The following is a 114,636-nucleotide window of genomic DNA, read 5'->3' on the forward strand; positions in this document are numbered from 1 at the left end:
ATGATAGGGACTCCCGCCGTGCGACCACGCTCCGTAAGATGCACGCGAGGTTCGCACCAGCGAAGGGGAGTAGTAAGAGTGGACGCAGTACAGCAAGAGGCCACGGCCAGAGCCAGGGAGCTTCAGCGCAGTTGGTACGGGGAGCCCCTCGGAGCGCTCTTCCGCCGGCTCATAGATGACCTCGGCTTGAATCAGGCCCGTCTCGCTGCCGTGCTCGGCCTGTCGGCGCCCATGCTGTCCCAGCTGATGAGCGGCCAACGCGCCAAGATCGGCAACCCCGCCGTGGTCCAGCGGGTCCAGGCCCTTCAGGATCTCGCCGGCCAGGTCGCCGACGGGAGCGTCAGCGCGGCGGAGGCCACCGACCGGATGGACGAGATCAAGAAGACCCAGGGCGGCTCCGTCCTCAGCAACAGCGGGCAGACCGCCACCAGTTCGGGCGCACCCACCGTCAAGCGGGTCGTCCGCGAGATCCAGTCGCTGCTGCGCTCGGTCTCCGCGGCCGGCGACATCATCGACGCGGCGGACACGCTCGCCCCCAGCCACCCGGAACTGGCAGAGTTCCTCCGGGTGTACGGAGCGGGCCGCACCGCCGACGCGGTCGCCCACTACGAGTCCCATCAGAACTGACACGCGCGGCGGCTGACGACAGGTGACGGGGGACGGGCACAGCGATGGGTGAGATCTTCGCCGGTCGATACGAGTTGATCGATCCGATCGGGCGCGGTGGCGCGGGAGCCGTGTGGCGGGCCTGGGACCACCGGCGTCGCCGGTACGTGGCGGCGAAAGTCCTGCTGCAGAGCGACGCCCACACGCTCCTGCGCTTCGTGCGGGAGCAGGCCCTGCGGATCGACCATCCGCACGTGCTGGCCCCGGCCAGCTGGGCGGCCGACGACGACAAGGTCCTCTTCACGATGGACCTGGTCGGCGGCGGTTCCCTCGGGCACGTGATCGGGGACTACGGACCCCTGCCGCCCCGTTTCGCGTGCGCGCTGCTCGACCAGCTGCTGTCGGGGCTGGCGGCGGTGCACGCGGAGGGCGTCGTCCACCGCGACATCAAACCGGCCAACATCCTGATGGAAGCCACCGGAACCGGACGGCCGCACCTGCGGCTGTCCGACTTCGGCATCTCGATGCGCAAGGGCGAGCCCCGGCTGACCGAGACCAACTACGTCGTCGGCACGCCCGGTTACTTCGCGCCCGAACAACTGCTGGGCGCGGAGCCCGACTTCCCCGCCGACCTCTTCGCCGTCGGGCTGGTCGCCCTCTACCTGCTCCAGGGGCGCAAGCCCGACTCCCAGCTGCTGGTGGAGCACTTCCTCGCCCACGGGACCCCCGGCGCCCCCGAAGGCGTTCCCGCGCCGCTGTGGGACGTCATCGCGAACCTCTTGCAGCCTGACCCCCAGAGCCGGTTCCGGACGGCCACGGGGGCCCGCAAGGCCCTTGCCGCGGCCGTGGAGCTGCTGCCGCCGGCCTCGCCGGACGAGAGCCCGGTGGAGGTGTTCGACCAATTCGGTCCGCTCCCGGCAGGTTTCGGCCCGGACGGACCCCTGGCCACGCCGTCGGCGGCGACCACGAAGGCGACCGCCGCGGCGGCCCCGGAGGCATCCACGGCCGCTGCGGTGGCGGCCGTGGCCGCGGAACCCACGCGTACCGATCCGCGCGGCACGACGGCGGCGACGGCGGCCGCGAGCCACCCGCGCGTCCCGACGCCGGCCGCGTACGCGCCGTACCCGGCGGCGTGGGCCACGCCCGCCCCGGCGCCTTCGCACGCGTCCTCGCAGACGGGCAGTTTCCACCTCCCGCCGCCGGCCTCCCCCGTCGTGCTGCCGGAGGGGGCCACCACCCCGTCCCCGGCGGCGACCGCCCCCACCGGCGGCGGCATCAGCCGCCCGCCGGCCAAGGTGACGGCCTCGGTCCTCGCCGCGGCACTGCTCTGCTTCGCCGTGGGCGTCTGGGCGTTGACCCGGATGTAGCGCCGCCCGGACTCAGGCGGTCGCGCGCCGCGCGAGCAGCATCCAGCCGCCGAGTCCGAGCAGCAGCAGCGTTCCGGTGCCGAAGCCCGCCCCGGCCACCACCCGCATCACGGAGCGGGTGCCCGCGGCCTCGGCGGCCTCCGGGGCGGTGAGCCCGGCCTTCGCGGCGGCCCTGTCCTCGGCGCCGACCCCGAATCCAGCCGCGGTCAGGCTCTCCTTGTAGCCGGGCTCCTTGCCGGGGCTCCCGATGACGTCCATGCGCAGCGTCAGCGGCACGGGGGTCGCGTCCTCGATGAACTCGCCGACCTTTCCGCCCATGGTCACGGTGATGTAGTACCAGCCGGCGACGCGGACCGGCCGCACCTTCGTGTCGTCGGAGAAGCGGTTCTCGTACGCCACCGGAGCCGTCTTCGGGAGGGTGACGGCCGCCTGCTTGCCGTCGTAGGAGGCGTCCTCGAACGCGACCAGGCCCCGATAGGGGGTGTAGAGCGAGACGGTGAGCCCGTTGGAGGCGCTGCCGTAGGTCTTCGTCATCTTGGCCGCGGCGAGTTCCGCGCTGAGGCCGAGCTGCTGCCCCCAGTCGAGCGGGACGCGGTAGAAGCGGGTCTGTCCGGGCCGCAGCTCGTCACGCCACACGCCGCTGCCCACGGCGCGGGCGTCGTTGAAGCCGGTTCCGCCGCTGCGGGCCACCGGTTCGGTGCCGGGCAGGGTCGGGGGCTCCGAGGGCCAGGCGCTGGGGGCGGTGGTGGGCGCGCTGCCGGTGGCGAGAGCCGGTTCGCGCTGGAGCCGGAGCTCCACCGGCCACGGGCTCTGGTCGGTGTCCTTGGCCGCGGTACGCGTGACCTTGGCGTAGTAGGTGCCGGCCTGCTGGCATTCGGCGTCCTCCTCCAGCCGCCGGACGCCGACCTCGCTGAGGGGGACGGCGTCGTAACCGAAGCTGGCCTTGCCGTTGTTGTTGGGGCAGGCACGGCCCTCCTTGGTCATGACCTCCACCTCGACGCCGTCGCTGTGGCCGACCTTGGCACCCGTCGGCGGCTGGAGGACGGCGGAGACGTACACACTCGACGCGTCGTCGAGGTAGAGCCGGTAGACACGCTCGCCCGGAGCGAGCGTGTCCGTGTAGACGGTCCCGGCCTCCAGCAGCGGAGCGTCCGCCGTGGAGGGCTTGCCCTCGATCTTCTTCGCGCCGTCCGCGGCGCGGTACGCCGGGATCGGCCGCGGCGCCGCCCCGTCGGCGTACGCGGTCCCCGGCGGGCCGGCCGCGAGCCCCAGGGCCGCCGCCCCCACCGCGGCTCCCGCCACCACTGTCGTCCGTACCCGGCCCATCACGCCCACCCCGACTTTGCTAGCGCAAGTCAAATCTTTACATAACGTAACTTTTTGTCACAGAACAGCACGAAGCCCCGACCGCAGCGGCAGCCGGGGCTTCATGAGATCAGCTTTCGGTCTCACACACCGGAACCAGAGGGCACGGAGTCAGTTGCCTCCGTCCACAGGTCCTGCTCGGCGCGGTCCGCCTGGATCTGGCGGTACACGAGGAGCCCGCCGATGGCGGCCAGTGCGACCAGGAGCAGCTTCTTCACCGCGCGACCTCGTCTTTCGTTGACGTAGGGGACTTCTGGCGCCCAACAATACACACCGACCGATACCGATCGGTGACCTGGCAACCCCTCAAACGGCCCAACGGCGAAGACCCCCAGGCCCGGGGGCCTGGGGGTCTTCGACACTGTGGGGCTAACAGGATTTGAACCTGTGGCCTCATCCTTATCAGGGATGCGCTCTAACCAACTGAGCTATAGCCCCATCCGCGCTGCGCGCTGACTCCTGAAGATTAGCGCACAGACACGGTCGAGCCAAAATCCGTTCCCTCACGGCGTCCCCGCAGGTCAATCAGCGGTCATTCGTCCTCGGCGAGCGTCAGCTCCACACCACCGACGAAGCCCGCCGACAGGTTGTAGATGAACGCGCCCAGCGTCGCCAACGCCGTCATCAGCACCACGTCGATCACCGCGATCACCGAGGTGAAGATCAGCACCCGCGGCAGCGACAGGAAGGACTGGAGGTCGAAGCCATTGCTCTCGTTCGAGCCGGTCGCCTCGCTGATCGTGCCGCCGACGGTCGAGAAGACGCCCATCGCGTCCATGACCATCCACAGCACCGCCGCCGCGACGACCGTGCAGATGCCCAGCGCGATCGACAGCAGGAAGCTGACCTTCATCACCGACCACGGGTCGGCCTTGGCCACCCGCAGCCGCGCCTTGCGCGTCCTGGGCGTCGTACGGGCCCCCGTACGCGGCTTGCGCTGCGCACCGGCGCCCGCGCCCGAGGGCGCGGCGTAGGCCTGCGGCGGGTGATAGGGCTGAGCGGACTGCTCCTGGCCGGCGCCGGGACCGGTCCCGGCGTTCACCTGCGGTCCTCGGGTGTCCGTCACGGTTCCCCCCTGGGAGTCCGCGGCGGGGCCACGGGCACCGTTCGCTCCAGTTTTGGACGGTCCGGCGCCCGTGGCTCCACTCACGACTTACTCCTCGTGCTCCCCAGCCGAAGGCTGCGTGCCCTCGGCGGCCTCGGCGGCCTGTCCTTCGGCTGCCTCGGTCCCGATCTCTGTCTCGATCTCGTCGACCTCGTCAGCTTCCTGACCGGCCTCGGCGTTACGAGCGATGCCCACCACGGCATCGCGCTTGCCCAGGTTGATCAGCTGGACGCCCATGGTGTCACGGCCGGTCTCCCTGACTTCGTTGACGCGCGTACGGATCACACCACCGCCGAGCGTGATGGCGAGAATCTCGTCCGTTTCGTGCACCACGAGAGCCCCGACGAGCGACCCGCGGTCCTCCACGATCTTCGCGGCCTTGATACCCAGACCACCACGACCCTGGACGCGGTACTCGTCGACCGGCGTCCGCTTGGCGTAGCCGCCGTCGGTCGCGGTGAAGACGAACGTACCGGGCCGGACCACGTTCATGGAGAGCAGTTCGTCTCCCTCGCGGAAGCTCATGCCCTTCACACCCGAGGTCGCACGGCCCATCGGGCGCAGCGCGTCATCGGTCGCCGTGAAGCGGATCGACTGCGCCTTCCTGCTGATGAGCAGCAGGTCGTCCTCGGCCGACACCAGTTCCGCGCCGATCAGCTCGTCATCGCTGCCGTCCTCCGTCTCCCGGAGGTTGATGGCGATGACACCACCCGAACGGGGCGAGTCGTAGTCCTTGAGCGCCGTCTTCTTCACCAGGCCGCCCTTGGTGGCCAGGATCAGGTACGGCGCCGCCTCGTAGTCCCGGATGGCGAGGATCTGCGCGATCTTCTCGTCCGGCTGGAAGGCCAGCAGGTTCGCCACGTGCTGACCGCGCGCGTCACGGCCGGCGTCCGGCAGCTCGTACGCCTTGGACCGGTAGACCCGTCCCTTGTTCGTGAAGAACAGCAGCCAGTGGTGCGTGGTGGACACGAAGAAGTGGTCGACCAGGTCGTCCTGCTTCAGCTTCGTGCCGCGCACGCCCTTGCCGCCGCGCTTCTGCGAGCGGTAGTCCTCGGTCTTGGTGCGCTTGACGTAGCCGCCGTGCGTGATCGTGACGACGATGTCCTCTTCGGCGATCAGGTCCTCCATGGACATGTCGCCGTCGAAGGGCACCAGCTTGGACCGCCGGTCGTCGCCGAACTTCTCGACGATCGCGGCCAGCTCCTCGCTGACGATGGTGCGCTGACGCTGCTCGGAGGCCAGGATCGCGTTGTACTCGTTGATCTTGGCCTGGAGCTCGTCGTGCTCGGCCACGATCTTCTGCCGCTCCAGCGCCGCCAGGCGCCGCAGCTGCATCTCCAGGATCGCGTTCGCCTGGATCTCGTCGATCTCCAGCAGGCCCATCAGGCCCTCGCGCGCGATCTCGACCGTGTTGCTGCGCCGGATCAGCGCGATGACCTCGTCGATCGCGTCCAGCGCCTTGAGCAGGCCGCGCAGGATGTGCGCGCGCTCCTCCGCCTTGCGCAGGCGGAACTTCGTACGCCGGACGATGACCTCGATCTGGTGCGTCACCCAGTGGCGGATGAACGCGTCGATCGACAGCGTGCGCGGCACGCCGTCCACCAGCGCCAGCATGTTCGCGCCGAAGTTCGTCTGCAGATCGGTGTGCTTGTACAGGTTGTTCAGCACGACCTTGGCGACCGCGTCCCGCTTCAGGACGATCACCAGGCGCTGGCCGGTCCGCGACGAGGTCTCGTCACGGACGTCGGCGATCCCGCCGACCTTCCCGTCCTTCACCAGGTCCGCGATCTTCTGCGCCAGGTTGTCCGGGTTGGTCTGGTACGGAAGCTCCGTGACCACCAGGCACTGGCGGTTCTGGATCTCCTCGACCTCCACCACCGCGCGCATCGTGATGGAGCCGCGCCCGGTCCGGTACGCCTCCTCGATGCCCTTGCGGCCCACGACCAGCGCACCGGACGGGAAGTCCGGGCCCTTGATCCGCTCGAGGAGCGCGTCGAGCAGCTCCTCGTGCGAGGCCTCCGGGTGCTCAAGCGCCCACTGAGCGCCCGCCGCCACCTCGCGGAGGTTGTGCGGCGGAATGTTCGTGGCCATGCCGACCGCGATCCCGGCGCTGCCGTTGACCAGCAGGTTCGGGAAACGCGCCGGCAGGACCGTCGGCTCCTGGTTGCGGCCGTCGTAGTTGTCCGTGAAGTCGACGGTCTCCTCGTCGATGTCCCGGAGCATCTCCATGGCCAGCGGCATCAGCTTGCACTCGGTGTAGCGCATCGCGGCCGCCGGGTCGTTGCCCGGAGAGCCGAAGTTGCCGTTCGAGTCCACCAGGGGCATCCGCATCGACCACGGCTGCGCCAGGCGGACCAGGGCGTCGTAGATCGAGGAGTCACCGTGCGGGTGGTACGTGCCCATGACGTCACCGACGACGCGGGCGCACTTGTAGAAGCCCTTCTCGGGCCGGTAGCCGCCGTCGTACATCGCGTACAGCACACGGCGGTGCACCGGCTTGAGGCCGTCGCGCACGTCGGGCAGCGCACGCGAGACGATGACGGACATCGCGTAGTCGAGGTAGGAGCGCTGCATCTCCGTCTCGAGCCCGACGGGCTCGATCCGCAGTACGGGCTGCTCCTCCGCGGGATTCTCGGCGGTGGGGGTGGTTTCGTCGGCCATTGCTGGTCAGAAGTCCTTTCGAGCAGTCAGCTGAGCCGACTCAGATGTCGAGGAAGCGAACGTCCTTGGCGTTGCGCTGGATGAAGGAACGCCGTGCTTCGACGTCCTCACCCATCAGCACCGAGAACAGGTCGTCGGCCTGCGCCGCGTCGTCCAGGGTGACCTGGCCGAGCACGCGGTGGTCGACGTCCATGGTGGTGACGCGCAGTTCCTCGGCGTTCATCTCGCCCAGACCCTTGAAGCGCTGGATCGAGTCTTCCCTGATCCGCTTGCCGTTCTGCTTGCCGAGCTCCACCAGGGCGTCGCGCTCGCGGTCCGAGTACGCGTACTCGAAGTCCTCCCGGCCCCACTTGATCTTGTAGAGCGGCGGGCGGGACAGGTACACGTGCCCGGCCTCGACCAGCGGCCGCATGAAGCGGAACAGGAAGGTCAGCAGCAGGGTGTTGATGTGCTGGCCGTCGACATCGGCGTCCGCCATCAGGATGATCTTGTGATAGCGGAGCTTCTCGATGTCGAAGTCCTCGTGCACGCCGGTGCCGAACGCCGAGATCAGCGCCTGGACCTCGGTGTTCTGGAGGATCTTGTCGATACGGGCCTTCTCGACGTTCAGGATCTTGCCGCGGATCGGCAGGATGGCCTGGTACATCGGGTTGCGGCCCGACTTCGCGGAGCCGCCGGCGGAGTCACCCTCGACGATGAAGATCTCGCACTGCGTCGGGTCGTTCGACTGGCAGTCAGACAGCTTGCCCGGCAGCGAGGCGCTCTCCAGCAGACCCTTGCGACGGGTGAGGTCACGGGCCTTGCGGGCCGCGACGCGCGCCGTGGCCGCCTGGATCGACTTGCGGATGATGTCCGCGGCCTCGTTCGGGTTCCGGTCGAACCAGTCGTTGAGGTGCTCGTGCACGACCTTCTGCACGAAGGTCTTCGCCTCCGTGTTGCCCAGCTTGGTCTTCGTCTGGCCCTCGAACTGCGGCTCGCCCAGCTTGATCGAGATGATCGCCGTCAGACCCTCGCGGATGTCCTCGCCGGCGAGGTTGTCGTCCTTCTCCCGCAGGAACTTCTTCTCGCGCGCGTAGCGGTTGACCAGACCCGTCATCGCCGCACGGAAGCCCTCCTCGTGCGTACCGCCCTCATGCGTGTGGATCGTGTTCGCGAAGGAGTACACGCCCTCCGTGTACTGCGAGTTCCACTGCATCGCGATCTCGACCGAGAGCATGCGCTCCTTGTCCTCGGCCTCGACGTCGATGACCGTCGGGTGGATCAGCTCGCCCTTGCGCGAGTTGAGGTACTTCACAAAGTCGACGATGCCGCCCTCGTAGTGGTACTCGACCGTGCGCGCCGCGGGCTCGGCCGCGTCCGCGTCCGGGTCGTCGGCGCCGACCGTGGCCTTCGCGGACTCGCGCTCGTCCGTCAGCGACAGGGTCAGGCCCTTGTTCAGGAAGGCCATCTCCTGGAAACGCCGCGACAGCGTCTCGAAGGAGTACTCGGTCGTCTCGAAGATGTCGGGGTCGGCCCAGAACGTCACCGAGGTGCCCGTCTCGGACGTCTCCTCGTTGCGCGCCAGCGCCGCCGTCGGGGCACCGAGCTTGTAGTCCTGGGTCCAGCGGTAGCCGTCACGCCGGACCTCGACCGCGACCCGCGTCGACAGGGCGTTCACGACGGAGACGCCCACACCGTGCAGACCGCCGGAGACGGCGTAGCCGCCACCGCCGAACTTGCCGCCCGCGTGCAGGACGGTCAGCACGACCTCGACGGCCGGCTTCCCCTCGGACGGCACGATGTCGACGGGGATGCCGCGGCCGTTGTCGATCACGCGCACCCCGCCGTCGGCGAGGATCGTCACGTCGATGCGGTCGGCGTGCCCGGCGAGCGCCTCGTCGACCGAGTTGTCGACGACCTCGTAGACGAGGTGGTGCAGACCGCGCTCACCCGTCGACCCGATGTACATGCCGGGCCGCTTGCGGACGGCGTCCAAGCCCTCCAGGACCTGGATGTTGCTGCCGGTATACGAAGACTCACCGACCTCGCCGGCTGTGGACTCGTTCTTCTCGTTGGGGTTGCCGGAATCGGCCACGAAGCGCCCTTTCTGGCACAGCACAGGCCGTACTCCGGGCCAGCAGGCATGCAAGCAGGAGCGGCTGCGTCGATCTGCGTTGTCAGCTTTTGTCAGCGGTACTGAACTGGTGATCCCGCCTGAGGGCGGGATTCGCTTCAGTCTACCGGTACCACGGACATGAATGGGGGTTTGCCGGTACCTGAGTCCGCATGTGCCGCCCTGAACCTCCTCTCTCCGACTCCCCATATCCGGGAAGGGGCTCAAAGAGGCTCACACGGGCATCCAGCCCTTCGGACTGTCAACCTCCCGCTACGGTGAGGGACACCACCCGCGACGGCGCCCTCATCAGCCTCACCGGGCGCGCCGCCCGGCGACGGCCGGGGAACCCGAGCGCGTCCGATGCGACCCCCGCCCAACGCTGCGGGGCCGGGGCACAACCCACCCGGCCCGGGCACGTGCGCAGCCCACGTCACCCGCGCACATGGGGGACGGGGCACGCGCCCGGCACCCGGTCCCAGACCCGCCCGCGGCCCCAGCCGCAGCCGCACCCGCCGAGCCCGCCGCAGGCGACCCGGCTCAGCCGTAGGTGTCACCCGGGCCCGTACTGCCCGGCGCCCGCCAGGGCCCGTACCCCTTGGGCCGCCCGCCGGGGCCGTGCACCTTGATCAGGCGCACCGTGCCCTGCCCCAGATCCGCGTTCAGCCGCGCCACCAGCTGCGGGGCCAGCAGCTTCAGCTGCGCCGCCCACGCCGAGGAATCGCACCGCACCACCAGCTCGCGGTCCTCGTACCGCTCCGGTACACAGTGCGCCGCGATCTCCGGGCCGACGATCTCCGGCCAGCGTTCCATCACACCCGCCACCGCCATCGGCATCTCCCAGCCGCGCTCGGTCCGCAACCGGTCCAGCGCCGCCATCAACGGCATCGGATCCCGGCCGTCCGCACGCGCACCCGAGCGCAGCCCCAGCTGCTGCTGCCGCTTCCTCCCGCCCACCGCACTGCCCCGCGCCCGTGCCTGCTCCCGTGCCGCCGCCAGCGCCTGGCGCGCCAGGTCGACACCGGAGGGCTCCGGAACCTTGGGGGGATCGTTCTGCAGACCGCTCACAACCGGGTCACCTCACCACCGGACACCCCGAACCGCGCCCCCACCAGCGCACCCGGAACGTCATCGTCCACCGCCGCCGTCACCAGGACCTGCTCACCCGGCGCCACCAGCTCCGCCAACCGCTCCCGACGCCGCACGTCCAGCTCCGCGAACACGTCGTCCAGGATCAGCACCGGCTCACTGCCCTCCGAGCGCAGCAGCTCGTACGAAGCCAGCCGCAGGGCCAGCGCGTACGACCACGACTCCCCGTGGCTCGCGTAGCCCTTCGCCGGCAGCTCCCCCAGCCGCAGCACCACATCGTCGCGGTGCGGACCCACCAGGGTCACGCCCCGCTCGATCTCCTGCTTGCGCACGTCCGCCAGGGCCGCCAGCAGGACCTCGTACAACGCCTCCCGCGTCCGCGCCGCCCCGCTGTCCACCGGCTCGCCCGCCGAGGACTTGTACGCCAGCCCCAGCGGGCCGCCGCCGGGCGCGAGCTGCTCGTACGCCTTGTCCGCGAGCGGCAGCAACGTCGCGATCAGGTCCAGCCGCTGTGCCAGCAGTTCCGCGCCGACGCGCGCGAGATGCTGGTCCCACACGTCCAGCGTCGACATGTCCATCGAGCGGCCGCCGTGCCGCCGCGCCATCGCCGCCGACTTCAGCAGCGTGTTGCGCTGCTTCAGCACGCGCTCGTAGTCGGACCGGACCGCCGCCATCCGCGGCGAGCGCGCCGTGACGAGCTCGTCGAGGAACCGCCGCCGCTCACCCGGATCGCCCTTCACCAGGGCCAAGTCCTCCGGCGCGAACAGCACCGTCCGTACGATCCCCAGCACGTCCCGCGGCCTGACCTGCGAGGAGCGGTTGATCCGGGCCCGGTTCGCCCGCCCCGGATTCAGCTCCAGCTCCACCAGCTGCTGCCGCTCGCCCTGCGTCACGGCCGCGCGGATGACCGCCCGCTCCGCGCCCATCCGCACCAGCGGGGCGTCCGAGGACACCCGGTGGCTGCCCAGCGTCGCCAGATAGCCGATCGCCTCGACCAGATTGGTCTTCCCCTGGCCGTTGGGACCCACGAAGGCGGTGACGCCCGGGTCGAGGGGAACCTCGGCCCGGACGTACGAGCGGAAGTCGGCCAACGAGAGATGCGAAACATGCATACGGCGCCGACCTCCCCCGGCTTCCCACTGCTCTGTCTGGTGCTGTGCGGCTCCGCAGCTCCTGTGGGGAGCCGCTCCTGCTCCGAGCCGCTACTTCTTCTCGACCGCGTGGCCGCCGAACTGATTGCGCAGCGCGGCGATCATCTTCATCTGCGGGGAGTCGTCCTGGCGCGACGCGAAGCGCGCGAAGAGCGAGGCGGTGATCGCGGGCAGCGGCACGGCGTTGTCGATCGCCGCCTCCACCGTCCAGCGGCCCTCGCCCGAGTCCTGGGCGTAGCCGCGCAGCTGCTGCAGGTGCTCGTCCTCGTCGAGGGCGTTCACGGCCAGGTCCAGCAGCCAGGAGCGGATGACCGTGCCCTCCTGCCAGGAGCGGAAGACCTCTCGGACGTCGGTGACCGAGTCCACCTTCTCCAGGAGCTCCCAGCCCTCGGCGTAGGCCTGCATCATGGCGTACTCGATGCCGTTGTGGACCATCTTCGCGAAGTGGCCGGCGCCGACCTTGCCGGCGTGCACGGCGCCGAACTCACCCTCGGGCTTGAGGGCGTCGAAGACCGGCTGCACGCGTGCCACGTCTTCCTTGGTGCCGCCGTACATGAGGGCGTAGCCGTTCTCCAGACCCCACACGCCACCCGAGACACCGCAGTCGACGAATCCGATGCCCTTGGCCTCGAGCTCCGCGGCGTGCTTCTCGTCATCGGTCCAGCGCGAGTTCCCGCCGTCGACGACGACGTCGCCGGGCGAGAGCAGCTCGGACAGCTCGTCGACCGTGGACTGGGTCGCCGCACCGGCGGGGACCATCACCCACACGACGCGGGGGGCCTGCAGGCTGTCCACAAGTTCCCGCAGGCTGTGGACGTCGGCGAGGTCCGGGTTGCGGTCGTATCCGATGACGGTGTGGCCTGCGCGGCGAATGCGCTCGCGCATGTTGCCGCCCATCTTGCCGAGACCGACGAGACCAAGCTCCATCAGGTGGTTCCTTAAGCGTTGTGGCCGTCTTTGCCGGGGCCCCTGGATTCCCGGGGACACCCCCGGCCCCCGAGACTACGCCCGGCCGCGTGGCCCGGCTCCACGGGGCGCGGTATGCCCCCGACGCGGTCAGGCCCGGTCTCGCAGGCTGCGAGACCGGGCCTGACCTGCGAAGAATCCAGAAGGATCAGCCGGAGAGACGCACCGGCATGATCAGGTACTTGTAGGTTTCGTCCGCTTCGGCGTCGACCGCGGGGCGGCCGCTGAGCAGAGCCGGCTTGGTGGACGTGGTGAAGCTGAGCTGCGCGGCCGGCGAGTCGATCGCGCTCAGGCCGTCCAGCAGGAAGGTCGGGTTGAAGGCGATCGAGATGTCGTCGCCCTCCAGCTTGGAGTCGACGCGCTCCACAGCCTGTGCGTCGTCGCTGGAGCCGGCTTCCAGGATCAGCACGCCCTGCTCGAAGCTCAGACGGACCGGGGTGTTCCGCTCGGCCACGAGGGCCACGCGCTTGACGGCCTCGACGAACGGGGCGGTCTCGATCACGGCGACGGAGTTGAACTCGGTCGGGAAGAGCGTGCGGTACTTCGGCAGGTCGCCCTCGAGGAGGCGGGTGGTGGTGCGGCGGCCGGCGCCCTCGAAGCCGATCAGGCCCTCGCCCTTGCCGGAACCGGACAGGGCCAGGGTCACCGTGTCACCGCTGGTCAGCGACTTGGCGGTGTCCAGCAGCGTCTTGGCGGGCACCAGGGCCACGGCGGAGGCCTGCGGGTCCTCCGGCTTCCACATGAACTCGCGGACCGCGAAGCGGTAGCGGTCGGTGGAGGCCAGGGTGACGCGGTCGCCCTCGATCTCGATGCGGACACCGGTCAGCACCGGCAGGGTGTCGTCTCGGCCGGCGGCGATGGCCACCTGGGCGGCGGCGGAGGCGAAGACCTCACCGGGCACGGTGCCGGTCGCGGTCGGCATCTGCGGCAGCGCCGGGTATTCCTCCACAGGCAGGGTGTGGAGTGTGAATCGCGAGGAGCCGCAGACCACGACCGCCCGTACACCGTCTGTGGAAATCTCCACCGGACGGTTGGGCAGGGCGCGGCAGATGTCGGCGAGCAGCCGGCCGGAGACGAGGACCGTGCCGTCCTCCTCGACGTCCGCCTCGACGGAGACGCGGGCCGAGACCTCGTAGTCGAAGCCGGAGAGGCTCAGCGTGCCGTCCTCGGCCTTGAGCAGCAGGCCCGCGAGAACGGGCACCGGCGGCCGGGCCGGAAGGCTACGGGCCGCCCAAGCCACCGCCTCCGCGAGTACGTCGCGCTCCACCCGGATCTTCACCGGAACCGCCTCCTGCTGTTGCTCGCTCGTCTGCCGGCCTTCGTCGTCGGCTCGATGCCTCGATGCCGGGGACCAGTCTGACGTACGGCGGCGACAGTCGGTGCTGTCGGCGGTCAAGTCGGGAGCCAGATGCCGGGGCGGGCGCCCGACGAGTTGTGCACAGGACCTGCTTGAAAACCGAATCCGGTCTCACTCTCTATGGGAGTAGTAGTAGGGCCTGTGGATACAGTGGATAACGTCGTTTTCGCAGGTCAACCCGCGTTTTTTATCCACCGACCCTGTGGGCGGCACCGGTGGACAACCCGGTGTCTCTGTGGAGAACAAAAAGTTCTGCACAGCCCGTCCCCAGGTGACCCCGAGTACTCCACAGCTGCGTCCCCAGCTTTTCCCGGGTACTCCACAGGCCAAACGTCTACATCCGTGTGACCGCTTTCACTCGGGGCGGTGACAGGGCCCTCGCTGTTGCCGAACAGTGGACAACGGTGTGGAGAAGTCATCTGATCCTGTGCACAGGATGCGCGAACCTGTGGGTCGGCGGTGGACAGAGGGGTCGGAGGTGCTGTGGACGAAAAACTTGTCCACAGCCTGTGGATGAAGGTTGCGCACAATTCCACAGGGGTGTGACCTGCCCTGATGGTGCCTCACCAAGAAGGCCTGTGGACAGATTGTGGGTAGCGGGCGCCGTCCCCAGGGTGTGGACGGGAGAAAGTCCCCGAATCTGTGGATGAGTTGCTCCGCAGGGGGCGTATTCGAACAGGTCAGGGGCGCGCGCATGAAGAAGAGCGCCCCCGCAGTGATCCGGGAGCGCCCTCTGAAAGCGTGTGAGGAGGCCATGGCGTAGCCCTGCCGCAGCTGTCGGCGGGGCCGGCTCAGGCGTTCTTGATGCGGTTGGTGAGCTCCGTGACTTGGTTGTAGATGGAGCGTCGCTCCGCCATCAGGGCTCGGATCTTGCGGTCCGCGTGCATGACGGTGGTGTGGTCCCGGCCACCGAACTGCGCCCCGATCTTGGGGAGGGACAGGTCGGTGAGCTCCCGGCACAGGTACATGGCGATCTGCCGTGCCGTGACCAGGACGCGGCTGCGCGAGGAACCGCACAGGTCGTCCACGGTCAGGCCGAAGTAGTCGGCGGTGGCCGCCATGATGTCGGAGGCGGTGATCTCGGGCGCGCTGTCCTCTCCGCCCGGGATCAGATTCTTGAGGACGTCCTCGGTGAGGCCCAGGTCGACCGGCTGCCGGTTGAGGCTCGCGAAGGCCGTGACCCGGATCAACGCTCCTTCGAGCTCGCGGATGTTGCGCGAGATGCGGGAGGCGATGAACTCGAGGACCTCCGGCGGGGCGTTGAGCTGCTCCTGGACGGCCTTCTTGCGCAGGATCGCGATGCGGGTCTCCAGCTCGGGCGGCTGGACGTCGGTGATCAGACCCCACTCGAAGCGGTTGCGGAGCCGGTCCTCAAGGGTGACGAGCTGCTTGGGCGGCCGGTCGGAGGACAGCACGATCTGCTTGTTGGCGTTGTGGAGCGTATTGAAGGTGTGGAAGAACTCCTCCTGCGTCGACTCCTTGCTCGCGAGGAACTGGATGTCGTCGACGAGCAGGATGTCCATCTCGCGGTAGCGCTTGCGGAACGCGTCGCCCTTGCCGTCGCGGATGGAGTTGATGAACTCGTTGGTGAACTCCTCGGAGCTCACGTACCGCACGCGGGTGCCGGGGTAGAGGCTCCGCGCGTAGTGCCCGATGGCGTGCAGCAGGTGCGTCTTGCCGAGGCCCGACTCCCCGTAGATGAAGAGCGGGTTGTACGCCTTCGCGGGCGCCTCGGCGACGGCCACCGCCGCGGCGTGCGCAAAGCGGTTGGAGGCACCGATGACGAAGGTGTCGAAGAGGTACTTGGGGTTCAGGCGGGCGGTCGGCTCGAGCGGGCCCGAGGTGGAGCCGCCGGACGGGGCCGGGGCGGATGCGGGCCGGCCGGGCGCCTGGCGCGGCGGGGGCTGCTCGTACTGCTGCGGGTCATAGGGGGACTGCTCGTACTTCTGCTGCTCGTAGGAGCCCTGGTCGTAGCCGGAGGACTCGGACTGCTGCTGGAGGTACCCCGGCTGCGGGGAGGCGTACGGGTCGCGCTCGGGAAAGCCGCCGAGACGGGGCTGCTGCCAGCCGTAGTCGTCCTGCTGACCGCCCCGGGGCCAGGCGCCGGGCTCCGGGCGCTGCTGCTGGTAGTCCGGGTAGGCGGGGCGGGCGGTGGGGAGCTGGTCGTCGGAGGGGCCGGCGTGTCCGCCGGGATGGGTGTGGCCGCCGGGGCGCTGGCCGCCGTAGGGCTCGTACGCGTCGCGCTGCTGGGTGGGGGCGGGATGCGAGGGTTCGCCGGCCGAGTCGTCCACGGTGATGGCGATCCGGATGGGGCGTCCGCATTCCCGGCTGAGCGCGTCGCTGATCAGGGGGGCGAGGCGGCCTTCGAGGACGCGTTTGCCCCACTCATTGGGGACGGCCAGCAGTGCGGTGTCGGCGACGAGGGCCAGGGGCTGGCAGCGCTCGACCCACTGCTTGTCCTTTGGCTCGATCCCCGGCTGTCCCTCCCCGAGGAGCTTTTCGAGCACCCTTGGCCACACTGCGGCAAGATCGGCAGGTACGTCAGCCACAGAGCACGCTCTCTCACAGGGGTCCCACGAATGTGTGGTTCTTTGGGACGGTCGGGACAAAAAATCAGGGGTCGGGCAACGGTAGTCAGGGCGACGGGTACGGTTCAAGTCGTTGTCCACAGCCTGTGCACAGTGTGGGGCACCGTCGGCTCGGTTTGACCGGATGGCGTAGCCGCGCGTACCGTAACGAGGTCGAGTTGTCGATGGCTGCTGCCGCCTGCCTACCGATGGGCGAAGGTCACTATTAGTGATCGTTTAGCGGTGCCACTCGGGCGAACACGCGAGTTTCCTCGTGGGCGCACGGTGACAGCCAGGCGATGTCCCGCCACAACGATTCATTCTCTGGAGCCCCCGAGTGAGCAAGCGCACCTTCCAGCCGAACAACCGCCGTCGTGCCAAGACCCACGGCTTCCGTCTCCGGATGCGTACCCGTGCCGGTCGCGCGATCCTGGCGAACCGCCGTGGCAAGGGCCGTTCCGCCCTCTCCGCATAACAACGCGCAGGTCGTGACGTCGTGCTGTCTCCGCAAAATCGGCTGAGGCGGCGCGAGGACTTCGCGAGCGCGGTACGTCGAGGTCGTCGGGCCGGTCGCCCTCTCCTCGTCGTCCACCTACGTACAAGCGGTGCAACGGACCCGCACGAGCCGGGGGAGATCGATCCCTCGACGCGTGCGGGTTTCGTCGTCAGCAAGGCCGTCGGCATCGCCGTCGTCCGTAACCGGGTGAAGCGCCGTTTGCGCCATCTCGTCCGTGAGCGGCTGTCCCAGCTGCCCGCCGGTAGCCTGGTGGTGGTACGTGCCTTGCCCGGAGCGGGCGATGCCGGCCCCGACGAACTGGCCCGGGACCTGGATGCCGCTCTGGCGCGGCTCCTGGGAGGCGTGGCTCGATGAAGTACCCGCTGCTCGCTTTGATCAAGCTGTACCAGTGGACGATCAGTCCGCTGCTCGGGCCGGTGTGCCGCTACTACCCCTCGTGCTCGCACTACGGGTACACGGCCATCGACCGGCATGGTGCGGTGAAGGGGACGGTTCTGACCGCCTGGCGGATCCTGCGGTGCAATCCGTGGTCCCCGGGTGGTGTGGACCACGTCCCACCTCGTAAACGCCCGCGTTGGCACGAGCAGCTGCGCAGTGCGTTGCGTAGATCTCGCAATGCTCAAGGAGCCTGATTAGTGGACACGATTGCCAGTCTGTTCAGCTTTATCACCACGCCCGTCTCGTGGATCATCGTCCAGTTCCACAAGCTGTACGGTGCGATCTTCGGCGTGGACAGTGGGTGGGCCTGGGGCCTGTCCATCGTGTCCCTGGTGATCTTGATCCGTATCTGTCTGATCCCGCTCTTCGTGAAGCAGATCAAGGCGACGCGGGGTATGCAGGCGCTCCAGCCGAAGATGAAGGTGATCCAGGAGCGTTACAAGAACGACAAGCAGCGTCAGTCCGAAGAGATGATGAAGCTGTACAAGGAGACGGGTACCAACCCGCTCTCCTCGTGCCTGCCCATCCTGGCGCAGTCCCCGTTCTTCTTCGCGCTCTACCACGTGCTGTCGAGCATCGCCAGCGGCAAGGAAGTCGGCGAGATCGACGGGCCGCTGCTCGCCAGCGCCCGTGAGGCACACATCTTCGGCGCGCCGCTCGCGGCGACGTTCACGGACAGTGCGGCGAAGGTCGCGGCCCTGGACGCCTCGATCACCGATGTGCGTGTCGTGACCGCCATCATGATCGTCCTGATGTCGCTGTCGCAGTTCTACACCCAGCGTCAGCTGATGCAGAAGAACGTCGACCTGTCGGTCAAGACGCCGTTCATGCAGCAGCAGAAGATGCTGATGTACATCTTCCCCGTGATCTTCGCGGTCATGGGCATCAACTTCCCCGTCGGTGTTCTCGTCTACTGGCTGACCACGAACGTGTGGACCATGGGTCAGCAGATGTACGTGATCAACCAGAACCCGACCCCGGGCAGCAAGGCGCAGGACGAGTACCTGACGCGTCTGCTGAAGCACATCAGCACCCATGGTGACCTCAAGCGCCGGAGCAGGAAGAAGGTCGTCGCGGCGATCGTGGCCAAGGGCCCGGACCGCAATGACAACGAGCGCAAGTTCATCACGGCTCTGACGAAGCAGGGTATGGCCGCGCAGGCGGACGGCTCTGTGATCAAGAGTTCTGAGGCCACGGCCGACTCGGATGCGGCGAGCGGCGGTGCCGCGAAGCGGCAGCAGCCGAAGCGGCAGTCGAAGTCGCGGCGTCAGACGCCCAGCAAGCCCTCTCCCAAGAAGTAAGAAGGAGTCCCTCCCGTGACGGAAGGCACCACCACCGCCGCCGCTGAGGGTGGCGACACCCTGACCCGCCTCGAGCAGGAGGGTGAGATCGCGGCTGACTACCTCGAGGGTCTGCTGGACATCGCCGACCTGGACGGCGACATCGACATGGACGTCGAGGCCGACCGGGCCGCGGTGTCGATCGTCAGCGATTCCGCCCGTGATCTGCAGAAGCTCGTGGGGCGCGACGGTGAGGTTCTGGAGGCTCTGCAGGAGCTGACCCGCCTCGCCGTGCACCGGGAGACCGGGGACCGCAGCCGGCTGATGCTGGACATCGCCGGGTTCCGTGCGAAGAAGCGCGAGGAGCTGACGGCACTGGGCGCTCAGGCCGCGGCGGACGTGAAGGCGTCCGGCGAGCCGATGAAGCTGGCGCCGATGACGCCGTTCGAGCGGAAGGTCGTCCACGACGCGGTGGCGGCCGTCGGTCTGCGCAGCGAGTCCGAGGGCGAGGAGCCGCAGCGCTTCGTCGTTGTGCTCCCTGCCTGAGCGGTAACGAGAGTGTTCGGCCCCGTCTGTGTCGCAGGCGGGGCCGATGTTTGTCAGCCTGGCACGTGAACGAAGCGACATCGTAAAGACGTGGGTTTACCCATCTTGCGGAACGGAAGGACGGTCCCCGTGACGGAGGCAGCGGAGCTTCCCCCAGCGCCCGAAGAGGCGCGCGCGGTGTTCGGTGAGTTTTTCCCCGAAGCTGTGCGGTATGCGGAGCTGCTGGCGGACGCGGGGGTTGAGCGGGGCCTGATCGGGCCGCGTGAGGTGCCGCGGCTGTGGGAGCGGCACCTGCTGAACTGTGCGGTCCTGTCGGAGGTGGTGCCCCAGGGCGTCACCGTGTGCGATGTGGGCTCGGGGGCCGGTCTGCCCGGTATCCCGTTGGCTCTGGTGCGGCGGGATCTGAAGATCACGCTGCTGGAGCCGCTGCTGCGGCGGACGACCTTCCTTCAGGAGGCCGTGGAACTGCTGGGACTGGACCATGTCACGGTGGTGCGCGGGCGCGCCGAGGAGGTGCTGGGCAAGGTCCAGCCGGTGCATGTGGTGACGGCGCGCGCGGTGGCTCCGTTGGACCGGCTGGCCGGCTGGGGTGTGCCGCTGCTGCGTCCGTACGGGGAGATGCTGGCGCTGAAGGGCGACACCGCCGAGGAGGAGCTCGTGGCGGCGAAGGCCGCGCTGGCGAAGCTCGGTGTGGTGAAGACCTCGGTGCTCCACGTGGGTGAGGGTGTGGTGGACCCGTTGTCGACGGTGGTGCGGGTCGAGGTCGGTGAGAGTCCCGGTGGGGTGAGGTTCGCGGCCAAGCGGGCCAAGGCGGCCCGGGTCAGTCGTACGCGCCGACGTCGCTGATGGTCCGATGCGCTGCGTTTCGGCGGTGATTTCGGGTGTGTTGGGCCCTGTTGGTATGGATTTCGGAGTGTCGTAGCGGCCTGAAGACTCCGTCCGGGCATCGTGTTTCACGTGAAACGTCGCTCTCTGCTGCACGGAATCATCAGCCGCGGTCGTGCGGCATCATCCGCCCGTGACCGTAAGGACGCGAGGGGGACGGAGTTGTCCACATCGGTGGATTCATCCACAGGAGTACGGGCCCCGCTGGTTCGCGACCCGGGTGACATGGCAGTCTCTGTTCATCGCGAGCCTGATGTCGAGGAGAGTGACACCGTGCGGTCCGACGCCAACCTCGCGGGGCCGATGGCCGATCCGGTCCCCGGTCCCCGCTCTGAATCGGCGGGCGAGGATGTTTCACGTGAAACATCGTCGCCCCTCGTAGACAACGACACCCCCATCGGTCGATCCGCCCAGCTGGCCGTCGAGGCGCTGGGCCGTGCCGGCCAGGGGCTGCCCCGACCGCAGCAGACCAGGGTCATCGTGGTCGCCAACCAGAAGGGCGGCGTGGGCAAGACCACGACGACCGTGAATCTGGCGGCTTCGCTGGCCCTGCACGGGGCGAGGGTCTTGGTGGTCGACCTCGACCCGCAGGGCAACGCGTCCACCGCGCTGGGTATCGATCACCACGCCGATGTGCCGTCCATCTACGACGTGCTCGTGGACAGCCGGCCGCTGCTGGAGGTCGTCCAGCCGGTGGCGGATGTGGAGGGCCTGTTCTGCGCTCCCGCCACGATCGATCTGGCGGGTGCGGAGATCGAGCTGGTGTCGCTCGTCGCGCGGGAGAGCAGGTTGCAGCGGGCGATCCAGGCGTACGAGCAGCCGCTCGACTACATCCTGATCGACTGCCCGCCGTCGCTGGGGCTGCTGACGGTGAACGCGCTGGTGGCGGGCGCCGAGGTGCTGATCCCGATCCAGTGCGAGTACTACGCGCTGGAGGGGCTGGGTCAGCTCCTGCGCAATGTCGACCTCGTGCGCGCCCACCTGAATCCGACGCTGCACGTGTCGACGATCCTGCTGACGATGTACGACGGCAGGACGCGGTTGGCCTCGCAGGTGGCGGAGGAGGTGCGTACCCACTTCGGCAAGGAGGTGCTGCGGACGAGCATCCCGCGGTCGGTGCGTATTTCCGAGGCGCCGAGCTATGGGCAGACGGTGCTCACGTATGACCCGGGTTCCAGTGGCTCCCTCTCCTATCTGGAGGCGGCGCGGGAGATCGCGTTCCGTGGGGTCGGAATGCAGTACGACGCCCAGCAGGCCCATCTGGGCACGGGCATGAACAGCACGCAGAGTGTGGCGGAGGGGATCCAGTGAGTGAGCGACGTAGGGGCCTGGGGCGGGGACTCGGTGCGCTGATCCCCGCGGCTCCGCAAGAGAGGACGCCGCCGGCGATCAGTGCCGGCTCGACGTCTCCGTCGGCGGTGCCGGTGCTGACTTCGGAACGAGGGGTCCCGGCGGCGAAGCTGGCTTCGCTGGCGCAGACCGATGTTTCACGTGAAACATCGTCGGCGGTCGTGCCGGCGCCTGCGCCCGAGCCCGGCCCGGCGACCGAGGCCAATGAGGTGGCGGGGGCGACATTCGCCGAGCTGCCGATGGATTCGATCACGCCGAACCCGCGGCAGCCGCGTGAGGTCTTCGATGAGGACGCGCTGGCGGAGCTGGTGACTTCCATTCAGGAGGTGGGACTGCTTCAGCCGGTGGTGGTGCGGCAGTCGGCTCCGGGTCGCTATGAGCTGATCATGGGTGAGCGGCGATGGCGGGCGTGCCGGGAGGCCGGGCTGGAGCGTATTCCGGCGATCATCCGGGCGACGGACGACGAGAAGCTGCTGCTGGACGCTCTCCTGGAGAATCTGCACCGGGCGCAGCTGAATCCGTTGGAGGAGGCCGCGGCGTACGACCAGCTGCTCCAGGACTTCAAATGCACGCATGATCAGCTGGCGGACCGCATCGGGCGCTCGCGTCCGCAGGTGTCGAACACGCTGCGGCTGCTGAGGCTGTCGCCGTCGGTGCAGCGCCGGGTGGCAGCCGGAGTGCTGTCGGCAGGGCATGCGCGTGCGCTGCTGTCGGTCGAGGACTCCGGGGAGCAGGATCGGCTCGCGCATCGGATCGTGGCCGAGGGGCTGTCGGTGCGTGCGGTCGAGGAGATCGTGACGCTGATGGGGTCGGAGCCTTCCAGCACGGTGAAGCCGAAGGGGCCGCGGGCGGGTGCTCGGGTGGCTCCGGCGCTCAGCGAGCTGGCGACGCGGCTGTCGGACCGGTTCGAGACGCGGGTGAAGGTGGATCTGGGCCAGAAGAAGGGAAAGATCACCGTCGAGTTCGCCTCGATGGAGGATCTGGAGCGGATTCTGGGAACGCTGGCGCCGGGCGAGGGCCGGGTGCTGGAGCAGGGTCTTTCCGGGGAGTGATCCCGGACCGCTGAGGGGCGGGTCGTGCCGGTGGTAACCGGTGCGGTCCGCCCCTTCGCTGTGCCGCGCTGTCGGCCGCCGTGCCGGGCCGCGCCGTCTGTGCTGTCGAAGGGCTGTGCCGTCGAAGATGGGCGGCCCAGTGGATACGATGCGGTCATGGGTCGTCGGCTGGTACCGCTCACGCTGGACAACCTCCAGGATCTGCCCCTCCGTTGTCGGTCCTGTGTGTTCTGGGAACTGGACCCGGTCAGCGGTGACGCCGCCGTGAAGGCGGGTACCGCGGAGCTCCAGAAGGAGGCGTGGATCTCCGCCGTCCTGTTGGAGTGGGGCTCCTGCGGTCGCGTGGTCTATGTGGACGAGGTGCCCGTGGGCTTCGTGCTGTATGCCCCACCGGCGTACGTGCCCCGGGCCACGGCGTTTCCGACCAGTCCGGTGTCTCCGGACGCGGTGCAGCTGATCACGGCGTGGATCATGCCGGGCTATCAGGGGCAGGGCCTCGGGCGGGTGATGGTCCAGACGGTGGCCAAGGACCTGCTGCGGCGGGGGTTCCGGGCGATCGAGGCGTTCGGGGATGCGCGGTGGGAGGGCCCCGCCTGTCTGCTGCCGGCGGACCATCTGCTGGCGGTCGGCTTCAAGACGGTACGGCCGCACCCGGTGCATCCGCGGTTGCGGCTGGAGTTGCGGTCGACGCTGTCGTGGAAGGAAGACGTGGAGCTGGCGTTGGACCGGCTGCTGGGCGCGGGGAGGAAAGAGCCGGCGCTGCGTCCGCTGTGAGCCGGATGTGAGAACGGGACCGCCCTTGAGGGGCGGCCCCGTTTCACGTGAAACACAGCACCGTCAGGCGGTCTTGACCTCGACGAAGTCGGCGAGGTCGCGCAGGATGGCGGCCTTCGGCTTGGCGCCGACGATGGTCTTGGCGACCTCGCCGCCCTGGTAGACGTTGAGCGTCGGGATCGACATGACGCCGTACTTGGCGGCCGTGGCGGGGTTCTCGTCGATGTTGAGCTTGACGATCTCGATCTGGTCGCCGTACTCGGCTGCGATGGCCTCGAGGGACGGCGCGATCTGGCGGCACGGTCCGCACCAGGCGGCCCAGAAGTCCACCAGTACGGGCTTGTCGCTCCTGAGGACCTCGGCGTCGAAGTCTGCGTCGGTCACGTTCTTGAGGGTGCCGGCCACAGCGGCCTCCTTCTTTTCCTGCGGGGTGTGGGGTGGGGGGTGGTTCGGGGGTCAGACCGTCGCGTGGGCGTGCTCGGCGTCCGCGAGGGCGGCGAGGAAGCGTTCGGCGTCCAGGGCGGCGGAGCAGCCGGTGCCGGCGGCGGTGATGGCCTGACGGTAAGTGTGGTCCACGACGTCGCCCGCGCCGAACACGCCGGTGAGGTTCGTCCGGGTGGAGGGGGCGATGACCTTGAGGTAGCCCTCGTCGTCCAGCTCCAGCTGGTCCTTGAACAGCTCGGTGCGCGGGTCGTGGCCGACGGCGATGAAGAGGCCGGTCACGGGCAGCGCGGAGGTCTCACCGGTCCTGGTGTTGCGCAGGGTGAGGCCGGAGAGCTTCTGCTCGCCGTGGATCTCGGCGACCTCGCTGTCCCAGGCGAACGTGATCTTCGGGTCGGCGAACGCACGGTCCTGCATGGCCTTCGAGGCGCGGAGGCTGTCGCGGCGGTGGACGATCGTGACGGACTTGGCGAACCGGGAGAGGAAGGTGGCTTCCTCGATCGCGGTGTCGCCGCCGCCGACGACGGCGATGTCCTGGTCCTTGAAGAAGAACCCGTCGCAGGTGGCGCACCAGGAGACACCGCGGCCGGAGAGCGCGTCCTCGTTGGGGAGGCCGAGCTTGCGGTGCTGGGAGCCGGTGGTGATGATGACGGCCTTCGCGCGGTGCACGGTGCCGGCGGTGTCGGTGACGGTCTTGATGTCACCGGTGAGGTCCACGGTCACGATGTCGTCGGGGACCAGCTCGGCGCCGAAGCGCTCGGCCTGGGCGCGCATGTTGTCCATGAGGTCCGGGCCCATGATGCCGTCCTGGAATCCGGGGAAGTTCTCGACCTCGGTGGTGTTCATCAGCGCGCCACCGGCGGTGACGGCACCTTCGAAGACCAGAGGCTTGAGCGAAGCACGTGCGGTGTACAGGGCGGCGGTGTAACCGGCCGGCCCGGAGCCGATGATGATCACGTTTCGGACGTCGCTCACGGGTTTCTTCCTCGTCTCTGCGGACTGCGTGCTGCTTACCGGGGGGCCGGTGTGGACTGTCACCCCACCCAACGGATCCTACGGCGCATGCATTCCCTGCCTGTCCCTGTGCGGACCTCAACGTGTCAGCTTCGAGGGTAGGTGCTGGTCAGCAGAGGCTTCTCGGGGGTGGCCGAAGCGCTGTTCTCGCATCCCGCGGCGATGAGATAGGCGTCCACGCGGGTGGAGTCGCCGGGGTGCGGCAGGACGAGGAGGTAGACGTCGGCCCCCTGGTAGGTGCCGCGTTCGGTGGCGAGCGGGAGGTCGGGGCGTCCGGTGGCGCTCTGGACGCATCCCGGGACCGGGGTGGCCCTGCGGTCATCGGGGGTGAGTCCCGGAGCGGTGGGGGTGTTCTCCATGCCGTAGGTGTTGTTCTGGTTCCCCGGGTCGGTCTTGGCGCCCTGGCCGGAGGCCAGGAGCTGCTGGACGCTGCTTCGGAGCCCCTGGGCGGTGTAGGTGTCGTCGCCGGAGTGCCGGGTGGCGGAGCTAGGGGCGTCGGTGCGGGCGGCGGTGTCGCGGGGCGGTGTGCCGGAGAAGCCGTTGAACAGGAAGATTCCGAGTGCGCAGGCTGCGGCTCCGGCCAGGCCTGCCAGTACGGCGATCCGGCGGCGCGCGCGGCGTCTGCCGGGACCGGATGGGCCGGACGGGTGACCGGAAGGCCGGTGTGCGGCGGGGCCGACCGGTGCGGCGGGCGATGTTTCACGTGAAACATCGCGATCCGCTGCGGCGGCACGGGGCGCGGTGGAGTCCAGGAGCGCTTCGGCGGCGAGGGCCGCGTCGATGCGGCCCACGATCTCGGCGGGCATCCGGGGCGGCCCCGGGAGGGTGCCCAGGAGGCCGCGGATCTCGTCCAGGGAGGCGCGGACATCGGCGCACAGGGCGCAGTCGCCGAGGTGGCGGCGGACTTCGGCGGAACGCGACGGGGAGAGGAGTCCTTCGGTCAGGTCGGAGATCTCCGAGACGTCCGGGTGCCGGATCGTGCCGGTCGTGCCGGGCATGCCAGTCGCCGGGGTCATGGTCGTCCACCTCCGCCCTTCACAGCGTCTGGGTCTGGATGCCTGGGGTCTGCCGCTGGTGGGACGGCTGTCCCCGGCGTCCGGTTCCTTCCCCGCTCGAATGCGGTGTTATCCCCGGCATCGGCGCGCAGATGAGTGAGCATCGGGACGAGTTTCGCGCGCCCGCGGGCGCACCGGCTCTTCACGGTGCCGGTGGGGACGTCGAGGATGCGGGCTGCTTCGGCGACGGGGTATCCCTGCATGTCGACGAGGACCAGCGCGGCTCGCTGTTCGGGCGGGAGGGTGCTGAGAGCGGCCAGGAGCTCGCGGTGGAGGTCCTGGCGCTCCGCGGGGGCCTCGGCGGATTCGTGGGGCTCCAGAAGGCGCTCCAGGCGGTCCGTGTCGTCGAGGGGCGCGGTCCTGCGGGAGGCGGCCTTGCGGGCGCGGTCGAGGCACGCGTTGACGGTGATGCGGTGCAGCCAGGTGGTGACCGCGGATTCACCGCGGAAGGTGTGTGCGGCCCGGTAGGCGGAGACGAGGGCGTCCTGCACGGCGTCGGCGGCCTCCTCGCGGTCGCCGAGGGTACGCAGGGCCACGGCCCACAGCCGGTCTCGGTGACGGCGTACGAGCTCCCCGAAGGCGTCGGGGTTTCCGGCGGCGTGCAGGGCCAGGAGTTCCTGGTCGCTGCTGCCGCCGGGTGTCGCGTCGTCCAACGGTGAGCCCTCCCCGGTTGTGCGGTCAGCCCGTGAACTTCACGTCCGTGATGCCCTGCTTGTACCCGGGATCGCTGTACTCGTAGGTGCTGGAATGGGGCATGGCGGTGATCCACAGGAGTACGTAGCGCGTCTTGACCGGTGTTTCGACGGTCAGTTGAAGGGCGCTTTCCGAGGTGGTGGTCCCCGCGATCTTCTTCATGGAGCCGACGGAACCCTTGGGGCTCTTGGAGTCGGTCGCGTACAGGGCGAGGGTGGTGTGGTCGCCGGCGAACTTCAGCGTTATCGAGGCGGAGGTGACCTCGTGCTCGGCGCCGAGGTCGTAGACGATGCCGACACCGTCCTTGACCTTCATCTCGGGGCCGTCGTAGAAGCTCTTGGTGCGCCAGTAGGTGGATACGTCCCCGTCGTAGCTCTTGGAGACGCCGTCGGCGTTCTGCGCGGTGCCGTCCGGGTAGTACTCCTGGGCACCCTTGATGTCGAGGGGTGCGGGTTCCTTCTTCTGCGCGGAGTCGTCAGTGGTGGACTGCGTCTGGCCGGTGCCGCCGGTGCCGCCGCTGTCGCCCTGGTTGCCGCGGTCCAGGAGGGTGTCCGCCAGCTGCCAGCTGCCGAGGCCGAGGGCGGCGATCAGCAGGGCGGCCACACCCCATTTGAGGGCCCTGCCGGTGCGGCTCTGCAGCGGGGGCGGCGGCGGAACGACGGTGACGGTCTGGCCGGTGGGCATGCCGGAGGGTGTGGGCCGGCCGTAACTGCCTTGCTGGTAGGTGGTCTGCTGGTATTCGGGCGGGGCGGTGAACGCCGGTTCGGGCGGCCTGATGCGGGGCATCGCGGCGACCGCCTTGGCCAGCTCCTCGGGGGTGGTGCAGGCGGGTTCCTGGCGGGAGGCGGTGGCCCCGTCGTTGGCCAGGGCGCGCATGGCGAGTTCGCCCAGACCCCGGTGGACGCCGGCCCGGACCTGGTCGGGAGCGATGAGGCCGACGCCCTTGGGTAGCCCGGTGAGGCCGTAGGCGTCGTTCTCGTACGGCCAGCGCTGGGTGAGGGCGGCGTAGAGGAGTGCGCCGATGGCTTCGGTGTCGGCGCGCTGCGGGGTCTCGCTGGTGATGCCGCGCAGGGCGGCGTTCACGGCGAGGCCGCGGATGCGGTACTGGCCCGTGGAGGTGCGCAGTATCGCGCTCGGGGTCAGGCGCAGGTGGGCGAGGCCCTCGCGGTGTGCGGCGGTCATGGCCTGGGAGATCTGGCTGACGAGCTGGTAGGCCTCGTGGGCCTCGAAAGGACCGGCGGCGAGGAGTGCGGTGAGCTCGGTGGCGTCGGGCAGCCATTCGTGGACGACGTAGACGAGGTCGTTCTCTTCCACGGCGTCGAGGACCTGGACGAACCGGGGGTCGCCGAGCAGGGCGGAGGAGCGGGCGGCGGCCAGGACGGACCGGGCCCGCGGGTGGTCGGCGGGCAGCAGGTGGACGCCCACGGCCCGGCGCAGCTTCTCGTCCATCGCGCGCCAGCTGCTGAATCCGTCCACACGGGTGACGCATTCCTCGAGGCGGTAGCGCCTGGCGAGTTTGTGGCCGCTGTGGAGTTCGGGTGCGGCCGCGGGGGCCGCGTTGGTGCGTTCGCCGTCCTTCTCGGGCATGGGTCCGTCCGCGGCTCGTGCGTTCTGGGTGTCCACCCCGTCGGCCGTGGCCTTGACCGCTTGCGCGGTCAGCGGCTCGTCGCCGCTGTTGTCGGCCACGTCGACGGCAGCCGTGCTACGTTCCGCCACCGTCGTTCCCGCCTCCCCATCCGTTGCGCGCTGTAGGCCAGTCTGCGAAGCCATGCCAATTGTGCCCACAGTCCGCCGCTATGCACGACACGCGAAGGGGGGCGACGGTTGTGCGCATCAGCGCCCCAAACGTCCGCGAACCATTCCGACCATGGCGTTGAGTTCTTCGATCCGCATCCGCTTGGCGGCGATGAGGAACACGGCTGCCAGGGCGATGGTGCCGGCGAGGAGGGCGGCGGCGGAACCGATGACTCCGCTGCCCAGCCACTGGGTGACCCCGTAGGCGGCGCCGCCTGCCGCGGCGGCGGCCGGGACGCAGGCGCCGGTGAGGCGGGCGTAGGTGCGCATCACGTGGGCGCCGTCGAGGTCGCCGCCGAGGCGGGTGCGCAGGCGGCGCCAGGCGACGCCGACGCCGACGGTGTAGCCGAGGCCGTAGGCGGCGGCCATGCCGACGACCGCCCACCGCGCGGGGAGCACGAAGAAGGAGGCGGCGGAGACCGCCGCGTTGACGGCGGCCACGATGACGGTGTTGTAGAAGGGCGTTCGGGTGTCCTCGTAGGCGTAGAAGCCGCGCAGGACGACGTACTGGACGGAGTACGGGATCAGTCCGAGGCCGAAGGCCATCAGGACGTAGCCGATGTTCTGGGCGCCGGCGCCGGATCCGGCGTAGAGCAGGGTCGCCATGGGGACGCCGAGGGCGAGGAAGGCGAAGGCGCAGGGCACGATCGCGACGGCCGAGGTGCGCAGCCCGTAGGAGATGTCGTCGCGGACGGCGGCGGCGTCCCCGTCGTGCGCGGAGCGGGAGATGCGGGGCAGGACGGCCGTCATGACGGAGACGGTGATGATGGCCTGCGGCATCTGCCACAGCAGCAGTGCGTAGTTGTAGGCGGTGATGCCGGTACCGGGGTGGCCCTGCTTCTCGGCGACGGAGCCGGCCCAGGTGGCGAGCTGGGTGACGACGACGAGGCCGATCTGGTTGGCGAGGACGAAGAAGAACGTCCACTTGGCCAGGCGGGCGGCCTTGCCGAGGCCGTGGCCCTTCCAGTCGAAGCGCAGGCGCGGGGCGAAGCCGGCGTCGCGCAGGTAGGGCAGCATCGCGAGGGCCTGGACGGTGAGGCCCAGGAGGGTGCCCAGGCCGAGCAGGCGGACGCCGTCGGCGGTGACGGTGGTGGCGTTGACGCCGGAGGTGGTGAAGCCGCCGAAGGCCCAGATGAAGGCGCCGAAGGTGGCGATGACCACGATGTTGTTGAGGACGGGGGTCCACATCATCGCGCCGAAGCGGCCGCGGGCGTTGAGGATCTGACCGAGCACCACGTGGACGCCCATGAAGAACATGGTGGGCAGGCAGTAGCGGGCGAAGGCGACCGCCACGTCCATCTGCTGGGGGTCCGAGGCGATCTTCGGCGACATCATCGTGATGAACACCGGTGCGGCCAGGACGCAGATGGTGGTGATGGCGGCCAGCAGGACCACGACGAGGGTCAGCAGCCGGTTGGCGTAGGCCTGTCCGCCGTCGCTGTCGTTCTTCATGGCCCGGACCAGTTGCGGGATGAAGACGGCGTTGAGTGCGCCGCCTCCGACCAGCACGTAGATCATCGTGGGCAGGGTGTTGGCGATCTGGTACGTGTCGTTGAACGTGCCGACACCGATGGCTCCGGCGATGACCAGGGTCCGCAGGAAGCCGGTGATGCGGGAGACGATCGTGCCGGCGGCCATGAGGGCGCTGGATTTGAGGAGGCTGGAGGCGCGTCCGGCGGGCTTGCTGGGTGCCGGGGCGGCCACGGGGGCCTCCTCGGCGGGGGTGCGGGGCGCCGCCTGCTGGTCCCGGTAGAGGTGGGCGAAGGCGTCCGGTTCGGGCTGTTCCTCGGAGGCCCTGGTGACGAGGGAGTCCACGCCGACGAACTCGGTGGTGGTGGGGCGGTCGCCGTACGGAAGGTGGCGCGAGGGCCCGTCCGGCTCGGGCGGCGGGGTCTGGGCCCAGACGCGCGGGTCGGGGGCGTACGCGGGCGCCGTGGGCGCCGCGTAGAGCGGACCGGGCTCCTGGTAGGTGCCGGGCGGCGGCGGGGGGTGCGCGGCCCGGTCGTACAGGACCTCGGCGACGGGATCCTGGGCGGACAGGTCCTGGGACCGGTACGGGTCGTAGTCGTAGGCATCCTGGACATACGGGTCGTGGTCCGGCGCGGGCGCAGGTGCGGGAACCTGCCCGGGCACCGGGGTGCCCGGGGCAGTGCCCTGGGAGGGCGCAGGCCCACCAGTGCCCTGCGCGCGGTCACCGTCGTACGGCGCGTTCATCGAAACCCCACCTCATCGTCCCCTGGCCGACCGGCCACAGCGTCGCTCAACGGTCCACTGTCTCACCCGTGCCGGACCCGTCCGTGCTTTGCGGTCCGGTGTCCGGGGACTCATCACTCGGCTGCGTGCTCTCCTCGGCGGCGGCACGCGCCGCGACGCGCTTGCGGCTGGCGTACATCTTGACGCCTGCGAGGACCAGGAGGAGCACACCGCCGGCGATGACGAGCATGACGGTGGGGGTGATCTCGGTGGCCTCGACGGTGAACTTGCGTTCCTTGCCGTAGGGGACGCCGTCTTTGGTGAAGAGCCGCGCGGTGACCTCAACCGGGCCGCTCGCGGTGGCGTTGGCGTCGAACTTGATCGTCTGGCTGTGTCCGCCCTGGACCGTGACTTCCTGCTCCGCCTCGCCGCTGTCGCCGAACATCAGGCGGGTGGGGTTGGCGGACTTGACGCGCAGGACGAGGCCGTGGACGTCCTGGAGGAGGCTGTTCTGGACGCTGACCGGGATGGTGGCGCTGCGTCCGGAGAGGGTGGCGTCCGACTTGGGGATGACCTTGACCTTCTCGGTCAGACCGATCAGGTACTCCTGCGCCTGGTCCCGGTAGATCCGGGCTTCCTCGGGGCGGCCGCGCCAGGAAACGGACATCTCCCGGTTGGTGGTGTTGCCGAAGGGGATCTCGACGCGGTCGGGGGCGGCGAGGATGACCTTGAAGTGGTCGACGGTGTTCTGGGTGGTGCGGATCTTCTCGAAGGCGGACACCGGCAGCTCCTGCTTGCGCAGCGCCTCGGGATACTGCCCGGCTCCCGGTACCTGCGTGGCGGCGCCGGGGTCCGGCTTGGCCGCGGCCGCGGCTTCGAGGTCCGCGGGCTGGCTCCAGCGGCCGGCCTGGAGGCCGCGTACCGCGGCGGCCATCGTCTCGACCTGGCTGACGGACGGCATCCGCTGCGGGGCGACGACGAAGCTGCGCTGCTCGTCGGTCGGCTCGAGGTTGAGGGCGAGGCTGTGGGAGAGGAAGCGCTGTACGGCGAGGATTGAGTTCTCGGCGTTCAGCATGTCGCCTTCGAAGGCGGTGGAGAGTTCGGTGTCCGCGACGACGGCGGTGGTGCCCGCGCCGATGGGCCGGGCGGCCGAGGGGGTGTGGGCGAGGGCCCCGGTCTCCGCGAGGCTGTCACTGCGCGTGAGGACGTTGTGGGCGCCGGCCGAGGTGGCCACGTTGACGATCGCCGGGTCGATGGCGCCGTTCACGGGCCAGGAGAAGTCGGTGGAGGCGGGCACGTGCAGGACCGTCTCGACGGCCTGCTTCGCCTTGTCGGTGGCGGGCCGCAGCTGTCCCAGGGTGCCGGAGACGTCCTTGCCCTGGTGGGCGAGGGAGGCGAGGTCGGGGTCGGCGAAGGGCAGCGCGACGACCTTCTTGCCCTGGACGGCGGCTTCCAGGGAGCTCAGCCACTGCTCCGCGACGGCCTTGTTCTTGCCCGGGACGGACTTCCCGTCGGGGGTGCGGACCCGGTACCCCTTGGTCATGGCGTCGACCGTGGCGAGCAGGTCGGGGTCGATGACCCAGGTGACGGGCAGCTCCTTGCCCAGAGCGACCATCCGCTCCAGGCGGCCGCCCGTCCGCAGTTCCTCGGTGAGGGAGTCGTCGAGGAAGACGGGGGTCTGCAGCTCGTCCGAGCCGGTCTCCGCCGTCACGCGGGTGGTGGAGATCAGCGGCCACACGTAGGTGAGCTGCGAGCGTTTGGCCGCAGCCTCCGGCTGCCAGGGAAGGAAGGTCCGCTGGATGCCGAGGACCTGCTCGGAGGGGCGGCTGGGGGTCACCCCGGACAGGGAGACCCCGAGCTGGTAGACGCCCTCCTTGTCCAGCTCCAGCTTGTTCACCGGGACCGTGAGGGTGAACTGCCGGCCGACCTTCGAGGGCAGGGAGGAGATCTTCACGGCGTAGGCCGAGTCGATCTCGCCCGGGTCGGCCCCGGGGCGGAAACCGTTGCGTTCCGCCGCCTCCTCGATGGCGGAGCGGTCTCCCAGGGCGGGTCCGACCCGCAGACCCACATGGGCCTCGGTGATCGTCTCGCGGCTGTTGTTGACCACGGTGCCGGAGATGGTGAGGGTGTCGCCCTTGACCGGAGCGGTGGGGGCGAGGTGGTCGAGCTGGATGTCGACGGCCGCCTCGGCGGCCTGTGCCTTCGGGGCGGGCGAGTAGACCAGGGCGGCGAGCACCGGCGTCCCGGCGAGCAGGACGACCGCGCGCCGCAGCCACCGGCGCCGGACAGGGGCGGGGACTGGCCCCTGGATGTCTGCCGCCTCGGCCACGCGCTAGCCCGTCCCTCGAAATGTCAGTGGTCGTCGTCTGTGCGTCCACGCATGGTAACGAGACCTGCTGTGCGCGAGTGCCGCGCCTTGCTCCACATGATCGGCTGGACCCCGCCAGGGCCCTGTGCCGGGGTCGCCGTAAAAGGGGGAAGCCCCCGCCGGGCCGGGCACGTACCCTTTTCTGTTGTGCCGAACGCCAACGAAGACAACCCCAGTGCCCTGAGTCAGGTGCAGCGCCGCGCGGTGAGTGAACTGCTGCGGGTCGCCCCTGTCGCCGACGAGCTCGGCCGCCGATTCCAGGAGGCGGGCTTCAGCCTCGCCCTGGTCGGCGGGTCCGTCCGCGACGCGCTGCTCGGGCGTCTCGGCAATGATCTCGACTTCACCACCGATGCCCTGCCCGAGGAGGTCCTGAAGATCGTCCGGCCGTGGGCGGACTCGGTGTGGGACATCGGTATCGCCTTCGGGACGGTCGGTGCGCAGAAGGCGGCCCGGGTCGCGGACGCCGAACGGAACTTCCAGATCGAGGTGACGACGTACCGCTCGGAGGCGTACGACCGCACCTCGCGCAAGCCCGAGGTCTCCTACGGTGACTCGATCGAGGAGGACCTGGTCCGGCGCGATTTCACCGTCAACGCCATGGCCCTGGCCCTGCCGGAGCAGGAGTTCATCGATCCGCACGGCGGCCTGGAGGACCTGGCTGCCGGCATCCTGCGCACCCCCGGCACCCCGGAGGACTCCTTCTCCGACGATCCGCTGCGGATGATGCGGGCGGCGCGGTTCGCGGCGCAGCTGGACTTCGAGGTCGCCCCGGAGGTCGTGGCTGCGATGAAGGCGATGTCGGACCGGATCGAGATCGTCTCGGCGGAGCGGGTCCAGGCCGAGCTGAACAAGCTGATCCTCTCCGCCAACCCGCGCAAGGGCCTCGGCCTGCTCGTGGACACCGGGCTGGCCGACCGGGTGCTGCCCGAGCTTCCCGCGCTGCGGCTGGAGAGCGACGAGCACCACCGGCACAAGGACGTCTACGACCACTCCCTGATCGTGCTGGAGCAGGCGATGGCGCTGGAGGAGGACGGCCCGGACCTGGTGCTGCGGCTCGCGGCCCTGCTCCACGACATCGGCAAGCCCCGCACCCGCCGGTTCGAGAGCGACGGCCGGGTCTCCTTCCACCACCACGAGGTGGTGGGCGCGAAGATGACCAAGAAGCGCATGACCGCGCTGAAGTACTCCAACGACATGGTCAGGGACGTGTCCCGGCTGGTGGAGCTGCACTTGCGCTTCCACGGCTACGGGGACGGGGAGTGGACCGACTCCGCGGTACGACGCTATGTCCGCGACGCCGGTCCGCTGCTGGAGCGCCTGCACAAGCTGACCCGGTCCGACTGCACCACGCGCAACAAGCGCAAGGCGAACGCCCTCTCCCGTACCTACGACGGGCTGGAGGAGCGCATCGCGCAGCTCCAGGAGCAGGAGGAGCTGGACGCGATCCGGCCCGACCTCGACGGCAACGAGATCATGCGGGTGCTGGAGGTCGGCCCTGGTCCGGTGATCGGCAAGGCCTACGCCTTCCTGCTGGAGCTACGGCTGGAGAACGGCCCGATGGAGCGCGAGGAAGCGGTCGCCGCGCTCAAGGAGTGGTGGGCCGCGCAGGCCTGACGGGTACGGCTGTCCGAGTCGGTGCGGTCGATGTTTCACGTGAAACCGTCGGGGTGGTCGATGTTTCACGTGAAACATCGACGCGGGCGGCTTACGAGCGTCGCATCAGGAGCGTCGTGGTCGCGGCGTAGAGCGCGGTCACGCACAGGATCAGGATCGTGGACCGCCCGTCCGGGGGAAGCATGAGGGCGGCCACGCCGGCCGCGCCCACGAACGCCACGTTGAACAGCACGTCGTAGACGGAGAAGACGCGGCCGCGGAACTCGTCGTCCACCCGGAACTGCACGACGGTGTCGGTGGAGATCTTGGCGCCCTGAGTGGCGAGCCCGAGGATGAACGCGGCGGCGAGTATCGGCTCGGGGGCGAAGAACAGGCCGAGCGCCGGGACGAGGACGGCGGCGCCGGCGGAGCAGGCGGTGATCCAGCCCCGGGTGCCCAGCCTGCCCACCATCCAGGGGGTGACGACGGCGGCCGTGAAGAATCCGGCTCCGGAGACACCGACCGCGAGGCCCAGCAGGGCCAGCCCTTCGGATTCGTTGTCCGACCAGGAGTGGCGGCAGAGCATGAGCAGCATGACGGTCAGCGCCCCGTAGCAGAACCGCATGATGCTCATCGCGGCGAGCGCCTGGGCTGCGTCTCGCCGGTCGGCCAGGTGCCGCAGCCCCTGGGCCATGCCGCGGACGGTGTGGACGACCCCTTCGGCGACCGAGGGGCCGGGGCGGCCCGGCGGGTGGTCGGGTCCGAGGAGGCCGATGGCAAGGCGCAGGGAGACGAGCGCCGCGCACAGGTAGAGCGCGGCGCCGAGCAGGACGACGAGGGCGTCGGAGTCGGAGGCCAGCAGGCGGACGAGGAACGCCAGCCCTCCACCGGCGGTCGCCGCGAGGGTTCCGGCGGTGGGGGAGAGAGCGTTCGCGGTGACCAGCTGGTCGGGGCCGACGACATGGGGCAGGGAGGCGGCGAGCCCCGCGAGGACGAAGCGGTTGACCGCGGTCACGGACAGCGCCGAGGCGTAGAACAGCCAGTCGGGGACGTGCGCGACGATCAGGATTCCGGTGACGCAGGCGAGGAGGGCCCGCAGCAGATTGCCGTAGAGGAAGACCTGGCGGCGGCGCCAGCGGTCGAGCAGCACTCCGGCGAAGGGGCCGATCGCGGAGTAGGGCAGCAGCAGTACCGCCATGGCCGAGGCGATGGCCGCCGGCGAGGTCTGTTTCTCCGGGGAGAACACCACGTAGGTGGCGAGCGCGACCTGGTAGACGCCGTCCGCCGCTTGGGAGAGCAGCCGTACGCCGAGCAGGTTGCGGAAGTCCCTCAGCCGCAGGAGCACGCGCAGATCCCGTACGACAGGCATGAGGCAAAGGGTCACACACGCGGAGGGTCCCCGGGCGCATTGCCCGGGGACCCTCCGCGGAAGAACAGCCGAAGTCCAGGTGTCCAGAGGACCCTTGGGGTTCGACTAGCGCTCGACCTCGCCCTTGATGAACTTCTCGACCTGGGCGTAGGCCTCGTCGTCGAAGTACTGCACCGGCGGGGACTTCATGAAGTAGCTGGACGCCGACAGGATCGGGCCGCCGATACCGCGGTCCTTGGCGATCTTCGCGGCGCGCAGGGCGTCGATGATGACACCGGCCGAGTTCGGGGAGTCCCACACTTCGAGCTTGTACTCGAGGTTCAGCGGGACATCGCCGAAGGCGCGGCCTTCGAGGCGGACGTAGGCCCACTTGCGGTCGTCGAGCCACGCCACGTAGTCGGAGGGGCCGATGTGGACGTTCTTCTCGCCGAGTTCACGGTCGGGGATCTGCGAGGTGACGGCCTGCGTCTTGGAGATCTTCTTCGACTCCAGGCGGTCGCGCTCGAGCATGTTCTTGAAGTCCATGTTGCCGCCGACGTTGAGCTGCATGGTGCGCTCAAGACGGACACCGCGGTCCTCGAACAGCTTCGCCATCACACGGTGCGTGATGGTGGCGCCGACCTGCGACTTGATGTCGTCACCGACGATCGGGACACCGGCCTCGGTGAACTTGTCAGCCCACTCCTTGGTGCCGGCGATGAAGACCGGGAGGGCGTTGACGAAGGCGACCTTGGCGTCGATGGCGCACTGGGCGTAGAACTTCGCCGCGTCCTCCGAGCCGACGGGCAGGTAGCAGATCAGCACGTCGACCTGGCGGTCCTTGAGGATCTGGACCACGTCGACCGGAGCCTCGGGGGACTCCTCGATCGTCATGCGGTAGTACTTGCCCAGGCCGTCCAGGGTGTGGCCGCGCTGCACGGTCACACCGGTGTTCGGGACGTCGCAGATCTTGATGGTGTTGTTCTCGCTGGCGCCGATGGCGTCCGAAAGGTCGAGGCCGACCTTCTTCGCGTCGACGTCGAACGCGGCGACGAACTCGATGTCACGCACGTGGTAGTCGCCGAACTGGACGTGCATCAGACCGGGGACCTTGGCCGCCGGGTCGGCGTCCTTGTAGTACTCGACGCCCTGCACCAGCGAGGCGGCGCAGTTGCCTACGCCGACGATGGCTACGCGAACCGAACCCATTCCGGTTGCTCCCTGTTTGTTCTCGGACGAGGCCTGCGAGATGCAGGCCTCATTTTGCAGTTTCGTCGGGCGGACCGGATCGTCTCCGATCCCGTCCCGCCCGCTCGCTCTCGATGATCTCGTTCAGCCAGCGCACTTCGCGCTCTACGGATTCCATGCCGTGACGCTGTAGCTCCAGCGTGTAGTCGTCGAGGCGCTCCCGCGTACGGGCCAGTGACGCGCGCATCTTCTCGAGTCGCTCCTCCAGCCGGCTGCGGCGGCCCTCCAGTACCCGCATGCGCACGTCTCGTTCGGTCTGGCCGAAGAAGGCGAAGCGGGCGGCGAAGGACTCGTCCTCCCAGGTATCGGGTCCCGTATGGGAGAGGAGCTCCTCGAAGTGCTCCTTACCCGCGGCCGTCAACCGGTAGACGATCTTGGCGCGGCGCCCTGCGAGTGAAGCGGCCAGAGCGTCTTCCGGGGCGTTGCCCGGTTCTTCGATCAACCAGCCGTTGGCGACCAGCGTCTTGAGGCACGGATAAAGCGTCCCGTAGCTGAACGCTCTGAACACCCCCAGCGAGGTGTTGAGCCGTTTGCGCAGCTCGTAGCCGTGCATGGGGGATTCGCGAAGCAGGCCGAGGACGGCGAATTCGAGGATGCCTGAGCGCCTGCTCATCCGCCTGCCTCTCCTCCGACTCTGAGTCTTTATACCGAGCTGATGTATCGACTCGATACATCCAGACGATAGAGCGGTGCGCGGCCGACGACAAGGGGTGACATGGTGACCGGCGTCACATCACCGATTCGTACGAAGCGAGTTGCCGGGTTTGGGGTGAATTTCGGCACTGAGCGGCTTTTGGCCGTGCGTAGTCTGTGCGCCATGACACCGGGGGGACCGGAATTCATCTGCCGCTTCCAGGCCACTCGCCTGCCCGAGGAGTAGTCGTTCGATGAGCGAGCACCGCCGCAAACCGCCGCAGCCCCAGGGTGGCGGACGAGCCTCGGCCCGCCGGGCCGCCCAGCAGCGCCCCGGCCGGGGCGCCGACGCCGGCCGCGACGTCCCCACCGCGTCGCCCAGCGGACCCTACGCGGACCAGCCCGCCCACGGCGGACGGGCCGGCGCCCGCCGGGCCGCCCAGCGAGGATCCGCGGGCCGTGGTCGCGGCGCCGGAAGAGCCGGCCGCGGCGCCGGCCGCCCGGACAAGAGGCTGATCAACTACCCGCGGTCGGACAGAGACGGCTGGAAGCGCTTCGTACCGTCCTGGAAGTTCGTCGGCGGCACCGCCCTGGGCTTCTTCGCGATCATCACCGCCGGGACCGGCGTCGGCATCGCCATGGTGAACACGCCCGACCCGAACAAGGCGGCCCAGGCGCAGAACAACGTCTTCCAATGGGACGACGGAAGCCAGATGGTCGCGACCGGCGGCTCGATGAACCGGCAGATCGTGCAGATCGCCGACATCCCCCTCTCCATGCGGAACGCCGTGATCGCCGCGGAGAACGAATCCTTCGAGACGGACAAGGGCGTCGACCCGATGGGCATCGCCCGCGCCGTGTGGAACATGGCCACGGGCGGTTCCACGCAGGGCGGCTCCACCATCACCCAGCAGTACGTGAAGAACAACTACCTGGACTCCGAGCAGACGATCAAGCGGAAGGTCACCGAGCTCTTCATCGCCTTGAAGCTCGGTGTCTCCGAGGAGAAGGACAAGGTCCTCGCGGGCTACCTCAACACCGCCTACTACGGACGGGACGCCTACGGGATCCAGGCGGCCTCCCGTGCCTACTTCGGCAAGGACTGCACGGAGCTGAACCCCTCCGAGAGCGCCTTCCTGGCCGCCGTGCTCAAGGGGCCCAACCTGTACAACCCGGACGGCGGCATCGGCCCGGCGGCTACGCCCGAGTTGAACACGGTCAGGGCGGAGAAGCGCTGGGCCTGGGTGCTGGACCGCGAGGTCGAGGTGGGCCGGATGGACGCCTCGGAGCGGGCGCAGTACACGAAATTCCCGGCGCTCGTCGAGTCCGCGCAGGCCCGCGGCATGTCCGGACAGACCGGCTACCTGGTCGAGACGGCCAAGCAGTACGTGATGAAGACCACGGGCATCACCGCCGAGCAGATGGCCCTGGGCGGCTACACGATCAGGACCACTTTCCAGAAGCCGAAGGTGGACGCCCTGGTCAAGGCCGTCGAGGACACCCGCGACAACTTCCTCGACGAGAAGAAGCGCCCCGAATACGACACGTTCGTCCAGTTCGGCGCCGCGTCCGTGAACCCGAAGAACGGCGCCGTCGTCGCCCTGTACGGCGGACCGGGCTGGGACAAGAAGCACTTCACCAACAACGCCAACACCATCGGCGTCCCGGTCGGCTCGACCTGGAAGCCGTACGTCCTGGCGGCGGCGATGCAGTACGGGACCCAGAACTCGGACGGCCGGGGCCTGGCGGTCGACAGCAAGTACATGGCCAATGACCTGACCGTGATCAAGAACCGGCAGGGCCAGCCGCTGCTCGACGGATCCGGCAAGCCGTTCCGGCAGAAGAACGAGAGCCCCGAGCCCTTCGGGTACGTGACCCTCAACGAGGCGATGGAGAAGTCCATCAACGTGCCCTTCGCCCAGCTCGTCTTCGACGTCGGCCACGCCAAGGTCCGCGAGGTGGCCAAGTCCACCGGCATCCTCGAGGACTCGATGAACCCGAACAACGACGCGTCCTTCGCGCTCGGTACCTCGACCCCGAGCGCCATCCGGATGGCCAGCTCGTACGCCACCTTCGCCGCCTCCGGTACGCACTACGAGCCGTACTTCGTGACCCAGGTGGAGAAGGACGGCGACGAGGTGCCGGGCTTCGACCGCACCAAGCCCGAGAAGGCCATGGACGACTCCATCGCGGACAACGTCACCAAGGTCCTGGAGAACGTCGTCCAGAACGGCACGGGCAAGAAGGCCAAGGCACTGGAGCGGCCCGCCGCGGGCAAGACCGGTACCACGGACGAGAACAAGTCGGCGTGGTTCGTCGGCTACACCCCCGAGCTGTCCACCGCCGTCACCCTGTTCCGCACCGACCCCACCTCGGCGGAGAAGAAACTGATCTCCATGAACCGAGTGGGCGGCACCGACTCCATCCACGGTGGTGACATCCCGGCCGCGATCTGGACCGAGTACATGCGGGAAGCGCTCAAGGGCACCCCCGTCACGCGCTTCCCGGAGGCCGAGGACATCGGCGTCATCGCGGACGAGGTCGGTGCGCCCTCGCCCACGCCCTCGGCGGTCCCCACGCCCTCGGCGCCGCCGTCCACGCCACCGCCGCCGAGCTCCCCTCCGCCGTCCTCCCCGTCCCCGACCAAGGGCGGCAAGCCGTCCTGCAAGCCGTGGGAGCTGTACTGCGACCCGGAGGACGCCTCGCCCAGCCCGAGCCCCGGCGCCGACGGCGGAGCCACCGGAGAGCCCTCACCGACGAACACGGCACGACCGGGCCGCCCGGGCGCCACGGAATGGCCGTCCGGCTTCCGTACCGAGTGACCACAGCCGGTCGGTACGGCCGGCCGGCTCAGCCGGCCGACACGCCCCGCCATGCGAGCTGACGAAGGCCGTCGCACCCCCGTGCGACGGCCTTCCCCCATGTCCCTTCCCGTACGGCAGGATGAGCGCATGACGAAGGTGCACGAGGACCGCCCCGTACTGCCCACCCAGCAGGACGAGGTCGCCGCAGCAGGCAGTGAGCTCATCGGCGGCCCGCTCGGCCGCCATGCGCGGCTGGGCGGCCACTGGCTGGGCCCGGTCCGGGTCGTCGTCCTCGTCGCCATCGGCATGTTCGCGCTGGGCATGGTGCAGAAGCTGCCCTGCTACGACTGGGCGTGGTTCCAGGGAGCGGGCTCGCAGTACACCCACGCCTGCTACTCCGACATCCCGCACCTGTACGCGGTACGCGGATTCGCCGACAACCTGACGCCCTACTTCGACCGGCTGCCCGGCGACATGGAGTACCTGGAGTACCCGGTGCTCACCGGACTCTTCATGGAGATCGCCTCCTGGATGACGCCCGGCAGCGGCTCCATGCAGCACCGCGAACAGATGTACTGGATGGTCAACGCGGGCATGCTGATGGTCTGCGCCGCGGTCATCGCCGTGTGCGTCGCCCGTACCCACCGGCGCCGGCCCTGGGACGCGCTCCTCTTCGCCCTCGCGCCCGCCTTCGCACTCACGTCGACGATCAACTGGGACCTGCTGGCCATCGCCCTGACCGCCGCCGCGATGCTCATGTGGTCCCGCGGCCGGACGGTGCTCTTCGGCGTCCTCGTCGGCCTGGCCACCGCGGCCAAGCTCTATCCCGTCCTGCTGCTCGGGGTGCTGTTCGTGCTCTGCTGGCGGGCCGGTAAGTGGCGTGCCTTCGGCGCTGCCGCCCTCGGCGCGGCCGGCGCCTGGCTCGTGGTCAACCTGCCCGTCATGTACCTGGCCTGGGAGGGCTGGACGAAGTTCTACACGTTCAGCCAGGAACGGCCCATCGACTTCGGCTCCGTGTGGCTGCTGATCTCCCAGCGCTCCGGGAACCCCCTGGACGGGGCCAACACGTACGCGACCGGGCTGACGCTGCTGCTGTGCGCGGGAATCGGCCTGCTCACGCTGACCGCCCCGCGACGGCCGCGCTTCGCGCAGCTCGCGTTCCTGGTCGTGGCCGTCTTCATCCTGGCCAACAAGGTCTACTCGCCGCAGTACGTGCTGTGGCTCATTCCGCTCGCCGCTCTGGCCCGGCCGCGCTGGCGGGACTTCCTGATCTGGCAGGCCGGCGAGGTCCTGTACTTCCTCGGCATCTGGTTCTACCTGGCCTACACGACCAGCGGCGACAAGCACCAGGGCCTGCCGACCGAGGGCTACCAGCTGGCGATCGCCGCCCACCTGCTGGGCACCCTCTACCTGTGCGCGGTCGTCGTCCGCGACATCCTGCTGCCCGAGCGGGACGTCGTACGACGCGACGGCTCGGACGACCCCTCCGGCGGTGTCCTGGACGGGGCGCAGGACGTGTTCGTGCTGTCGGACGCGGCGAGGGCGCCGCAGTACGCGACGCCCTCGGAGGCACAGCGGGTCGACTGGGGCACGGGCCCCAGGGACTGACCGGGCCGGCCGGTCCCAGGACGGCTCAGGCGTCCAGCACCCGGTCGAACTGCGTGGTGGTGTGGCGCAGGTGCGCCACCAGCTCGTCGCCGACCTTCGGCTCGGTGGCGTCGGACGGCACGAACAGGATCGACACCTGCATGTGCGGCGGCTCCGCGAACCAGCGCTGCTTGCCCGCCCACACGAACGGCGACAGGTTCCGGTTGACCGTGGCCAGGCCCGCCCGGGCAACGCCCTTGGCGCGCGGCATCACGCCGTGGAGGGCCTTGGGGGCCTCCAGGCCGACGCCGTGCGACGTACCGCCGGCGACCACGACCAACCAGCCGTCGGAGGCGGCCTTCTGCTGCCGGTAGCCGAATCGGTCGCCCTTGGCGACGCGCGTGACGTCGAGGACCGCGCCGCGGTACTCGGTCGCCTCGTGGTCGCCCAGCCACAGCCGGGTGCCGATGCGGGCCCGGAAGCGGGTCTGCGGGAACTGCTGCTGAAGCCGCGCCAGTTCCTGGGTCCGCAGGTGGCTGACGAACATCGTGTGCAGCGGGAGCCGGGCCGCGCGCAGCCGGTCCATCCAGGCGATGACCTCCTCGACGGCGTCCGAACCGTCCGGGCGGTCCAGCGGCAGGTGCAGGGCGAAGCCCTCCAGCCGGACGTCCTCGATCGCCGCGTGCAGCTGGCCCAGGTCCTGCTCGCAGACGCCGTGACGGCGCATCGAGCTCATGCACTCGATGACCACCCGGGCGCCGACCAGGCCGCGGACCCCGTCCACCGAGGACACCGAGCGGATGACCCGGTCCGGCAGCGGCACCGGCTCCTCGCCGCGCCGGAAGGGGGTGAGGACGAGCAGGTCGCCCCCGAACCAGTCCTTGATGCTGGCGGCCTCGTACGTCGTTCCGACGGCCAGGACGTCGGCGCCCATCCGGGTCGCCTCTTCGCAGAGCCGCTCGTGGCCGAAGCCGTAGCCGTTGCCCTTGCAGACCGGGATCAAGCCGGGGTACTGGTCCTGGATCTGCTTCTGGTGCGCACGCCAGCGCGCGGTGTCGACGTAGAGCGTGAGCGCCATGCCCGTCCGGAACCTCTCCTGAATGGCTGCGTGGTGCAGCGGTGCGTGGGTGGGTGGGGTGGGGGTGAGGTCAGCGGCGCGACATGTAGATGTCGAGCGCCTTGTGCAGCACCTTGTTGAGCGGGAAGTCCCACTCGCCGACGTACTCGACTGCCTCGCCGCCCGTGCCGACCTTGAACTGGATCAGGCCGAACAGGTGGTCGTTCTCGTCCAGCGTGTCAGAGATGCCGCGCAGGTCGTACACGCTCGCGCCGAGCGCGTACGAGTCGCGCAGCATGCGCCACTGCATCGCGTTCGAGGGCCGCACCTCGCGCTTGTGGTTGGCGGAGGCGCCGTACGAGTACCAGACGTGCTGGCCGACGGTGAGCATCGTGGCGGCGGCCAGCGGCTCCCCCTCGTGCTGGGCGATGTAGAGCCGCATCCGGTTGGGGTCCTCGGAGTTGAGGGCCGTCCACTGGCGCTGGAAGTAGCTGAGCGGGCGCGGGCGGAACTTGTCGCGCTCGGCCGTGATCTCGTACAGGTGCTGCCAGGTCGGCAGGTCGTCGTAGCCGCCCTGGACGACCTCGACGCCGGCCTTTTCGGCCTTCTTGATGTTGCGGCGCCACAGCTGGTTGAAGCCCTTGAGGACATCGTCCAGCGAGCGGTTGGCCAGCGGGACCTGGAAGACGTAGCGGGGCTGGACGTCGCCGAAACCGGCGCCGCCGTCCTCGGCCTGCTGCCAGCCCATGCGGCGGAGCTTGTCGGACACCTCGAAGGCGCGGGGCTCGATGACCGAGGCCTCCACGTCACGCAGGCGCTTGACGTCCGGGTCCTGGATGCCGGCCTTGATGGCGGCCGAGTTCCAGCGGCGGATGACGACGGGCGGACCCATCTTCACGGTGAAGGCGCCCTGCTGCTTGAGGTGCGCCAGCATCGGCTGGATCCACTCCTCCAGATTGGGGGCGTACCAGTTGATGACGGGGCCCTCGGGCAGGTACGCGAGGTACCGCTTCACCTTGGGCAGTTGCCGGTACAACACGAGCGCGGCGCCGACGAGTTCACCGGATCCGTCGAACCAACCGAGGTTCTCCGAACGCCACTCGTTCTTCACGTCGGCCCACGCCGGGACCTGGCAGTGGCTAGCCGAGGGCAGACTCTGGAGATAACCCAGATGCTGCTCTCGGCTGATGGTCCTCAGGGACAGGCTCATGCGGGGCGTCTCCTCCGGCGGCTTCGCTGGCTATGGCGCGAAGCCTACTGCGACAGGGGCGCCACCCATCTGGGGGACGGGCCGGACCCGGGCCGGTGAGAGGCCGGCGCCCTGTCGCGGAGGTCGCCCGGTCAGCCCAGCCAGCCGCCGAAGAGGCCTCCGTGGGCCATGCCGAGGAAGAAGCCGACACCAGCGGCGCCAAGGCCGACGATCAGCGCGAAGCGCTCGCGTGTCGTGACGGAGATGAACTGTCCGTAGGCGCCGCTCAGGATCCCGATCAGACCGGTCCACGAGCTCAGCAGGTGCAGGTGGTCGAAGAACCCCGTGACGAACGCCACGGCGCCGAGGATCAAGGTGACCGCCACCAGGACGTCCTGCAGCGGGTGGGGCTTGCCGTCGGTCGCGAGCAGGGAGATCGAGGACTGGGGTCGCATTGCCTGTGCCATCGGAAGGCACCTCCTGGCTGAAGCAGAGCGGTGCTGCGGGCCGCCTCCGGCGGGAGCCGGGGGCATAGCACCGAGCACACCCGATGGATACAGATTGTGGCCCCCTCCCGCCGGATTTCAACCGGAAGGAGCCGAGCAGGTAGTCTGTACGGTCTGCGCGGTGTCTGCTCTTGGACGCCGTGCGTACGCATCACGACCCTCCTGCCACGGATCGACCGTGGCCGCTGAGTCCAAAGGAGGTGGGTTCCACATGCGTCACTACGAAGTGATGGTCATCCTCGACCCCGATCTCGAGGAGCGCGCTGTCTCCCCGCTGATCGAGAACTTCCTCTCCGTCGTCCGTGAGGGCAACGGAAAGGTCGAGAAGGTCGACACCTGGGGCCGTCGTCGTCTCGCTTACGAGATCAAGAAGAAGCCCGAGGGCATCTACTCGGTCATCGACCTGCAGGCCGAGCCTGCGGTCGTCAAGGAGCTCGACCGGCAGATGAACCTGAACGAGTCGGTTCTCCGGACCAAGGTCCTTCGCCCCGAGACCCACTGAACTTCGGTTCAGCGGTAATCGGGATCGAGTAGCCCAGCAGCCCAGCAGCAATCCCCGCCGAGAGGTTCATCCATGGCAGGCGAGACCGTCATCACGGTCGTCGGCAATCTCGTCGACGACCCCGAGCTGCGCTTCACCCCCTCGGGTGCGGCGGTCGCGAAGTTCCGTGTCGCGTCCACTCCCCGCACTTTCGACAAGCAGACCAATGAGTGGAAGGACGGCGAGAGCCTGTTCCTGACCTGCTCGGTCTGGCGTCAGGCGGCGGAGAACGTCGCGGAGTCCCTTCAGCGGGGCATGCGCGTCATCGTGCAGGGCCGGCTGAAGCAGCGGTCCTACGAGGACCGTGAGGGTGTCAAGCGCACGGTCTACGAGCTGGACGTCGAGGAAGTCGGCCCCAGCCTCAAGAACGCCACGGCCAAGGTCGCCAAGACCACCGGTCGCGGCGGTCAGGGTGGATACGGCGGCGGCGGTCAGCAGCAGGGTGGCGGCGGCAACTGGGGTGGAGCCCCCAGTGGCGGTGCCCCGCAGGGCGGCGGAGCTCCCTCCGACGACCCGTGGGCGTCCAGCGCGCCGGCCGGCGGCCAGCAGCCGCAGGGCGGCGGGGGCGGCTGGGGCGGAAGCTCTGGCGGCACCGGCGGCTCCGGCGGTGGCTACTCGGACGAGCCGCCCTTCTAGGGCAGCTCGCATCCCCACTTCTTGATCACACAGGAGAGACACAATGGCGAAGCCGCCTGTGCGCAAGCCTAAGAAGAAGGTCTGCGCGTTCTGCAAGGACAAGACCGTGTACGTGGACTACAAGGACACGAACATGCTGCGGAAGTTCATTTCCGACCGCGGCAAGATCCGTGCCCGCCGCGTCACCGGCAACTGCACGCAGCACCAGCGTGACGTCGCCACGGCAGTGAAGAACAGCCGTGAGATGGCGCTGCTGCCCTACACGTCCACCGCGCGATAAGGAAAGGGTGACCGACTAATGAAGATCATCCTGACCCACGAGGTCTCTGGCCTCGGTACCGCCGGCGATGTCGTCGACGTCAAGGACGGTTACGCTCGCAACTACCTGGTCCCGCGTGGTTTCGCGATCCGCTGGACCAAGGGTGGCGAGAAGGACGTGGCGCAGATCCGCCGCGCCCGCAAGATCCACGAGATCGCGACCATCGAGCAGGCCAACGAGTTCAAGGCCAAGCTCGAGGGCGTGAAGGTGCGTCTGGCCACCCGTTCGGGTGACACCGGCCGCCTCTTCGGCTCCGTGACCCCGGCCGACATCGCCACGGCGATCGAGGCTTCCGGTGGTCCGAAGGTCGACAAGCGCCGCGTTGAGCTGGCGTCCCCGATCAAGACCCTCGGTTCGTACCAGGTCTCCGTGCGTCTGCACGCCGAGGTCGTCGCGAACCTTGGTGTCGAGGTCGTCGCCGCCTAAGTGCTGCACACGAAGGGCCGCACCCCGCTGGGGTGCGGCCCTTCGTCGTTGCCCGGGCGGGCGGACGTTTCACGTGAAACATCCGCTTCCCCGTGTGATGTTTCACGTGAAACACTCCCCGGCCGCCCAGGGGAGACGTCCTTCTCAGCGCGTGGCTCCGGCGATCAGCCACCGGCCCGAGCGGGCGCGCAGCTGGAGGGTGACCATGCGGACCAGCATCATCAGCGTCATGGCCCACCAGAGCGTCGTCAGGCCGCCGCCCACGGTCGGGACGAGCAGCGCGGCCGGGGCGAACACGGCGAGCGTCAGCAGCATCGCCCAGGCCAGATAGCGGCCGTCGCCCGCACCCATCAGGACCCCGTCGAGGACGAAGACGATTCCGGAGACGGGCTGGGAGACCGCCACGACCAGCAGAGCGGGCAGCAGGGCGGCTTCGACCGCAGGATCGCTCGTGAACAGCGGGATGAACACCGGTCTGGCCAGGACGACCAGCAAGCCGAGCACGGCCCCCGCGGCGATGCCCCACTGCACCATGCGGCGGCAGACGGCCTTGGCGCCGTCGGTGTCGCCGGCGCCCAGGTAGCGGCCGATGATCGCCTGGCCGGCGATCGCGATGGCGTCCAGGGCGAAGGCGAGCAGACTCCAGAGGGACAGCAGGATCTGGTGGGCGGCGATGTCGGCGTCGCCGAGCCGCGCAGCCACGGCGGTGGCGATCATCAGGACGGCGCGCAGGGACAGGGTCCGGACCAGCAGGGGCGCGCCGGCCTGGGCGCAAGCCCGGATACCCGCGGCGTCCGGCCGCAGTGAGGCGCCGTGCCGACGGGCGCCGCGTACGACCACCACGAGGTAGGCGGCCGCCATGGCGCACTGGGCGATGACCGTGCCCCAGGCGGACCCGGCGATGCCGAGGCCCGCGCCGTAGACGAGGACCACGTTCAGGGCCGCGTTGAGGGTGAAGCCTCCGACGGCCACGTAGAGCGGGGTGCGGGTGTCCTGGAGGCCGCGGATCACACCAGTGGCGGCCAGCACCATGAGCATGGCCGGGATGCCGAGGGCGGAGATCCGCAGGTAGGTGATCGCGTAGGGAGCGACGGTGTCGGAGGCGCCGAAGAGCGAGATCAGCCAGGGCGCCGCGGGCAGCACCACGGCGACGACGGCCGCGCCGAGCAGGAGGGCGAGCCAGATGCCGTCCATGCCCTGCCGGATCGCCGCCTGCAGGTCTCCGGCGCCGACCCGTCGGGAAACGGCGGCGGTGGTGGCGTAGGCGAGGAAGACGAAGACGCTCACGGCGGTGGTGAGCAGAGCCGCGGCGATGCCCAGGCCGGCCAGCTGGGGGGTCCCGAGGTGCCCCACGATGGCACTGTCGGCCATTAGGAAGAGGGGTTCGGCGACGAGGGCCCCGAAGGCGGGGACGGCGAGTGCGAAGATCTCCCGGTCGTGCCGTCTCGGGGCAGCCTTCGGTGCGGTGGGGGCCTGAGTCATGTGCTCAATCTAATCTTCCACAGGTAATGGACACAACTCCCCAGAGGTCCTTACTGGGGCGCTGACTTGCGCGTTCTCCGCACCCCATTGGAGGTGATCTTGAGACAGTGGCCAATATTTTTCTGCCCCGCCGTCTCAGGGATAAGAAACCGCAGGTCAGATGGGTGTAAGGGCGGGGCGGGTGATTTTGTCCACAGCGTCGTCCCCCGGTCCGTGCACAGCTTCGGGTGAGTTACCCACAGCATTGGCGCCGTCGTCCACATCTCATCCACACAGCCTGTGGATAACAAGATTGGCTGACGCCGCTCCCGGCTCTACCGTGGTGCGTTGCCCGACTCGGCCACAGCCGACTCGGGTGCCCCAAATGTCAGAGCCGTGTCGTAGGAAGAGTGACACGGCGAGGTCCGCGTTGCGGACGGGAGGAGGCGGCCCGGTGAGCATGCCCGAGCCCATGGACGACCCCTGGGCCGACAGCGGTCCAGGTGACCGTCTGCCCGCCCGTTCGCGCCGGAACGGTGAAGGCCGGGGCCGCGGGGACGAACAGCACGGCCGGGGCCGCGAGGACGGCTCCTGGGACGGCGGTGGTGGTGGCTTCGAGCGCGTCCCCCCGCAGGACCTCGACGCCGAGCAGTCCGTGCTCGGCGGCATGCTGCTGTCCAAGGACGCCATCGCCGACGTGGTCGAGGTTCTCAAGGGCCACGACTTCTACCGTCCTTCGCACGAGACGATCTACCAGGCCATCCTCGACCTGTATGCCAAGGGCGAGCCGGCCGACCCGATCACCGTCGGCGCGGAGCTGACCCGGCGCGGCGAGATCAGCAAGGTCGGCGGGGCCTCGTACCTGCACACGCTGGTGCAGTCCGTGCCGACGGCGGCGAATGCCGAGTACTACGCGGAGATCGTCCACGAGAGAGCCGTCCTGCGGCGCCTGGTCGCCGCCGGTACGAAGATCACGCAGATGGGTTATGCGGCCGACGGAGACGTCGACGAGATCGTCAACAGCGCCCAGGCCGAGATCTACGCCGTCACCGAGCAGCGGACGTCGGAGGACTATCTGCCGCTGGGCGACATCATGGAGGGCGCCCTCGACGAGATCGAGGCGATCGGTTCCCGCAGCGGCCAGATGTCGGGCGTGCCGACCGGTTTCACGGACCTCGACTCGCTGACCAACGGCCTGCACCCGGGCCAGATGATCGTCATCGCCGCCCGCCCCGCGATGGGCAAGTCCACGCTCGCGCTGGACTTCGCCCGGGCCTGTTCCATCAAGAGCAACCTGCCGAGCGTGATCTTCTCCCTCGAAATGGGGCGCAACGAGATCGCGATGCGTCTGCTCTCGGCGGAGGCCCGGGTCGCCCTGCACCACATGCGCTCGGGCACGATGACCGACGACGACTGGACCCGGCTGGCCCGCCGGATGCCGGACGTCTCCGCCGCCCCGCTGTACATCGACGACTCCCCCAACCTGTCGATGATGGAGATCCGGGCCAAGTGCCGTCGGCTCAAGCAGCGCAACGACCTCTCGCTCGTCGTCATCGACTACCTCCAGCTGATGCAGTCGGGCGGCTCGCGCCGTCCCGAGAGCCGCCAGCAGGAGGTCTCGGACATGTCGCGAAACCTGAAGCTGCTGGCGAAGGAGCTGGAGGTCCCCGTGATCGCGCTCTCCCAGCTGAACCGTGGTCCCGAGCAGCGCACCGACAAGAAGCCGATGGTCTCGGACCTCCGTGAGTCAGGTTCGATCGAGCAGGACGCGGACATGGTGATCCTGCTGCACCGTGAGGACGCCTACGAGAAGGAGTCGCCCCGAGCGGGTGAGGCGGACCTGATCGTGGCGAAGCACCGTAACGGTCCGACGGCCACGATCACGGTGGCCTTCCAGGGCCACTATTCGAGGTTCGTGGACATGGCCAACACGTAGCATCCGGCCATGTAGGTCTGAGCGCCGTCCCGGAATTCGAGTTGGTACGTGTTGTCGTCGCGCAGCAACACCTGGACATACCAGCTGCCCTCCTCCACGCGCTCCAGGATCAGTGCGCGTTACCGCGCTGGAGGTTGGCCAGCATCCTGCCTATCGCTGGCTTCGAGGGCTTCTTCACTACGCGGCCCGCCTCATCAGTCGCAATCAGCCTGGCGTGATCCTCCGACACGGCTCTGACATTGCCCCGGCGAGGAGACAGAGCATGTTGTCATCATGGGCTGGTGACGACATGGATACGTTGCTATTGGGACGAGGAAGACGTCTGGTTCTACTTCGAGGTCGACGCCGAAAGTTGGGTGACCCGGCAGATCGAGCTCGAAGGGCCTGAGCTGACGCCGATCGCAGCCGCCTCCCTCGCCGAATGGCAGCAGGCCCACGACACAGGCCGGCTCGACGAGTACGACAACAGGTTCGGGATCACAGCAGAACTGCCCGTCTCCGAGTGGGAAGGCCACGATCCGGAGCATCTGACCTCTGACGAGTTCGAGGAAGTCTGGGGCCTTGCCCGTCGGCAGATCGCATCCCGGCCCAGCTGACCTCTCGGCCCCGCGGAGGCTTCTTGGCATCATCTCGACATGACTCCGACCCTTCCTCACACTGTCCGAGCCGTCGACACCGCTCAGCTCCTGGACCTGGCCCAAGAGGCCGCCATGCACGGCTTCAGCCAGCGCCTCCCGGTCGACTGGCTCCAAGAACACCTTGCCGCAGAGGCGACGCACTACCTGTTCCCTACGCTCGTGCAGCGGCTTACGCACCGTCCCGAGGTGCCGCTGCAATGGAGGTGCCAGCAGCTGCTGGCAGTCAGGACCGGCGAACAGATCTGGGGTCTGCTCGATGTCCTTCCCGACACCTTCGACAAACTTCCGGAGACCTTGGACACGGCGTCCAAGAAGGACATCGTCAGCCGCATCGAGCGAGCAGTGACCCAGCGTGAATGGGTGGAACGGATGGCTGCTGATGCATGTTCGTGAGGCCCCTGGGCAGCGGTGCAGCCTGCTGGACAGTCTGAGGAAATGACACCGATCTGAGACAGCCGCCGGCCGACACGTCGTGAGACTGAAGGGGAACGTCCAAGTCACAGCGTCGGCGCATGACACCGAAAGTGAGAACCTACAGGCCATGGACGAGCTCTCTGAGGACCTGGAACTTCTCCCTGCGACCCGCAGGGCTTTGAGGCACCGGCTGGCCGTCGCGCAGAGCGAAGGCAGGGCGCCTTCGGTGGTGGCGGCCGTCGCGCGGGGCGGATCGATCGTGTGGGAAGGCTCTCGTACCTCGGTCGCGGGCCATGGGCGCGACGGGAACGTGCAGTACCGGATCGGCTCGATCACCAAGACCTTCACCGCCGTTCTCGTCATGCGGCTGCGGGACGAAGGGCTGTTGGACCTGGCGGATCCGCTGGACAAGCATCTGCCGGGGTCTGGCGCCGGTGAGGTGACCATCGGACAGCTGCTGGCTCACACAGGCGGGCTGGCCGCGGAGACCCCCGGCGAGTGGTGGGAACGCACCCCCGCCTCCCTGCGGCCGAAGCTCGCCGACGTGCTGGGCGAGGAGCCGTTCCGGCACCCGCCGGGCAGCAGGCACCATTACTCCAACCCGGGTTACACCCTGCTGGGTTCGCTCGTCGAGGCGCTGCGGGGGAGGCCGTGGGAGGCGGTGCTGCGCGGCGAGGTACTGGTACCGCTCGGGCTGGACCGTACGAGCGGGCTGCCGCAGGCCCCGCATGCGGGCGGCTGGGCGGTGCATCCCTGGGCGGACGTCATGATGCCGGAGCCGCTGGAGGATCTGGGGCTTATGGCTCCGGCCGGTCAGCTGTGGTCCACCACCAGGGACTTGGCGCGGTTCGGGGAGTTCCTGCTGCGCGGCGACGAGCGGGTGCTGAGCGCGCGGACGGTGAGGGAGATGCGTACGTCGGCCGCGCCCCCGGAGCCGGGCTTCGCCGAGTTCGGGTACGGACTCGGGATGCAGCTGATGGCCCATGACGGGCGCCGACTGGTGGGGCACAGCGGCTCGTTGCCGGGTTTCCTCGCGGGGCTGTGGCTGAGCGAGGCGGACGACCTGACGGCGGTGGTTCTGGCGAACTGCACGTCCGGACTGCCCTCCGCGGCGGTCGCGGCGGATCTGGTGGCGATCGTGGCGGAGGCCGAGCCGAAGTTCCCGGAGCCGTGGCGGCCGTTCCAGGAGGCCGATCCGGTGGCGCTGGAGCTGTGCGGTCCCTGGTACTGGGGCACGGGGCCGTATGCGGTGCGGCTGACGGCGGACGGGCTGCTGGAGCTGGGGCCGCTCGGCGTGACGGGGCGCGGTGCCGCATTCGCGGCGGACGGCGAGGGCAACTGGACGGGCCTGTCCGGCTACTACGCCGGTGAGACGCTGCGGGCCGTGCGCCGTGCGGACGGCTCGGTGAGCCACCTCGACCTGGGCTCCTTCGTGTTCACACGCGAGCCGTACGAGGCCGGGGCCCCGGTGCCCGGCGGGGTGGACCCGCAGGGCTGGCGGGGCGTCGGGTAGCTGCTGCGCTCAGGCGACGAGTTCGCGCTCCAGGGGGGTGCGGAAGCGCGGGGTGATGCGGGCGTCGCACACCCAGTCGGCGAGGCGGGCGGCCTCGGCGGTGATCGCCTTCTCGGCGTCGCGGCCGGGGCTGCCCAGCAGCCGCCAGACGATCTCGCCGTCGGCGCGCTGGGCCCAGCCGCCGACGATCTCACCGTTCCACCACACGGTGGGGCCGATGTTGCCGGCGTAGTCGAAGAGCGCGGGCCGGTGGGCCGGGTCGAGGTGGAAGCCGCGGTCCGCCCAGCCCATGCCGCTGGGGTCGAGGCCGGGCAGTAGGGCGGCCCAGGGCTCCGGGGCCGGTTCGGGCGCGGTGTCGCCGGGGCTGACGAGGGCGGTGGTGTCGTCCTCGAGGCGGACTTGGTCGGGACCCGCGGCGGCGAGGGCCTTGCGTACGTCGGTGAGGGTCCAGCCGGTCCACCACTTGAGGTCGGCCTCGGTGGCCGGTCCGTAGGCGTGGAGCCAGCGGCGGGCGATCTCGGCGCGGGCCTCGGCGGCGGGTACGGCGGGCCAGGGTTCGGTGTGGACCCAGCGGTACTGGCTGGAGATCCATGAGCCGCGCGGGCGGTCGCGGCGGATCCGGCCGTCGGCGGCCAGGAGGCGGATGACCCGTGTGGCGACGCCGGTCTGTGTCTCGTACTTCTTGCCCCGGCCGACGGTGATCTTCTGGCGCAGGGCCGGTACGGCGGCGGACAGCTGGCTGCCGGTGCAGGGGCCGAGGGTGTCGAGGGCATGCAGCGTGGCGGTCTCGGCCTCAGCCAGCCAGGCGGCATCGAGGCCCTGGCCGTCTTCCTCCAGGTGCTTGAGGAGGCTGCGGCGCTCCTTGACGGCGATGCCCCGGGCGGTGGAGGCGTCGACATGGGGGGCGAGTTCGGTGGAGACGGCGAAGAGCGTGTTGCGCATGCTGAGCAGCCGCACGAGGCTGACGTCCTCGTAGAGGGACCGCTCGATGACGTCGGGGCCGCCTTCGGCGAGCCGGGCGCGGACGGAGAGGAAGATCGTCGCGGCGTCGGTGGCGTGCAGGGCGACGACGGAGTCCGCCGCCTCCGGCACGGTGGCGGCGTGGGCCGAGGGGGCCAGGCGGTGTCGCCGCCCGAGCCGGTGCCGGCGTTCCACGGCGGTGATGAGAGGCAGGCGGGTGCTGAGGCTGGATCTCATCTCCCGATCGTAGGCCGGACCGCTGACACAGCGGCCCGGCCGCGGGGGCCGGTCAGAGCTGCAGCTTGAACCCGACGTGGGAGGCGGTGAAGCCGAGCCGCTCGTAGAAGCGGTGCGCGTCGGTCCGGGTCACGTCGGACGTGAGCTGGACGAGCCGGCAGTCCTGGAGACGGGACTGCTCGATCGCCCATTCGATGAACCGGGTGCCCAGACCGCTTCCGCGTTCGTCGGCGTGGACCCGGACGCCTTCGATGAGGGAGCGGGTGGCCCCCATGCGGGAGAGTCCGGGGATGATCGTGAGCTGGAGGGTGCCCACGACCCGGTCCGCGCGGACCGCGACGACCAGGTGCTGATTCGGATCGTCGGTCAGGCGCTGAAGGGCCGCGAGGTACGGGGTGAGGTCATCCGGGGATTCGCGGGTCGCGCCGAGGGGGTCGTCGGCGAGCATGGCGACGATCGCGGGGAGGTCGGCCTCGGTGGCAGGGCGGATGGCGGGCTGGGCGGTATCGGTCATGGTGGGTGATCTCTTTCTCAGCCCGCTGCCACGGTCAGTGGTGCCCAGCGCCGGGTCCAGTCACCGGGCAGACCGGGGATGTCGCGGGTCATGACGGCGTTGAACGCCACGGAGGCCAGGCCGCGGTCCTTGAGCCAGGCGATGAGTTCCTCGTGGCGTACGTCGACATCGGTGCGCAGCGGGCGCTCGGTGGTGGCGGCGAGGGCGGTGACGAGCGTCTGGGCGCCGACGGTGTCGCGGGCGATCAGCGGGCCGATGACGTGGGTCTCCATGTTGGGCCAGAGGGCGGCGTAGCCGACGATGTCGCCGTCACCGTCCTCGGCGACGATCAGCCGGTCCGCGAAAGCGGGAAGCCGCGTGATCATGTGGGTTCGATCGGCGCCGAAGACCTCGGTGTCCAGGCTGAGGATCCGCGGGAGGTCCGCGGCGATGGCCGGCCGAACGCGCACGGACTCGCTGACGGCAGTGGCGCTGGGGTCGGGGAAGAAGGCGCCCTTGAGCATTTCGGCGCGGCCTGTGGTCTCGAAGCCCAGTGACTCGTAGAGGGGGCGGCCGTAGGGGGTGGCGTGCAGGGTGAGGGAGATGCCCTTGAGGACGTCGTCACAGATGTGGGTCATCAGGCGGCGGCCCAGGCCCTGGCGGGCATAGCGGTCGGCGACGAGGACCATCCCGATGGCGGCGAGCTCCGGTTCGGTGTGGGTGTGGCCGTAGCGGGTCACCACGCAGACCGCGGCGAGGCCCTGTCCGTCGGGGGCGTCGATGCCGTAGCCGTTTCCGGCTGCGAGGAGCAGTCCCCATTTGTGGTTCTCGCGAGGCCAGCCGCGGTCTTCGGACAGATCGGCGCAGCGGTGGAGGTCGTCCATGGTCAGTGCGCGGACCGGAAGTTCGGTGAAGTGTGGTGGTGTCACCGGATCAGACTGGATCACTGGCCGGGGGCCGTCCAGAGGATTTGGCGGCCGATGTTTCACGTGAAACATCGCGCAGCTCCTCTGGAGCCTCCCTGTTTCACGTGAAACATCTGAAGTGATCCGTGGAACCGGGCCGATGTTTCACGTGAAACAAGCCGCTTGGGGCGAAGCGGGCGGGCTAGCCTCGACGGTTATGACCCTCCTGCACCTCTTCGACCTGGACGGAACGCTCATGTACGGCTCGGCCGCGCCGGTCGAGATCTCGCGCCAGCTCGGGCTCAGCGCGGAGATCGCCGAGCTGGAGCGGGCCTTCGGCGCGAGGGAAATCGGGCCGCAGCAGTTTTCGGTGGCCGCGCACGCGCTATGGGCGGAGCTGACGCCCGCGCACGTCCGGGCGGCGTTCGACGGGTCCCCGTGGCTGACGGGTATTCGTGAGGTGTGGCAGGAGATCCGCGAGCGCGGGGACTACTGTGCGGTGATCTCGTTGTCGCCGTCGTTCTTCGTGGAGCTGCTCCTGGAGTGGGGGGCGCATGCCGCCCACGGGTCGGTCTTTCCGGAGGTGCCGTTCACACGGGCCGTGGAGGTGGGCGGGATCCTGACGCCCGAGGCCAAGGTGACGGTGGCCGACCGGCTGTGCGCGGAGTTCGGGGTGGCCCGGGGCGACTGCGTCGCGTACGGGGACTCGATGACCGACTCGGTACTCTTCGAGGCCGTGCCCGTGTCGGTGGCGGTCAACGCCCGGCCGTATCTCGCGAAGCGGGCGACACATGTCTACGAGGGCCGGGACCTGCGGGAGGCATACCAGCTCGTAGGCCCGGCAGGGGGAGTTCAGGCATCTTAAGAGGAAACCGGGTCCCAAACGCGGGCTTCCCGGTTTTCCCCACAGCTCTCTGGGCAGGCTGGCACGCTGTGTAGCCCGGAACCACGGATTCGAAGACCGTGGCGTGTGCAGACCGACCCAGATGTTCGAAGCGAGGCACCACATGGACGCTCCGCCCACCAGACCGGCCCGGATACCCTCCGGGGGCGGTGCGACCGAGCCCTCCCCGGATGCCGTGCTCATCCGCCGGACCCTTGCGGAGATCGCACCCGTCGCCGACAAGGTGACCTCGTACTTCTACGCGCTGGTGTTCACCAGGCACCCGGATCTGCGGGGCATGTTCCCCGCCGCCATGGACGCACAGCGCGACCGGCTGCTCAAGGCGCTGCTGACTGCCGCCGAGCACATCGACGATCCGGAAGTACTCACCCCCTACCTGCGTCGGCTGGGCACCGGGCACCGCAAGTACGGGACCATGGCGGGGCACTACCCGGTGGTGGGTGAGGCCCTGCTCGGAGCGCTGGCCCGGTACGCGCACGGCACTTGGGGCACGGAGACGGAGGCCGCTTGGGTACGGGCGTACACCGCGATTTCCCAGATCATGATCGATGCGGCTGCCGAGGACGAGGTGAAGGCCCCGGCCTGGTGGCACGCGGAAGTGGTCTCCCACGACCTGCGCACCCCTGACATCGCGGTACTGACGGTCCGCCCCGACCAGCCCTATGCCTTCCTCGCGGGCCAGTACACGAGCCTGGAGACCCCCTGGTGGCCTCGGGTGTGGCGGCACTACTCCTTCGCCTCGGCGCCGCGCGCCGACGGACTGCTGTCCTTCCACGTCAAGGCCGTCCCGGCCGGCTGGGTCTCCAACGCACTGGTACGCCACGCCCGGCCGGGGGACGTGCTGCGCCTCGGCCCGCCCGCGGGGTCGATGGTGGTGGACCACACCACGGACAACGGGATGCTCTGCCTGGGCGGCGGCACCGGGATCGCCCCGATCAAGGCCCTGATCGAGGATGTGGCCGGTCATGGTGAACGGCGCCCCATGGAGGTCTTCTTCGGGGCGCGCAGTGACAACGACCTGTACGACAAGGACACGCTGCTGGGGTTGCAGCGCTCGTATCCGTGGCTGTCGGTGCGCCCGGTGGTCGGCGACGGACTGGCCGGTCAACTGCCGCAAGCGGTCGGTGAACACGGGCCGTGGAGTTCGTACGACGCGTTCGTATCGGGTCCGGCCGCCATGATCCGCAGCGGTGTGGACGAGCTCAAACGGATCGGCATTCCCGGCGACAGGATCCGCTACGACGCCGTGGAGGAGCTGGCGGGCATCGCCGTCTGAGACCGGCGGGGCGACCACCCGTCTCCGGCGTGAGGGCATGGCCGGCCCAGGTGTGCGGCGGCTGGGCCCAGGGCCGTCACCCCAGGTCGGGAGCGTGCATGGCACGGACGCCCTCGATGTTGCCGTCGAGGTAGTGCCGCAGGGACAGCGGAACGAGGTGGACGGCGGCGATGCCGACCCGGCTGAAGGGCACGCGGACGATCTCGTACTCCCCCTGGGGCTCATCGATCTCCGGGCCGTGCCGCTGGCTGGGGTCCATCGATTCGAGGTGGCAGACGAAGAAGTGCTGCACCTTCACGCCGGTCACGCCTCCGTCGGCGATGTGCTCGACGGTGTCGACGAAGCAGGGCACCACATCGGTGATCTTCGCGCCGAGTTCTTCGTGGACTTCTCGGTGGAGGGCGTCGACCACGGTGGCGTCCGTGGGTTCCACACCCCCTCCGGGCGTCAGCCAGTAGGGATCCACGCCGGGCTTGGTGCGCTTGATGAGGATCAGGTCGTCACCGTCGAGCAGGATCGCGCGGGCGGTGCGTTTGACCACTGGACGTTCGGTCATGGGGGAAGAGTGGCCCACGACTCCGCTTCTGAAACGCTCCGCGGCCCGCGAATGGGTGGGCTCACCAGTGCGCAGCGGCCCGCAGGTCGGAAGTGACCACGGCGGGCGCGACGCGGCCCGCATGGGCCGGCTGTCGCGGCCGACGGCCGGGAGCGGCGGTCCCAGCCACCAGGGGGGAGGCTCGGACCGCCTTTGCCCGGTCTGTTCAGCTGGCGCCGGCTGCGGATTCAAGGGCCCGCAGGACGTCCGCGACCAGGTCTTCGGTGTCCTCGGCCCCGGCCGAGAAGCGGATGAATCCCTCCGGCACGGCGTCGCCGCCCCACCGTCCCCGCCGCTCGGCGGTGGACCGTACTCCGCCGAAGCTGGTGGCGTCCTCGACCAGGCGCAGGGCGGTCATGAAGCGTTCCGCATGCGCGCGGTCGGGCAGGGTGAAGGAGACCACCGACCCGAAGCCCCGCATCTGGCGGCGGGCCGTCTCGTGGGACGGGTCCGCGGGCAGGCCCGGATAGCGCACCCCGCTGACGTCGGCGCGGTCGGCCAGCGTCTCGGCGACGGCCAGCGCGTTGGCCCACTGGCGCTGGGCGCGCAGCTGGATGGTGGCCAGGGAGCGGTGGGCGAGCCAGGCTTCCATCGGCCCCGGGATCGCGCCGACGATCTTGCGCCACCGGCGGACGCGGGCGGCGAGCTCCGGGTCGCGGCAGACGACGTAGCCGAGCAGCAGGTCGCCGTGGCCGGTCAGGCCCTTGGTGCCGCTGGCGACGGAGAAGTCAGCGCCGAGTTCCAGGGGCCGCTGGCCGAGCGGTGTGGCCAGGGTGTTGTCGACGGCGACCAGCGTGCCGCCGGCGTGCGCGGCGTCCACGAGGCGTCGTATGTCGCACACGTCGAGCCCCGGGTTCGAGGGGGTCTCGATCCACAGGATCCGGGCCCCTTCAACCACCGCGAGCTGGGCGTCGTCGCGTGTCGGAGCGGTGGGTACACGGATTCCGTACGCCCCCAGCTGCTCCCGCAGCAGAGGCAGTGCCTGGTAGCCGTCGTCGGGCAGGGCGACGGTGTCACCGGTGCGCGCGTGGGAGAGGAGGACGGCGGAGATCGCGGCCATGCCGGAGGCGAAGACGATCGTATGTACGTCCTGGCCGGGGGCTTCCAGTTCCCCGATGGCCTTTTCGAGCAGGGTCCAGGTGGGGTTGGTGTCGCGCCCGTAGGTGTACGGGCCTTCGACGTCACCGGGGAGGTGGAAGTGGGCTGCGAAGACGGGTCCGGGCAGGGGCGGTTCGTTCTTGACGGGCTCGGGCAGCCCGGCGCGGACGGCCAGGGTTCCGTCTCCGAGCCGGCCAAGCCCGCCCGGGCCGGCCGCTCCCGCTGCTCCGTGGCCCGGGCCGTCGTGATGGCGTTCGTGGTCGTGGTCGTTCACGCGGTGTGCTCCTTCACAGCCTCGCGTACGGCGTCGGGCGGGCCGGCGCTGTCCACGGCGATCAGGCCGGCGAGACCGGCCTCGGCCACCCGGGCGCGGAAGACGGACTCGGCCATGGGAGAGCGGCAGATGTTGCCCGTGCGGACGAAGCACACGCGGTACATGGGCGGGCCGTTCAGTTCTTGTCGGGCAGGACCATGTTCACGGCCCAGGAGACGATGGAGATGATCAGGCCGCCGACGACCGCGGTCCAGAATCCGTCGACGTGGAAGCTGAGGTCGAGCTGCTTGGCCAGCCAGGAGGTCAGGAGCAGCATCAGGGCGTTCACGACGAGGGTGAACAGGCCGAGTGTGACGATGAACAGCGGCAGCGAGAACAGCTTCACCACGGGCTTGACGATGAAGTTGACCAGCCCGAAGACCAGCGCGACCAGGACCAGGGTGAGGGTCCGGCGGCCCATGCTGCTGCCGTCGTCGAGGGTGATGCCGGCGAGCAGCCAGATGGCGACGGCCAGGGCTGCGGCGTTGGCGAGCGTCTTGACTACGAAATTCGTCATGTGTCTGATCGTGGCAGAGAAGATCCCCGTGGGACATCGGCAGATCCGCGGATGCCACGACGAAGACCGAGTACGAGGGGCACAACGACGATGAAGGCCTTCCGGCTGGACGAGCTCGAAGCGGAGCGCGTCGCCAATGACGGCGCCTATCTGCAGTTCCTGCGCGAACGGAACATGTCGGTCGGGCTGTACGCGCTCGACGCCGGGCAGAGCGACCCGCAACAGCCGCACGGCCAGGACGAGGTGTACTTCGTCGTGAGCGGCCGGGCCTCGATCACGGTCGGGGAGGAGACGACGACGGTGGCGCGCGGCAGCGTGGTCTACGTCCCGGCGGGCGTGCCGCACAAGTTCCACCACATCGCGGAGGACCTGAGGGTGATGGTGGTGTTCTCCCCGCCGGAGGGCTGAGCGGGGTCTGCCCCCTAGGGGGTGGATCAGGGGACTCCGGGGGCTCGCGGGTCCCCGCCCGGGGCCGTGGCCTCCTAGCATCGAGAGCAGGAAGTCACGGACGAGGAAGAGGTTGAGGACATGGACGGGATCCGACAGATATTCGCTGGCATGCCCTGGTGGGTCAAGTGGGTCGCCGTTCCGCTGCTCGCGCTGTTCGTCTTCGGCGGGGTGATCACCAGCATCCTGGGCGCGCTCATCGGGTTCGTCTTCAAGCTGCTCCTCTTCGTCGCCCTGGTCGGCGGCCTGATCTTCCTCGTGAAGAAGGTCAGCGGCGGTTCGAAGTCCTCCTCCGAGGGGTGGTAGGCAGCCCTCGGAGGAGGCCCCCGCATGGGGCCACAGGCTCCGCGTTGGCCCAGGCGAGGGAACATGACGTACGAAACCGCCCACACCACGGGAACCGGTGGATAGAGTGGCAATCTGCGCCGTTCCCTGGGCACCGTAAGCTGGTACTACCGCTCTGACCTGCGGTTACATCGAGCAGTCGCAGAGTACGACCCCCAGGAGCCACGGCATGCGCGGGGGCGGCCCCCGCAGGGCGGGCCTCCCCACGGGCTCGCCGCCACGCCTGGGGGTGAGCTTTGTCTTCGGTTCACAATGCCGGTGTGCCGACTCTGATCGGTTCGGTACAGAGGGCGTTGAGGCTCCTCGAAGCGGTGGGCTCCCATAGCGAGGGAGCCCCGGCGAAACAACTGGCGCGTGAGGCAGGGGTCCCGCTTCCCACCGCGTACCACCTGCTGCGCACCCTGGCACATGAGGGCTACCTGCGCCGGGAGAGGGGAGTCTTCGTACTGGGCGAGGCCGCTGGACGGCTCGTCGGCGGCGGACTCCAGCAGAAACGTCGCAGCATGATCCTCGACTCGCTCTCGCACGTCCGCGACGCGGTCGAGGCCCCCGTCTACTTCGCGGTCTACCGCGAGGGTGAAATCGCGGTAGTCGGTGTCTCGGACACCACGGCCAGCCCGGCCTGCCAGGAGTGGGCCGACTTCCGTGAGACCGGCCATGCACACGCCATCGGCCAGTGCCTGCTCGGCCAGCTCGACGAGAAGACGCGCAAGGACTACTACGACCGGCATCCGGTCGTGGCGATCACTCCTTACACCGTGCCGGATCTGCGCTCCCTGGAGCAGCGGATCGGCTCACTCGGCCGGATGCAGCCTGTTATCGAGCGGCAGGAGTATGCCCTGGGAACGGTGTGCGCGGCGATCCCGATCACACTGGGTGACGTCGCCGCGACCATGGCGCTTTCTCTCCCTCTGCACCAGGAAAACCGATTGCCCCATGTGGTTGGTCGGCTGCGGAGTGAAGTAGGCGCGCTGTTGGGCACCCTCTCGTTCTCTATCAGTATCTGAAAACTCACTCCTTGTGATCTGCTAGCGCTTCCACCACTCTTGTCAAGAGGGCCCTGGGGGATCATTCCTGGCCACTTCCACTACAGCGGGGTAGTCAATGCGCGAGTCGGTACAGGCAGAGGTCATGATGAGCTTCCTCGTTTCCGAGGAGCTCTCGTTCCGGATCCCGGTGGAACTCCGTTACGACGCTCCGGATCCCTACGCAGTCCGCCTGACCTTCCACCTTCCGGGAGACGCGCCCGTCACCTGGACGTTCGGCCGGGAGCTCCTCCTGGACGGCATCAACAAGCCGTGCGGTGACGGCGACGTGCACATCGCCCCCACCCATCCCGAGGAACTGTCGGATGTCCACATCCGGCTACAGGTCGGCGGCGACCGGGCCCTGTTCCGTGCCGGCGCGGCGCCGCTCGTGGCGTTCCTCGACCGCACCGACCGCCTGGTTCCGCTCGGTCAGGAGCGGAACCTGGGCGACTTCGAGGAGAACCTCGACGAGGCACTCGGCAAGATCCTGGCCGAATCGCGGCAGAACGAGCAGAACGCCGGCTAGTACCGCCATCGACCGGACGATGGCCTCTGACGATCGGCAGACCCGACGGAGCGCGCCGATACGCTGAGCGCCGCGTTCGGCACCCCCTCAGACCGGCACCGCGCCCGAACCGGCCACCGGCGCCTGCCTCCCGCTCCCTTGAAGCACGCCCTTCAGCGCTTGCGCCGCCGGCCCCGGCCGCCGCGGACCGGCCCCGAGGCCGGTGCGCCGACCGGGGATCCCGGCCGATCGGCGGAAACCACCAGAGCCGCCAGCGCCGTCGTCACCGGGACCGAGGCCACGAGCCCGATGGAGCCCACGAGGGTCCGTACGATCTCCTCGGCGACCAGCTCGCTGTTGGCCACCGAACCCATGCTGCTGTTCGCGATCGAGAACAGCAGCAGCAGGGGCAGCGCGGCGCCCGCGTAGGCGAGCACCAGGGTGTTGACCACTGACGCGATGTGGTCCCGGCCGATCCGGATCGCCGCCCGGTACAGGGCCCGAGGTCCCATCGACGGGTCCGCCTGGTGGAGTTCCCACACCGCCGAGGTCTGGGTGACCGTCACATCGTCGAGGACGCCCAGCGATCCGATGATCACGCCCGCGAGCAGCAAACCGCTCATGTCGATGTCCGGGTAGAGCCCGTGGATCAGCCCGGTGTTGTCGTCGGTGTTGCCGCTGAGGAAGGCCCAGTCGATGAACAGCGAACCCAGCAGCCCGATCAGCAGCAGTGAGATGAGTGTGCCGAGTACGGCCACCGAGGTACGGGCGGTCAGGCCGTGGCACATGTACAGCGCGATGAGCATGATGGCGCTGGCCCCGACGACCGCGACGACCAGCGGGTTGGAACCCTGCAGGATGGCCGGGAGGATGAAGAGCGTCAGCACGCCGAAACTGACGACGAGCGCGATCAGTGCGAACAGTCCGCGCATGCGGCCGACGAGGACGACCGCCACGGCGAAGATGCCGGCCAGCAGGGCCATCGGGAACTTGCGGTTCACGTCGATCACGGAGTACTGGAGATCACGGGGCGCGTCCGGCGCGTACGCGACCACCACCTCCTGGCCGTTCTCCAATTGCCGTGGCGCGCCCGGCTGGACGATCTCGACGAAGGTGCGGCCCTTGTCCGGTCCGGTGCCGACCGCGACGGTGGCCTTCTTGCACTCGCCGGTCTGCGCGGCCTGGGCCTCGCGGCCCTCGGGGGTGGTGGTGTCCCCGGTGGGCGGTACCTGCGAGGCGTTCACGGATTTGCAGTCGACCTGCACGAGCGAGACGACCTTGCCCTGCTGGGTCTGTCGGTCGAAGCCCACGCCCGTGCGGTCGTGGTCGGGGGTACCGCCCGGCCAGAGCACCGCCATGCCGATGACGACGGCGGTGGCGAAGGGGATCAGTACGGCCGCGATGACCTTGCGCAGGTGCTTGGAGACGGGGGCCGCCGGGCCGTGGCTGTGGCTGTGGGAATGGCCTGGGGCATGCCCGGGGCCTGAGTGTTCGTGGCCGGTGTGGCCAGTGGGCTCAGTGGGCTCGTTGGGGGGCTGCGGCGAGGACGTCACCGGCCGATCATCGCAAGAGATGAGGGGGCCCACTGTTCAGCACGCCACAGATGACGCTAGCGTGGGGGCACCTTTGCACAACGCGGGAGCTCGGAGCACCGGGCTGAGAGGGCGCTGATCACCGTACGCACGACAGAAATGCGTACGGGAAGAGGCTGCGTCGACCGCCGAACCTGTTACCGGGTAATGCCGGCGTAGGGAGATCAGGTCTCATGACCATTCAGGACGCACGCACGCCTGCCGTCAGCCAGGACGCCGACGGCCAGACCGAGCGCCAGCCGGGCTGGCACAAGGGGTACGTGGCGGGCTCCCGCCCCGACATCCGGGTGCCGGTCCGCCAGGTCCACCTCACCAATGGCAAGGACGTGACGCTGTACGACACGTCCGGGCCGTACACCGACCCGCAGATCGAGACCGACGTGCGCCGCGGCCTGCAGCCGCTGCGTGAGAACTGGATCATCGGCCGCGGTGACACCGAGGAGTACGCGGGCCGTCCCGTGCGCCCCGAGGACGACGGCATCAAGCACACCTCGCCTCGGGGTGGCCTGAAGAACCTCGACGCCGTGTTCCCGGGCCGCCCGCGGCAGCCCCGCCGGGGCCGTGGCGGCGTCGCCGTCACGCAGCTCGCGTACGCCCGACGGGGCGAGATCACCCCGGAAATGGAGTACGTCGCGATCCGCGAGAACGTCTCCCCCGAGGTCGTCCGCGAAGAGATCGCGGCCGGTCGCGCGGTGCTGCCGGCGAACGTGAACCACCCGGAGATCGAGCCGATGATCATCGGCAAGCGGTTCCTGGTGAAGGTCAACGCCAATATCGGCAACTCCGCGGTCACCTCCTCCATCGAGGAGGAAGTCGACAAGATGACCTGGGCGACCAAGTGGGGCGCCGACACGGTCATGGACCTCTCGACGGGTCGCAACATCCACACCACGCGCGAGTGGGTGCTGCGCAACTCCCCCGTCCCGATCGGCACCGTGCCGCTCTACCAGGCATTGGAGAAGGTCGACGGCCGTGCCGAGGACCTGACCTGGGAGATCTACAAGGACACGGTCATCGAGCAGGCGGAGCAGGGCGTCGACTACATGACGGTCCACGCCGGCGTGCTGCTGCCGTACGTGCCGCTGACCGCCCGCCGCAAGACCGGCATCGTTTCGCGTGGCGGCTCGATCATGGCCGCGTGGTGCCTGGCGCACCACAAGGAGAACTTCCTCTACACGAACTTCGAGGAGCTCTGCGACATCCTCGCGACGTACGACGTGACGTACTCGCTGGGTGACGGCCTGCGTCCCGGTTCCATCGCGGACGCCAACGACGCGGCGCAGTTCGCGGAGCTGAAGACGCTGGGCGAGCTGAACACGATCGCCAAGCGGCACAACGTCCAGACGATGATCGAGGGCCCGGGCCACGTCCCGATGCACAAGATCAAGGAGAACATCGACCTTCAGCAGGAGATCTGCGAAGAGGCGCCGTTCTACACGCTCGGCCCGCTGACCACGGACGTCGCGCCCGCCTACGACCACATCACGTCGGGCATCGGCGCCGCGATGATCGCCTGGTGGGGCACCGCGATGCTCTGCTACGTCACGCCCAAGGAGCACCTGGGCCTGCCCAACCGTGACGACGTGAAGACCGGTGTCATCACGTACAAGATCGCCGCGCACGCCGCAGACCTGGCCAAGGGGCACCCCGGTGCCCAGGAGTGGGACGACGCGCTGTCGGACGCGCGGTTCGAGTTCCGTTGGGAGGACCAGTTCAACCTGGCTCTCGACCCGGTCACGGCCCGTGAGTTCCACGACGAGACCCTCCCGGCCGAGCCGGCCAAGACGGCGCACTTCTGCTCCATGTGCGGTCCGAAGTTCTGCTCGATGAAGATCTCGCAGGACATCCGCCGTCAGCACGGCGGGGATCTGAAGGCCGACGAGATCCAGGCGGGCATGGCGGAGAAGTCCGCGGAGTTCGCGGCTTCGGGCAACCGCGTGTACCTCCCGCTGGCCGACTGACGCGTCGACCGCTCGACGCCTCGACCGCGCGGGACCGCGGCGACGCATCGATCGCGCTGACCGAGGTCGCCGCTCTCCGGCCCGACGGGCCGGAGAGCGGCGACCGTTTTCATGCTTGCGCTCGAGTGTGGCCCTGGCCGATGCCGCGCAAACGGCGGCGGCCGCTGGGGGAGCGGTCTGCCGGCTAAGGGGCTGTCAGCGGCCGGGGGCGGGCTCGGACCTCTCATGCGAGACAGGGGCGGATGTCTCACGTGGAAGAGGGCCGGATGTTTCACGTGAAACATGGTCGCCGAGCCCGAGTGCTCCCGACCGGTGTGCGGCCGGTGAGAGGCCCCATCTAGACGCAGGTCGGGCCCGGCGCTTGATGCGGTACCGCGCCGCCCCGACCCGAGTGGTCCTCATGCAGGGAGCCATGTGGCGGCCTGACGCTGCGCCGTTCTGCTGACAGACGGGCGCGCCGGAGCCGTCTGCGAGTCCGGGCTCTTGAGGATGACCCCCGGAGCCCGGCCCCATGTCCGAGCTCCGGAGAACCATTCGATCCCGGCGTGTGCAAGGAGTAGTACATGAGTTCTAAGAACAGGGCCCGATCGATCGTGGGGCCGCAGCCCCGACGGGCAGTCTCGCTGGCCGGAGGCGCCCTTGCCTCGATGGCGCTGGTGCTGGCGGGTATCGCGACCCCTGCGGCGGTCGCCGCTCCGTCGGCCGCGGGTGCGGTGGCCGGGCCGAGCGCCGGGGACGACTGCCGTGGGCAGCAGCCGAACAAGGGGAAGGGCCAGGCAGCGAAGAAGGGCGGCGGCGACAAGTGCAAGACCGGCCCGCGCGGTCCGCGGGGGCCGCGTGGTCCCCAGGGCCCGGCCGGTCCGTGCAGTGACGTCGACGCCTACAACCCCAGCGCCTCCCAGGAAGTCAAGGCGGTACTCGACCGGGGCACCGCGTTCGCGGGCATCCGGAGTCTCACGCCCAGCCCGTCCGACTACATCTGGTACGACCTGACGGACAACAACGGGCCCAACCCGAGCGAGGACCCGACGTACCCCGCCGGTGCCTGCGCCATCTCCATCGCAGCCCAGGCGAACAACGTCTCGATCGAGGTCCTGACGACCGGGGGCGCCCTCTACGAGACCACCTGCGACCCGCAGAACGTCATGGGCACCGACACCCTCGTCTGCACCGAGATCTGGACCCTGGTCGACCCGGGACCGAACGGGTCCAACCAGAGTGCCAAGGACATGAAGTAGTCACGAGGTAGCTCACTGCGGCCCGGGCCGCCGGTCGGACCTCAGTCCGGCCGGTGTTCCGGGCCGCCGAAGTCCGGGCTCGTGAAGTCCGGAGGTGTGTACCCGGACCGGGGACCTTGGGACGGGGTGCCCGGGCTGGTGAAGTCGGGTGCGGTGTAGCCGAGGGTGGGCATCCGGCCGCCGCTCCGGTGGGGCACGTGGCGCCCGGGACCCGCGCTCGGATCGGCCAGCGCGTCCCGGAGGAACGGCATGATGCCGCGCTCCAGGAGCGCATGGCGCCACGCCTCCCTGGCCCGCGCGACCTCGTCGGGTATCGCCTCGGTCTCGTCGGCCACCACCTCGGTCGCGCTGTTGCGGACGGCCGTGACCAGCAGCCCGATCACCGCGAAGAGCAGGGCGGCCACCGTGAGCGCCCCGAAGAGCCAACCCGCCGTCAGCATGGTGTCGGCGAAGGCGGGTTCGGGCTCCACCATCTTCAGCATGTAGCCCACGAGCAGGAAGATCAGCATGGCGGTGCCCGCCAGCACCGGTGCGAGGACCGCGACCACGGCGCTGACGCCCGCGCCGTCCTCGCCGCCCTGCCCGCCGTCGTCCCGCCCGGCCGTCCCGGGCATCGACAAGATCTCGTCGCGTCGTTCCTCACGGACTTTCACGTAGTGGCCGTACTCGGCGGCGGCGGCGGCCGTGAGCAGCGCGCTGGCCCCCATGGCCATGGTGCGCAACTGTTCGGCATTCAGCCGTTCGCCGAGGGCGGCGAGCTCCGGCCGTTCATGCGCGGTGCGCAACGCCTCGTCGAGAAGCCGGTCGAACTCCGGCCGGTCTTCGGTCAGCAGGTGCGGAGCGCTGGTCATGTGCATCCCCCGATGCTCCGTAGAGGCCGGTATGCCCGCGTAGACCCGGGCGCCGACACAAACGGAGGAGAGCCTGCTACGGATAGAGCGATGGTAGAGCGCCCACACCACAAGGTGACAGGGGCTTTCAGGAAATACCCCGGTGCGAGAACCCTCAGTCCGCCAGCGGAAGTTGTACGACGAGCAGCTTGCCGGCCATCGTCACTCCGCCGTCCATCGCGATGGCGAGCCCTTCCGCGTACACGTGCGGGCCGTCGACGGCCTCCGGGCCGCGGGCCTCGTCACCGTCCTCGGTGCCCACTTCGCCGAGCAGGTACGGGATCGGGCTGTGCCCGTGTACGACGCGGCTGCCGCCGTAGGTGCCGAGCAGTTCGCGTACGGCCTGCGGTCCGGTGTCCTCGTCACGGAAGGCGAACCGCTTGGTGAACTTGCGGAAGAGGTCCCAGGTGATGTCGGCATCGTTGCGGTTGAGCAGCTCGTGGATGGTGTCGTTGACGTCCTCGATGGAGTCGCCGTAGTCGAGGTAGGCCGTGGTGTCGGAGTGCAGCAGCAGATGGTCTTCCTCCAGGACGGCCGCGTCCAGACGCGACATCCACTGCAGGTGTACGTCCTGCAAGCGGTCCATGTCGGTGCGCTGGCCGCCGTTGAGCAGCCAGGCGGCCTGGAAGGTGGCCGTGCCGGCGCCCGAGACGACGGGCGTGTCGCCGAATCGCTTGGCACCGATGAGCAGCAGCTCGTGGTTGCCCATGAGGGCCTTGCAGTAACCGCCGGCGGCGGCGGCCTCGGCGGACAGCCGCATGACGAGGTCGATGACGCCGATGCCGTCGGGGCCGCGGTCGGTGAAGTCGCCGAGGAACCAGAGCCGGGCGTTTCCGGCGGACCAGCGGCGATCGGTGTCGATCAGACCTTGGGCGTGGAGTTCGGTGACGAGTTCATCGAGGTAGCCGTGGACGTCACCGACGACGTAGAGCGGGCCGGGACCGGCAGGCGTGGTCTCCTGAGGGACGTACTGGACCTGAACGGTGTCGCCGGGGCCGCCGAGTGCGCCGCGGCCGATGACGGGCAGGTCGCGGTAGGTCGGGGTGTAGCCCTCGGGTACGTCCGGCTCGGGCTCCTGGCCCGTGGCGCGCACCGGCTCGGTGAGAGGGTGCGCCGTCGGCCGCGGGTCCGGCCGCGGGTCCGGCTGCGCGAGGGTCTCCGGGCTCGGCTCCGCGGCGGTCGCCGGCGCGTATCCGGGCCGCGGGGGCGCTGACTGTCCCCCGTCGTCGTAGTACGCCGGGTACTCGCCGTAGACGGGAGTCTCGCCGGGATGTCCGGTGGATACGGCGTGCGGGGCCGGTTCGGTGACCGGAACCCGGAAGTCCCGCAGTGTCTCCGTCCGCATCGCGGGTCCCTGACCTGCCCCCTGAGTCATCGACCCCTCCACCACCGTCGCGCTGCCGTACACCTGCGGACCCTCCTGACCTCCTGGGCGGAGGGTCCGTGATGTCGTGCGCCCATCATAGGAATGCGGCTCGCGCTCTGTGACGCACCAGGGGTGGTGAATCCTGACCGGAGCCGTTCCTTCCTGCCGCTTTCTCCCGATATCGGTGCTGCTGAAATCTTCGGAGGGGCCGTCGGCCCGTCCGTTGGGGTGCTGAGGCGGTCAGTCTTGTGCCGGCGAGCGGGGTGGGCTGACGGTCGTACGCGGCTGCCTGCGCTGCGAGGAGGTGCGGATGATGAGTTCGGTCGGGACGACCTGTTCGACGGGGCGCCCGGTGTCCACTCCTTCGATGGCGTCGATGAGCAACTGCACGACGGCGGTGCCGATACGGCGCGGTTTGAGGGAGAGGGTGGTGATGGGCGGTTCCGTGGTGGCGTACACGGTGGACTCGCTGCAGCACACGAGCAGCAGGTCTTCGGGGACACGCAGACCGTAGCGCCGGGCGGCGGCGAGCAGGTCGGTGCCGTTGGGGTCGAAGAGTCCGTAGACGGCGTCGGGCCGGTCGGGGCGGGCGAGGAGCCGGTCGGCGGCGACGGCGCCGGCGCACGGGTCGTGGGCGGGGTAGGACTCGTAGACCGGGTCCTGGCCGACGCGCTCGCACCAGCTGAGGTAGGCGGTGGTGGAGAGCCGGGTGTAGGTGTCGGTGGTGGTGCCGGTCAGCAGCCCGATCCGGCGGGCCCCGGCGGCGGCGAGGTGGTCGAGCAGGTTGAGTACGGCCGCCTCGTGGTCGTTGTCGACCCAGGCGGTGACGGGGAGGGAGCCGGCCGGGCGGCCGTCGGAGACCACGGGCAGGCCCTGGCGGACCAGTTCGGTGACCACGGGGTCGTGGTCGGAAGGGTCGATGACGACCGTGCCGTCGAGGGCCACGTTGGACCACACGTCGTGTCGGGAAGTGGCGGGGAGGATGACCAGGGCATAGCCGCGGGCTAGCGCGGCGGAGGTGGCGGCCCTGGCCATCTCGGCGAAGTAGGCGAATTCGGTGAAGGTGAAAGGTTCATCCCCGTACGTCGTCACGGTCAGGCCGATGAGGCCCGACTTGCCGGTACGGAGGGTGCGGGCGGCGGCGGACGGGCGGTATCCCAGCCGATCGGCGACTTCGCGAACGTGGCGGCGGGTGGCGTCCGGCAGCCGTCCCTTGCCATTGAGCGCGTCGGAGACGGTTGTGATGGAGACGCCCGCCGCGGCGGCGACGTCCCTGATGCCGGCCCGGCTCTGTCGGCCGGTGGCCCGCCGGGTGGTCTCGGTCCGGCTCACCTGATGCTTCCCTGCTGCTGTCATGGCGAGCCGATAGTAGGGCTCGGGGGGGTGGGTGGTCCGGGTGCATATGCACGCGTTGACAGGCACGATTCTGCACGGTTCGCCACCCCCAATGACCTTGGAAACAAAGGTATTTGGCCGATAAGAGCGGTCAGGGCGCTTGTCGTCGGGTCCGGGCATGCCAAAACGGTGTGGTCTCGAACCGGTCTCAACTCACCTGCACGAGGGACGCGCGCCACGGCGCAGGCCACCGGCGCGCGCATATATGCGCGCGCTCCCCCGCATTCCTGGCGCCCCCATTCTCCGCAGGGCGGAATCCTCATAAGGTGAGCAGTATTGAGTCGACGGCGACGTCGTACGGGACGGTCGAGGAGGACCTGCGGTGAGCGAGAAGAGCCCGAGGCTGCGTGCCGAGCTGGATGGCATTCCGACGTACAAGCCCGGCAAGCCCGCGGCTGCCGGCGGCCCCGTCGCCTACAAGCTGTCCTCGAACGAGAACCCGTATCCGCCGTTGCCGGGGGTGCTGGAGAGCGCGGTCGCGGCGGCCGGGCATTTCAACCGCTACCCCGACATGGCCTGCACGGGCCTGGTGAACGAGATCGCCGAGCGGTTCGGGGTGCCGGTCGAGCACGTCGCCACCGGCACCGGCTCGGTGGGCGTGGCCCAGTCGCTGATCCAGTCGACGGCCGGGCCCGGTGACGAGGTCATCTACGCCTGGCGGTCCTTCGAGGCGTACCCGATCATCACGCAGATCTCGGGGGCGACGTCCGTGCGGGTCCCGCTGACCGCCGACGACGTGCACGACCTGGATGCGATGGCCGATGCGATCACCGAACGGACCCGGCTGATCTTCGTCTGCAACCCGAACAACCCCACCGGTACCGCCGTGCACCGCGCCGAGCTGGAGCGGTTCCTGGACCGGGTGCCCACGGACATCCTGGTGGTCCTGGACGAGGCCTACCGCGAATTCGTGCGCGACACGGACGTGCCGGACGGCATCGAGCTCTACCGCAGCCGCCCGAACGTCGCCGTGCTGCGTACGTTCTCCAAGGCGTACGGGCTCGCCGGCCTGCGGGTGGGCTTCGCGGTGGCACACGAGCCGGTGGCGGCGGCGCTGCGCAAGACGGCGGTCCCCTTCGGCGTCAGCCAGCTCGCCCAGGACGCGGCGGTCGCCTCGCTGCGTGCCGAGGACGAGCTGATGGGCCGGGTCGGGTCGCTGGTGTGCGAGCGGGAGCGCGTGTACGAGACCCTGGTCGCGCAGGGCTGGACCGTGGTCCCGCCGACGCACGCGAACTTCGTGTGGATGCGGCTGGGGAAGCGGACCGCCGAGTTCGCGGCGGCCTGCGAAAAGGCCGGTGTGGTGGTCCGGCCCTTCGCGGGCGAGGGCCTGCGGGTCACGATCGGTGAGACCGAGGCGAACGACCTCTTCCTGCACACGGCGGAGGCCTTCTTCAAGGAGCTGTAGAAGCTCTCGGGGCTGTAGGGCTGTAGGGCTCTGGGGCCGAGTCGTGCGGAGTGCGGCGCTCCGGATCATCCGGGAGGCGCGTCGCGCTCCGGTGCGGCTATGCCAGTTCCACCCGGATCGGGTCGCCGTCGCGGACGGTGGACAGCAGGCGGGCGTCGCCGTCGAAGGAGCCGAGCACATTGCAGGGGCTCGCCAGGCGGCTCTCGCTGCCGCGCGAGATGGGCGTCGGGCCGTAGGGCAGCGCGAGCGCGTCGCCCTCGGTCCAGAAGGCGACCGTGCCGGGCGCGACGACCTGCTGGGCGTCGTGTTCCAGTGCCACGGAGACGCCGGTATCGAAGTAGACCTCCTCGCCCCAGGTGTTCGCGGAGGCGGAGATCGGAAGGGCCTCGGCCAGCGCCTTGCTGGTCGGGGTCTCGTCGAGGGTCGCGGTGAGCTGGCCCGCAGGCCACGAGATTCGTATGCGCATGAGCCGCATTCAACAATCTGTTGAATGTGTTGGCTAGGGGGGACCCCGGTCGAAAGATCCCTACGCGGTACGACATAATGCTTGTGAATGTGAACGCGTTCACAAGCGTGTCCTGCTTCCTCCCGGATTGTGTGGGACACAAGAGGCAAGCCGCCGCAGTGACCACGGCGACCCGAAGGAGACGACGACGTGGACGTAGCGATAGCGCCAGAAACACTGGCGCGATGGCAGTTCGGCATCACCACCGTCTATCACTTCCTCTTCGTCCCGCTGACGATCTCGCTCGCCGCGCTCACGGCCGGTCTGCAGACCGCGTGGGTGCGCAGCGAGAAGGAGAAGTACCTCAGGGCCACGAAGTTCTGGGGAAAGCTTTTCTTGATCAATATCGCGATGGGTGTCGTCACCGGCATCGTCCAGGAGTTCCAGTTCGGCATGAACTGGTCCGACTACTCGCGATTCGTCGGTGACGTCTTCGGAGCCCCGCTGGCCTTCGAGGCGCTGATCGCCTTCTTCTTCGAGTCGACCTTCATCGGGCTGTGGATCTTCGGCTGGGACAAGCTGCCGAAGAAGATCCACCTGGCCTGCATCTGGATGGTGTCGCTCGGTACCGTCCTGTCCGCCTACTTCATCCTGGCGGCCAATTCCTGGATGCAGCACCCGGTGGGCTACCGCATCAACGAGGAGCGAGGCCGGGCCGAGCTCACGGACTTCTGGCTCGTGCTCACCCAGAACACCGCGCTCACCCAGTTCTTCCACACCATCACGGCCGCCTTCCTGGTCGGCGGCGCCTTCATGGCCGGCATCGCCGCCTTCCACCTGGCGCGCAAGAAGCACATCCCCGTGATGCGGACCTCGTTGCGGCTCGGCCTGATCACCCTGATCATCGCCGGAATGGGCACGGCCGTCAGCGGTGACCTGCTCGGCAAGGTGATGTACAAGCAGCAGCCCATGAAGATGGCCGCCGCCGAGGCGCTCTGGGACGGCGAGGCGCCGGCACCCTTCTCCGTCTTCGCCTACGGCGATGTCGACAAGGGCCACAACAAGGTCGCCATTGAGATCCCTGGACTGCTGTCCTTCCTGGCCAACGGCGACTTCACCTCCTTCGTCCCGGGCATCAACGACGTCAACAAGGCCCAGCAGGAGCAGTTCGGCCCCGGCGACTACCGGCCGAACATCGCGGTCGCCTACTGGGGCTTCCGCTGGATGATCGGCTTCGGCATGGCCTCCGTCGGTATCGGAGTGCTGGGGCTCTGGCTGACCCGCAAGAGGTTCATGCTGCCGTCAGGGCTGCGCACCGGTGAGGACGAGGTTCCGCACCTGGTCCTGTTCACGAAGCCACTGAGCCCGCGGTTCACCAACTGGTACTGGATCGTCGCCCTCTGGACCATGGGCTTCCCGCTGATCGCCAGCTCCTGGGGCTGGATCTTCACCGAGATGGGCCGCCAGCCCTGGGTGGTCTACGGAGTCCTGCGCACGAGGGACGCCGTTTCGCCCCACGTCTCCCAGGCCGAGGTCCTCACCTCCATGATCGGCTTCACGCTGCTCTACGCGGTGCTGGCCGTCATCGAGGTCAAGCTCCTCGTCAAGTACGTCAAGGCCGGCCCGCCCGAGCTCACCGAGGCCGACCTGAACCCGCCCACCAGGATCGGCGGAGACGACAAGAACCCCGACCGGCCGATGGCCTTCTCTTACTGAGGCTGAGGAGACCACACCATGCAACTCCACGACGTCTGGTTCGTGCTCATCGCCGTTCTGTGGACCGGCTACTTCTTCCTGGAGGGCTTCGACTTCGGAGTCGGCGTACTGACCAAGGTGCTCGCCCGCGACCGCAAGGAGCGGCGGGTCCTGATCAACACGATCGGGCCGGTCTGGGACGGCAACGAGGTCTGGCTGCTCACTGCGGGCGGCGCGACCTTCGCCGCCTTCCCCGAGTGGTACGCCACCCTCTTCTCCGGCTTCTACCTACCGCTGCTGCTCATCCTGGTCTGTCTGATCGTTCGCGGTGTCGCCTTCGAGTACCGGCACAAGCGCCCCGAGGACCGCTGGCAGACCAACTGGGAACACGCGATCTTCTGGACCTCGCTGATCCCCGCGTTCCTCTGGGGCGTGGCCTTCGCCAACATCGTGCGGGGCGTCAAGATCGACCAGCACAAGGAGTACGTCGGCACCTTCCTCGACCTGCTCAACGTCTACTCGGTCCTGGGCGGCCTCGTCACCCTCACCCTGTTCACCTTCCACGGCGCCGTCTTCACCTCGCTCAAGACGGTCGGCGACATCCGGGACCGCTCGCGGAAGCTGGCAACGCGGCTGGGAGCGGTCACCGCCGTGCTGGCCGTGGTCTTCCTGGTCTGGACCCAGCTCTCGCGCGGCGACGGCACGAGCCTGATCGCGATGGCCGTCGCGGTGGCGGCACTGGCCGGAGCCCTCGGATTCAACCGGGCGGGCCGTGAGGGCTGGTCGTTCGCGCTCTCCGGGGTCACCATCGCGGCGACCGTCGCGATGTTCTTCCTGACGCTCTTCCCGAACGTCATGCCCTCCTCGCTCAACGACGCCTGGAACCTCACGGTCACCAACGCCTCGTCCAGCCCGTACACCCTGAAGATCATGACGTGGTGCGCGGGGGTGGCCACGCCGCTCGTCCTGCTCTACCAGGGCTGGACGTACTGGGTGTTCCGCAAGCGGATCGGGACCCAGCACATCGTCGATGTGCACTGAGGCCCCGAGGCCCTCTACTGCCCGATGAACAGCCGGCGGACGACGTGCCGGCTCGACCCTGCCCTGGGGGATGTTTCACGTGAAACCGATCGACCCGCGCCTGCTCCGGTACGCCCGTTCCACGCGCCTCTTCCTGGGGGCGGTCGTGGCCCTGGGTCTTGCCGGTGCGGGGCTGGTCGTCGGCCAGGCCATGCTGATCGCCGAGATCGTGGTCGGTGCCTTCGAAAAGGGCCTGAACGGTGAAGCGCTCCGAACGCCCCTGCTGCTCCTCGCGGCGGTGGCGCTGGGGCGGGGTCTGATCGCATGGCTGACGGAGCTTGCCGCGCACCGGGCCGGCGCCGCGGTCAAGTCACAGCTGCGGGGCCGGCTGCTGGAGCGTGCCGCCGAGCTCGGGCCCGGCTGGCTCAACGGACAGAGGACCGGTTCGCTGGTCGCGCTGGCCACCCGGGGCGTGGACGCCCTCGACGACTACTTCTCCCGCTACCTGCCCCAGCTGGGGCTCGCGGTGGTCGTGCCGGTGGCGGTACTCGCCCGCATCGTCACCGAGGACTGGGTGTCGGCGGCCATCATCGCGGTCACCCTCCCCCTGATCCCCCTGTTCATGGTCCTCATCGGCATGGCCACCCAGTCCCGGATGGACCGTCAGTGGCGGCTCCTGTCGAGGCTGTCGGGGCACTTCCTCGACGTGGTGGCCGGACTTCCGACACTGAAGGTCTTCGGCAGGGCCAAGGCGCAAGCCGAGTCGATCCGCAAGATCACTGACGACTACCGGCGCGCCACGATGCGGACCCTGCGCATCGCCTTCCTCTCGTCCTTCGCACTGGAGCTGCTGGCGACCCTGTCGGTGGCGCTGGTCGCCGTGACCATCGGCATGCGGCTGGTCCATGGCGACCTGGACCTCTACACCGGCCTGGTCATCCTGATCCTGGCGCCCGAGGCGTACTTGCCGTTGCGGCAGGTGGGAGCGCAGTACCACGCGGCCGCGGAGGGTCTGGCTGCCGCCGAAGAGATCTTCGAGGTTCTGGAGACGCCGGTCGCGGGTCTGGCGGGTGCGGCCGTGCTGCCGAGCGGGACTCCGCTGCGGATCGAGATCGACGGGGTCGCCGTCCGGTACGACGGGCGGGCCGAGGATTCACCCGGCCCGGTCTGCGTGACCGTCGAGCCGGGCGAGTGCGTGGCCCTCACCGGCCCGAGCGGGGCGGGGAAGTCCACGCTGCTCCAGGTGCTGCTGGGGTTTGTGACACCGACCGCGGGGCGGGTGCGGATCGGCGGTGTGGACCTGGCCGAGCTGTCGCCGGCGCAGTGGCGGCAGCGGATCGCCTGGGTGCCGCAGCGGCCGCACCTGTTCGCGGGGACGATCGCCGAGAACGTGCGGCTGGCAAGGGCGACGGCGTCCGGCGCCGATGTGGTCGCGGCGTTGAAGGACGCCGGGGCATGGGAGTTCGTGACGGCGCTGCCGCGCGGAGTCGAGACCGTGCTGGGCGAGGGCGGTGTGGGGCTGTCCGCCGGGCAGCGGCAGCGGCTGGCGCTGGCACGGGCGTTTCTGGCCGATCGGCCGGTGCTGCTGCTGGACGAGCCGACGGCAGCGCTGGACGGGGAGACCGAGGCGGGGATCGTGGACGCGGTGCGGCGGCTCGCCGTAGGGCGAACCGTGCTGCTGGTGGTGCACCGGCCGGCGCTGCTGGCCCTCGCCGACCGGGTGGTCCCGATGGTCGCCGGGCACCCTTGCGGTCACCGGCCCGGAACTTCCCGCCACGCCGCCGCTGATGGAACGGGGGCTGCGGCCGAGGCTCCCCGCGGCTCCGCTCCGGATCCCGGGGAGTGGATTCTCGGTACCGCGCCGGAACGGGCACGGGCCGGTGGAGGCAGTGACTCGGGCGGGGGCGATCCACTGCGCCGGGTGCGGGCGGTGGCCACGGCGTGGCAAGGGCGGTTCAGGCTCGGTCTGCTGCTCGGTGCCCTGGCCGTCGGGTGCAGCGTCGGGCTGATGGCCGTGTCCGGATGGCTCATCTCACGGGCCTCCGAGCAACCGCCGGTGCTGTATCTGATGGTGGCCGTGACCGCTACCCGCGCCTTCGGCATGGGGCGTGCGGTCTTCCGGTATGCCGAGCGGCTCGTCTCGCATGACGCCGTGTTGCGGATCCTCGCCGACCTGCGGGTATCCGTGTACCGGCAGCTGGAGCGGATCGCACCGGCCGGGCTGCGCGAGCATCGGCGCGGGGATCTGCTGGCCCGGCTGGTGGCCGACGCGGACGCCCTGCAGGACTACTGGCTGCGCTGGCTGCTTCCGGTCGGCACCGCCGTGCTGGTCGGCACCGGTTCGGTAGCCTTCACCACCTGGCTGCTGCCCGAGGCCGGAGCCGCACTCGCCGTCGGGCTGCTCGCGGCCGGCGTCGGTGTGCCGCTGGTCAGCGGGGCCTGCGCCCGCCGTGCGGAGCGCCGGCTCGCGCCTGCCCGGGGCGAGCTCGCCACCCGGGTGGCCGATCTGCTGACCGGCACCGCGGAGCTGACCGTCGCGGGCGCGCTGGAGGACAGGAAGGACCGCGCCCTGGACAGCGACGGGGTGCTGACGCGGATCGCCGCGCGGGGAGCGGCCGCCACCGGACTCGGGAGCGGCCTGTCCGCCCTCGTCTGCGGACTCACGGTCGTGGCCGCCGCGGCTGTCGCCGCGAGCGCGGTCCACCAGGGACGCCTCTCCGGGGTGGCCATGGCCGTCGCCGTACTGACACCCCTGGCCGCCTTCGAGGCGGTCAACGGGCTTCCGCTCGCCGTGCAGTACCGCCAGCGGGTCCGCCGCAGCGCCGAGCGGGTCTACGAGGTCATCGACGCGCCGGTACCGGTCGCCGAGCCCGAGCGGGCGAACGAGATCCCCGCCTCGCCCTTCCCGCTGCGGCTGGCGGGACTTGCCGCCCGCCACCCCGGCCAGGAGCGGGACGCGCTGCGAGGAGTGGAACTGACCCTGGAGGCCGGCCGCCGTATCGCCGTCGTCGGCCCCTCGGGTTCAGGCAAGACCACGCTGGCCCAGCTCCTGCTGCGGTTCTTGGACCCGCGCGAGGGCACGTACACCCTGGGCGGGACCGACGCGAGCACGCTCGACGGCGACGACGTACGCGCCTTCGTGGGCCTCTGCGCCCAGGACGCCCACATCTTCGACAGCTCGGTACGGGAGAACCTGCGGCTGGCCCGCACCGGGGCGAGCGAGGAGGAACTGCGGGACGCACTGGCCGCGGCCCGGCTGCTGGAGTGGGCCGACGGCCTTCCGGGCGGGCTGGACACCCTCGTCGGCGAGCACGGTGAGCGGATCTCCGGTGGCCAGCGCCAGCGCCTGGCCCTCGCCCGGGCACTGCTCGCGGACTTCCCGGTCCTGGTCCTGGACGAGCCGGCCGAGCACCTGGACCTGGCCACCGCGGACGCCCTCACGGCAGACCTGCTGGCCGCGACCGAGGGCCGCACCACCGTGCTGATCACGCACCGGCTGGCCGGGCTGGAGGCGGTCGACGAGGTGCTCGTACTGGATCGCGGAGAGGTCGTACAGCGGGGCGCGTACGCGGAGCTGGCCGCCTCCGAGGGGCCGCTGCGGCGGATGCTGGAACGGGAGAAGGAGGCGGAGGTGGCTTTGGCTGGGTTTCCCCGCTAAAGGGGACTAACTACTCTCAAGGGCATGTCAGTGCAGCCGTCGCACGAGTCGCAGGAATCGCCGGATCCGTCAGCGGGATCGCCGGATCCGCTGGAGGCAGCAACCCAGGCCACCAGGAGTCTGCAGGGCCTGTCCACGGAGCTGACGGCCCGGGTACCGCAACTGCTGGAGGCCATGAGGTCGGTCGGCACCGGGCTTGAGCTGCACTCCACCCTGGACCGCATCTGCGAGACCGCGGCCGAGCTCGCGGACGCCCGCTACGCGGCCATCGGCGTCGTCGACACGGAGGGCCGCGGACTCTCGGACTTCGTCACCTTCGGCATCAGCTCCGAGACCGCCCGGGAGATCGGGCACCGACCGGACGGGAAGCGGGGCCTGCTCGGCGCCCTGATCCGCCATCCGGACACCGTCCACCTCGCCGATCTGACGCAAGACCCGCGCTCGGCCGGTTTCCCGGCGCACCACCCGCCCATGAAGACCTTCCTCGGTGTCCCCATCCGAGTACAGGGGGAGATCTTCGGCAATCTGTACCTTGCCGAGAAGCACGGCGGCGGCGAGTTCAGCGACTACGACGTCCATATGGTCCGGGTGCTGGCCACCGAGGCGGGCATCGCTATCGGTAACGCCCGGCTCTACGAGGCCGCCACCCAGCGCGAACGCTGGATCGACGGCTCGGTGGCCGTCACCACCGCCCTGCTGTCCGGCGGGGATGCGGAAGACGCCCTCGCGGTGGTGGCCGAACAGGCCCGCCACCTGGCCGATTCCTCCGCGGGGATCGTGATGCTGCCGACCGAGGAGGGCGGGATGGAGATCGTCGCCGTCTCCGCCGAGAATCCGGCCACCTCGCTGGGCGAGGTCATCCCGGCCGAGAGTCCGGTGGTGGACCACCTGCTGCGCGGCGAGCCCGTCTTCGTGGACGACGCCGCGTCCGATCCGCGCATGATCAGCCGCCTGACCAGCCAATACGGGCCTTGCATGATGCTGCCGCTGCACAGCGGCGGGCGGGTCCTGGGCGCGCTGGTCACACCCCGGGCGCGCGGCAAGCGCCCGTTCAGCGAGGCCGAGCGGACTCTGGCGACGCAGTTCGCCTCCCAGGCCGCGCTCGCCCTGATGATGGCCGAGGCACAGCGCGACCGGGAACGGCTCGCCGTGTTCGAAGACCGCGACCGTATCGCCCGAGATCTCCATGACCTGGTCATTCAACGGCTGTTCGCCACCGGCATGATGCTGGAGGGCGCCCAGCGCCGGTCCGTCGTCCCCGAGGTCCGTGACGGGGTCGGCAAGGCCGTGGACGAGCTGGACGTGACCATCCAGGAGATCCGGACCGCGATCTTCGCCCTCCAGCAAGGCCCGGCAGAGGCCCCGTCGGGTCTGCGCACCCGGGTGCTGCGGGAGATCAACATGGCCGCCGTACCCCTGGGCTTCAAGCCCGCGCACCGCTTCCTCGGCCCGGTCGACGCGGTCGTCGGTGAGCTGGTGGGCAAGAACCTGATCGCCGCGCTGCGCGAGGCACTGTCGAATGCCTTCCGGCACGCGGAGGCGTCCCGGATCGAAGTCGTGGTGGATTCCACCGTCACGCTGGCCGACGGGCGGCCCGGGGTACGGCTGGAGGTCGCCGATGACGGCGTCGGCATCCCGGAGGGCGGACGACGCAGCGGGCTGCGGAATCTGCGACGGCGGGCGGAGTCGCTGGGCGGCGCGAGCTCATACGGCCCGGGCATCGGCGACGGCGGCGGCGGGACCACCCTGGTGTGGGAGGCCCCGCTCTAGCCGGCGTCTGTACGTGCTCTACGCCTGCTGTTGGGCGATGCGCTCGGCCAGGATGCGCTCGATGATCGCGGCGACCCCGTCCTCGTTGTTGGCAGTCGTACGGCCGGACGCGGCCGCGATCACGTCCGGGTGGGCGTTGCCCATCGCGTACGAGGTCCCCGCCCAGCGGAGCATCTCCACGTCGTTGGGCATGTCTCCGAAGGCGACGACCTCGGCGGGGGAGATGCCGCGCTCGGCGCAGCACAGAGCCAGGGTGCTCGCCTTCGAGACGCCGGGGCCGCTGATCTCCAGCAAGGAGGTCGGGCTGGAGCGGGTGATCGACGCGTAGTGACCCGCGGCCGTGCGGGCCAGCGTCAAAAACTCGTCCGGGGCGATTTCGGCGTGGTGCGCGAGCAGCTTGAGCACGGGCGCGGCGCTGTGGTCCGTGTCCTCGTAGAGCAGCTTCTCGGCGGTGGCCACGGTGGCGCCCGAGTCCTGGAAGAACGGCGGGTATGTCGGCTCGTAGTTGATGCCGGTGGTCAGCTCGACCGCGAAGGAGGTGCCCGGCGCGGCGGTCCGCAGCGTGTCCACGACGGCGAGCGCGGCAGCCCGCGGGAGCGCCCTGACCTGCACGAACTCACGCCCGGCATGGAGGTCGACCACCGCCGCGCCGTTCGCGCAGATCGCCAGGCCGTGACGGTGGACGTGTTCGCTGACCACGTCCATCCAGCGTGCCGGGCGGCCGGTGACGAAGAAGACCTCGATCCCGGCCTCCTCAGCGGCGGCGAGGGCGGCGATGGTGCGGAGCGAGACGGATTTGTCGTCGCGCAGCAAGGTGCCGTCGAGGTCGGTGGCGATGAGCCGGGGAGTGGGGGTTGGCCCGTCCGGGCGCTGGGGAGCCGAGGTCACGGCTCCATCTTCGCCCATGGGCCATCGACGGATGGACCACGGGCCGCCCGGCGGGGCGCAGTGGTCGATGTTTCACGTGAAACATGAGCTTGCGGTCCGCGCCGCGCGCCGCCGTAGGCTCGAGCCCATGAGTCTTCGTCTGAGCACGGTGATCCTCCCGGTACGTCGGTGGCACGAAGGAGGCCGCGACCAATGGCTGCGTGCCGAGCGGCTCGGGTTCCACACCGCCTACACCTACGACCACCTGTCCTGGCGGACGTTCCGTGACGGACCGTGGTTCGGCGCGGTGCCCACCCTGACCGCAGCGGCGGCCGCCACCGAGCGGCTGCGCCTCGGCACCCTCGTCACCTCACCGAACTTCCGCCACCCGGTGACTCTCGCCAAGGACCTCATCAGCCTGGACGACATCTCCGGCGGGCGCATCACGCTCGGCATCGGAGCGGGCGGCAACGGCTTCGACGCGACCGCTCTGGGCCAGGAACCCTGGACTCCTCGCGAGCGCGCCGACCGCTTCGCCGAGTTCGTGCCGCTGCTGGACCGGCTGCTGACCGAGGGGGCGGTGAGCCAGGACGGCGTCTTCTACGCTGCCGAGGAGGCCCGCAACATCCCCGGCTGCGTGCAGCGGCCGCGACTGCCCTTCGGGGTCGCGGCGACCGGGCCACGTGGTCTGAAGCTCGCCGCCCGGCACGGTCAGGCGTGGGTGACCGCCGGCGATCCGAAGATCTTCGAGCACGGGACCCCCCAGCAGTCGCTGGAAGCTCTGCGCGGGCAGCTCGGAGGCCTCGAGAAGGCCTGCGCGGAGATCGGCCGGGAGTCCGGGCCCATGGAGAAGGTCCTGCTGACCGGCTTCACGCCCGAGCGCAACACCCTGCTGGAGTCCGTGGACGCGTTCGTGGACTTCGCAGGCCGCCACCGCGAGCTGGGTTTCACGGAGCTGGTGATCCACGCGCCGATCCCGGACTCGGACTGGGCGGCCGACGAGGCTGTGTTCGAGAAGATCGCCACCGAGGCATTGGCCCAGCTGGGCGCGTGATCCGTCCGTCCGTCGGCGGCGCCCCCGGGGAGCGCCGCCGACGGACGGCGGGGGATCAGGCCTTCAACCGCGTGACGAGGCGTTCCGCGGCGGGCAGGAGCCAGTCCGGAGCCTCACCCTCGGGCAGCGCCTGGAACTCGTCGATCAGCGCCGAGATGCGCACGACGCCCGCTTCCGCGCGGCCTCGCTCCTGGTCCGTCCACGCGGCGTTGTTCAGGCACTGGAACCGGTCCTGCAGATGGTCCGGGCCGAGCTCCGCGTAGACGCCGGCCGCCCGGTCCCACAACTCGATCTCCTCCAGGCGCAGCGCCTCGACCTGCGCATCGCTCAGCGGTTCCGCCGGGCCCGAGCCGTCGCCGCCCTCACCGCCGGCCTCGCCTCCGTCCTCCTCGCAGGCCTGCCCGTGCGCGCTGACGCGCCGGTCGAGCACCTGCGCCAGCTGGTGCCAGGTCTGGGCCAGTTCCGACCGCAGCCCATCGGCGTGGGGGTCCGGAGTCAGGGCTGCCTCCAGCACCTCGACGGCCTCCTCCATCCGGCCACGTGCCGCGGACACCGTAGCGTCGGTGGCCTCCTCGCGCAGCGCCAGCCAGGCCAGCGAGCGCAGCGCCCGCACCTCCGCGACCGGCGCGTCCCCGGTCAGCCGGTGCAGTTCGAGAGCTCGCTCATAGGCGGCTTCCGCCTCCACCTCCAGCCCGGCGTCGAACAGGCTGTCGGCGGCCGACTGCGCGAGGGCCGCCTGCGGGCGCGGATCCTCCCAGCCCTTGGCCGCTTCCGCCGCCAGCAGGTACTGCTCCGCAGCGGGCCGCGGCTCCCTCACATCGCGCAGCAGATCGCCCAGGAACTGCCGAGCGGACACGGCCTGCCCCTCGCCGTGCTCCAGCAGATCCGGCAGCGCCGACTGCAGCACCTCCGCCGCGTCGGCGCTGCGCCCGTCCCGCGCGTACGCCCGGGCCAGCACCAGCCGGGCCTGCGCCCCCCCGTCGGCGGTGAGGCCGGCCCGGTCGAACCAGTGGGCCGCGGCCAGTGCGTGCTCGGCCGCCTCCCCCGCCGTGTCCCGCCGGCGCAACAGGATGTCCGCGAGGGTGAGCCGTACGACGCCCTGCGTCTCGGCGTCGGTCACCTCGGCGGCATGCTCCAGCCCGGAGCGCGCCGCCTCCCGCGCCTCCTCGGGCCGGCCCATCGACATCAGCACCCCCGCCTGGAGGACGAGCGGATCCACCGCCTGCCAGGGCCGGCCGGCCCTGATCGCCCGATCGGCAGCCGTGGCCAGCAGCGGCACGGCCCGCTCCGGGTCGCCCTGCGACAAGGCCAGCCGGCCCAGCATCTCTTCGGCCTCGGCCACCAGATCGGCGCAGGCGTCCTCGTACGCGGTGATGAAGGCGGTCAGCTCGGCCGCGAGCTCACCGTGACCATGCGCCCGTCCGTGCTCGTGCCCGTGCTCGCGCCCGTGCTCGCCACCGTCCTCGTGATGCGTCTCGACGGAGCGCAGGTACGACTCCACCCGGATCGCCGACAGTTCCGCGAGGGCGATCCGGCGGGGCCGCAGCGGCTCGGCCGGATCCAGCGCCTCGGCGGCCCGCAGGGCCACGGCCAACAGTTCCCGGATCTGCGCGGGCGCGGCCCCGGACTGCGCGGCCGTGCTCGCCAGCCGCAGCTCCGCCAGCGCCGCCCGCTCCCACTGCCCGAGCGCCCGGTAGCCGTCCCGCACCGCGGTCAGCAGCTCCGGCGCCTCCGGTGCCCCGAGCCGCGCCGCGGCCAGCGCGCCGTGGTCCGCCAGGTCGGCCACGACCAGCGGGTCGGGCTCGGGCTGCGCGTCCACACGTACGGCCACTTCGGCCCACAGCGCCTCGGCCCCGGGATGACCCCGGTCGCGTGCCTGGCGGGCCCGTTCCACCAGCTCGGTGAACCCGCTCGCCGACACCGCCACAGCGGGCACGACGGGGGCGGACCGCGGCAGCGCCGCACTGCGCACGCCCAGCGGCAGTACGCCGACCAGCGGCTCCTGCCCGATGCGCGCGAGGAACCGGTCCGAGACCCGGGTGGTGCCGTTGCGCGCGTCGAACCGCCGGGCTATGTCGAGGGCGCCCGCGCGCAGGACCTCGTACAGCTCGCGGACGGTGCGGGAGGAGCCTTCGTAGGGGACCGTCATGCTCTCGCCGTGGCCCAGCTCCTCCAGCCTGCGCAGCAGTACGAGGATGCCGCCGTGGAAGGAACTCTGGGTGGCGGCGTTGCCGAGCGGGCCCACATGAGCGGCGTGCTCGGCGAGGATCTCCAAGCCCCGGGACTCGTTGCCCGTGAGCGCGCAGAACTCGATGTGCCTGCCCACCGCCTTCAGCAGGCTCTCCTTGCCGCGGGCCAGACGGTAGCCGCGCAGGTGGTTCGAGCGGGCCTCCTCGACGCGGCCGAGTCGCAGCAGGGGCAGCAGCGAGGCCGCGAGGACGCGGTGCGGTTCCTCGGCGCAGCTCTCCTCTCCCGTCAGCACCGGCTTCCAGATCTCCAGGGCTCCGGCGTCATCGCCCTGCTGGACGGCGTACTGGCCCTGGCTGTTGAGTTCGCAGGCCACGCAGTCGCTCATGTCGTCGCGGTCCGCCGCGAGCCAGCGGCCGAAGGCGCGCTCGGCCCGCTCGTCGTCACCGGTCGCGTCGGCGAGCCACAGCTCGGCCTCGCGCACCGGCCGCTCGCTGTAGCCCGCGATCCGGTACCGGCGCTCCATCTCCTCCAGCCAGCCGGTGGCCGACTCCAGCGGAATCTCGGGGGAGTTGCTGATGGCTCCCGCCACCCACTTGAACTGCCAGAACAGCGCGTGCGCGTCCCATTCGGAGAAGGCGCCGGGGTCCTTGTCGTACTCCTGGAGCAGCCGGGCGAAGGGCACCAGCATCTTCGGCGACTCGGCGCTGTAAAGGTAGGAGTTGATCAGGTTGTCCAGCGCCTCGCGGAAGAGCTCCGCGTCGCCGCTCGCCTCAGCGGCGCCTGCCAGGGCTTCCGCGTGCGCGTTGCGGGCGGAGCCGTTCGGCGATCGGCGGTTCTCCGCCAGACCCCGTTCGATCGCCTCGCGCGTCATCGTCGTCACTTCTCGCCCTCCTCGGCCCCGGTGGAGTGGGTCGCCCATTCCAGGAGCCCGAGGAAGGCCCGGTTGAGCAGGGTGGAGTCGGCGGGGCGCAGCGGCCGCTGGGACATCAGCAGCGCCTGTCCGTACAGCGATTCGACGGCGGTGCCGGTCAGCGCCTCGTCGGGGAGCGTGGAGATCCGGCGGATCAGCGGGTTGTTGTGGTTCAGGACCAGGCGGGCGCGGGGCGCGGAGCCGCGCAGTGCGCCGAGGATGCCGCTCCACAGGGAGTCGGCGTTGTCCAGCGCGGCGCTCCGGTCGCGCTCCTGCCGGGCCTGTCGGTCGTCGAGGTACAGCGCGGGAACGGCCACGGGCTGGAAGGCGCGCAGCACCACATCGCAGCCCTGCGCCTCCAGGCGGGTGCGCGCGGTGGCCAGGAAGGGGGCGAGGGCGAGCTCGGCCGAGGTCGGCACCGGGTCGAGCCGTTCGGTGACGGCTCCGGCGTCCAGTTCGGTGACCTTGAGTTCCGGCCGTACGGCGGGCAGGAGAGCCAGCAGGTCCGCGTCATAGGTGTAGCCGGCGTTGATGACGCCGAGGCCGTGGGCGGCGGCGATGGGTGCGATCTGGCGGAACTCCTCGACGGTGCGCGTGAAGTGGATCTCCTGGTGGGCGGCCGTGAACTCCTCCAGGCTCATCGAACCGTCGCTGGTCTCGAAGGGCAGCCACGGCAGCATCAGGCCGAGCAGCTCGGCGTCGTGCCGGGCCAGGGATTTGACGCCGAGGTGGTGGACGCTCAGGAAGGCGGCGAGGCGCTCCGGTTCGCTTCCCGCGAGCTCGGCGAGCCAGGCGCGGACGCGGGCGCCGAGGGCCTCCCGTACGGCCGACAGCGTCTCGTCGTCGTACAGGTTCTCGCGGGAGGCGGTGGGCCGCAGGGTGTCGGTGTCGAGGACGGTGCGGACGAAGAACGCCCAGTCCGGCAGCAGATTGTCAGCCCGGTCCGTGAGCAGCATGCCCTTGAGGTGCACGCGGTGTCCGGCCCGATGGGCCGGACTCGTCGGCTCCGGCAGGACGTACGCGACTCCGCGCACTCCGGCGACCGGTAGGTCGAGGTCGATGCTGTCGAGCGGGGTGAATCCGAAGAGCTGTGTGCAGTGCCCGGCGAGCGCGACGCGGCGGGCGGCGGGGGTGGGGAAGGGACGGTCCCACACGGCGGGCCGGTCGGTGACGGGGCGCGGGGGGCCGCCCCGCCCGTCGTCGAAGGTGATGTCGTACGGCAGCAGGGAGCCGTAGTCGCGGGCCAGTTGCTCGACCTTGGCCGGGACGGTCCACTCCTCGGCGCCCGGGCGGGCTTCCAGGACGACGGTGGTGCCGGGCTCCGGGCGGGCTTCGTGGGGCAGTTCCCTGATGGTGTACGAACCGTCGTCCGTGGCGAGCCATTCGACGGGCGCGGCCCGGGGATCGCGAGCGGACCGGGTGACGACGCGGATCTGGCGGCCCACGACGAAGCAGGCCAGCAGCCCGATGCCGAACTGGCCGAGGAAGTCCTGCCGGGCGGTCTCCAGGCCGTGCTCCCCACCGCGCTTGGAACTGCGGCCGATGGTGGCGAGGAGGGAGTGGGCCTCGGCGGCGGTCAGGCCGATGCCGCTGTCCTCGATGGTGACCTGGCCACCGGATGCCGACAGCCGGATGCGGACCTCCGCCGCCGGGTCGAGGGCGTGGCGGGCGGTGACCGCGTCCACCGCGTTCTGCAGGAGCTCGCGGACGTAGACGCGCGGGCTGGAGTAGAGGTGGTGGGAGAGCAGGTCGACGAGGCCGCGCAGGTCGACCTGGAAGCTGTGGGGCGCAGGCGCGGGCGCGGCCGTGGATGAGGCTGCGGATGGGAACGCGGATGGGAACGCGGATGGGGGTGTGGACGGGGGTGGGGGTGTGGACGTCATGGGGTGTTACCTCGCGTGCTCGCATGGATGGTTCGGCGATCGCGAGGCCCCCCTCATCGATCCCGGAGTGGGCAACAGAGTAGGGGGATGTCCGACAATCCCCCTGCGAATTCCCGGCCCCCGGGGTCGGGGCAAGAGCTACGGGAAACGCAGGAACCGCGGCGGTACGGACTCCGCCAGCCACACCCCGTTGGCGCTGATCCGGAAGACGTGCCCGGCCGCCCGCATCGCCCCGGCGTCCACCGCGAGCACGACGGGACGCCCGCGCCGCGCGCCGACCCGGGTGGCGGTCTCCCGGTCGGGCGACAGGTGCACATGGTGGCGGGCCATCGGGCGCAGGCCCTCGGCGCGGATCGCCTCCAGGGCCGTGGCAACGGTGCCGTGGTAGAGGTACGCCGGCGGTTCGGCCTCCGGAAGATCCAGGTCCACGGCGACGGTGTGCCCCTGGCTGGCCCGGATCCGGGTGCCGTCGACGGCGAACCGCTGCTTGTCGTTGGTGGCGACGACGTGATCGAGCTCGGCGCGGCTGAAGGGGAAGCCGTGGGCGGCGGCCGCGTACAGCAGGTCGTCGATCTCCACCCAGCCCTGGGGGTCGAGCGCCAGTCCGATTCTTTCCGGCTGATGCCGCAGGTGTTTCGAGACGTATTTGGAGACCTTCACGGTGCGTCTGTCGTCCATGGTCCCAGGCTGCCCGGTCGGCTGGCCTCCCGGCACCGGAATTTCGGCCCGCGGCCGAGGGGTGGACCCCTCTACCGCCCTTCCAAGATACGGAATACATTTTCCGCTGCCACTTCCGTTCAGGGGGAGAAACCATGACAGCCCATACTTCTCTGCCACGCCGCGCGACCGCCGAGTTCATCGGTACCGCAGGTCTGCTCATCGTCGTGATCGGCTCCGGAATCCAGGCCGCCGCAATCAGCCGCGACACCGGTGTCGCGCTGATCGCCAACTCGGCCGCCACCGCCATCGGCCTGGGTCTGATCATCACCCTGTTCGGGCCGCTGTCCGGTGCCCACCTCAACCCGGTGGTGACCCTGACCTCCTGGTGGGCCCGGCGCACCGGTGGCGCCGGGCTCGGCGGCCGGGAGGCCATCGTCTACACCGCGGCCCAGATGGCCGGAGCCGTCGGGGGCGCCCTCCTCGCCGAAGTCATGTTCGGCCGCACGCCCGGAACCTTCGCCACCCAGGTTCGCGACGGGGGTCACCTGCTCGTCGGAGAGGTAGTGGCGACCGCCGGACTCGTGCTCGTCATCCAGGGCCTCGAACGCATCGGCCGTCCGAAGCTCATCCCGGCCGCGGTCGCCGCGTACATCGCCGCCGCCATCTGGTTCACCTCGTCCGGTTCCTTCGCCAACCCGGCCGGCACCGTCGGCCGCAGCTTCAGCGACTCCTTCACCGGCATCGCCCCGCAGTCGCTGCCCGGATTCGTCGCCGCCCAGCTGGTCGGCGGGTTCCTCGGCCTCGCTCTCGCCGCCCTCCTGTACGGGCGCACCCGCGCCGTGCGCACCGCCCCCGTGGAGGTCGTCTCCGACACCGGGCCGGTGGCCGAAAGCACCCTCACCAAGGAGGCGTACGAGACCATCGGCTGAGACAACGCCTGCGTTGCCCACAGGGACGGGGGACTTGTCCACAGCCGTTTGGGTGGGTTTTGGCGGCAAACGCGTGATCCGACCTGTGGACTACCGCCCGCACACCGAGGAGATCCCACCCGACGAGATTACGCCGGGGACATCCCCCGGGAAGATCGAGCGGAGGGGTGATGGGAGGGGCCGGGTGGAGGGGGCGAGCGAGGGGATCGGGTGCGGATCGGGCGCGCGGTTCGAGCGGGGGAGCTCGAACCAAGGCGATCGCCACCGGTCCGGCCTACCGGTCGTCGCCCCGGCGTGCCAGCTCGTTCATCGTCCGGGCCTGGAGTTCCCGCTCCGTCGCAGCCCGGACGAACTCCGCCACATGGTCCGCGCCCACCAGGTCCTGCACCGCCCGCACCGTCGCGGGCGGCAGCGCCACCGGCGTCGGCCCCGACAGCTGCGGCGCCCCGGCCGCCCCCAGATGCCGCTGGAGATGCCGGGTCGCGAACAGCCGCATCGCCCGCGCCAGCTCCGCGTCCACCGTCTGCTGGGCCAGTGGCCGCAGCCGCCGCACCATCGTCGCCGCCTCCGCCGCGTCCGCGTCCGTGGGCGGCACGTGCCCCAGGTAGCGCGCGAAGACATGCTCGGTGGTGAACTCCAGGAACCGGGAGGCGATGTGCTCGACCTGCCCGCGCAGCTCCCGTAGATGCCCGGTGATCGCCGAAAGCGGTACCCCGGCCGCGTGGAGCTCGGCTGCCACCGCGAGCTCCTGCGGCGAGGGCACCAGGAACTCGTCCGGGCGCCCCGGGATCCGTTCCAGCACTCCGAGCTCGCACGCCTCTTCCACCGCGTCGTCGTCGGGCCTGCCGCCGAACCGTTCGTCCAGCTCCGCCCGGCTGATCCGGGCCGCCTCCTCATCGGTCCACGGCCCGTGCACCTCCGCGACCAGCCCCAGAACGCCGCCCAGCCCCCGCCCCGCGTCCCAGGCCTCCAGCAGTTCCTTGATGGAGGCCAGGGTGTAGCCGCGGTCCAGCAGGTCCGCGATCTGGCGCATCCGCGCCAGGTGCGTGTCCCGGTAGACGTTGGAGCGGCCCCTACGCTCCGGCTTCGGCAGCAGACCGCGGTCCTGGTACGCCCGGATCGTGCGCACCGTCGCGCCGCTGTGGTGCGCCAGATCCTCGATCCGGTACTCGGCTATCGCCTGATCGGACAATCCCGGCTCCCTACGACATCGCGGCTCGGCCGACCGCGCCCGCCGCGGTCCGGGCGGCAGGTGAAGCCGCAAGGTACTCGACCGCCCTGCGCAGTGAGCCCTCCTGCGAGGGATGGTACGACTGCCGGAAGTAGCGGGGTATGGCCATGCCGAGCTCTCTCCACGTGGGCAGCAGCCCCTTGGCCACGGCCTGGTTGTGGCCGCGGAGCGAATAGCGCAGCCGGCCGCCCAGTTCGGGGTCGTTGCGCATGAGGTACGAGGCGCCCCACACCCACAGCCAGGCGAGCACCGGGGCGACCACGACCATGCCCTCGATCCGCCGCGCGTAGCGGGGCAGGCCGGCTCCCCCGCAGTGCTGGTACATGTCGAAGGCGACGGAGCGGTGTTCCACTTCCTCCGCGCCGTGCCAGCGCAGCAGATCCAGCATGATCTCGTCCGCACCGGCCCGGTCGAGTCCCTCGGCGCGCAGCACCCAGTCCCCGAGGACCGCTGTGAACTGCTCGATCGCGGCGACCAGCGCGAGCCGGAAGCGCAGCCACTCCCGCGCGGTGACGGGCGCCCCGAACGGCGGGGTCTCCCCGAGCAGCTTCTCGAAGAGGAAGTCCACGTGCTTCGTGTAGGCCTCCGTCGGCAGGCGCTGTTCGGCGAGGTGGTCCAGGACGGAGGAGTGCTGCACGCTGTGCGTGGCCTCCTGGCCCATGAACCCCTTCACGTCCTTGCGCAGTTGGGGATCGGTGACCAGGGGAAGGCCTTCCTTGAAGACCTTCACGAACCACCGTTCCCCGGCGGGCAGCAGCAGATGCAGCACGTTGATCACGTGGGTGGCGGTGGGCTCGCCCGGTATCCAGTGCAACGGGGTGGTGTTCCAGTCGAAGGCCACCCGGCGCGGACTGATGGGGTACGGGTCCACGCGCCGGCTCCCGCCCGCGTCCGCGGCCCGGCTCACAGCCGGGGCTCCAGCTTCGCGAGCGCCCGCAGGGTGCGCGGGGCGAAGCGGGACATCCACCGAGCGCCCTTGGACTCCGGTGTCACCGGTACCACGGCCTCATTGCGCACCACGGCCCGCAGGATCGCGTCGGCGACCTTCTCCGGCGGGAAGTTGCGCAGCCCGTACAGCCGGGAGGAGCTCTCCTGGCGGCGCTTCTCCTCGGCCGCGTCCACCCCGGTGAAGCGGGAGGTAGCGGTGATATTCGTGTTGACGATGCCGGGGCAGATCGCGGAGACGCCGATCGACTGGGACGCCAGTTCCGCGCGCAGGCACTCCGACAGCATCAGCACCGCGGCCTTCGAAGTGCTGTAGGCGGGCAGGGTCTTGGTCGGGAGATAAGCGGCGGCGGAGGCGGTGTTGACGATGTGGCCGCCCTGGCCGCGCTCGGCCATCTGCTTGCCGAAGATCCGGCAGCCGTGGATGACACCCCACAGATTGACGTCGAGGACCTTCTTCCAGTCCTCGGCGGTGGTGTCCAGGAAGGCCCCGGAGAGGCCGATCCCGGCATTGTTGACCAGGACGTCCACGATTCCGTACTCGGCGGCGACCTTGGCCGCGAGCTTCTCCATCGCCTGCTCGTCGCTGACGTCGACGTGTTCGCCCCAGGCGTCGGCGGCGCCGATGAGGCGGGCCATGTCGGCCGTACGCGCCGCGCCCTCGGCGTCCCGGTCCACGGCCACCACCCGGGCTCCGGCCTCGGCGAACGCGAAGGCGGTGGCCCGGCCGATGCCGCTGGCCGCGCCGGTGATCAGGACGAGCTGGCCGCCGAACCGGTCGGCGTACTTGCCCGGCGCCTTATGCTCCGGTGCCCGTGTGGCCGGTTCCTCCCGGGAGAGGACGAACTCGGTGATCCAGGCGGCCAGCTGGTCGGGCCGGGTCCGCGGCACCCAGTGCTTGGCGGCCAGGGTGCGCCGCAGCAGGTCCGGGGCCCAGTGCTCCAGGTCGTCGTAGAGCCGCTCGGAGAGGAAGGCGTCCCCGGTCGGGGTGATCAGCTGCACCGGTACGTGGGCGTACGCGTCGGCGCGCGGCCGGCGCAGGCGGGGCCGCACGTTGTCGCGGTAGAGCCACGCACCACGGGCGGCGTCCGAGGGCAGCGACGCCGTCGGGTAGGAGCCGGCCGGGACCTTTTCGAGGCGCTGGAGGATCCCGGGCCACCGCTTGCCGAGCGGGCCGCGCCAGGCGAGCTCCGGCAGAACGGGCGTGTGCAGCATGTAGACGTACCAGGACTTGGCCCCCTGGCTCAGCAGCTGCGCCGCCCGCCGCGGGGTCGGCCGCGCCATCCGCTTTTTGATCCAGTGCCCGAAGTGGTCGAGGGAGGGTCCCGACATCGAGGTGAAGGAGGCGATCCTGCCCTCCGTGCGGGCGACGGTCGCGAACTCCCAGCCCTGTACGGAACCCCAGTCGTGGCCCACCAGGTGCACCGGCCGGTCCGGGCTGACCGCGTCCGCCACCGCCAGGAAGTCGTCCGTCAGCTTCTCCAGGGTGAAGCCGCCGCGCAGCGGTCGCGGCGCCGTCGAGCGCCCGTGGCCGCGTACGTCGTACAGCACCACGTGGAAGCGCTCGGCCAGCCGCTCCGCGACCTCCGACCAGACCTCCTTGCTGTCAGGATAGCCGTGCACCAGCAGCACGGTCGGCCGGTCCGCGTCGCCGAGTTCCGCGACGCACAGTTCCACCCCGCCCGTGCTCACCCAGCGTTCTCGCGCCCCCGCCGGTCCCGCCACCCCGGCTCCGGCTCCGGATCCAGCCTCTGCGCCTGCTCCGCTCATGCCGCTCATGCCGCTTTCTCCTCAGCCCAGCGCCGCACGTGCGGCAGATCGTCGTCCAGCCAGAACGCGCTCTCCACCGGGTCCCGGGAGTCGGTGACGACCAGGATCTCCTCGAACTTCGCGCCGGTGCCCCGGAAGCCCAGGTGCGGTTCCACCGCCCACAGGCCGGGCTGGGGCGGGTGGTCGGAGAAGTGGTACGGGCTCCACAGCGGGGACCAGCCCTCACGGTGGCCGTGCAGGGCGTCACTGGCGAGCCCCTTCAGGGACTGGGTGCCGAATCCGAACGCCGTCGGCGACCAGCGCCGCTCCTTGACCCGGCCGATCTTGTGCGCGATCACGCCGAACGGGTAGGCGCGGTGCCTGTTGGCATACCCCTGGCGGTTCATCAGCCGCTCGACGTTCTCGTAGATCTCACGCAGTGAGCGGCCCTCCCGCACCTGGTCCAGAATCAGCTCCCGGTGCGCCCGCAGATCGGACATGAGCCGGTCCTGCACGGGATTGAGCCCGAGGCTGCCCGAGTAACCGATGTCCGCCGCATAGCCCTTGTAGACCGGTGCCATGTCGAGGATGAACGGCATCCCCGGCTCCAGCTTCCGGTTGGTCGGGAAGAACTGCAGCGGGATCTTGAAGTTCACGAAGGCGGTGCGGTCCCCGAACCACGCGAAGGGGAGGTGGAACCAATCCCGTACGCCGCGCTCGCGCAGCCACTCGCGCTGCATGCGGGCGGCCTCGCGCTCCGTCACGCCGGGCCGCAGCTGCGCCGCGACGGCCTCCGCGCACTCGTACGAGAGGCGCTGCACCTCTCTGAATCCGCTCAGATCCCCGGAGGGTCGTCCAGACCGTCGCGCGGTGCGTTGCTTGGTGTCCCCAGCCATGCCAGCCGCCCCCAAACCTCGTCCGGGTGTCCCCGGTCCTGTGTGCCCGTTGCGCCCATACCTTGACACTGATGAATGTGACAATGACCGGAGATCACGTCAAGGCCCGTGCACGGACCTGTGGATAAAGTTGCCCGCCGTCAGCCTCCAGTACGGGTATGTACGCCGGAAGGCGGAGACGGGACCGAGCTCAAGGTCTGACGTTTCAAGACGGCCGCGCCGCTAACGTCGGAGCCGTGACTGTCATCGCGACCGAAAGCCTGTGCAAGCGGTACCCCCGAGTGACCGCCCTCGACCGGCTCTCCCTGGACATCGGGCCTGGTGTGACCGGCCTCGTAGGTGCCAATGGAGCCGGCAAGTCCACGCTGATCAAGATTCTGCTGGGACTGTCCCCCGCCACCGAGGGCAGCGCCGCCGTGCTCGGCCTCGACGTCGCCACGCATGGCAGCGCCATCCGTGAACGCGTCGGCTACATGCCCGAGCACGACTGCCTGCCACCCGACGTCTCGGCCACCGAGTTCGTCGTCCACATGGCTCGCATGTCCGGGCTCCCGCCGACCGCCGCCCGCGAGCGCACCGCCGACACCCTGCGCCACGTAGGGCTGTACGAGGAGCGCTACCGGCCCATCGGCGGCTACTCCACCGGCATGAAGCAGCGCGTCAAGCTCGCCCAGGCGCTCGTCCACGACCCCCAGCTGGTCCTGCTCGACGAGCCCACCAACGGCCTCGACCCGGTCGGCCGCGACGAGATGCTCGGTCTGATCCGCCGGGTCTACACCGACTTCGGCATCTCGGTCCTGGTCACCTCCCACCTGCTCGGCGAGCTGGAGCGGACCTGCGACCACGTCGTGGTGGTCGACGGCGGCAAGCTGCTGCGCTCCAGCTCTACCAGCGACTTCACCCAGACCACCACGACTCTCGCGGTCGAGGTCACCGACTCCGACGACCACCCGGACGGCACCGCGGCCCTGCGCAAGGCGCTCACGGAGGCGGGCCTGACCCTTCACCTGGGCGAGGAGCAGGGCCTGCCCGGAGCCGGCCACATCCTGCTCGTCGAGGCCACCGGCGACCAGACGTACGACATCGTCCGCGACACCGTCGCCGACCTGGGCATCGGCCTGGTCCGCATGGAACAGCGCCGCCACCACATCGCGGAGGTCTTCCGCGACCGCAACCAGACACCCCAGCAGAAGGGAGCCGGTTCCGATGGCGCCTGACACCTCGACCCAGATCCACAACATCGGCTACCGGTCCTACGACGGAGCCCGGCTCGGCCGCTCCTACGCCCGCACGTCGCTTTTCTCGCAGTCCCTGCGCGGCGCCTACGGACTCGGCCGCTCCGCCAAGTCCAAGGTGCTCCCGATGATCCTCTTCGCGGTGATGTGCGTCCCCGCGCTGATCATCGTCGCGGTCGCCATCGCGGTCCCCGGCTCCACCGACCTGCCGATCAAGTACACGACGTACGCCCTGACCACCCAGGTGGTCATCGGCCTCTACCTCGCCTCCCAGGCGCCCCAGTCGGTCTCCCGGGACCTGCGGTTCAAGACCGTTCCGCTCTACTTCTCGCGGCCCATCGAACGCGTCGACTACGTGGTGGCGAAGTACGCGGCCATGGCCTCGGCCCTGTTCATCCTCACCGCCACCCCGCTGCTGATCATGTGGATCGGCGCGCTGCTGGCCAAGTTCGACTTCGGTGACCAGACCAAGGGATTCGGGCAGGGACTGGTGTCGGTACTACTGCTGTCGTTGCTCTTCTCCGGCCTCGGCCTGGTCATGGCCGCGCTCACACCGCGCCGCGGATTCGGCGTCGCCGCCGTCATCGCCCTGCTGCTCATCCCCTACGGCGCGGTCTCCACCGTGCAGGCCGTCGCCCACACGACCGGAAACGCCGGCGCCATCGACTGGCTGGGCCTGTTCTCCCCCATCACCCTGATCGACGGCGTGCAGACCGCCTTCCTCGGCGCGACCTCCGCCTTCCCGGGCGGCACGGGCCCCACGGCCGGTGTAGGTGTCGTCTACCTGCTCGTCGTCCTCGGCCTCATCGCCGGCTCCTACGCCGCCCTGATGGCCCGCTACCGGAAGGCCGGGCTGTGACCATCATCGACATCGACCACACCTCCCGCTGGTTCGGGAACGTCGTCGCCGTCAACGACGTGACCATGCGCATCGGCCCCGGCGTCACCGGACTGCTGGGTCCCAACGGCGCCGGCAAGTCCACGCTCATCAACATGATGGGCGGCTTCCTCGCCCCCTCCACGGGCACCGTCACCCTCGACGGCGCGCCGATCTGGCGCAACGAGCAGGTCTACAAGCAGGTCGGCGTCGTACCCGAGCGCGAGGCCATGTACGACTTCCTCACCGGCCGGGAGTTCGTCGTCGCCAACGCCGAACTCCACGGCCTCGACGACGCGACCGCCCAGCGGGCGCTGGCCACCGTCGAGATGGAGTACGCCCAGGACCGCAAGATCTCCACGTACTCCAAGGGCATGCGCCAGCGCGTGAAGATGGCGTCCGCCCTCGTCCACGACCCTTCCGTGCTGCTCCTGGACGAGCCGTTCAACGGCATGGACCCGCGCCAGCGCATGCAGCTGATGGACCTGCTGCGGCGCATGGGCGACGAGGGACGCACCGTCCTGTTCTCCTCCCACATCCTGGAGGAGGTCGAGCAACTCGCCTCGCACATCGAGGTGGTCGTCGCCGGCCGGCACGCCGCTTCCGGCGACTTCCGCAAGATCCGCCGCCTGATGACGGACCGCCCGCACCGCTACCTCGTCCGTTCCTCCGACGACCGGGTGCTCGCCGCGGCCCTGATCGCCGACCCCTCCACCGCCGGCATCGAGGTCGACCTCAAGGAAGGCGCGCTGCGCATCCAGGCCGTCGACTTCGGCCGCTTCACCGAGCTGCTGCCGCGTGTGGCCCGGGAGCACGGCGTCAGGCTGCTGACGGTCTCGCCCTCCGACGAGTCCCTCGAGTCGGTCTTCTCCTACCTCGTCGCGGCCTGAAAGGAGCTGGCACCCGATGTACAACCCCACCGTTGCCCGGCTCACCTACCGGGCCCTGCTCGGCCGGCGCCGCGCGCTGATCCTCTTCGCGCTGCCCGCCCTGCTGATCGTCATCGCCCTCGCCGTCCGCGCCTTCGCCGGCGTGGACGACAAGGTCACCGCCGACCTCCTGGGAGGCTTCGCCCTCGCCACGATGGTCCCGCTGATCGGCGTCATCGCCGGCACCGGAGCCATCGGACCCGAGATCGACGACGGCTCGATCGTCTACCTGCTCGCCAAGCCGGTGAAGCGCCCGACGATCATCATGACCAAGCTGATCGTCGCGATCGCCGTCACCATGGCCTTCTCCGCGATCCCCACCCTGATCGCCGGCTTCATCCTCAACGGCAACGGCCAGCAGATCGCCGTCGCCTACACCGTCGCCGCACTCGTCGCGTCGATCGCCTACAGCGCGCTGTTCCTGCTGCTGGGCACCGTCAGCCGGCACGCGGTCGTCTTCGGTCTGGTCTACGCCCTGATCTGGGAGTCGCTCTTCGGCAGCCTGGTCTCCGGCGCCAAGACCCTCAGCGTCCAGCAGTGGGCCCTGTCCCTCGCCGAGAAGGTCGCCGGTGACGGGTACGTCGACGCCACCGTGGGCCTGCCCACCGCCGCGATCCTGCTCGCCGTGGTCACCGTGGGTGCCACCGTTTACGCGGGCCAGAGGCTCCGCCGCCTCACCCTGGCCGGCGAGGAGTAGACCCACCGCGGCAGCACCGCGCCACAGTCACCGCACCACTGCGAGCACCGTGCCCCGCCCGGCCCACAGGCCAGGCGGGGCACAGCTTCGCGGGTCATCATCGGTGCATGATCGAGCCCACCGAGCCCGAGCCGTCCAGGCCCCTGCGGTCCTGGATACGCTCCTCGCCCGGGACGCACCTCTGGCTGCTGATCATCGCCATCACCAGCGTCATCGTGGTGATCGCGCCCGACCGGGTCGAACACGTGCTGCTCCACCGCAACAGCAGCAACATCCATCAGCTCGTCAAACACCCGCTGCGCGCGCTGGTTAGCAGTGCCTTCTGGATCGAGAACCCGGCCTCGCTCGCCCTCTACGCCGTGCTCTTCGAGGTCTTTCACGCTCCCGTCGAACGGTGGCTCGGAACCCCGCGGTGGCTCCTGATCGTCGCGAGCGCTCATATCGTCGCCACCCTCGTCAGCCAGAAGGTCCTCCTGACGGCCATCCAGGACCACCGCGCCCCGCGCACCATGACCCACGTCGTCGACATCGGCGTCAGTTACGGGCTTGCGGCCGCCGTCGGCGTCCTCACCTACCGGCTTCCCGGCCCCTGGAGATGGCTCTACCTCGCCGGAGCCGTCGCCTTCTTCGGATTTCCCCTCGCGACCGGCGCCACCTTCACCGACCTCGGCCACGCCATCGCGCTCTCGGTCGGTCTGCTCGCCTGGCCGCTCACCCGCGGCGTTGTTTCACGTGAAACACGACCCCGCTTCCTGTTTCACGTGAAACGTGGCTAGTGCTGTGACCGGAAAGGTTTGCCGGTAAGCCCGCGGCGTCGGTCTCGTCCAGCGCTGGGGCGAAGTCGTCCCGCACTGGGTTCCCCGGCTCGGTGGCCGCCGCATCCCGCCCCTGTTCGCCGTCGTCCCCGCCGCACTCGGCGCCCTCGCCGTCACCGGCATCACCTTCTACGGCGCCGGGACCTGGAACGCTGTCATCGCGGCCAACCCCGACTCCCCCGGCGAAGGCGTCGGCTACTGGTTCTTCACCCTCTCCTACGCCCCGCTGCTCCTGCGGGGCCCGCTCCTCGCGATCGTGACCGTCGCCTACTGGCGGCGGCGCCGGATGCACGCCTGACCCGCGGAAATTCACTGGTACGTGACTTCCGCCCGGGGCAGAGTGAGCCGTGCGGGGAGCAAAAAGGTCCGGGGCGGCCACTTCGAGCGCGCCATCGGCGCGGGCCGCCCCGGACTCTCGTACGTCCTGCGCGCTACGAGGCGCCCAGCAGACGCTCCAGCACCACCGCGATGCCGTCCTCCTGGTTGGAGGTCGTCACCTCGTCGGCCACCGCCTTGAGCTCCGCATGGGCGTTGGCCATCGCCACGCCGTGTCCCGACCACCCGAACATCGGTATGTCGTTGGGCATGTCACCGAAGGCGATCGTCTCCGCCGCCTTCACCCCGAGCCGGCGTGCGGCCAGCGAGAGTCCGGTGGCCTTGCTCAGCCCCAGCGGCAGGATCTCCACCACGCCCGGACCGGCCATCACGATGTCGACCAGGCTGCCCACGGTCGCCCGGCCGACCTCGACGAGCGCGTCGTCGTCCAGCTCCGGGTGCTGGATGTACAGCTTGTTCAGCGGCGCCGTCCACACCGCGGTGGTGTCCTTCAGAAAGACGGCCGGAAGGCCCTCCTGCACCTGGTAGCCAGGCCCGATCAGGACCTCGCCGTCCACACCGTCCCGGCTGGCCGCCAGGGCCAGCGGTCCGATCTCGGCCTCCATCTTCGACAGCGCCAGACCGGCCAGCTGCCGGTCGAGCGTCACCGAGGTCAGCAGCCGGCGCGCACCCGCGTCGTAGACCTGCGCGCCCTGTCCGCACACCGCGATCCCCTTGTAGCCGAGATCGTCCAGTACGTGCCGGGTCCAGGGCACGGCCCGGCCGGTGACGATGATGTGCGCCGCGCCCGCCGCGGTGGCCGCGACGAGCGCTTCACGCGTGCGTTCCGAGACGGTGTCGTCGCCACGCAGCAGCGTGCCGTCGAGATCGGTCGCGACGAGTCGGTACGGGAACGGAGCCGGGCTCACTTGTTGATCGGCTCCAGGACCTCGCGGCCGCCGAGGTAAGGACGCAGCACCTGGGGCACCCGCACCGAACCGTCGGCCTGCTGGTGGTTCTCCAGGATCGCGACGATGGTGCGCGGTACGGCGCAGAGCGTGCCGTTCAGCGTGGACAGCGGCTGGGTCTTCTTGCCGTCGCGGTAGCGGATCGACAGGCGGCGGGCCTGGAAGCCGTCGCAGTTCGAGGCGGAGGTCAGCTCGCGGTACTTGCCCTGGGCCGGGATCCACGCCTCGCAGTCGAACTTGCGCGAGGCCGAGGCGCCGAGGTCACCGGTGGCGACGTCGATCACCTGGAAGGGCAGCTCCAGGCTGGTCAGCCACTGCTTCTCCCAGTCCAGGAGCCGCTTGTGCTCGGCCTCGGCCTCCTCCGGTGCGACGTACGAGAACATCTCGACCTTGTCGAACTGGTGGACGCGGAAGATGCCGCGGGTGTCCTTGCCGTACGTACCGGCCTCGCGGCGGAAGCACGGCGAGAAGCCGGCGTACCGCAGCGGGAGCTTGTCGGCGTCGATGATCTCGTCCATGTGGTACGCCGCGAGCGGGACCTCGGAGGTGCCGACCAGGTAGAAGTCGTCCTTCTCCAGGTGGTAGACGTTCTCCGCGGCCTGGCCGAGGAAGCCGGTGCCCTCCATCGCGCGCGGGCGGACCAGCGCCGGGGTCAGCATCGGGATGAAGCCGGCCTCGGTGGCCTGCGCGATCGCCGCGTTGACCAGGGCCAGCTCCAGCAGAGCGCCCACACCGGTCAGGTAGTAGAAGCGCGAGCCGGACACCTTGGCGCCCCGCTCGACATCGATGGCGCCCAGCGATTCGCCGAGTTCCAGGTGGTCCTTGGGTTCGAAGCCCTCGGCGGCGAAGTCGCGGATGGTGCCGTGCGTCTCCAGGACGGTGAAGTCCTCCTCGCCGCCGACCGGGACGTCCTCATGGACGATGTTGCCGAGTTGCAGCAGCAGCTGCTTGGCGGCTTCGTCGGCCTCGTTCTGCTCGGCTTCGGCGGCCTTGACGTCCTGCTTGAGCTGCTCTGCCTTCTTCAGCAGTTCGGCCCGCTCCTCCGGGGAGGCTTTCGGGATGAGCTTGCCGAGGGACTTCTGCTCATTGCGCAGTTCGTCGAAGCGCATGCCGGAAGACCTGCGGCGCTCATCGGCGGAGAGGAGTGCGTCGACGAGTTCGACGTCCTCTCCACGGGCGCGCTGCGAGGCGCGGACACGGTCAGGGTCTTCACGGAGCAGCCGAAGGTCAATCACCCCTCCAGGCTACCGGGCCGGGTTCCGGGGATCACACCGATATCACGCTGCGTGTCACTATGTCCCGATTGCGGTAAATGGATAAGTCTTCGAGATCGGACCTGGAGCTTCCTTCCGGAGGCGGTCGGTAAAAGCGGTCCCATTCCCCGAAAAGAGCCCGATCGGGGTGGCGGCAGCGGGCCTGAGCGGCAGGGCAGGGCTTCTTTGTCCACAGGAAACTCCGAGGCGGGCATCTTATCCACAGGCTGTGTGCAGGCTCTGTGGACACGGAAATAGATCATTTCCGACCGGTTGACCGCCTGAGGGATTCAGGGTTCAAACCGCCCTCACCCACTCATTCGGGTGGGAATGACTCGCCCCAAAGAGTTGATCGGTGATGCGGGGGTGACACCGTTCACCCTCCGCTCTCCAGCGCGAAACCTGGACCCAAGGCCGATTTGTCGACCTTGTCGGACGGCTCTGTCGACTTGTCCCCAGGTCTGCCTACTGCCCTGTGGATAACTCTGTGGACAGTGGACGCAGCCCTACGCCCGGCCGTCGAGGCAGCGCGTCAGCCAGTCGGAAGCGGCCGTGAAGTCACCGTCGGAGGTTCCCGGCCGGGGAGCGCGGACGTCACCCTGAGCCACGCCGGCGCGCGGATAGGACCCCAGGAAGCGCACGTGCGGGCAGGTTCGCTTGAGGCCCATGAGCGCCTCGCTGACCCGCCGGTCGGAGATGTGGCCTTCGGCGTCAACGGCGAAGCAGTAGTTGCCGATGCCCTCGCCGGTCGGCCGGGACTGGATCAGCATCAGGTTGACCCCCCGCACGGCGAACTCCTGAAGGAGTTCCAGCAGCGCACCGGGGTGGTCGTCGCCGAGCCACAGCACCACGGAGGTCTTGTCGGCGCCGGTCGGGGCCGCGGGGCGGGCGGGGCGCCCGACGAGGACGAACCGGGTCTCGGCGTTCTCCGCGTCGTGGATCTCGGTGACCAGCGGTACGAGCCCGTAGGTGGCGGCCGCGAACTCGCCCGCGAACGCTGCGTCGAAGCGGCCCTCTTGGACCAGCCGGGCGCCGTCGGCGTTGGAGGCGGCCGACTCCCACACGGCGTCGGGCAGGTTCGCCCGCAGCCAGTTGCGCACCTGAGGCTGGGCGACCGGGTGCCCGGTGACGGTCTTGACGTCCGACAGGGCGGTCCCCGGCCGCACGAGCAGCGCGAAGGCGATGGGCAGCAGCACCTCGCGGTAGATCATCAGCGGTTCGCCGGAGGCCAGCTCGTCCAGGGTGGCGGTGACCCCGCCCTCCACCGAGTTCTCGATCGGGACCAGGGCGGCAGCGGCCTCACCGTTGCGCACGGCGTCCAGGGCGGCCGGGACCGACACCATCGGGACGAGTTCCCGGGTCGCGGCTTCCGGCAGTGTGCGGAGGGCGGCTTCGGTGAAAGTGCCCTCGGGACCGAGATAGGTGAAGCGAGTGGCCGACATGTGAGCAGCCTAATGCCGGGGCGCCGTGCTCCGGGGGGTGGTTCATCCTTCGAGCAGCCGCTGCCCGACGTACTCCCCGGCGCGGGGGCCGGGCGGGACCGCGTACAGGCCGCTGGACTCATGCCTGATGAACGCGGACAAGGCGTCGCCCCGGTCGAGCTTGCGCTGGACGGGGACGAACCCCCGCAGCGGGTCGGCCTGCCAGCAGATGAAGAGGAGCCCCGCGTCGGGGGCGCCGTCGGTGTCGATCCCGTCATGGAAGGAGAAGGGGCGCCGCAGCATGGCGGCCCCGCCGTTCTGCTCGGGGGCGGAGATCCGGGCGTGGGCGTTGGACGGTATGACGGGCTTGCCGTCGGCGCCGAGTTTGTCGAGATCCATCTCCGTCGTCTCATCGCCGCCGGTCAGCGGGGCCCCGGTGGTCTTGGTGCGGCCGATCACCTGCTCCTGCTGGGTGAGGGACTGCTTGTCCCAGTCGTCGAGGAGCATGCGGATGCGTCGGACGACGGCGTACGAGCCCCCCGCCATCCAGGAGTGTTCGGCCGGCCCGGGCCCTCCGGCGGGCACGAAGATCCGCTGGTCGAAGTCGGGCTCCGCGGGCTTCGGGTTGCCGGTCCCGTCGATCTGGCCCATGAGGTTCCGGGCCGTCATCGGGGTGCCGGTGGCGCCGGGGGACCGGTTGAAGCCGTTCATCTGCCAGCGGACGCGGGCGCCTTCCCCGGCGTCCTTCTGCAGGGCGCGAAGCGCGTGGAAGGCGACGAGTCCGTCGTCGGCGCCGATCTGCACCCACAGGTCGCCGTTGCTGCGCCGGTCGTCGATCCGGTCGGCGGAGAAGACGGGCAGCGGGTCGAGGGCGGCCGGACGGCGCGCGGTGAGGCCGGTGCGCTCGAAGAAGGAATGGCCGAAGCCGAAGGTGACGGTGAGCGAGGAGGGGCCGGCGTCGAGGGCGATGCCGGTGTCGGCCGTCGGCGCGGTCTCGCCCGCCATGAGCCGCCGTGCGGTCTCGGACCAGCGCCGCAGCAGCGCGGCGGCCTCCGTGCGGCCGGCGCCCGGGGCGAGGTCGAAGGCGACGAGGTGGCCCTTGGCCTGCAACGGGGTGGTGATGCCGGCTTGGTGGTCGCCGTGGAAGGCGACCTTGGTGGCGCCGAGGGAGGACAGGCTTCCGGGGGCGCCCGAGGCGGCCGCGCCGCTGCCCGAGCCGGCGAGCGCGGAGTGCCCGAGGGCGCCCCCGGTGGCGCCGAGTGCGAGTCCGGCGGCGCCTGCGGCGCCGACGGTGCCCAGCAGACGGCGCCGGGAGATCTTGATGTCGGGGGTGCTCTCGGTCACGCTGTTCAGCCGATCTTCACGGTCTTCTGGACGGTCGTCTGGTCGATGTCGGAGGTACGGACGGTCACGTCGATGCGCCAGTCACCGGCGAGCGGCACCTGGACGCCGGATGCGGTCCAGTGTCCGGGTGCGGTGTGGTCGGGGACGAGGGGCAGAGGTCCGATGTCCTTGGCGGGGAGGGTGAAGGCGATCTTGATCTCGGGAAGCTCAAGGGGCTTGCCGTCGGGGCCGTCGGCCCACAGGTGCAGGGTGTTGGCGCCCACGCGGCCGGGGTCGAGCTCCAGCCGGACGGTCCCCTTGCCGGCCGGGCCGCCCGTATCGAAGGGCAGGGTGATCTTGACCGCACGGTCGGGGACGGCCGTGGCGGTGGAGCCGCGGCCCGTCTCCTGCTCCATGGCGCGACCGGGCTCGGTGCTGGTGAGCACGGTGGTGACGGCGAGCAGCACCACGGCGACCCCCGCCTCGGCGAGGACGGAGCGGCGCAGGCCCGCCCGGTCCGGGTCGGCGTCGCGGGCCTGCTTCTGCTGGGCGGCCTCGCGGGCGGCGTCCTGCCGGGCGAGCTGAGCGGCGCGCTTGGCGTCCGCGGGGGCGGTGACGGTGACGGAGACGGGCGATGTTTCACGTGAAACATCGCTCGGCGCGATCACCTTCGCCGTCCGCTCGACGGCGGTGTCGGCGAGCCGCGCCGTCCATGTCCGGGACACGTAGGCGATGCCGACCAGGACGGCGACGAGGCCCACCTTGAGCAGCAGAAGCCGTCCGTAGCTGGTGCCAGTGAGTGCGGACCAGCTGCCGACCTGGCGCCAGGACTGGTAGACGCCGGTGACGGCGAGCACGACGACGCTGACGAACGCGACGCGGGAGAACCGCTGGACGGCTTCCCGCTCGATGCCGGGCACCTTGTGCAGGGCGACCAGCAGCGTGGCGAGGCCGCCGAGCCAGGTGGCGACGGCCAGCAGGTGCAGGATGTCGGCCGGCATGGCGATGCCCGGCTGGATACCGGTGGACGCGTGCTCGGAAAGGGCCCAGGTGGCGGCGATGCCGGCGGCCACGACGGCGCCGCCGATGGCCAGGCCGAAGGTGAGGTCGCTGGTGTCCTTCGCGTCCTGATCGTTCTCTGCGTCCGCTGCGTCCGCTGCGTCCGCCGCCTCCGCTGAGGCCTCCGCTGAGGCCTCCGCCTTCTCTGCCTTCTCCGCGTCCCCTGCGGATCGGGCGGGCTGCTGGCGTCGTGCGAAGACGCCGAACAGGACCGCGAGGAAGAGCGCCGCCGCGCCGAGCAGCAGCAGCCGGGAGACGAGGGAGGCGCCGGTCTTGGTCTCCAGGACGGCTTTCAGCCCGCCGAGGTCGAACGCGTCGGCGAACTCCCCGGACCCGGTGTACGGCGTGCGGAGCACGAGCATCGCGAGCGTGGCGGCGGTGAGGGTCACCCAGGCGCGCAGCACGAGCTTCTGGAGCGGCCGCTCGGCCGCGCCCCGGCGCCAGCACAGCAGGATGAAGGCGGCGCCGCCGACGAGGACGGTGAAGCCCGCGTAGGCGGCGTAACGGGCGATCCCGTACGCGATGCCGACGGGCCCGCCTCCCGCCTGCCGGGTGGGGAGGGTGACGCTGGTGGCCGAGGGCGCGCCGACGGAGAAGGTGAACGCACCGGAGATCGGGTGGCTGTCGGCGGAGACGGCCTGCCACGCGACGGTGTAGGTACCGTTCGGCAGGCCGGAGTGCAGAGCGGTGCCGTAGCGGATGGTGCCCGCGCTGCACATGTCGCGCAGTTCGCCGGTGTCCACGCGCTTGCCCTGAGGGTCCAGGACGCGGATGGAGTCGTCGCCCATGGCGACCTGCTCCGAGAAGGAGAGCGTGACCTGGGCCGGAGCCGTGGCGACCACCGCCCCGTCCTTGGGGTCGCTCGCGGTGAGTGCTGCGTGTGCCGCGGCCGGGGAGACCGCGGTGAACAGGGTTGCCAGCAGGGTCGCGAGGACCAGCGCGAGCCGCGGCAGAAGTGCCGTGGCGCGGGCGCGGGCCGTGGAGGGGTCCGCGGATGGGGCGGGGGCGGTGGCCGTCATGGCGTGTCAGTCCCTCGGTCCGTCAGTGGGCGTTGCCGTCGGCAGGACTGGGACCCTGCGTGGTGTACGTCCGGTCCTTCACGTCGAGCTCGACCTTGAGCGGCTCGGCCTTCTCGAAGCGCAGCTCGACGGTGACCTTGTCGCCGGCCTTCGGGATGCTCTTCAGCCCCATGAACATGACGTGGTCGCCGCCGCGCTCCAGGCGCAGCTCACCGTTCGCGGGCACGTCCATGGAGGGGACCTGCCGCATCTTCTGGTCCTTCGTCTCGTGGATCTGCAGATCGTCGGAGAGCGGGGACGTCACGCCGGTGAGCTTGTCGGCGGTCTTGGAGTCGTTCTTGATGACCATGAACGCGCCGGCCATCTTGTCGTTGACGGGCTCGGGCATGAAGGCGCCGCTGACCGACAGCTTCGGCTTGGCCGCATCGTCCTTGGAGTCGGAGGAGCAGCCGGATATGGCGAGCGCTGCCATCAGGGAGAGAGCGCCGGCGAGGGCTCGGGTGGTGCGGGCTCGGGTGGTGCGGGCGCGGGTGGTGCGGGCGGTCACGGGTTCTCTCCCTTGATGATCTTCGGCAGGTCCTTGGTGTAGTCGTCGACGGTGGTGCCTTCGCCGTAGAGGACGTAGCCCTCGTCGGTCTTGGGCGAGAACGCGATGACCTGGGCGCCGTGCATGGAGACGACGCTGCCGTCGGCCTCCTTCGTGGGCGCCTCGATACCGATGCCGAGCGCGCGCGCGGCGGCCTGGATGGCGGCGAAGTCCCCGGTGAGTCCGGTGAAGGCCGGATCCTGGGACCTGAGCCACGCGCCGAGGGAGCCGGGAGTGTCACGTTCGGGGTCGGTGGTGACGAAGACGACCTGGAGGTTGTCCTGGTCGGCCTTGGGGAGTGCCTTCTTGGCGACGGCGATGTTGCTCATCGTCAGGGGGCACACGTCGGGGCAGTTGGTGTAGCCGAAGTAGATGAGTGTCGGCTTGCCCTTGGTCTGCTCGCGCAGGTTCCAGGGTTTGCCGGTGGTGTCCGTGAGGACGAGCTCGGGCTTGTCGAAGGGTCGGTCCAGGACGGTCGCGGCCTTGTTCTTGCTCTGGCCGCCGGAGATCTGGGTGACCGAACCGGTGTCGGCCGGTTCGCCGCCGCAAGCGGTGAGGGTGAGTGCGGCCGCCGCGACGAGGGCGGCGACCGTCACACGAGTGGTGCGCATGGAGGGATGTCCCTGGGATCGGGGATGGTACGGATGTTCTGAAACTGGGCGAATATTCTGAAAACCGGGCGAAACGACGGTCGAAGGTGACGGTCGTAAGGGCGGACGCCGAGGAGCGCGGCAGGTCAGACGGAGCGGCGACGCGAGGCGACACCGAAGGCCACACCACCGAGTCCGACGACGATGCCGGCGATGCCGAGGGCCCGCGCCGTCCAGTCGGAGCCGTGCCGGGCCGCCGCCTTGCCGTGGGCGCCCGCCTCCTCCTTGTCGGCGTCCTTGCCCTCGCCCGCCTTGCCGGCAGCGCCGTGGTGGTCGTCGCCCTTGGCGGCGGTCAGCTTCAGGACGGGTGCCGGGTTCTGCGGTTCCGCGGCGCCTTCCTTGGCTTCCTCGATCCAGCGGACGACTTCGCCGTTGTCGTAGGTCTGGATGGACTTGAAGACCATCTGCTCGGCGTTGTCGGGCAGCTTGCCCACGGAGAGGGGGAACTGCTGGAACTTGCCCGGCTCGATCTTGCCGCCGCTCCAGGTGACCTTGGTGACGGCCTCGTTGATCTGCTTGCCGTGCACGGTGAGCGGCTTGTTGAGCGGGCTCTTCTCGACCTTCACGGTCCAGCCGGGCACGTCCTGCGGCATGACGGACGTGAGCGGCTGGTCGATCGGGAAGTTGACCTCCAGCTGAGTGGTCGACGCGTTGTCGCGCTCGTTGGGGACCTTGAAGTTGATCGTCGCGTAGCCGCCCTTGACGGCTTCGCCGGGCTGGACGCCCACGTGGCCGAAGGCGGTGCCGGAGAGGACGAGGACGGTACCGACGGCAAGGGCGGCGGCGAAGGAGACGCGTGAGGTCTTCATTGCGGAAACACTCCACGGAAGCAGGGATGACGGTGGCCCCGCGCACGGATGCGCGCGGAGTTCGCGGCACCGGTGCTCCCGGTGTGTGTCCGGGGCGGAGGGTGCCGCGTCAGGCTGCGAGGGCGAGCGCCATGGGCGGCCCGCGCCTGATCACCGTGTGCTGGAGTGCTTCCCGGCCCGTGGAGGAGGCCGGAGCGGCCGCGGTCCGCAGAACCCGGGGGGTACGGGCGGGCGTGCCCGGAAGCCCGGCGCCGAGGGCGCGTACGAAGGCCAGTGCGGCGCGCAGCGCGCGTACCGGGGCTGCTTCGGCGGAGAGCCGGGACAGTTCGACGAGCCGGAACAGCGCCGCGTCGCCACGTCCCAGCAGCCAGCCGGCGGCGAGCGCGGCCAGCAGGTGGCCGAGCAGCATGGCCGGGCTGAACAGGCCGGTAGCGGGCTGAGCGGTAGCAGCCTGAGCCATGTGGGCGTGCGCGCTGTGGGTCTGCGCGGCGGCCTGCGCGGCCAGGGCGGCCGGGTCGAGGCCGGCGGTCTCCAGGATCTGCCGGGCGTCGGCCGGGCTGAGCGGTACGGAGTTGCCCCCGCACACCAGCCGGGCGGCGAGCGCGGCCAGCGAGGTGTCGGCGGCGTCGGCCGACGCTCTGGCGGCCGCGGCGTCGTGCTGCCCGAGGCCGAACAGCGTGTGCAGTGTGAGCTGCCCGGCGGCGAGCCCGGCAGCGATGCCGGGCAGCGTACGCGGGCGACCCGCGAGCGGAGCCGCGACCGCGAACACGGCCAGGAAGCCGACTCCGAGGGACCACCAGGGCACGGTGGCGCAGGATGCCAGTGCGTGCCCGGCCCCGGACAGCACGACGCAGACCGCGGTGAACACCGCGGCCCGTATCAGCCGGAGACCGGTTCCGGCGGGCGTCGCGTGGGGGGCAGTCATGGCCGGGCCATCATCGCACTGGGCGCGGACCGTTCATACGGCAGGTCCGGAAGGTCCCTTGAGTCCCGTTCCCGTGCGTCCGCGCCCGCCACCGCGACGGACCGCGGCTGAGGCGGTACGCGACCGACCCGCGAGGTACGACACCGCCCGCGAGGTACGACGCCACCGCCCGCGCGGCACGACGGCACCCGCGAGACACCGCGGCAGCCGGATCGCCGACGCCCCGGCCGCTCCCGCATACACCGGCTCCCGGGAGAGCCGCATCGGCCGAACGAGGGCAATGAGGGCTCCGACGGCCCCCGGAGCGCTTACGGCCCGCCGGGGGCGGCAATAGGTAACCGTATGAGCATCTGGTGGTCTCTCCACTTGAGGCGCGAAGCCGCGAGCGTGCCGCTCGCCAGGCGACTGCTGCTGGGGGCCATGGAGACCGCGGGGGTGGACCCGGACATCTCCTTCGATCTCTCCGTGGCACTGAGCGAGGCCTGTGCGAACGCGGTGGAGCACGGCGGGAGCGGCGACGCCCCGGACGAGACCGAGGCGTACCGCGTCACCGCCTATCTCGACGGGGACTGTTGCCGCATCGAGGTGACCGACTCGGGTCCGGGGTTCCCGCCCACGACGGTGGACCGCCGCAGACCCTGCCTGGCCGAACACGGCCGGGGTCTGCACCTGATCGCGGAACTCGCCGACCACGTCCGCTTCCGCAACCGGCCGGGCCGGGGAGCCGTCGTGAGCTTCGACAAGATGCTGAAGTGGCGTGAGGACGCGCTGCTGAGGGTCTCGTAGTAAGCGCTGGCAGAGGCGTCAGCAGAAGCAGCAGCAGAAGCACCAGCAGAGGCGTCGGCTGACCCGCCGGTGGGCCCGTACGTGGACCCGCCGGTGGCTGCCTCGGCCGTATTCGCCGGTGGGTACGCCGGCGGGTACGCCGGTGGGCGGGATTCCGCACGGCGATCCGCGCGCGATCCCGCCCACCGGCCTACGAAGAGCGACGCGGGCGTCAGCCCTTGAGGCGCGCCATCCAGGCTTCGACCTCGACGGACGTGCGGGGCAGTGCGGCGGACAGGTTCCGGTTGCCGTCCTCGGTGACGAGGATGTCGTCCTCGATCCGGACGCCGATGCCGCGGTACTCCTCGGGCACGGTCAGGTCGTCGGCCTGGAAGTAGAGACCGGGCTCGACGGTGAGGCACATGCCGGGCTCCAGCGTGCCGGCGACGTACGCCTCGGTGCGCGCGGCGGCGCAGTCGTGGACGTCCATGCCGAGCATGTGGCCGGTGCCGTGCAGGGTCCAGCGACGCTGCAGGCCGAGCTCCAGAACACGCTCGACCGGGCCCTCCAGCAGACCCCACTCGACGAGCTTCTCGGCCAGCACGTGCTGGGAGGCGTCGTGGAAGTCGCGGAACTTCGCACCCGGCTTCACAGCCGCGATGCCGGCTTCCTGGGATGCGTAGACCGCGTCGTAGATCTTGCGCTGGATGTCGGTGTACGTGCCGCTGATGGGCAGCGTACGGGTGACGTCGGCGGTGTAGAGGGAGTGGGTCTCCACGCCGGCGTCCAGCAGCAGCAGGTCCCCGGAGCGCACGTCGCCGTCGTTGCGGACCCAGTGCAGGGTGCACGCGTGCGGGCCGGCGGCGCAGATGGAGCCGTAGCCGACGTCGTTGCCCTCGACGCGGGCGCGCAGGAAGAAGGTGCCCTCGATGTAGCGCTCCGAGGTGGCCTCGGCCTTGTCGAGGACCTTCACGACGTCCTCGAAACCGCGGACGGTGGAGTCGACGGCCTTCTGCAGCTCGCCGATCTCGAAGTCGTCCTTCACGACGCGGGCCTCGGAGAGGTAGACGCGCAGTTCCTCGTCGCGCTCGGCGGTGGTCTTGTCGGTCAGCGCCTTCTCGATGAGGGCGTCGTGACCGCGGACGACACGGACGGGACCGGTGGCCTCGGTGAGGGCCTCGGCGAGCTCGCGCACGTCCTTGGCGGGGATGCCCAGCAGCTGCTCGGCCTCGGTGAGGGAGTGGCGGCGGCCGACCCACAGTTCGCCCTGGCCGGAGAGCCAGAACTCGCCGTTCTCGCGGTTCGAGCGCGGCAGCAGGTAGATGGTGGCGGTGTGTCCCGCCTCGCCGACGGTGTCGGCGGGCTCCAGGACGAGGACGCCGTTCTCGGTCTGGTCGCCGGTGAGGTACGCGTACTCGGTCGAGGCGCGGAAGGGGTACTCGGTGTCGTTCGAGCGGGTCTTCAGACGGCCCGCGGGAATGACGAGGCGCTCGCCGGGGAAGCGGGCGGACAGCGCGGCGCGGCGGGCGGCGGTGTGCGCGGCCTGGGGGATGGGCTCCAGCCCGTGCAGCTCGGTGTCGGCCCAGCCGGTGCGCATGCTCTCGGCGAGTTCGTCGCTGACGCCCGGGTACAGCCCGTTCTTGCGCTGCTTGTGCGTCTTCTTGGGCTGCTCTTCTTCCGGGGTCTCCGGGGTGAGCTCGTCAGCCACGTCTTCTCCTCAGCTACGACAGGCATGGACCGGGTGCGGACCTCATCCATCGTATGTGCGAGCGCACAAACCGACACAAGCGGCCGCAACCAGACCCACCCGCCCCACCCGCACCCTCAGCAGAACCCCACCCACCCCCGGCAGAACCACCCGCCGCGGCTCAGTCGAACCGGGCGGCGAGCAGTACGACGTCCTCGGGGGCGTCGGCCGGTTCTCCCTCGGGCAGCAGGGCCCGCAGGATGTGGTCGCAGAGGGCCGCCGGGTCGTCCCGGGCGTTGCGGGGCACGCCCGCGGCCGCCGCGTGCAGCCGGGCGTAGGCCCGGTCCATCGCGTCACCGGTACGGCGAAGCAACCCGTCCGTGTAGAGCAGCACCGTTTCTCCCGGGGCGGGCTCGATCTCCACGCTCGGCGCCTCCCAGCAGGACAGCATCCCCAGGGGCGCGGAGAGCGAGGTCTCCACGTACTCGGTGCGGCGCTCGCCGATGAGCAGCGGCGGGGTGTGCCCGGCGCCGGCGAGGATGATCTTGCGCTGGCCGGGTTCGCAGTAGGCGAAGAGCGCGGTGGCCGAGCGCGCGGGCTCGGTCAGGCGCAGCAGCAGCTCCAGGTCGGACAGGACGGCGACGGGGTCCTCGCCCTCCATGACGGCGTAGGCACGAAGGGAGGCCCGCAGCCGGCCCATGGCGGCGATGGCGCTCGGGCCGGACCCGGTCACCGAGCCGACGGCCAGCCCGAGGGCGCCTTCGGGCAGCGGCAGGGCGTCGTACCAGTCGCCGCCCCCTCGCGGTCCCGAGTGGTGGCGGGCGGCGAGCTGGACGCCGGTGACCCGGGGGAGCCGGCTGGGCAGCAGTTCCTCGGCGACGGTGGCCAGACGCGCCCGCGAGCGCTCCACCTCCAGCATCCGGGCCAGGTGCTCGGCGGCATGCCGGACGTAGAGCCCGGCGAGATCGCGCTGGCGGTCGCCCGGTTCGGCCTGCTCGTCGTAGAGCCAGACGGCCGCGCCGAGCCGGCCGGTGGCTTCGGCGGTCAGTGGCAGCGCGTAGCTGGCGGCGTAGCCGAGGCGGGCGGCGACCTCGCGGTGGCGGGGGTCGACGGGGGCGGCGAAGCCCCCGGCGCCGACGGGCTCACCCGGCTCGGGCAGCACCTCCGAGCCCCCGTGGGCGTCGGGGAGTCCGTCGAGGATGCGGCCGTACGAGGTCGCGCTGCGCGGCACGGTCTCGATGTGTCCGAGGTCGGCGCGGCCCAGGCCGAGGCCGATCGTGGTCGTGGGGCCGAGCCCGTCGGAGGGTTCCAGGACGATCAGGCCGCGGCGGGCGCCGACGAGTGCGGCTCCGGCCCGCAGGAACTCGTGGAGGGAGGAGTCGAGATCACCGGTGCGGGTCAGCCGCTCGGTGAGCTCGTGGAGAGTGGTGAGGTCCGAGACCATGCCCGCGAGCCGGTCCTGGATGAGGCTGCTCGGGCCGGGTGAAGGGGCCGGCGGGGTGGTGGTCCGTACGGGTGCGGGCGCCGCAGTGTGCGGTGACGCGGTGACTGCCGGATCGATTCCAGCCACTTTCGGCAGATGCGAGGCGCTCATGGCGTCCGCCTTTCCACCTGGTGCGATTCGCCATATAGCATCGCAAACCCCCAGATCGTGCTGCGCCGCCATCAAGGAATCCACATCTACACGCACACGTGGATGCATGTCCAGCATCGCCCAGGTGGGAATCCTGGTGTCCGTGGGGTGGCAACTCACTGTCCAGCCAAGGCTAGAACTTGGCCGGAAAAAGCGGGAAGCAGGAGGTTTTTAAGGTCGACTGGACGGGCGTCGATGACGGTCCGGGTACGTAGTCGACAGTGTCCGGGGTCAGTTGGTGCCGTCGGCGCCCCCGGGGAACCACCGGGAACCGCCCGGTGCGGACCGTCGTCCTTAGCGGCGGCAGCCGGTCTCGGCGACCGGTGCGGGTCGCGTTCCGCCCCCACCGGACGTTTGATGGACCCGTAAGAACCTGCACGAACCGTGTGAACCTGCTTCAGGCGGACAGTGACGCGAAAACGTGTACGTGTGGTGAGACACCGATTACCTGGTGTCATGTGGCCCTCGGCGTTCAACGGAAAGGAACGAGCGCTCATGCGCGAGATCCTCGGAAGGCGTCTCCAGCGGCTCCGTAATCGCTTGCGATCCCTGCGCCCCGCCCCGGCGCAGAGCGGCACGCCGGCTCTCCTCGATGCCGCGCTCACCTGCGCGACCGCATGGCAGTGGCCCGTACTGCCCGGTGTCGGCCGCAGCGGCGCGGACGGCTCCCGGTGCGCCTGCCCCGACCCCGACTGCGCCGTCCCGGGCGCGCACCCCTTCGACCCGGGGCTGCTCGCGGCCACCACCGACCCCCGGATGGTGTCCTGGTGGTGGACCAACCGGCCTACCGCTCCCGTCCTGATGGCCACCGGCGGGTCGGCGCCGGGTGCGGTGAGCCTGCCGGCCGCCGCGGCCGCGCGGGCCGTCGTACGACTGGACGCCCAAGGCACGCGACTCGGGCCGATCGTGGCCACGCCCACCCGGTGGTCCCTGCTGGTGGCGCCGTACTCACTGGAGCGGCTGGGCGAACTCCTCTACGCAAAGGATCACGTGCCCTCCTCGCTGCGCTTCCACGGCGAGGGCGGCTACCTGTTGCTGCCGCCCTCCGCCGCTTCCAGCGGCGGCCGGGTGTACTGGGAGCGGGAGCCCGTGAGCACGGGGAGCATCTGGCTGCCGGAGGTCGAGGCGGTCGTGGACGCACTGGTCGAGGCGAGCACCGGAGCGCCCGGCGGCGGCAGCCGCCTCGCGTACTGACCCGCCGGGCACCGGGGATCACTCGTACGGGTGCCAGCGGGACGAGTTTCCAAGGGAATTGGGCGCGGGGATCTCCGTGCCCCATTCCCGCCTCGCTATCTTCGGCGAATGAATCTCCGCCTGATCGGTATCGGCGCCGGTGTGTTGATCATCTTGTCACTCCCGCTCGCGGGAGCGATCGCCGGACCGGATTTCGCCGGTCAGGATGACGGAAAAGGCGGCGGCCTGTTTTCGACGCTCGGGCTTTCGGACTCCGCGCGCACATCGCCGGGGCCGGCCGGATCGTCCGCGTCGCCCGAGTCGTCCGCGCGTTCGGCACCGGACGGGCCGGCGCGGCCCGGTCCGTCCGCGCAGCCCCGTACGGATGCCCGGTGCGGCCCCGAGCTGTCCTCACCGCACGGTGTGGAGGCGCAGACCTGCGTTCTGGTGGGCGAGGGCCGTACGTGGGGCCGCAGTTACTACCGCAACACCAGTGGCCGCGCGCTGGACGCCGTACTGACGGTGATGGGGCCGGCCGGGCGCACGGTGC

Annotated in this window: 99 protein-coding genes, 1 tRNA gene, 1 pseudogene and 1 riboswitch (1 of these 102 only partly in view); of the genes and pseudogenes, 45 read left to right on the plus strand and 56 right to left on the minus strand. The window is 70.0% G+C overall.

Annotated features, from left to right (window positions below):
* Positions 1-78 precede the first annotated feature (78 nt).
* Both ABZX75_RS07080 and ABZX75_RS07085 read left to right on the plus strand, forming a co-directional pair.
* A complete protein-coding gene (locus ABZX75_RS07080) occupies positions 79-627 on the plus strand; it encodes a DNA-binding protein (protein WP_355408705.1) in 549 nt (182 codons plus the stop codon).
* Between the two features lie 44 nt (positions 628-671).
* Entirely contained in the window at positions 672-1,973 is a 1,302-nt protein-coding gene (locus tag ABZX75_RS07085) for a serine/threonine-protein kinase (RefSeq protein WP_355408707.1), read from the plus strand.
* 12 nt (positions 1,974-1,985) lie between these two features.
* Here ABZX75_RS07085 and ABZX75_RS07090 read toward each other — a convergent pair whose 3' ends face one another.
* The 11 genes from ABZX75_RS07090 to dnaA all read right to left on the minus strand — a co-directional run bounded on the left by ABZX75_RS07090 (position 1,986) and on the right by dnaA (position 16,308).
* Positions 1,986-3,299, minus strand: coding sequence for a hypothetical protein (locus ABZX75_RS07090; RefSeq protein WP_355409084.1), 1,314 nt, complete (start codon positions 3,297-3,299; stop codon positions 1,986-1,988).
* A 122-nt stretch (positions 3,300-3,421) separates the two neighbouring features.
* A complete protein-coding gene (locus ABZX75_RS07095; protein WP_208809277.1) occupies positions 3,422-3,556 on the minus strand; it encodes a DLW-39 family protein in 135 nt (44 codons plus the stop codon).
* Positions 3,557-3,702: 146 nt separating this feature from the next.
* Positions 3,703-3,776, minus strand: a tRNA-Ile gene (locus tag ABZX75_RS07100).
* 94 nt (positions 3,777-3,870) lie between these two features.
* The gene (locus ABZX75_RS07105; protein WP_355408710.1) at positions 3,871-4,488 is read right to left on the minus strand and encodes a DUF3566 domain-containing protein; all 618 of its coding nucleotides are present in this window, start codon (positions 4,486-4,488) and stop codon (positions 3,871-3,873) included.
* A gap of 3 nt (positions 4,489-4,491) precedes the next feature.
* Positions 4,492-7,104 carry a DNA gyrase subunit A gene (gyrA, locus tag ABZX75_RS07110; protein ID WP_355408712.1) on the minus strand — a complete coding sequence of 871 codons (2,613 nt, stop codon included), beginning with the start codon at positions 7,102-7,104 and terminating at the stop codon, positions 4,492-4,494.
* A 40-nt stretch (positions 7,105-7,144) separates the two neighbouring features.
* On the minus strand, positions 7,145-9,202 hold the full coding sequence (gene gyrB, locus ABZX75_RS07115; protein WP_355408714.1) for a DNA topoisomerase (ATP-hydrolyzing) subunit B: 2,058 nt from the start codon (positions 9,200-9,202) through the stop codon (positions 7,145-7,147).
* Between the two features lie 534 nt (positions 9,203-9,736).
* Positions 9,737-10,264: a DUF721 domain-containing protein gene (locus tag ABZX75_RS07120; RefSeq protein ID WP_355408716.1), complete on the minus strand. Its 528-nt coding sequence runs from the start codon at positions 10,262-10,264 to the stop codon at positions 9,737-9,739.
* Complete coding sequence (gene recF, locus ABZX75_RS07125; protein WP_355408718.1) at positions 10,261-11,397, minus strand: DNA replication/repair protein RecF; 1,137 nt, start codon at positions 11,395-11,397, stop codon at positions 10,261-10,263. The genes ABZX75_RS07120 and recF overlap by 4 nt, the downstream gene beginning before the upstream one ends.
* Before the next feature lie 90 nt (positions 11,398-11,487).
* Positions 11,488-12,411 carry a phosphogluconate dehydrogenase (NAD(+)-dependent, decarboxylating) gene (gene gnd / locus ABZX75_RS07130; protein WP_355409086.1) on the minus strand — a complete coding sequence of 308 codons (924 nt, stop codon included), beginning with the start codon at positions 12,409-12,411 and terminating at the stop codon, positions 11,488-11,490.
* Between the two features lie 139 nt (positions 12,412-12,550).
* On the minus strand, positions 12,551-13,681 hold the full coding sequence (dnaN, locus tag ABZX75_RS07135) for a DNA polymerase III subunit beta (protein WP_355408720.1): 1,131 nt from the start codon (positions 13,679-13,681) through the stop codon (positions 12,551-12,553).
* A gap of 869 nt (positions 13,682-14,550) precedes the next feature.
* Positions 14,551-16,308, minus strand: a complete 1,758-nt coding sequence (gene dnaA / locus ABZX75_RS07140; protein WP_355408722.1) for a chromosomal replication initiator protein DnaA — start codon at positions 16,306-16,308, stop codon at positions 14,551-14,553.
* Between the two features lie 355 nt (positions 16,309-16,663).
* Here dnaA and rpmH point away from each other — a divergent pair, with 355 nt between their 5' ends.
* From rpmH to ABZX75_RS07185, 9 genes and pseudogenes are all read left to right on the plus strand, one after another.
* Positions 16,664-16,801, plus strand: a complete 138-nt coding sequence (gene rpmH, locus ABZX75_RS07145; RefSeq protein ID WP_112448007.1) for a 50S ribosomal protein L34 — start codon at positions 16,664-16,666, stop codon at positions 16,799-16,801.
* A 21-nt stretch (positions 16,802-16,822) separates the two neighbouring features.
* The gene (gene rnpA / locus ABZX75_RS07150) at positions 16,823-17,197 is read left to right on the plus strand and encodes a ribonuclease P protein component (protein WP_355408725.1); all 375 of its coding nucleotides are present in this window, start codon (positions 16,823-16,825) and stop codon (positions 17,195-17,197) included.
* Positions 17,194-17,448: pseudogene (yidD, locus tag ABZX75_RS07155) on the plus strand (membrane protein insertion efficiency factor YidD); the annotation flags it as partial. The gene rnpA and the pseudogene yidD, both read left to right, overlap by 4 nt.
* A 30-nt stretch (positions 17,449-17,478) precedes the next feature.
* Complete coding sequence (yidC, locus tag ABZX75_RS07160; RefSeq protein ID WP_355408727.1) at positions 17,479-18,582, plus strand: membrane protein insertase YidC; 1,104 nt, start codon at positions 17,479-17,481, stop codon at positions 18,580-18,582.
* A 15-nt stretch (positions 18,583-18,597) separates the two neighbouring features.
* A complete protein-coding gene (locus tag ABZX75_RS07165; protein WP_355408729.1) occupies positions 18,598-19,107 on the plus strand; it encodes a R3H domain-containing nucleic acid-binding protein in 510 nt (169 codons plus the stop codon).
* A 129-nt stretch (positions 19,108-19,236) separates the two neighbouring features.
* On the plus strand, positions 19,237-19,953 hold the full coding sequence (gene rsmG, locus ABZX75_RS07170; RefSeq protein ID WP_355408731.1) for a 16S rRNA (guanine(527)-N(7))-methyltransferase RsmG: 717 nt from the start codon (positions 19,237-19,239) through the stop codon (positions 19,951-19,953).
* Positions 19,954-20,217: 264 nt separating this feature from the next.
* Positions 20,218-21,303, plus strand: a complete 1,086-nt coding sequence (locus tag ABZX75_RS07175; protein WP_355408733.1) for a ParA family protein — start codon at positions 20,218-20,220, stop codon at positions 21,301-21,303.
* The gene (locus ABZX75_RS07180; RefSeq protein WP_355408735.1) at positions 21,300-22,394 is read left to right on the plus strand and encodes a ParB/RepB/Spo0J family partition protein; all 1,095 of its coding nucleotides are present in this window, start codon (positions 21,300-21,302) and stop codon (positions 22,392-22,394) included. Before ABZX75_RS07175 ends, ABZX75_RS07180 begins: the two co-directional genes overlap by 4 nt.
* 156 nt (positions 22,395-22,550) lie before the next feature.
* Positions 22,551-23,168, plus strand: coding sequence for a GNAT family N-acetyltransferase (locus tag ABZX75_RS07185; protein WP_355408737.1), 618 nt, complete (start codon positions 22,551-22,553; stop codon positions 23,166-23,168).
* Between the two features lie 63 nt (positions 23,169-23,231).
* Here ABZX75_RS07185 and trxA read toward each other — a convergent pair whose 3' ends face one another.
* The 7 genes from trxA to ABZX75_RS07220 form a co-directional block, all read right to left on the minus strand.
* Positions 23,232-23,573, minus strand: a complete 342-nt coding sequence (gene trxA / locus ABZX75_RS07190) for a thioredoxin (protein ID WP_030839308.1) — start codon at positions 23,571-23,573, stop codon at positions 23,232-23,234.
* Between the two features lie 51 nt (positions 23,574-23,624).
* Entirely contained in the window at positions 23,625-24,584 is a 960-nt protein-coding gene (trxB, locus tag ABZX75_RS07195; RefSeq protein ID WP_355408739.1) for a thioredoxin-disulfide reductase, read from the minus strand.
* Between the two features lie 125 nt (positions 24,585-24,709).
* On the minus strand, positions 24,710-25,639 hold the full coding sequence (locus tag ABZX75_RS07200; RefSeq protein ID WP_355408741.1) for a hypothetical protein: 930 nt from the start codon (positions 25,637-25,639) through the stop codon (positions 24,710-24,712).
* Positions 25,636-26,331 carry an RNA polymerase sigma factor SigM gene (sigM, locus tag ABZX75_RS07205; RefSeq protein WP_355408743.1) on the minus strand — a complete coding sequence of 232 codons (696 nt, stop codon included), beginning with the start codon at positions 26,329-26,331 and terminating at the stop codon, positions 25,636-25,638. Before sigM ends, ABZX75_RS07200 begins: the two co-directional genes overlap by 4 nt.
* Positions 26,332-26,356: 25 nt before the next feature.
* Entirely contained in the window at positions 26,357-28,087 is a 1,731-nt protein-coding gene (locus ABZX75_RS07210) for a protein kinase family protein (RefSeq protein ID WP_355408745.1), read from the minus strand.
* Positions 28,088-28,204: 117 nt separating this feature from the next.
* A complete protein-coding gene (murJ, locus tag ABZX75_RS07215) occupies positions 28,205-30,379 on the minus strand; it encodes a murein biosynthesis integral membrane protein MurJ (protein WP_355408747.1) in 2,175 nt (724 codons plus the stop codon).
* A gap of 46 nt (positions 30,380-30,425) precedes the next feature.
* Positions 30,426-32,687, minus strand: a complete 2,262-nt coding sequence (locus ABZX75_RS07220) for a DUF6049 family protein (protein ID WP_355408749.1) — start codon at positions 32,685-32,687, stop codon at positions 30,426-30,428.
* Positions 32,688-32,873: 186 nt separating this feature from the next.
* On the opposite strand from ABZX75_RS07220, the gene ABZX75_RS07225 reads away from it, so the two are divergent.
* Positions 32,874-34,340, plus strand: coding sequence for a CCA tRNA nucleotidyltransferase (locus ABZX75_RS07225; protein ID WP_355408751.1), 1,467 nt, complete (start codon positions 32,874-32,876; stop codon positions 34,338-34,340).
* A 91-nt stretch (positions 34,341-34,431) separates the two neighbouring features.
* Here the strand turns inward: ABZX75_RS07225 and ABZX75_RS07230 are convergent, their stop codons facing one another.
* The 3 genes from ABZX75_RS07230 to ABZX75_RS07240 form a co-directional block, all read right to left on the minus strand.
* A complete protein-coding gene (locus ABZX75_RS07230; RefSeq protein WP_355408753.1) occupies positions 34,432-35,688 on the minus strand; it encodes an MFS transporter in 1,257 nt (418 codons plus the stop codon).
* Between the two features lie 105 nt (positions 35,689-35,793).
* A complete protein-coding gene (locus tag ABZX75_RS07235; protein ID WP_355408755.1) occupies positions 35,794-36,876 on the minus strand; it encodes an inositol-3-phosphate synthase in 1,083 nt (360 codons plus the stop codon).
* 49 nt (positions 36,877-36,925) lie between these two features.
* Positions 36,926-37,528, minus strand: a complete 603-nt coding sequence (locus tag ABZX75_RS07240; protein ID WP_355408757.1) for a helix-turn-helix transcriptional regulator — start codon at positions 37,526-37,528, stop codon at positions 36,926-36,928.
* Positions 37,529-37,802: 274 nt separating this feature from the next.
* Between ABZX75_RS07240 and ABZX75_RS07245 the strand changes: the two genes are divergently transcribed.
* Complete coding sequence (locus ABZX75_RS07245) at positions 37,803-40,370, plus strand: transglycosylase domain-containing protein (RefSeq protein WP_355408759.1); 2,568 nt, start codon at positions 37,803-37,805, stop codon at positions 40,368-40,370.
* A 129-nt stretch (positions 40,371-40,499) separates the two neighbouring features.
* Positions 40,500-41,960: a glycosyltransferase 87 family protein gene (locus tag ABZX75_RS07250; RefSeq protein WP_355408761.1), complete on the plus strand. Its 1,461-nt coding sequence runs from the start codon at positions 40,500-40,502 to the stop codon at positions 41,958-41,960.
* A 25-nt stretch (positions 41,961-41,985) separates the two neighbouring features.
* Here the strand turns inward: ABZX75_RS07250 and ABZX75_RS07255 are convergent, their stop codons facing one another.
* The 3 genes from ABZX75_RS07255 to ABZX75_RS07265 form a co-directional block, all read right to left on the minus strand.
* Entirely contained in the window at positions 41,986-43,017 is a 1,032-nt protein-coding gene (locus ABZX75_RS07255) for an alanine racemase (RefSeq protein ID WP_355408763.1), read from the minus strand.
* A gap of 70 nt (positions 43,018-43,087) precedes the next feature.
* On the minus strand, positions 43,088-44,206 hold the full coding sequence (locus tag ABZX75_RS07260; protein WP_355408765.1) for a peptidoglycan bridge formation glycyltransferase FemA/FemB family protein: 1,119 nt from the start codon (positions 44,204-44,206) through the stop codon (positions 43,088-43,090).
* Between the two features lie 131 nt (positions 44,207-44,337).
* Complete coding sequence (locus ABZX75_RS07265) at positions 44,338-44,652, minus strand: hypothetical protein (RefSeq protein ID WP_355408767.1); 315 nt, start codon at positions 44,650-44,652, stop codon at positions 44,338-44,340.
* Positions 44,653-44,902: 250 nt separating this feature from the next.
* Here ABZX75_RS07265 and rpsF point away from each other — a divergent pair, with 250 nt between their 5' ends.
* From rpsF to rplI, 4 genes are all read left to right on the plus strand, one after another.
* Positions 44,903-45,193 carry a 30S ribosomal protein S6 gene (rpsF, locus tag ABZX75_RS07270; RefSeq protein ID WP_004950685.1) on the plus strand — a complete coding sequence of 97 codons (291 nt, stop codon included), beginning with the start codon at positions 44,903-44,905 and terminating at the stop codon, positions 45,191-45,193.
* Positions 45,194-45,265: 72 nt separating this feature from the next.
* Entirely contained in the window at positions 45,266-45,868 is a 603-nt protein-coding gene (locus tag ABZX75_RS07275) for a single-stranded DNA-binding protein (protein WP_355408769.1), read from the plus strand.
* Positions 45,869-45,911: 43 nt separating this feature from the next.
* Complete coding sequence (rpsR, locus tag ABZX75_RS07280) at positions 45,912-46,148, plus strand: 30S ribosomal protein S18 (RefSeq protein ID WP_003956534.1); 237 nt, start codon at positions 45,912-45,914, stop codon at positions 46,146-46,148.
* Between the two features lie 18 nt (positions 46,149-46,166).
* The gene (gene rplI / locus ABZX75_RS07285; RefSeq protein ID WP_355408771.1) at positions 46,167-46,613 is read left to right on the plus strand and encodes a 50S ribosomal protein L9; all 447 of its coding nucleotides are present in this window, start codon (positions 46,167-46,169) and stop codon (positions 46,611-46,613) included.
* Positions 46,614-46,757: 144 nt separating this feature from the next.
* Here the strand turns inward: rplI and ABZX75_RS07290 are convergent, their stop codons facing one another.
* On the minus strand, positions 46,758-48,095 hold the full coding sequence (locus ABZX75_RS07290; protein WP_355408773.1) for an MATE family efflux transporter: 1,338 nt from the start codon (positions 48,093-48,095) through the stop codon (positions 46,758-46,760).
* Positions 48,096-48,546: 451 nt separating this feature from the next.
* Here ABZX75_RS07290 and dnaB point away from each other — a divergent pair, with 451 nt between their 5' ends.
* From dnaB to ABZX75_RS07310, 4 genes are all read left to right on the plus strand, one after another.
* Positions 48,547-50,010: a replicative DNA helicase gene (gene dnaB, locus ABZX75_RS07295; RefSeq protein WP_355409088.1), complete on the plus strand. Its 1,464-nt coding sequence runs from the start codon at positions 48,547-48,549 to the stop codon at positions 50,008-50,010.
* A 281-nt stretch (positions 50,011-50,291) separates the two neighbouring features.
* Positions 50,292-50,606 (plus strand): hypothetical protein, encoded by a 315-nt coding sequence (locus ABZX75_RS07300; RefSeq protein ID WP_355408775.1) that lies wholly within the window; start codon positions 50,292-50,294, stop codon positions 50,604-50,606.
* 39 nt (positions 50,607-50,645) lie between these two features.
* Positions 50,646-51,041: a hypothetical protein gene (locus ABZX75_RS07305; protein WP_355408777.1), complete on the plus strand. Its 396-nt coding sequence runs from the start codon at positions 50,646-50,648 to the stop codon at positions 51,039-51,041.
* A 148-nt stretch (positions 51,042-51,189) separates the two neighbouring features.
* On the plus strand, positions 51,190-52,575 hold the full coding sequence (locus ABZX75_RS07310) for a serine hydrolase domain-containing protein (protein ID WP_355408779.1): 1,386 nt from the start codon (positions 51,190-51,192) through the stop codon (positions 52,573-52,575).
* A gap of 9 nt (positions 52,576-52,584) precedes the next feature.
* Here the strand turns inward: ABZX75_RS07310 and ABZX75_RS07315 are convergent, their stop codons facing one another.
* The 3 genes from ABZX75_RS07315 to ABZX75_RS07325 are packed head-to-tail and all read right to left on the minus strand — an operon-like array spanning position 52,585 to position 55,149.
* Complete coding sequence (locus ABZX75_RS07315) at positions 52,585-53,772, minus strand: winged helix DNA-binding domain-containing protein (RefSeq protein ID WP_355408781.1); 1,188 nt, start codon at positions 53,770-53,772, stop codon at positions 52,585-52,587.
* A gap of 52 nt (positions 53,773-53,824) precedes the next feature.
* Positions 53,825-54,286, minus strand: coding sequence for a GNAT family N-acetyltransferase (locus tag ABZX75_RS07320; protein ID WP_355408783.1), 462 nt, complete (start codon positions 54,284-54,286; stop codon positions 53,825-53,827).
* A 17-nt stretch (positions 54,287-54,303) separates the two neighbouring features.
* Positions 54,304-55,149, minus strand: a complete 846-nt coding sequence (locus ABZX75_RS07325; RefSeq protein ID WP_355409090.1) for a GNAT family N-acetyltransferase — start codon at positions 55,147-55,149, stop codon at positions 54,304-54,306.
* Between the two features lie 238 nt (positions 55,150-55,387).
* Between ABZX75_RS07325 and ABZX75_RS07330 the strand changes: the two genes are divergently transcribed.
* Together ABZX75_RS07330 and ABZX75_RS07335 are read left to right on the plus strand one after the other, a co-directional pair.
* Positions 55,388-56,035 (plus strand): HAD-IB family phosphatase, encoded by a 648-nt coding sequence (locus ABZX75_RS07330; protein WP_355408785.1) that lies wholly within the window; start codon positions 55,388-55,390, stop codon positions 56,033-56,035.
* A 121-nt stretch (positions 56,036-56,156) separates the two neighbouring features.
* Positions 56,157-57,350, plus strand: a complete 1,194-nt coding sequence (locus ABZX75_RS07335; protein ID WP_355408787.1) for a globin domain-containing protein — start codon at positions 56,157-56,159, stop codon at positions 57,348-57,350.
* A 76-nt stretch (positions 57,351-57,426) separates the two neighbouring features.
* On the opposite strand, the gene ABZX75_RS07340 is transcribed toward ABZX75_RS07335, so the two are convergent.
* From ABZX75_RS07340 to ABZX75_RS07355, 4 genes are all read right to left on the minus strand, one after another.
* Entirely contained in the window at positions 57,427-57,906 is a 480-nt protein-coding gene (locus ABZX75_RS07340; protein ID WP_355408789.1) for an NUDIX hydrolase, read from the minus strand.
* Positions 57,907-58,111: 205 nt separating this feature from the next.
* Positions 58,112-59,317 carry a cystathionine gamma-lyase gene (locus ABZX75_RS07345; protein ID WP_355408791.1) on the minus strand — a complete coding sequence of 402 codons (1,206 nt, stop codon included), beginning with the start codon at positions 59,315-59,317 and terminating at the stop codon, positions 58,112-58,114.
* Positions 59,314-59,481: a hypothetical protein gene (locus ABZX75_RS07350; RefSeq protein WP_355408793.1), complete on the minus strand. Its 168-nt coding sequence runs from the start codon at positions 59,479-59,481 to the stop codon at positions 59,314-59,316. Before ABZX75_RS07350 ends, ABZX75_RS07345 begins: the two co-directional genes overlap by 4 nt.
* Positions 59,482-59,492: 11 nt before the next feature.
* Entirely contained in the window at positions 59,493-59,873 is a 381-nt protein-coding gene (locus tag ABZX75_RS07355; protein ID WP_355408795.1) for a phage holin family protein, read from the minus strand.
* 90 nt (positions 59,874-59,963) lie between these two features.
* On the opposite strand from ABZX75_RS07355, the gene ABZX75_RS07360 reads away from it, so the two are divergent.
* The 4 genes from ABZX75_RS07360 (at position 59,964) to ABZX75_RS07375 (ending at position 62,219) form a co-directional block, all read left to right on the plus strand.
* The gene (locus tag ABZX75_RS07360; protein WP_355408797.1) at positions 59,964-60,281 is read left to right on the plus strand and encodes a cupin domain-containing protein; all 318 of its coding nucleotides are present in this window, start codon (positions 59,964-59,966) and stop codon (positions 60,279-60,281) included.
* A gap of 120 nt (positions 60,282-60,401) precedes the next feature.
* Entirely contained in the window at positions 60,402-60,626 is a 225-nt protein-coding gene (locus ABZX75_RS07365) for a DUF5326 family protein (RefSeq protein WP_355408799.1), read from the plus strand.
* Positions 60,627-60,925: 299 nt separating this feature from the next.
* Complete coding sequence (locus ABZX75_RS07370; RefSeq protein WP_355408801.1) at positions 60,926-61,672, plus strand: helix-turn-helix domain-containing protein; 747 nt, start codon at positions 60,926-60,928, stop codon at positions 61,670-61,672.
* A gap of 97 nt (positions 61,673-61,769) precedes the next feature.
* The gene (locus ABZX75_RS07375) at positions 61,770-62,219 is read left to right on the plus strand and encodes an SsgA family sporulation/cell division regulator (protein WP_355408803.1); all 450 of its coding nucleotides are present in this window, start codon (positions 61,770-61,772) and stop codon (positions 62,217-62,219) included.
* 152 nt (positions 62,220-62,371) lie between these two features.
* On the opposite strand, the gene ABZX75_RS07380 is transcribed toward ABZX75_RS07375, so the two are convergent.
* Positions 62,372-63,784, minus strand: coding sequence for a YibE/F family protein (locus ABZX75_RS07380; protein WP_355408805.1), 1,413 nt, complete (start codon positions 63,782-63,784; stop codon positions 62,372-62,374).
* A 39-nt stretch (positions 63,785-63,823) separates the two neighbouring features.
* Positions 63,824-63,969: riboswitch (TPP riboswitch) on the plus strand.
* Between ABZX75_RS07380 and thiC the strand changes: the two genes are divergently transcribed.
* Both thiC and ABZX75_RS07390 read left to right on the plus strand, forming a co-directional pair.
* Positions 63,964-65,751 carry a phosphomethylpyrimidine synthase ThiC gene (thiC, locus tag ABZX75_RS07385; protein WP_355408807.1) on the plus strand — a complete coding sequence of 596 codons (1,788 nt, stop codon included), beginning with the start codon at positions 63,964-63,966 and terminating at the stop codon, positions 65,749-65,751. Its footprint overlaps the riboswitch before it by 6 nt.
* A 563-nt stretch (positions 65,752-66,314) precedes the next feature.
* Positions 66,315-66,989, plus strand: coding sequence for a hypothetical protein (locus ABZX75_RS07390; protein WP_355408809.1), 675 nt, complete (start codon positions 66,315-66,317; stop codon positions 66,987-66,989).
* Positions 66,990-67,030: 41 nt separating this feature from the next.
* Here ABZX75_RS07390 and ABZX75_RS07395 read toward each other — a convergent pair whose 3' ends face one another.
* From ABZX75_RS07395 to ABZX75_RS07405, 3 genes are all read right to left on the minus strand, one after another.
* On the minus strand, positions 67,031-67,846 hold the full coding sequence (locus ABZX75_RS07395; RefSeq protein WP_355408811.1) for a hypothetical protein: 816 nt from the start codon (positions 67,844-67,846) through the stop codon (positions 67,031-67,033).
* A gap of 148 nt (positions 67,847-67,994) precedes the next feature.
* Positions 67,995-69,254 carry a metallophosphoesterase gene (locus ABZX75_RS07400; RefSeq protein ID WP_355408813.1) on the minus strand — a complete coding sequence of 420 codons (1,260 nt, stop codon included), beginning with the start codon at positions 69,252-69,254 and terminating at the stop codon, positions 67,995-67,997.
* A 231-nt stretch (positions 69,255-69,485) separates the two neighbouring features.
* Positions 69,486-70,601: a LacI family DNA-binding transcriptional regulator gene (locus ABZX75_RS07405; RefSeq protein WP_355408815.1), complete on the minus strand. Its 1,116-nt coding sequence runs from the start codon at positions 70,599-70,601 to the stop codon at positions 69,486-69,488.
* A gap of 361 nt (positions 70,602-70,962) precedes the next feature.
* On the opposite strand from ABZX75_RS07405, the gene hisC reads away from it, so the two are divergent.
* Positions 70,963-72,045, plus strand: coding sequence for a histidinol-phosphate transaminase (gene hisC, locus ABZX75_RS07410; RefSeq protein ID WP_355408817.1), 1,083 nt, complete (start codon positions 70,963-70,965; stop codon positions 72,043-72,045).
* 97 nt (positions 72,046-72,142) lie between these two features.
* Here the strand turns inward: hisC and ABZX75_RS07415 are convergent, their stop codons facing one another.
* The gene (locus ABZX75_RS07415) at positions 72,143-72,511 is read right to left on the minus strand and encodes a cyclophilin-like fold protein (RefSeq protein ID WP_355408819.1); all 369 of its coding nucleotides are present in this window, start codon (positions 72,509-72,511) and stop codon (positions 72,143-72,145) included.
* A gap of 189 nt (positions 72,512-72,700) precedes the next feature.
* Here ABZX75_RS07415 and ABZX75_RS07420 point away from each other — a divergent pair, with 189 nt between their 5' ends.
* The 4 genes from ABZX75_RS07420 (at position 72,701) to ABZX75_RS07435 (ending at position 80,633) form a co-directional block, all read left to right on the plus strand.
* Positions 72,701-74,206 (plus strand): cytochrome ubiquinol oxidase subunit I, encoded by a 1,506-nt coding sequence (locus tag ABZX75_RS07420; protein ID WP_355408821.1) that lies wholly within the window; start codon positions 72,701-72,703, stop codon positions 74,204-74,206.
* 18 nt (positions 74,207-74,224) lie between these two features.
* Positions 74,225-75,226, plus strand: a complete 1,002-nt coding sequence (cydB, locus tag ABZX75_RS07425; protein WP_355408823.1) for a cytochrome d ubiquinol oxidase subunit II — start codon at positions 74,225-74,227, stop codon at positions 75,224-75,226.
* Between the two features lie 79 nt (positions 75,227-75,305).
* Positions 75,306-78,863: a thiol reductant ABC exporter subunit CydD gene (gene cydD / locus ABZX75_RS07430; RefSeq protein ID WP_355408825.1), complete on the plus strand. Its 3,558-nt coding sequence runs from the start codon at positions 75,306-75,308 to the stop codon at positions 78,861-78,863.
* 24 nt (positions 78,864-78,887) lie between these two features.
* Positions 78,888-80,633 carry a GAF domain-containing protein gene (locus ABZX75_RS07435; protein WP_355408827.1) on the plus strand — a complete coding sequence of 582 codons (1,746 nt, stop codon included), beginning with the start codon at positions 78,888-78,890 and terminating at the stop codon, positions 80,631-80,633.
* A gap of 18 nt (positions 80,634-80,651) precedes the next feature.
* On the opposite strand, the gene ABZX75_RS07440 is transcribed toward ABZX75_RS07435, so the two are convergent.
* On the minus strand, positions 80,652-81,539 hold the full coding sequence (locus ABZX75_RS07440; protein WP_355408829.1) for a Cof-type HAD-IIB family hydrolase: 888 nt from the start codon (positions 81,537-81,539) through the stop codon (positions 80,652-80,654).
* Positions 81,540-81,648: 109 nt separating this feature from the next.
* Here ABZX75_RS07440 and ABZX75_RS07445 point away from each other — a divergent pair, with 109 nt between their 5' ends.
* Positions 81,649-82,554 (plus strand): LLM class flavin-dependent oxidoreductase, encoded by a 906-nt coding sequence (locus ABZX75_RS07445; RefSeq protein WP_355408831.1) that lies wholly within the window; start codon positions 81,649-81,651, stop codon positions 82,552-82,554.
* 55 nt (positions 82,555-82,609) lie between these two features.
* Here ABZX75_RS07445 and ABZX75_RS07450 read toward each other — a convergent pair whose 3' ends face one another.
* The 3 genes from ABZX75_RS07450 to ABZX75_RS07460 all read right to left on the minus strand — a co-directional run bounded on the left by ABZX75_RS07450 (position 82,610) and on the right by ABZX75_RS07460 (position 88,215).
* Positions 82,610-85,624: a tetratricopeptide repeat protein gene (locus tag ABZX75_RS07450; protein WP_355408833.1), complete on the minus strand. Its 3,015-nt coding sequence runs from the start codon at positions 85,622-85,624 to the stop codon at positions 82,610-82,612.
* The gene (locus tag ABZX75_RS07455) at positions 85,621-87,537 is read right to left on the minus strand and encodes an HSP90 family protein (protein WP_355408835.1); all 1,917 of its coding nucleotides are present in this window, start codon (positions 87,535-87,537) and stop codon (positions 85,621-85,623) included. The genes ABZX75_RS07450 and ABZX75_RS07455 overlap by 4 nt, the downstream gene beginning before the upstream one ends.
* Before the next feature lie 138 nt (positions 87,538-87,675).
* Entirely contained in the window at positions 87,676-88,215 is a 540-nt protein-coding gene (locus tag ABZX75_RS07460) for an RNA 2'-phosphotransferase (protein ID WP_355408837.1), read from the minus strand.
* Positions 88,216-88,349: 134 nt separating this feature from the next.
* Between ABZX75_RS07460 and ABZX75_RS07465 the strand changes: the two genes are divergently transcribed.
* Positions 88,350-89,126: an aquaporin gene (locus tag ABZX75_RS07465; protein WP_355408839.1), complete on the plus strand. Its 777-nt coding sequence runs from the start codon at positions 88,350-88,352 to the stop codon at positions 89,124-89,126.
* 274 nt (positions 89,127-89,400) lie between these two features.
* On the opposite strand, the gene ABZX75_RS07470 is transcribed toward ABZX75_RS07465, so the two are convergent.
* From ABZX75_RS07470 to ABZX75_RS07485, 4 genes are read right to left on the minus strand one after another with little or no spacing between them, the layout of a single operon-like run.
* Positions 89,401-90,318 (minus strand): MerR family transcriptional regulator, encoded by a 918-nt coding sequence (locus tag ABZX75_RS07470; protein ID WP_355408841.1) that lies wholly within the window; start codon positions 90,316-90,318, stop codon positions 89,401-89,403.
* Positions 90,319-90,328: 10 nt separating this feature from the next.
* Complete coding sequence (locus tag ABZX75_RS07475) at positions 90,329-91,228, minus strand: metal-dependent hydrolase (RefSeq protein ID WP_355408843.1); 900 nt, start codon at positions 91,226-91,228, stop codon at positions 90,329-90,331.
* Between the two features lie 32 nt (positions 91,229-91,260).
* Positions 91,261-93,072 (minus strand): SDR family oxidoreductase, encoded by a 1,812-nt coding sequence (locus tag ABZX75_RS07480; RefSeq protein ID WP_355409091.1) that lies wholly within the window; start codon positions 93,070-93,072, stop codon positions 91,261-91,263.
* 5 nt (positions 93,073-93,077) lie between these two features.
* Positions 93,078-93,947 carry a M24 family metallopeptidase gene (locus tag ABZX75_RS07485; protein WP_355408845.1) on the minus strand — a complete coding sequence of 290 codons (870 nt, stop codon included), beginning with the start codon at positions 93,945-93,947 and terminating at the stop codon, positions 93,078-93,080.
* 236 nt (positions 93,948-94,183) lie between these two features.
* On the opposite strand from ABZX75_RS07485, the gene ABZX75_RS07490 reads away from it, so the two are divergent.
* The 5 genes from ABZX75_RS07490 (at position 94,184) to ABZX75_RS07510 (ending at position 98,461) form a co-directional block, all read left to right on the plus strand.
* A complete protein-coding gene (locus ABZX75_RS07490; protein ID WP_355408847.1) occupies positions 94,184-95,164 on the plus strand; it encodes an ABC transporter ATP-binding protein in 981 nt (326 codons plus the stop codon).
* The gene (locus tag ABZX75_RS07495; RefSeq protein ID WP_355408848.1) at positions 95,154-96,041 is read left to right on the plus strand and encodes an ABC transporter permease subunit; all 888 of its coding nucleotides are present in this window, start codon (positions 95,154-95,156) and stop codon (positions 96,039-96,041) included. The genes ABZX75_RS07490 and ABZX75_RS07495 overlap by 11 nt, the downstream gene beginning before the upstream one ends.
* Positions 96,038-96,949 (plus strand): ABC transporter ATP-binding protein, encoded by a 912-nt coding sequence (locus tag ABZX75_RS07500; RefSeq protein WP_355408850.1) that lies wholly within the window; start codon positions 96,038-96,040, stop codon positions 96,947-96,949. The genes ABZX75_RS07495 and ABZX75_RS07500 overlap by 4 nt, the downstream gene beginning before the upstream one ends.
* 16 nt (positions 96,950-96,965) lie before the next feature.
* Entirely contained in the window at positions 96,966-97,685 is a 720-nt protein-coding gene (locus ABZX75_RS07505; RefSeq protein WP_355408851.1) for an ABC transporter permease, read from the plus strand.
* 107 nt (positions 97,686-97,792) lie between these two features.
* The gene (locus ABZX75_RS07510; protein ID WP_355408853.1) at positions 97,793-98,461 is read left to right on the plus strand and encodes a rhomboid-like protein; all 669 of its coding nucleotides are present in this window, start codon (positions 97,793-97,795) and stop codon (positions 98,459-98,461) included.
* Positions 98,462-98,931: 470 nt separating this feature from the next.
* On the opposite strand, the gene ABZX75_RS07515 is transcribed toward ABZX75_RS07510, so the two are convergent.
* The 9 genes from ABZX75_RS07515 to ABZX75_RS07555 all read right to left on the minus strand — a co-directional run bounded on the left by ABZX75_RS07515 (position 98,932) and on the right by ABZX75_RS07555 (position 108,828).
* Positions 98,932-99,744 (minus strand): HAD family hydrolase, encoded by an 813-nt coding sequence (locus ABZX75_RS07515; RefSeq protein ID WP_355408855.1) that lies wholly within the window; start codon positions 99,742-99,744, stop codon positions 98,932-98,934.
* Positions 99,741-101,018, minus strand: coding sequence for a serine--tRNA ligase (gene serS / locus ABZX75_RS07520; protein WP_355408857.1), 1,278 nt, complete (start codon positions 101,016-101,018; stop codon positions 99,741-99,743). Before serS ends, ABZX75_RS07515 begins: the two co-directional genes overlap by 4 nt.
* Before the next feature lie 524 nt (positions 101,019-101,542).
* Positions 101,543-102,478 (minus strand): prephenate dehydratase, encoded by a 936-nt coding sequence (gene pheA, locus ABZX75_RS07525; protein ID WP_355408859.1) that lies wholly within the window; start codon positions 102,476-102,478, stop codon positions 101,543-101,545.
* Between the two features lie 42 nt (positions 102,479-102,520).
* Positions 102,521-103,801 (minus strand): iron uptake transporter deferrochelatase/peroxidase subunit, encoded by a 1,281-nt coding sequence (efeB, locus tag ABZX75_RS07530; RefSeq protein WP_355408861.1) that lies wholly within the window; start codon positions 103,799-103,801, stop codon positions 102,521-102,523.
* Between the two features lie 5 nt (positions 103,802-103,806).
* On the minus strand, positions 103,807-105,858 hold the full coding sequence (locus ABZX75_RS07535) for a copper resistance protein CopC (RefSeq protein WP_355408863.1): 2,052 nt from the start codon (positions 105,856-105,858) through the stop codon (positions 103,807-103,809).
* A gap of 22 nt (positions 105,859-105,880) precedes the next feature.
* On the minus strand, positions 105,881-106,330 hold the full coding sequence (locus ABZX75_RS07540; RefSeq protein ID WP_355409093.1) for a copper chaperone PCu(A)C: 450 nt from the start codon (positions 106,328-106,330) through the stop codon (positions 105,881-105,883).
* Between the two features lie 71 nt (positions 106,331-106,401).
* Positions 106,402-107,055 (minus strand): SCO family protein, encoded by a 654-nt coding sequence (locus tag ABZX75_RS07545; RefSeq protein WP_355408865.1) that lies wholly within the window; start codon positions 107,053-107,055, stop codon positions 106,402-106,404.
* 125 nt (positions 107,056-107,180) lie between these two features.
* Positions 107,181-107,903: a YcnI family protein gene (locus ABZX75_RS07550; RefSeq protein ID WP_355408867.1), complete on the minus strand. Its 723-nt coding sequence runs from the start codon at positions 107,901-107,903 to the stop codon at positions 107,181-107,183.
* A gap of 109 nt (positions 107,904-108,012) precedes the next feature.
* A complete protein-coding gene (locus tag ABZX75_RS07555; protein ID WP_355408869.1) occupies positions 108,013-108,828 on the minus strand; it encodes a hypothetical protein in 816 nt (271 codons plus the stop codon).
* A gap of 342 nt (positions 108,829-109,170) precedes the next feature.
* Here ABZX75_RS07555 and ABZX75_RS07560 point away from each other — a divergent pair, with 342 nt between their 5' ends.
* Positions 109,171-109,614, plus strand: a complete 444-nt coding sequence (locus ABZX75_RS07560) for an ATP-binding protein (protein ID WP_355408871.1) — start codon at positions 109,171-109,173, stop codon at positions 109,612-109,614.
* A 211-nt stretch (positions 109,615-109,825) separates the two neighbouring features.
* Here ABZX75_RS07560 and ABZX75_RS07565 read toward each other — a convergent pair whose 3' ends face one another.
* Positions 109,826-111,301, minus strand: a complete 1,476-nt coding sequence (locus tag ABZX75_RS07565) for an aminopeptidase P family protein (RefSeq protein WP_355408873.1) — start codon at positions 111,299-111,301, stop codon at positions 109,826-109,828.
* A gap of 160 nt (positions 111,302-111,461) precedes the next feature.
* Entirely contained in the window at positions 111,462-112,991 is a 1,530-nt protein-coding gene (locus ABZX75_RS07570) for a PP2C family protein-serine/threonine phosphatase (RefSeq protein ID WP_355409095.1), read from the minus strand.
* A gap of 417 nt (positions 112,992-113,408) precedes the next feature.
* Here ABZX75_RS07570 and ABZX75_RS07575 point away from each other — a divergent pair, with 417 nt between their 5' ends.
* Positions 113,409-114,107, plus strand: a complete 699-nt coding sequence (locus tag ABZX75_RS07575) for a bifunctional DNA primase/polymerase (protein ID WP_355408875.1) — start codon at positions 113,409-113,411, stop codon at positions 114,105-114,107.
* Between the two features lie 108 nt (positions 114,108-114,215).
* Positions 114,216-114,636 carry the 5' portion of a hypothetical protein gene (locus ABZX75_RS07580; protein WP_355408877.1) on the plus strand. It continues 176 nt past the right edge of the window, so 421 of the gene's 597 nt are visible here — the first part of the coding sequence; the start codon lies at positions 114,216-114,218; its stop codon lies off the right edge, out of view.

Source organism: Streptomyces sp. NPDC003038, assembly GCF_040611115.1.
GTDB lineage: Bacteria > Actinomycetota > Actinomycetes > Streptomycetales > Streptomycetaceae > Streptomyces.

Excerpts from the sequence above, each read along its gene's own strand:
- ABZX75_RS07085 (WP_355408707.1), top strand. The coding sequence starts at position 672 with ATGGGTGAGATCTTCGCCGGTCGATACGAGTTGATCGATCCGATCGGG.
- ABZX75_RS07090 (WP_355409084.1), bottom strand. The coding sequence starts at position 3,299 with ATGGGCCGGGTACGGACGACAGTGGTGGCGGGAGCCGCGGTGGGGGCG.
- gyrA (WP_355408712.1), bottom strand. The coding sequence starts at position 7,104 with ATGGCCGACGAAACCACCCCCACCGCCGAGAATCCCGCGGAGGAGCAG.
- recF (WP_355408718.1), bottom strand. The coding sequence starts at position 11,397 with ATGCATGTTTCGCATCTCTCGTTGGCCGACTTCCGCTCGTACGTCCGG.
- ABZX75_RS07175 (WP_355408733.1), top strand. The coding sequence starts at position 20,218 with ATGGCAGTCTCTGTTCATCGCGAGCCTGATGTCGAGGAGAGTGACACC.
- ABZX75_RS07185 (WP_355408737.1), top strand. The coding sequence starts at position 22,551 with ATGGGTCGTCGGCTGGTACCGCTCACGCTGGACAACCTCCAGGATCTG.
- ABZX75_RS07200 (WP_355408741.1), bottom strand. The coding sequence starts at position 25,639 with ATGACCCCGGCGACTGGCATGCCCGGCACGACCGGCACGATCCGGCAC.
- murJ (WP_355408747.1), bottom strand. The coding sequence starts at position 30,379 with ATGAACGCGCCGTACGACGGTGACCGCGCGCAGGGCACTGGTGGGCCT.
- ABZX75_RS07230 (WP_355408753.1), bottom strand. The coding sequence starts at position 35,688 with ATGCCTGTCGTACGGGATCTGCGCGTGCTCCTGCGGCTGAGGGACTTC.
- ABZX75_RS07235 (WP_355408755.1), bottom strand. The coding sequence starts at position 36,876 with ATGGGTTCGGTTCGCGTAGCCATCGTCGGCGTAGGCAACTGCGCCGCC.
- ABZX75_RS07240 (WP_355408757.1), bottom strand. The coding sequence starts at position 37,528 with ATGAGCAGGCGCTCAGGCATCCTCGAATTCGCCGTCCTCGGCCTGCTT.
- ABZX75_RS07245 (WP_355408759.1), top strand. The coding sequence starts at position 37,803 with ATGAGCGAGCACCGCCGCAAACCGCCGCAGCCCCAGGGTGGCGGACGA.
- ABZX75_RS07250 (WP_355408761.1), top strand. The coding sequence starts at position 40,500 with ATGACGAAGGTGCACGAGGACCGCCCCGTACTGCCCACCCAGCAGGAC.
- ABZX75_RS07255 (WP_355408763.1), bottom strand. The coding sequence starts at position 43,017 with ATGGCGCTCACGCTCTACGTCGACACCGCGCGCTGGCGTGCGCACCAG.
- ABZX75_RS07260 (WP_355408765.1), bottom strand. The coding sequence starts at position 44,206 with ATGAGCCTGTCCCTGAGGACCATCAGCCGAGAGCAGCATCTGGGTTAT.
- ABZX75_RS07265 (WP_355408767.1), bottom strand. The coding sequence starts at position 44,652 with ATGGCACAGGCAATGCGACCCCAGTCCTCGATCTCCCTGCTCGCGACC.
- rpsF (WP_004950685.1), top strand. The coding sequence starts at position 44,903 with ATGCGTCACTACGAAGTGATGGTCATCCTCGACCCCGATCTCGAGGAG.
- ABZX75_RS07275 (WP_355408769.1), top strand. The coding sequence starts at position 45,266 with ATGGCAGGCGAGACCGTCATCACGGTCGTCGGCAATCTCGTCGACGAC.
- rpsR (WP_003956534.1), top strand. The coding sequence starts at position 45,912 with ATGGCGAAGCCGCCTGTGCGCAAGCCTAAGAAGAAGGTCTGCGCGTTC.
- rplI (WP_355408771.1), top strand. The coding sequence starts at position 46,167 with ATGAAGATCATCCTGACCCACGAGGTCTCTGGCCTCGGTACCGCCGGC.
- ABZX75_RS07290 (WP_355408773.1), bottom strand. The coding sequence starts at position 48,095 with ATGACTCAGGCCCCCACCGCACCGAAGGCTGCCCCGAGACGGCACGAC.
- dnaB (WP_355409088.1), top strand. The coding sequence starts at position 48,547 with ATGGACGACCCCTGGGCCGACAGCGGTCCAGGTGACCGTCTGCCCGCC.
- ABZX75_RS07305 (WP_355408777.1), top strand. The coding sequence starts at position 50,646 with ATGACTCCGACCCTTCCTCACACTGTCCGAGCCGTCGACACCGCTCAG.
- ABZX75_RS07310 (WP_355408779.1), top strand. The coding sequence starts at position 51,190 with ATGGACGAGCTCTCTGAGGACCTGGAACTTCTCCCTGCGACCCGCAGG.
- ABZX75_RS07315 (WP_355408781.1), bottom strand. The coding sequence starts at position 53,772 with ATGAGATCCAGCCTCAGCACCCGCCTGCCTCTCATCACCGCCGTGGAA.
- ABZX75_RS07320 (WP_355408783.1), bottom strand. The coding sequence starts at position 54,286 with ATGACCGATACCGCCCAGCCCGCCATCCGCCCTGCCACCGAGGCCGAC.
- ABZX75_RS07325 (WP_355409090.1), bottom strand. The coding sequence starts at position 55,149 with ATGGACGACCTCCACCGCTGCGCCGATCTGTCCGAAGACCGCGGCTGG.
- ABZX75_RS07330 (WP_355408785.1), top strand. The coding sequence starts at position 55,388 with ATGACCCTCCTGCACCTCTTCGACCTGGACGGAACGCTCATGTACGGC.
- ABZX75_RS07335 (WP_355408787.1), top strand. The coding sequence starts at position 56,157 with ATGTTCGAAGCGAGGCACCACATGGACGCTCCGCCCACCAGACCGGCC.
- ABZX75_RS07340 (WP_355408789.1), bottom strand. The coding sequence starts at position 57,906 with ATGACCGAACGTCCAGTGGTCAAACGCACCGCCCGCGCGATCCTGCTC.
- ABZX75_RS07350 (WP_355408793.1), bottom strand. The coding sequence starts at position 59,481 with ATGTACCGCGTGTGCTTCGTCCGCACGGGCAACATCTGCCGCTCTCCC.
- ABZX75_RS07355 (WP_355408795.1), bottom strand. The coding sequence starts at position 59,873 with ATGACGAATTTCGTAGTCAAGACGCTCGCCAACGCCGCAGCCCTGGCC.
- ABZX75_RS07360 (WP_355408797.1), top strand. The coding sequence starts at position 59,964 with ATGAAGGCCTTCCGGCTGGACGAGCTCGAAGCGGAGCGCGTCGCCAAT.
- ABZX75_RS07365 (WP_355408799.1), top strand. The coding sequence starts at position 60,402 with ATGGACGGGATCCGACAGATATTCGCTGGCATGCCCTGGTGGGTCAAG.
- ABZX75_RS07375 (WP_355408803.1), top strand. The coding sequence starts at position 61,770 with ATGCGCGAGTCGGTACAGGCAGAGGTCATGATGAGCTTCCTCGTTTCC.
- thiC (WP_355408807.1), top strand. The coding sequence starts at position 63,964 with ATGACCATTCAGGACGCACGCACGCCTGCCGTCAGCCAGGACGCCGAC.
- ABZX75_RS07390 (WP_355408809.1), top strand. The coding sequence starts at position 66,315 with ATGAGTTCTAAGAACAGGGCCCGATCGATCGTGGGGCCGCAGCCCCGA.
- ABZX75_RS07395 (WP_355408811.1), bottom strand. The coding sequence starts at position 67,846 with ATGCACATGACCAGCGCTCCGCACCTGCTGACCGAAGACCGGCCGGAG.
- ABZX75_RS07400 (WP_355408813.1), bottom strand. The coding sequence starts at position 69,254 with ATGACTCAGGGGGCAGGTCAGGGACCCGCGATGCGGACGGAGACACTG.
- ABZX75_RS07405 (WP_355408815.1), bottom strand. The coding sequence starts at position 70,601 with ATGACAGCAGCAGGGAAGCATCAGGTGAGCCGGACCGAGACCACCCGG.
- ABZX75_RS07415 (WP_355408819.1), bottom strand. The coding sequence starts at position 72,511 with ATGCGCATACGAATCTCGTGGCCTGCGGGCCAGCTCACCGCGACCCTC.
- cydB (WP_355408823.1), top strand. The coding sequence starts at position 74,225 with ATGCAACTCCACGACGTCTGGTTCGTGCTCATCGCCGTTCTGTGGACC.
- ABZX75_RS07435 (WP_355408827.1), top strand. The coding sequence starts at position 78,888 with ATGTCAGTGCAGCCGTCGCACGAGTCGCAGGAATCGCCGGATCCGTCA.
- ABZX75_RS07440 (WP_355408829.1), bottom strand. The coding sequence starts at position 81,539 with ATGGGCGAAGATGGAGCCGTGACCTCGGCTCCCCAGCGCCCGGACGGG.
- ABZX75_RS07445 (WP_355408831.1), top strand. The coding sequence starts at position 81,649 with ATGAGTCTTCGTCTGAGCACGGTGATCCTCCCGGTACGTCGGTGGCAC.
- ABZX75_RS07455 (WP_355408835.1), bottom strand. The coding sequence starts at position 87,537 with ATGACGTCCACACCCCCACCCCCGTCCACACCCCCATCCGCGTTCCCA.
- ABZX75_RS07460 (WP_355408837.1), bottom strand. The coding sequence starts at position 88,215 with ATGGACGACAGACGCACCGTGAAGGTCTCCAAATACGTCTCGAAACAC.
- ABZX75_RS07465 (WP_355408839.1), top strand. The coding sequence starts at position 88,350 with ATGACAGCCCATACTTCTCTGCCACGCCGCGCGACCGCCGAGTTCATC.
- ABZX75_RS07480 (WP_355409091.1), bottom strand. The coding sequence starts at position 93,072 with ATGAGCGGAGCAGGCGCAGAGGCTGGATCCGGAGCCGGAGCCGGGGTG.
- ABZX75_RS07485 (WP_355408845.1), bottom strand. The coding sequence starts at position 93,947 with ATGGCTGGGGACACCAAGCAACGCACCGCGCGACGGTCTGGACGACCC.
- ABZX75_RS07495 (WP_355408848.1), top strand. The coding sequence starts at position 95,154 with ATGGCGCCTGACACCTCGACCCAGATCCACAACATCGGCTACCGGTCC.
- ABZX75_RS07505 (WP_355408851.1), top strand. The coding sequence starts at position 96,966 with ATGTACAACCCCACCGTTGCCCGGCTCACCTACCGGGCCCTGCTCGGC.
- ABZX75_RS07510 (WP_355408853.1), top strand. The coding sequence starts at position 97,793 with ATGATCGAGCCCACCGAGCCCGAGCCGTCCAGGCCCCTGCGGTCCTGG.
- pheA (WP_355408859.1), bottom strand. The coding sequence starts at position 102,478 with ATGTCGGCCACTCGCTTCACCTATCTCGGTCCCGAGGGCACTTTCACC.
- ABZX75_RS07535 (WP_355408863.1), bottom strand. The coding sequence starts at position 105,858 with ATGACGGCCACCGCCCCCGCCCCATCCGCGGACCCCTCCACGGCCCGC.
- ABZX75_RS07540 (WP_355409093.1), bottom strand. The coding sequence starts at position 106,330 with ATGGCAGCGCTCGCCATATCCGGCTGCTCCTCCGACTCCAAGGACGAT.
- ABZX75_RS07545 (WP_355408865.1), bottom strand. The coding sequence starts at position 107,055 with ATGCGCACCACTCGTGTGACGGTCGCCGCCCTCGTCGCGGCGGCCGCA.
- ABZX75_RS07550 (WP_355408867.1), bottom strand. The coding sequence starts at position 107,903 with ATGAAGACCTCACGCGTCTCCTTCGCCGCCGCCCTTGCCGTCGGTACC.
- ABZX75_RS07555 (WP_355408869.1), bottom strand. The coding sequence starts at position 108,828 with ATGACTGCCCCCCACGCGACGCCCGCCGGAACCGGTCTCCGGCTGATA.
- ABZX75_RS07560 (WP_355408871.1), top strand. The coding sequence starts at position 109,171 with ATGAGCATCTGGTGGTCTCTCCACTTGAGGCGCGAAGCCGCGAGCGTG.
- ABZX75_RS07570 (WP_355409095.1), bottom strand. The coding sequence starts at position 112,991 with ATGCTGGACATGCATCCACGTGTGCGTGTAGATGTGGATTCCTTGATG.
- ABZX75_RS07575 (WP_355408875.1), top strand. The coding sequence starts at position 113,409 with ATGCGCGAGATCCTCGGAAGGCGTCTCCAGCGGCTCCGTAATCGCTTG.